Consider the following 87,670-nt stretch of genomic DNA (forward strand, 5'->3'; position numbering starts at 1 on the left):
GACGGTCAAGCAAAGCCGCTGGCTGCTGCTGCGCAATCGCGAAAACCTCAAGGATGGGCAGGCCGTGCAGTTGCAGGAGCTGCTGGCTGCCAACCAGCCACTGGCCACGGTCTATGTGCTCAAGGATGCCCTGAAGGATATCTGGTACGCCCCCAGCGTGCGGGAGGGCTGGCAGCGCTGGCGAGCCTGGCTGCGATACGCACGGGACAGCGGGCTCGCACCGCTGCAACGCTTTGCTCGCAACCTGCGTAGATACGCGCGCGGCATCCTCGGGGTCGCAAGTCCCCTCCCCCCTCTCTCCAGCGACCGATTGCCGCGCCACGGCCCGCCGTGCGCCAGGTCCGCTTCTTGCCCCGGCAAACCCGCTACAGTCTCGCCACCCCAACAGGGAGGGAGACTGATGACCGAGAACTGGGATTTCTATTTCGCCCGGGTGGATGACCGCCCGGCATCGCTGTATGTCGACCTGGGTGCCGTGGAACAGGCGCCGATCGAGCGCCTGCCGGCCATGGCCTATGTGCGCGTGGAGATGAACGCGCCACGGGGCGACGGCCTGTCCAGCAACGAGGAGTACGACGCGCTGATCGCGCTGGAGGACGCCGTGCTGCCGAAGCTGGAAGGTGCCGACCACGCCTACGTCGGGCGCTGCACCACCAACGGCTGCCGCGATTTCTTCTTCTACACCGCCCATCCGCAGGGCTGGGAAGCCCGGGTGGCCGAGGCGTTCCGGGGCTTCCCGGACTACCGCTTCGAGGCCGGCAGCAACCCCGACCCGGACTGGTCGACCTACCTGGAGTACCTGTACCCCAGCGCCATCGACCACCAGTGCATCCAGAACCGCCGGGTCTGCCAGACCCTGGAACAGAACGGCGACCGCCTCGACACCCCGCGTGATATCGACCACTGGGCCGAATTCGCCGAGGCCGCCGACGCCCAGGCCTTCGCCAACCGCGCCCAGGCCCTGGGCTTCTCGCTGCGGGTGCCGATCGCGGCCAACGAGGACGGGCAGTACAGCGTGCACCTGTGGCGCAAGGACCTGCCCTCCTTCGCCGAGATCGACAGCGTCACCCTGCCGCTGTTCCACCTGGCCGAGGACCACGGCGGCCGCTACGACGGCTGGGAAACCCAACTGGTCAGCGCAGACTGACGCCACCGGCGCCACCCGCAAACACGGGTGGCGCCGCCCGGGTCAGCCGCGCTCGTCGGCTTCGTTCTCATCGTCCTCATGCTGGTAGAGCACCGGCAGCACCAGCAGCGTCAGCGCCGTGGACGAGAGGATGCCGCCGATCACCACGGTGGCCAGCAGCAGCCGCACCTCAGCCTGGATGCGCGCCTCGGCCACGAAGGAGCCGATGTCGCGGCCGCGCACGTTGGCGCTCACCACCACCAGGCGCTTGCCGTTCTCGCGGCTGATCTGGTTCGGCCCCAGCTCCAAGTCAAGGGTGGCCACGTCCGCCGGGGGGATGAAGGCGATGCCGTCCGCCGTGCCACCGGGCAGCGGCAGCAGCAGGCGCGGCAAGCCCTGCGGGTCGGTGCGCAGCCCCTCGTCGAGGCTCACCATCAGGTCGAAGCGGAGGTCGCCCTCGAACAGGGTGCCGGCCTGGCGCCCACCGACGGCCATGGCCAGGGTGTCCTGCACGTCGCCGACGTTGAGGCCGCAGCGCGCCGCCTTGTCGCGATCGATGTTGACGGTGAGAGCGAGCCGGCCGGGCCGACGGAGTTCCCGCCTGCGCTTTCCGGCGGCTGGCTAAGAACGACGCCCTCACCGGGTTGCTGCCTCGATCAACAACCAAGGCCCTGGCGGGCCGCTAGAATGGCGCTCCCTTTCCCACGGCAGTACACGGACGTTCCATGCATCGGCATACCATCACGCCGCGCCACGACTGGTGCGAACAAGCCTCGGCACTCGGCTTCCACTTCCACTCCATCGGCGGCGAACCCTACTGGGATGAAAGCGTCTGCTACCGCTTCAGCCTGCAGCAGATCGAGGACGACATCGAGGCGCCCAGTGCCGAGCTGGAGGCCATGTGCCTGGCCCTGGTGGAAGACGCGGTGGAGAGCGAAGCCCTGCTGCGGCGCATGGCGGTGCCCGAGGCGCACTGGACGCTGATCCGCGACAGCTGGCGTACACGCGAGCCGGCGCTTTACGGGCGCATGGACCTGACCTACGACGGCCAGGGCCCGGCGCGTTTCTACGAGTACAACGCCGACACCCCGACCGGCCTCTACGAGGCGGCCTTCTTCCAGTGGGTGTGGCTGGAGCAGTGCCGCGAACGGGGCGTGCTGCCGGAGCGGGCCGACCAGTACAACCTCATCCAGGATGCGCTGGTCGAGCGCCTGCAGCGCATCGGCCTGGCGGGCGAGCCCTTCCACCTGGCCTGCTGCCGTGACCACATCGAGGACGAGGGCACCGTCACCTACCTGGCCGACTGTGCCAACCAGGCTGGCCTTCAGCCCCATCTGCTGTACATCGACGACATCGGCCACGTGCCCGGCAAGGGCTTCGTCGACCTGCACGACCAGCCGATCATCCAACTGTTCAAGCTCTACCCCTGGGAGTGGCTGCTGGAGGAGGACTTCGCCCCCCATCTGGCCCACAGCCGGACGCGCTTCATCGAGCCCGTCTGGAAGACCCTGCTGTCGAACAAGGCGATCTTGCCGCTGCTCTGGCAGCGTCATCCTGGCCACCCCAACCTGATCCCGGCCTGCTTCGCCGATGAGCCGGATGCGGCCCTGCTGGGCCCGCGCTGGGTGCGCAAGCCGTTCTTCTCCCGCGAGGGGGCAAACATCCAGGTGGAAAGCGAGGGCGGTGTGGAGCTGGCGACGCCCGGCCCCTACGAGCAGGGGCCGGCGATTCTGCAGAGCTGGTGCCCGCCGCCCTGCATGGGCGGTGAGCACCCCATCATCGGCAGCTGGCTGGTCGGCGGTCGCCCTGTGGGCATGGGCATTCGCGAGGACCGCAGCGCCATCACCCAGGACAGCTCACGCTTCGTTCCGCACTACATCCTCGATTGAACGCCCGCGCAGCATGGCCTCGGCCCGCCTCGGTGCCTGGTGCTGCAGGCAGAAGCCGGCCAGGGCACTGGCCAGCCAGGCGACAGCCAGCGCCATTACAGCGAGGAGCAGGCCGGCGAGCGAGCCAACGACCAGCAGGATGACCAGCAGGCAGGTGCCCACGATCCACCAGGCGTCCACGGCCCAGAAGCTGCGCAGGTAGGCGCGCAATGGACTGGGTCTGTAGGGCTGAAGCTTTTGCAGCCGCTGCCAGTTGATCCCCAACAGCCGCTCGGCGGCCATGGGCAACAGGCGCTCCTGCGGTGACGGTTCGGTCACGGCCGCATCCGCGGGCTTCTGGCGGGCACGTGCCAGCTCGGCCAGTGCCTTCAGGTCGAGCACCTCACCACTGTTCAGGTGCCACAGCCGCCGCTGCTGCGGGTTGAACAGGTAGGTCTCGACGTAGCTGCCGCCACACAGGCTGTAGCCCAGGAAAGCCAACCAGAGGACGGTCCAGACCAGCAACGTCAACTCGTAGTTGCCCACGGGCCAGGGCGGCAGGTCACAGGCCAACTGCGCGGCGAACATCAGTCCGATCAGCAGCGGCGTCATACAGCACAGCATCAGGGTCAACCCATGGGTGGCGCCGATCAGCACGGCACTGCCGCTGGCCGGGTCGACGCGCACGATGCGAGGCTCCGACACGTCGAGCGGGCCGCCATTTTCGGTCACCAGGGTTGCTTTCAGGTATTCATTTGCCATCGGTGCGCACCATCAGCAATTGCCAACTGTCATCACGCCACAGCGCAGGCTCATCGCGGGGCTGCTGGTCAGCCGGCAACACCACCACCGCAAAGGGCGTCTGGCCCAGCGTGAACTCGCCCAACTGCAAGGCCGGGGACTTGCCTCCCAGCTGCAGGTCGACCCCCACCAGCGCAGTGACGTTCTCGGTCCGGGGCTGGCTCGCCCACCAGGCCTGCCAGGCATGCAAGCCCGCCAGGTTCGAGCCGGCCAGCTTGATCCGCCCATCGGTATGCAACGCCAGCAGGCCGGTGGGCCAGGACTCGCTGGCCCCCCACTGGCCATCCGGTCGGGCCGGCAACGGTTGCTGCCGCAGGGTCGCCCAGAGCTCGGCGAGCTTTTCCAGTTCGAGCGGCCTGGCGTCCACCAGGGCCTTGACCAGTGGCGACTCGGCGCGCAGGTCGACGTCATCGGTGGGTCTGCTCTGACGGGCGAAACTCCTGACCTGCATGCGCAGCATCCGCCCGTGCTCCCAGGTACGGTCATGGGTCCAGAAGATCGAGGTCGTCATCCACCTCACGCCTTCCTCGGTCACCTCTATGCCGCCGCACTGCGTAAACGCCCGCAACGGGGCCGCAAGGCGAACCAGCACAGGCGCCCGGCAGGTAGGGGCAAGGCCGAGGGACTCCAGGCTCTGCCATTCGCGACTGTTCGGCAGGCGCACCCGCAGCCGGTCGGGCTTGTCGGCGATGAGCCGGCGCAGTTCCTCGAGACGTGCCTCGGCCTTGCCAATGCTGCTGTCCAGGCCCGCCGCCTGGGCGATCGAGTTGCCGAAAAGGCAACCAAGCACTAGGCCAATCCGTATCCACATGATCGGCTACCCGCTGGCCATGGCCAGGCTGCTGCGGGCCGTCGCGCCGAACCCGCCGCGACTGGCTACGCCCTGGAGGCGCGTCGGCAATTGCCCGCTCTGGAACTGCTGGGCATAACCGGACGCCTGCAACTGGCTGCGATGCACGCTGGCCTGGCGGGTGCGCTGATCCCCCAGGTACTGGCCCTGGCCGGTGAACAGGTGCAGGTTGCGGCCACCGCTGCCGTAGTAGCCACCGTAATGGCCACTGACGTAGGTGCCGCTGCCATAGAGGGTGTCTTCGCTCATGCCGAAGACCGGCTGCAACTCATCGAGGCCGACCTCGTTCCAATCCTCCGGTTCGCCACTGCGCAGGCGCCTGACCAGGGCATCACTGACCAGGAACGCCACCGGCTGGGGGCGGGCCAGGCCGTCGTCGCCCTGTGTGCAGCTCTGCACGGCGTCAGCCGCGCACCACTCGCCAACCGTGCAGTTGGCATTGATGCGAATGAAGTCGCGCTCACAGGCCAGGAAGCTGGTGTAGACCGGGGCCATCAGGGCCGTGCGCCGGAACGCCTCGTCACGCAGCCGCAGGCATTGCTCGGCGGTCAGGGTGGTGCCCTGCTCGCAGACCGCCAGGCTGTCGAAGACCCGCACCTCACGGTACATCGGGTCCCAGGCCAGCAGGACGAGGGGGGTGGCGCCCATGAGGCTGAGGGTCAGCAAACCGGCGCGCTTCTGCCGGCGGACGGAGGCGGGTACGGGATCGGAGGGGGCGGCAGCAGGTGCCGAGGCGGCGTCGCCGGAAGACATAAACGGTCCATGTTCAAGATTGGAGAGCGGATTAGAAAGTGGCGCCCCCCTCGGGTCAACTGCCATTGAACGGGATGTGATGCAGTCCCGAAGGCTGTGCATTGCCCACGGCCCCGCAGCCGGAATCCCGCTGCGAGCGCCGTGCGGGCGGCCCGTCACTCCACAGTGACGGACTTGGCCAGGTTGCGCGGCTGGTCGACGTCGGTGCCCTTGAGCACGGCGACGTAGTAGGACAGCAACTGCAGCGGCAGGGTGTAGAGGATCGGCGCGAGGATGTCGACGGTGTGCGGCATGGCCACCACGTGGGTGCCGGGGCCGTTGTCGATGCCGGCCTGGCGGTCGGCGAAGACGATCAGCTCGCCGCCCCGGGCGCGGACTTCCTGCAGGTTGGACTTGAGCTTTTCCACCAGCTCGTTGTTTGGCGCCACGGTGACCACCGGCATGTCGGCGTCCACCAGGGCCAGGGGGCCGTGCTTGAGCTCGCCGGCCGGGTAGGCCTCGGCGTGGATGTAGGAGATCTCCTTGAGCTTGAGCGCGCCTTCCATGGCCACCGGGTACTGGGCGCCACGGCCGAGGAACAGGGTGTGGTGCTTCTCGGCGAACAGCTCGGCGACCTTCTCCACGGTCTTGTCCATGGCCAGGGCCTCGCCCAGGTGGGTGGGCAGGCGGCGCAGGGCTTCCACCAGTTCGGCTTCGCGGGCCTTGTCGAGGTTGCCGCGCACCTGGCCGAGGCTGAGGGTGAGCAGCAGCAGGGCCACCAGCTGGGTGGTGAAGGCCTTGGTGGAGGCGACGCCGATCTCGGGGCCGGCCAGGGTCAGCAGGGTGAGGTCGGACTCGCGCACCAGGGAGCTGGTGCCGACGTTGCAGATGGCCAGGCTCGCCAGGTAGCCGCCGGCGCGGGCATTGCGCAGGGCGGCGAGGGTGTCGGCGGTCTCGCCGGACTGGGAGATGGTGATGAACAGGGTGTCGGGCTGGACCACCACCTTGCGGTAGCGAAACTCGCTGGCCACTTCCACCTGGCAGGGGACGCCGGCCAGTTCTTCCAGCCAGTAACGGGCGACCATGCCGGCGTGGTAGCTGGTGCCACAGGCGACGATCTGCACGTTGCGAACCTTGGCGAACAGCTCGGCGGCACGGGGGCCGAAGGCGTTGACCAGTACGTGGTCGGCGCCCAGGCGGCCTTCGAGGGTGCGCTGGACGACCTTGGGCTGCTCGTGGATCTCCTTGAGCATGAAGTGGCGGTACTCGCCCTTGTCGGCGGCCTCGGCGCCTTCGTGGTACTGCACCTGCTCGCGCTGCACGGGCTGGCCGGCGCTGTCCCAGATGCGCACCTGGTCGCGGTGGATCTCGGCGATGTCGCCCTCTTCCAGGTACATGAAGCGGTCGGTGACCTGGCGCAGGGCCAACTGGTCGGAGGCGAGGAAGTTTTCCCCCAGGCCCAGGCCGATCACCAGCGGGCTGCCGCTGCGGGCGGCCACCAGGCGGTCGGGCTGGCTGCGGCTGATCACGGCCAGGCCGTAGGCGCCGTGGAGTTCGCGTACCACGACCTTGAGCGCTTCGGTGAGGTCGCCGAGGTTGGACAGGTGATGGTCGAGCAGGTGGACGATGACTTCAGTGTCGGTGTCGGAGGTGAAGACGTAGCCCAGGCCCTTGAGGTGCTCGCGCAGGGGTTCGTGGTTCTCGATGATGCCGTTGTGCACCAGTGCAAGGTCGCCGGAGAAGTGCGGGTGGGCGTTGTGCTCGGTGGGCGCGCCGTGGGTGGCCCAGCGGGTGTGGGCGATGCCCAGGCGGCCGGCCAGGGGCTCGGCGGCCAGGGCCTGCTCCAGTTCGCTGACCTTGCCGACGCGACGACGGCGCTGCAGGCCGCCCTGGTTGTCCAGCACGGCGACGCCGGCGCTGTCGTAGCCACGGTATTCGAGGCGCTTGAGGCCTTCGACGAGGATGGCGGTGATGTTCCGTTCAGCCACTGCGCCAACGATGCCACACATGGGTTGTCTCCTCAGTTATCCACAGGCGCACAGACCAGCGTGATGCCGCGCGCTTCTATCTGTTGGCGAGCGTCCTGGGGCAGGCGCTCGTCGGTGATCAGGGTATGGATGCTGCTCCAGGGCAGCTCCAGGTTGGGGATGCGCCGCCCGACCTTGTCGGCCTCGGCCATGACGATCACCTCGCGGGCGACCTCGGCCATGACCCGGGACAGGCCGAGCAGCTCATTGAAAGTGGTGGTGCCACGGGCCAGGTCGATGCCGTCGGCGCCGATGAACAACTGGTCGAAGTCGTAGGAGCGCAGCACCTGCTCGGCGACCTGGCCCTGGAAGGATTCGGAGTGCGGGTCCCAGGTGCCGCCGGTCATCAGCAGCACCGGCTCGTGCTCCAGTTCGCGCAGGGCGGTGGCGACATTCAGCGAGTTGGTCATCACCACCAGGCCGGGGCGGTGGCCGAGTTCGGGGATCAGCGCGGCGGTGGTGCTGCCGCTGTCGACGATGATCCGTGCGTGCTCACGGATGCGCTCGGCGGCGGCGCGGGCGATGGCCTGCTTGTAGCGGGACACCGGCTGGCTGGTTTCGCTGATGAACTCCTGGGGCACGGGCACGGCGCCGCCGTAGCGACGCAGCAGCAGGCCGTTGGCCTCCAGGGCGGCGAGGTCCTTGCGGATGGTCACTTCCGAGGTGGCGAAGGCCTTGGCCAGGGCGTCGACGCTGACTTCGCCCTGCTCGGCGAGCAGGGCGAGGATGGCATGGCGACGCTGGGGCGTATTGCGCTTTGACATCTCTTAAGTTTCGATTCGAAAGAAAAAGTGGGCGAATCAAAACTCAACGAAGCTTTTGCGTCAACCCCGGAAACGACAGAAGGCGACCGAGGTCGCCTTCTGTAGAGGCCTGCGGTTTATCCACAGGCGGGGTTATCCACAACTCACTTCTTCTTCACGGGACGCTTCCAGCCTTCGATGTTGCGCTGCTTGGCGCGGCCGACGGCGAGGCTGTGGGCGGGAACGTCCTGGGTGATGGTGGAGCCGGCACCAGTGGTGGCGCCGTCACCGAGGGTCACGGGGGCGACCAGGGCGCTGTTGGAGCCGATGAAGACGTCTTCGCCCATGACGGTGCGGGACTTGTTGGCGCCGTCGTAGTTGCAGGTGATGGTGCCGGCACCGATGTTGGTGCGTGCGCCGATCTCGGCATCGCCCAGGTAGCTCAGGTGGCCGGCCTTGGCGCCCTCGCCCATCACGGCGTTCTTCAGTTCGACGAAGTTACCCACATGGGCCTTGGCACCCAGCACGGCACCGGGACGCAGGCGGGCGAACGGGCCGCAGTCGGCGCCCTCGCCCAGCTCGGCGCCATCAAGGTGGCTGTTGGCCTTGACGATGGCGCCACGGCGCAGGGTGCTGTCCTTGATGACGCAGTTGGGGCCGATCTGGACGTCGTCTTCGATCACCACGCGGCCTTCGAGGATGACGTTGACGTCGATGAGCACGTCGCGGCCCACGCTGGCTTCGCCACGCAGGTCGAAACGCGCCGGGTCCAGCAGGGTCACGCCCTGGGCCATGAGGCGGCGGGCCGCCCGCTGCTGGTAGTGACGCTCCAGTTCGGCGAGCTGGATGCGGTCGTTGGCGCCCTGCACTTCCATGGCGTCCTGGGGCTGCTCGGTGGCCACCACCAGGCCGTCGGCCACTGCCATGGCGATGACGTCGGTCAGGTAGTACTCGCCCTGGGCGTTGTGGTTGGACAGCCGGCCCAGCCAGTCGGCCAGACGCTTGCCGGGGACGGCGAGGATGCCGGTGTTGCCTTCGCGGATGGCACGCTGCTCGGGGCTGGCGTCCTTGTGTTCGACGATGGCCTTCACCACGCCCTGCTCGTCCCGCACGATGCGGCCGTAGCCGGTGGGGTCGTCCAGCTCGACGGTGAGCAGGGCGAGCTGGTCGTCCTGGACCTTGTCCAGCAGGCGGCGCAGGGTGGCTTCCTCGATCAGCGGCACGTCGCCATAGAGGATCAGCACGCGCTCGGCACTGAGCTGCGGCAGGGCCTGGGCCACGGCGTGGCCGGTGCCCAGCTGCTGGGCCTGCAGGACGAAGCCGAGGTCGTCTGCGGCGAGGCGCTCACGCACCAGGTCGGCCCCATGGCCGATGACCACGTGAATGCCCTGGGGCTGCAGCGCACGGGCGCTGTCGATGACGTGCCCGAGCATGGGTTTGCCGGCAACAGGGTGGAGAACCTTGGGCAGCGCCGAGCGCATGCGGGTGCCCTGGCCTGCGGCGAGGATGACGATATCGAGGGACATGAAAGGACGCTTCCGAGCCTGTGGATAACCGGCGATGCCGGAAAAGAAAAAGGGTAGCCAAGGCTACCCTTTTACTTGCATGCGATGAAGAGCGGTGGCTTAGCCGCCGAACTTCTTGCGCAACTGCTGGACGGTACGCAGCTGGGCCGCGGCCTCTGCCAGACGGGCAGCAGCGGAGCTGTAGTCGAACTCCGCGCCCTTCTGGTTAAGCGCCTTCTCAGCGGCCTTGAGGGCCTCCTGAGCAGCGGCTTCGTCCAGGTCACCGGCGCGGACCACGGTGTCGGCCAGGACCTTCACCATGCTCGGCTGCACTTCGAGGAAACCACCGGAGATGTAGAACACCTCCTCCTCGCCGCCCTGCTTGACCAGGCGGATCGGACCCGGCTTGAGATCGGTGATCAGCGGGGCGTGGCCCGGCGTGATACCCAGGTCGCCCAGGTTGCCGTGGGCGATCACCATCTCGACCAGACCGGAGAAGATCTCCGATTCGGCGCTGACGATATCGCAGTGGACAGTAATAGCCATACGCTTGCCTCACGTAAGCGCCCGTTGCCGGGCGCTCAGGGGGTTACAGTTTCTTGGCTTTCTCGATGGCTTCATCGATGCCGCCGACCATGTAGAACGCCTGCTCGGGCAGGTGGTCGTAGTCACCGTTGAGGATGCCCTTGAAGCCCGCGATGGTGTCCTTCAGGGAAACGTACTTGCCCGGGGAGCCGGTGAAGACTTCGGCCACGAAGAACGGCTGGGACAGGAAGCGCTGGATCTTACGAGCGCGGGCTACCAGTTGCTTGTCCGCTTCGGACAGCTCGTCCATGCCGAGGATCGCGATGATGTCCTTCAGCTCCTTGTAGCGCTGCAGTACATACTGCACGCCACGGGCGGTCTCGTAGTGCTCCTGGCCGATCACCAGCGGGTCCAGCTGACGGCTGGTGGAGTCCAGCGGGTCAACGGCCGGGTAGATACCCAGGGAGGCGATGTCACGGGACAGTACGACGGTGGCGTCCAGGTGGGCGAAGGTGGTCGCCGGGGACGGGTCGGTCAGGTCGTCCGCAGGTACGTATACGGCCTGGATGGAGGTGATCGAACCGGTCTTGGTGGAGGTGATGCGCTCTTGCAGAACGCCCATTTCCTCGGCCAGGGTCGGCTGGTAACCCACAGCGGACGGCATACGACCCAGCAGCGCGGACACTTCGGTGCCGGCCAGGGTGTAACGGTAGATGTTGTCGACGAACAGCAGTACGTCGCGGCCTTCGTCACGGAACTTCTCGGCCATGGTCAGGCCGGTCAGTGCAACGCGCAGACGGTTGCCCGGCGGCTCGTTCATCTGGCCGTAAACCAGGGCGACCTTGTCCAGTACGTTGGAGTCCTTCATCTCGTGGTAGAAGTCGTTGCCCTCACGGGTACGCTCGCCCACGCCGGCGAACACAGAGTAACCGCTGTGCTCGATGGCGATGTTACGGATGAGTTCCATCATGTTCACGGTCTTGCCCACGCCGGCGCCACCGAACAGGCCTACCTTGCCGCCTTTGGCGAAGGGGCAGACCAGGTCGATCACCTTGATGCCGGTTTCCAGCAGCTCGTTGCCACCCGCCTGGTCGGCGTAGGACGGAGCAGCGCGGTGGATTTCCCAACGCTCTTCTTCGCCGATGGGGCCGGCTTCGTCGATGGGGTTGCCCAGGACGTCCATGATGCGGCCCAGGGTGGCCTTGCCAACCGGGACGGAGATGGCTGCGCCAGTGCTGGTGACGTCCAGGCCACGCTTCAGACCTTCGGTCGAGCCCATGGCGATGGAACGAACCACGCCGTCGCCCAGTTGCTGCTGGACTTCGAGGGTGGTTTCGGCGCCGACCACTTTCAGCGCCTCGTATACGGCCGGTACCTGATCACGCGGGAATTCCACGTCGATAACGGCGCCGATGATTTGAACGATACGTCCGCTACTCATCTTTGGTTCCTCTGAATATTTGAACCGTTCTTAAACCGCGGCAGCGCCGCCGACGATTTCCGAAATTTCCTGGGTGATCGCTGCCTGACGCGCCTTGTTGTAGATCAGCTGCAGATCGCTGATCAGTTCACCGGCGTTGTCGGTGGCGTTCTTCATCGCGATCATCCGCGCAGCCTGCTCGGCGGCGTTGTTCTCGACCACCGCCTGGTACACCTGCGACTCCACGTAACGCACCATCAGCCCGTCAAGGAGCTGCTTGGCGTCGGGTTCGTACAGGTAGTCCCAGTGATGCTTGAGCGCTTCATCCGGAGTCGCCACCAGCGGAACGAGCTGTTCCACCGTGGGCTTCTGCACCATGGTGTTGACGAACTTGTTCGAAACCACGGACAGACGATCGATGCGACCTTCGAGGTAGGCATCGAGCATCACCTTGACGCTGCCGATCAGATCGTTGATCGACGGCTCTTCGCCGAGGTGGCTGATCGCAGCAACGACATTGCCACCAAAGTTGCGGAAGAACGCCGCACCCTTGCTGCCAATCACGCAGAGATCGATCTCCACGCCTTGCTCGCGATTGCTCGCCATGTCCTTGACCAGGGCCTTGAACAGGTTGGTGTTCAAGCCACCGCACAGACCACGGTCCGAACTCACCACGACATAGCCGACGCGCTTGACGGGGCGCTCGATCATGAAGGGGTGGCGGTACTCGGGGTTGGCGTTGGCCAGATGACCGATCACCTGGCGGATGCGCTCCGCGTACGGACGGCTGGCAGCCATGCGCTGCTGAGCCCTGCGCATCTTGCTGACGGCCACCTTTTCCATGGCGCTGGTGATCTTCTGCGTGCTTTTGATGCTCGCAATCTTGCTGCGAATCTCTTTTGCGCCTGCCATTTGACACCTTTCGGGTTAGCAGGCGGGGGCCCTGGGGCCCCCGCTGCGGCTTACCAGGTTTGGGTGGCCTTGAACTTCTCGATGCCGGCCTTGATGCCTGCGTCGATCTCGTCGTTGAAGTCACCTTTCTCGTTGATCTTGGCCATCAGTGCGGCCAGCTCACGGTTGAAGTAACCCAGCAGGGCTGCTTCGAAGGCGCCAACTTTGTTCACGTCCACATCGGTCAGGAAGCCACGCTCGGCAGCGTACAGGGACACGGACATGTCAGCGATGGACATGGGCGCGTACTGCTTCTGCTTCATCAGCTCGGTAACGCGCTGACCGTGCTCCAGCTGCTTGCGGGTCGCTTCGTCCAGGTCGGAGGCGAACTGGGCGAAGGCCGCCAGTTCACGGTACTGGGCGAGTGCGGTACGGATGCCACCGGAGAGCTTCTTGATGATCTTGGTCTGGGCGGCACCACCCACGCGGGATACCGAGATACCGGCGTTGACGGCCGGACGGATACCCGAGTTGAACATGGCGGATTCCAGGAAGATCTGACCGTCGGTGATGGAGATCACGTTGGTCGGAACGAACGCGGAAACGTCACCGGCCTGGGTTTCGATGATCGGCAGGGCGGTCAGGGAACCGGTCTTGCCTTTCACTTCGCCGTTGGTGAACTTCTCGACGTATTCCTCGGAAACGCGGGATGCGCGCTCCAGCAGGCGGCTGTGGAGATAGAACACGTCGCCCGGGTAGGCTTCGCGGCCCGGCGGGCGGCGCAGCAGCAGGGAGATCTGGCGGTAGGCGACGGCCTGCTTGGACAGGTCATCGTAGACGATCAGGGCGTCTTCACCGCGGTCGCGGAAGTATTCACCCATGGTGCAGCCGGCGTAGGGGGCCAGGAACTGCAGCGCAGCGGATTCGGAAGCCGAGGCAGCCACCACGATGGTGTTGGCCAGGGCGCCGGTCTCTTCCAGCTTGCGTACGACGTTGGCGATGGTCGATTGCTTCTGACCGATGGCTACGTAGACGCAGCGGATGCCGCTGTTCTTCTGGTTGATGATGGCGTCGACAGCCAGGGCAGTCTTGCCGATCTGACGGTCACCGATGATCAGCTCGCGCTGGCCACGGCCGACCGGGATCATGGCGTCAACCGACTTGTAGCCGGTCTGTACCGGCTGGTCGACCGACTTACGCCAGATCACGCCCGGAGCCACTTTCTCGACAGCGTCGGTGGCCTTGGCATTGATCGGGCCTTTGCCATCGATCGGGTTACCCAGTGCGTCAACCACGCGACCCAGCAGCTCCGGACCAACCGGGACTTCCAGGATGCGGCCGGTGCACTTGGCGCTCATGCCTTCGGCCAGGCTCAGGTAGCTGCCCAGTACCACGGCACCTACGGAGTCCTGCTCCAGGTTCAGTGCCATGCCGTAGACGCCACCCGGGAACTCGATCATCTCGCCGTACATCACGTCGGCCAGGCCGTGGATGCGGACGATACCGTCGGAGACGGAGACGATGGTGCCTTCGTTGCGGGCTTGGGAAGAGACGTCGAGTTTCTCGATACGCCCCTTGATGATTTCACTAATTTCGGAAGGATTGAGTTGCTGCATTGCTCTGCTGCCCCTTCAAACTCAAGATTTCAACGCTTCGGCCAGCTTCGCGATCTTGCCGCGAACCGAGCCATCGATAACCAGGTCGCCGGCACGGATCACGACACCGCCGATGAGGCTGGTGTCTTCCGCAGCGTGCAGTCGCACTTCCCGGCCAAGCCGAGCGCTGAGAACCTTGGCGAGTTTGTCTTGCTGTTCAGTGTTCAATGCGAAGGCACTGGTGACTTCCACGTCGATCGACTTCTCCTGCTCGGCCTTGTACAGCTCGAACAGTTCGACGATCTCCGGCAACAGGCCGATGCGGCCGTTTTCAGAGAGGACGCGGATGAAATTGCCTACCTGAGCATCGAATTTGTCGCCAACCACCTCGATGAAGGTGTTGGCTTTCTCTTCGCTCGTCAGACGCGGGGCTTTGAGCACCTGCTGCATGGTGGTGTCCTGAGACACCGCAGCGGCCAGGCCAAGCATGGCCGACCAGGCGGCCAGCTGCTGATGGGCCTGGGCGTACTCGAAAGCCGCCTTGGCGTAAGGTCGGGCCAGCGTGGTCAGTTCTGCCATGATCGCCCTCGCTTAGATTTCGGCGGCCAGTTTGTTAACCAGCTCCGCGTGCGCGTTTTGATCGATAGTGGCACCCAGGATCTTCTCGGCACCGCTTACGGCCAGGCTACCCAGTTGGGCACGCAGCGCGTCTTTGACACCGTTGAGTTCCTGCTCGATCTCGGCCTGAGCCTGCGCCTTGAGGCGCTCGCCTTCGGTGCGGGCCTGATCGCGAGCTTCGTCGACGATCTGGGTAGCACGCTTCTTGGCTTGCTCGATGATTTCAGCTGCCTGAGTCTTGGCCTCGCGCAGTTGCTGGGCCACTTTCTCGTGGGCCAGCTCCAGGTCACGAGCCGCGCGGTTGGCAGCGTCCAGGCCGTCGGCGATCTTCTTCTGACGGTCGCGCAGTGCCGTGATGACCGGAGGCCACACGAACTTCATGCAGAACAGTACGAAGATGAAGAACGCGACGGACTGGCCGATCAGGGTTGCATTAATATTCACGCCAACACCTCGCTCGTTCGTTGTCAGTCCAATTCCCTAAGGAAGGGATTACTGGGCTACCTGAGCAATGAACGGGTTAGCGAAGGTGAAGAACAGAGCGATACCAACGCCAATCATGGTCACGGCGTCCAGCAGGCCGGCGACGATGAACATTTTGACCTGCAGCATCGGGACCATTTCCGGCTGGCGAGCAGCGCCTTCCAGGAACTTGCCACCCAGCAGACCGAAGCCGATAGCGGTACCCAGGGCACCCAGACCAATCAGCAGAGCTACGGCGATCGCGGTGAGACCTACTACAGTTTCCATTTTTCCTCCCGACTTTATGTCGTGTTGGTTAGGTTTAAGTGAAGCGGTAGAACGAAGTCGTTTTGGTGTTCCCATCGCCCTTTCGGGCATTCCCGCGCGGACTGCGGCGGGACCATCGCTAGCCTGAAACGCCCCCTGCTGTTCCTCCCCGAAGGGGAGACAGCCAGGAGGCACCGCGCGCTATCAATGGTTGTCTTCGTGCGCCATCGACAGGTAGACGATGGTCAACATCATGAAGATGAACGCCTGCAGGGTGATGATCAGGATGTGGAACACGGCCCACGCCCACTGCAGGGCGATACCGAGGCCGCTGAGCAGCAGGATGCCGGCGCCGAACATCACGGCGATCAGGATGAACACCAGCTCGCCGGCGTACATGTTGCCGAACAGTCGCAGGGCCAGGGAGATCGGCTTGGCGATCAGAGTGACGAATTCGAGCAGGAAGTTCACCGGGATCAGCAGGATCTGCACGGCGATGTTCTTGCTGCTGAAGGGATGCAGGGTCAGTTCGCCGAGGAAGCCACCGATGCCTTTCACCTTGATGCTGTAGAAGATGATCAGGGCGAACACGGAGAAGGCCATGCCCAGTGTGGCGTTCGGGTCGGTGGTCGGTACGGCGCGGAAGAACAGGTGCTCGTTACCAGCGATCTTGGCGGCCAGCATCGGGATCCAGTCCACCGGGACCAGGTCGATGGCGTTCATCAGGAAGATCCAGACGAAGATGGTCAGTGCCAGCGGGGCGATCAGCGGGTTACGGCCGTGGAAGGTGTCTTTGACGTTGGTGTCGACGAAGTCGACCATCACTTCCACCAGGTTCTGCAGGCCACCGGGAACGCCGGAGGTGGCCTTCTTGGCCGCCATGCGGAACAGGAAGACGAACAGCAGACCGAGGCCGATGGACCAGCCCAAAGTGTCCACGTGGAACGCCCAGAAGCCCATTTCCTTGGCTTGTTCGGCAGTGTGGGCAAAGCCCCATTCGCCGGACGGCAGCTTACCGAAGGTCAGGTTTTGCAGGTGGTGCTGGATATAGCCCGAAGCGGTTTGCTCTGCCATGTTTGCCTCAAACGCCCTAAGGTTTCGAATATCTTGTTCTCATCAGCAGGGGAGCGAACCAGCTGACCGCCTGGGTCAGCAGGAAAGCGCCGAACAGGGCCGGCGCCTCCAGTGGTTTCACGCCTGCGAACGTCAGCGCGAAGAGCACTGCCGTCAGAATCAACTTGCCCATCTCGCCGGCATAGAACGACCGGACGATCGCCTGGGCTGCCCGGGCTCCACTGTAGCGGAACGCCTTGTGGGCGAAGTACAGGTTCGGCAACCAGGCGATAAGCCCACCGCACAAGCCAGAGTAGCCAGCGACCGCGCCACGCCACTGCCAGAGAACGACGGCGGCGATCAGCAATACGACCCCTTGGACGAGCAGCACCGGGAAGACCGGTAGACGATGGAAGGGCAAGCGATTCGGCGTGCGGATATCCATCGCAGCATGTCCTCTGAGTCGGCGCCTTGAATCAATGACTTGGCATACTTTGTGCCGACAAAATTGCGCGCAGAGTATAGGGGCCTAACCCCCCCCGTTCAACTGCCCGGTAGTGAAATCCGACTTTCCGCTACATGCCCAGATGTTTCAGCGGATGTGGGCCAGGACACCCTGCAATTCGTCGAGGGAGTTGTAGCGGATCACCAACTGTCCCTTGCCCTTCTGGCCGTGCTTGATCTGCACCGGTGCGCCCAGGCGCTCAGCCAGGCGCTGTTCGAGCCGACTGATGTCCGGGTCGGACTTGACCGCTTCGACAGGCTTCTCACGGGTGTTCAGCCACTGCCTCACCAGTGCCTCGGTTTGGCGCACGGTCAGTCCGCGTGCGACAACATGTCGCGCGCCTTCCACCTGACGTTCCAGGGGCAGGCCGAGAAGTGCACGGGCATGGCCCATTTCCAGGTCGCCGTGAGCCAGGAGGGTCTTCACCTCTTCCGGCAGGCCGATCAGGCGCAGCAGGTTGGTGATGGTGACGCGGGACTTGCCCACCGCTTCGGCCACCTGTTGCTGGGTGAGCTGGAACTCCTGCTGCAGGCGCTGAAGCGCCACGGCCTCTTCGATCGGGCTGAGGTCTTCACGCTGGATGTTCTCGATCAGTGCCATGGCGATGGCGGCCTCGTCCGGCACCTCGCGCACCAGAGCGGGGATTCGATCCAGGCCAGCCTGCTGGCTGGCACGCCAGCGCCGCTCACCGGCAATGATCTCGAAGCGACCACCACCGATGGGGCGTACCACGATCGGTTGCATGACGCCCTGGGCCTTGATCGACTGTGCCAGCTCTTCGAGGGCGGTGGGGTCCATGTCTCGGCGGGGTTGGTACTTGCCTCGCTGGATCAGGTCCAGGGGCAGGTTCTGCAGCTCGCGAGTATCGGCCTTGGTGGCCTCCTCCTGCAGGACGGTGGCGTTGTTGCCGCCCAGCAGGGCGTCCAGGCCACGACCCAGGCCTCGTTTTTTCGCTGCCATGCGGTTTCCTTATGCGGTAGCTGTTCTGGCGCCGGCGCGCTGTCGGCGAACCACTTCACCAGCCAGTGCGAGGTAGGCGATGGCGCCACGGGATTGCTTGTCGTACACCAGAGCCGGCATACCAAAGCTGGGTGCCTCGGCGAGGCGTACGTTGCGGGGAATGACGACGTCGTAGAGCTTGTCGCCGAAATGCTCCTTGAGCTGGGCGCTGACGTCGTTGGTGAGACTGATGCGCGGATCGTACATGGTGCGCAGCAGGCCTTCGATCTTGAGTTCGGGGTTCAGCAACTGGCCGATGCGCTGGATGCTATTGATCAGGTCGGACAGCCCTTCCAGTGCGTAGTACTCGCACTGCATGGGGATGATCACGCCATCGGCCGCCACTAGGGCGTTGATGGTGAGCATCGACAGGGACGGCGGGCAGTCGATGAGGATGTAGTCGTAGTTCTCCCGCACCGGTGCCAGGGCATAGCGCAGGCGGCTTTCCTTCATCTTCATTTCCAGCAGGGCCACTTCCGCCGCAGTCAGGTCGCGGTTGGCCGGCAGCAACTGGTAGCCACCGTGCTCGGAGAACTGCATGGCGTCGGCCAGGTCGCACTCGCCGATCAAGACGTCATAGATGGAATGCTCCAGGGCGTGCTTGTCGATTCCGCTGCCCATGGTGGCGTTGCCCTGGGGATCGAGGTCGATCAGCAGAACACGACGCTTGGTCGCGACCAGCGACGCGGCCAGGTTGATGCAGGTGGTGGTCTTGCCCACTCCGCCCTTCTGGTTGGCGATCGCGAATACCTTGGCCATGGCTGCCTTACCCCCCTTCATTCCGTGCGGCGCAGTATCAGCAGATGGCGTTGGCCTTGGCAACCGGGAACCGCGAGGGTGTGCTCCGCTTCGACCTTGAAGTCATCGGGCATCCGCGCCAGTTCGTCATCCGGGCGCAGTCCCTTCATGGCCAGCCAGTGGGTGTCGCGGTCGCCAAGGTGGCGGGTCCAGTTGGCGAAGTCTTCCAGAGCACTGAAGGCACGGGAGACGATGCCTGTGAAGGGCTGCTCCGGACGGAAGGCTTCGACGCGTGCGTTCACCACACTGAGATTGTCCAGACCGAGCTCCAGCTTCACCTGAGTGAGGAAGCGGGTCTTCTTGCCGTTGGAGTCCAGCAGGGTGAAGCGACGCTCAGGGAACAGAATCGCCAGGGGTATGCCGGGCATGCCGCCGCCGCTGCCGACGTCGAGCCAGTCATCGCCGCGCTCGGCGACGAAGGGAACCACGCTGAGGCTGTCCAGCAGGTGGCGGGACACCATCTCGTCCGCGTTACGTACCGCGGTGAGGTTGTAGGCCTTGTTCCACTTGATCAGCAGGGCGAGGTAGCCCAGCAGCAGCTCCTGCTGCCTAGCATCGAGCGTAACGCACAATGCGTTGGCGCCTCGGGTGAGTTCTTCGGCGTGCGAGGAAGTGACGAGGGACATCAGGCACTTCTCTCCAGCGACTGGCCGGCGCCACGCTTCTTCAAGTGGATAAGCAACAGCGAGATGGCCGCCGGCGTGACGCCAGGGATGCGCGAGGCCTGCCCCAGTGTCTCCGGACGGGCGTTGCCCAGCTTGTGCTGGATCTCCTTGGACAGGCCGGAGATGGCGGCGTAGTCCAGGTCATCGGGCAGGCGGGTGTTCTCGCTGGCACGCAGCCGAGCGATCTCGTCCTGCTGGCGGTCGATGTAGCCGGCGTACTTGGTCTTGATCTCGACCTGTTCGGCCACTTGCGGGTCTTCAGCGCCGTTGCCTGTCACCTCCACCAGGCCGGCGTAGTCGATCTCCGGGCGGCTCAGCAGGTTGAGCAGGTTGTACTCGTGGGTGAGTGGCGTGCCGAAGCGCTCAGCAATGGCATCGCCCTGGGCCGTACCAGGACGTACCCAGGTACTCTTCAGACGCTGCTCTTCCAGGGCGATGCCCTCACGCTTGGCCTCGAAGGCCGCCCAGCGGCGGTCATCGACCAGACCCAGTTCACGCCCCTTTTCGGTGAGACGCAGGTCGGCGTTGTCCTCACGGAGGATCAGCCGGTACTCGGCCCGCGAGGTGAACATGCGGTAAGGCTCCTGGGTGCCCAGGGTGATCAGGTCATCCACCAGTACACCGATGTAGGCCTCGTCACGACGCGGACACCAGGCTTCGCGGCTCTGGGCCCTCAGCGCAGCGTTGGCGCCGGCCAGCAGGCCTTGGGCAGCGGCCTCTTCGTAACCGGTGGTGCCATTGATCTGCCCGGCGAAGAACAGCCCGTCGATGACCTTGGTCTCCAGGCTGTACTTGAGGTCACGGGGGTCGAAGTAGTCGTATTCGATGGCGTAGCCCGGCCGCACGATGTGAGCGTTCTCCATCCCGCGAATGGAACGAACGATGTCCAGCTGCACATCGAAGGGCAGCGAGGTGGATATGCCGTTGGGATACAGCTCGTGGGTGGTCAGGCCTTCCGGCTCGAGGAATACCTGGTGGCTGTCCTTGTCGGCGAAGCGGTGGATCTTGTCCTCGATCGACGGGCAGTAGCGCGGGCCGACGCCTTCGATGACGCCGGAGTACATCGGCGAACGGTCGAGGTTGCTGGCGATGATCTCGTGGGTGCGGGCATTGGTGTGAGTGATCCAGCAACTGACCTGCCGCGGATGCTGCTCCTTGTTGCCCAGGAAGGACATCACAGGGATCGGCGTATCGCCGGGTTGCTCCGTCATTACCGTGAAGTCAACGGAGCGACCATCGATGCGCGGCGGTGTGCCGGTCTTCAAGCGGCCGACACGCAGCGGCAGCTCACGCAGGCGATGAGCCAGGGCGATGGACGGCGGGTCGCCGGCGCGGCCACCCGAGTAGTTCTGCAGGCCGATGTGGATAAGTCCGCCGAGGAAGGTCCCTGTGGTCAAGACCACGGATTCCGCATGGAAGCGAAGGCCCATCTGGGTCACGACGCCCTTAACCTGATCGTTTTCCACAATCAGATCGTCGCAGGCCTGCTGGAATATCCACAGGTTCGGCTGGTTTTCAAGAATCTCGCGAATGGCTGCCTTGTAGAGAACGCGGTCAGCCTGGGCACGTGTAGCGCGTACTGCAGGGCCCTTCCGACTGTTGAGCACGCGGAACTGGATACCGCCCAGGTCCGTTGCGGTGGCCATAGCGCCACCCAGTGCATCGATTTCCTTGACGAGGTGGCTCTTGCCGATACCGCCGATGGCCGGGTTGCAGCTCATCTGACCCAGAGTCTCGACGTTATGGGTCAGCAGCAAGGTCTTAACGCCCATGCGGGCGGATGCCAGCGCGGCCTCGGTACCGGCATGACCGCCGCCGATCACGATCACGTCAAAACGGGAAGGGAAATCCACCACGCACCTCGTGCCTGTTTGGGAAGGGGGAAATAGGGAAAGGCGGCAAGTATAGGGACTTAGCCTTCTTGAATGAAGTCTTCTGCACAAAAAATAGCCAATCGGCGCTATGGGAAGTTTTCCACATTCTCCCTCTCTGACCAATACGGCTTGTGGAAAACTTTGCCAGGTAGAAAAAGAAAAAGAGAAGAGAATTTCTTAAAGAGCTTGTTCTTGTGTTTATGTATGGTGAAGCTTCTTTATGTGGATAAGTAGCTTCAGGCCACTGAATATGCATCATGTAGCCAAGGATAAGCCTGTCGAGTTCCTGGCGGTTTCCTGGGGGATGCCCGTGTCTGGCCTGTGGATGAAAGATATGCTTATTCACAGGGCAGTTATCCTCCGTCTTTTACCCAGGGTTATGGACGGGGTTCAGGGCAGGTTATCAACAGGGTTTATTCGGCGCGCACGAGGCCTGTCCACGCTGCCGAGGGTTGGCAGCGTGAGGAGAGAGGAAGCGGTCGCGGAGGGAGGCGGCTACTTGCCGATGCAGAAGCTGGAGAAGATTCGCCCCAGTAGATCGTCGGAGCTGAATGCTCCGGTGATCTCACCCAGGGCGTGCTGTGCAAGGCGCAGGTCTTCCGCCAGCAGCTCGCCAGCGCCCATGTGAGTGAGCTGATCGCGGCCATGGTCCAGATGGGCTCCGGCCTGGCGCAGGGATTCCAGGTGCCGGCGGCGGGCGCTGAAGCTGCTCTCGGCGGTCTGCTCGTAGCCCATGCAGGCCTTGAGGTGATCACGCAGCAGCTCGAGCCCGGCGCCGGAGCGGGCACTGAGGCTTAGGGTGGTGTGGCCGTCGGCGGAGATTTCCAGCCCCACGGTCTCACCGCTCAGGTCCGCCTTGTTGCGGATCAGGGTCACCCGAGTGGGGTCGGGCGAGGTGTCGAGGAACTCCGGCCAGAGGGCGAAGGGGTCGGCCGCTTCCGGTGCACTGGCGTCCACCACCAGCAAGACGCGGTCAGCCTCGTTGATGGCCTTCAGGGCACGTTCCACGCCGATCTTTTCCACATGGTCATCGGTGCTGCGCAAGCCGGCAGTGTCCACCACATGCAGGGGCATGCCGTCGATGTGGATATGTTCACGCAAAACATCCCGAGTGGTGCCGGCGATGTCGGTGACGATGGCCGCCTCCCGTCCTGCCAGTGCATTCAGCAAGCTGGATTTGCCAGCGTTGGGCCGGCCGGCGATGACCACGGTCATTCCGTCCCGCAGCAAGGCGCCCTGCCCCGCTTCCTTGAGCACTGTGGATAAGTCGGCGCGAACACCGTCCAGCAAGCCGAGCACGTGACCATCGGCGAGGAAGTCGATCTCCTCTTCCGGAAAGTCGATGGCGGCCTCGACATAGATGCGCAACTGGATGAGTCGCTCGGTCAGTCCGTGAACCCGAGTGGAGAAAGCACCCTGCAGGGAGCGCAGGGCATTTCGCGCGGCCTGTTCTGAGCTGGCCTCTATCAGGTCGGCGATCGCCTCGGCCTGCGCCAGGTCGAGCTTGTCGTTGAGGAAGGCGCGTTCGCTGAACTCACCTGGGCGCGCCAGGCGTGCACCCAGGGAGAGGCAGCGCTTGAGCAGCAGGTCCAGCACCACGGGGCCGCCGTGGCCCTGCAGCTCCAGGACGTCTTCCCCGGTGAAGGAGTTCGGCCCGGGGAAGTACAGGGCAAGCCCTTCATCCAGGGCGCCGTTCTCGCCGTCCCGGAAGGTGCCGTAGTGCGCGAAGCGGGGCTTGAGCGAGCGACCGGTGACGGTCTCGCCGATCTGCTCCGCCAAGGGGCCCGAGACGCGCACGATCCCCACACCACCTCGACCTTGGGCGGTGGCGACGGCGGCGATGGTTTCACGGGGCGCGTTCATGGGGCTCTCCTTCAACGAGCGGATAGCAAGACGCCCCACGATGGGGGCGTCTTTTTCAGGCGGTTCTGGCGTCAGGCAGTGGCCTTGGTGGACGCCTCGATCTGCCGGGTAATGTACCACTGCTGTGCAATGGACAGGCAGTTGTTGACCACCCAGTAGATCACCAGACCGGCCGGGAACCACAGGAAGAAGAAGGTGAAGATCACCGGCATCAGCTTGAGGACCTTGGCCTGCATGGGGTCCGGCGGTGTCGGGTTCAGGTGCTGCTGAATGAACATGGTGGCGCCCATGATGATCGGCAGGATGAAGAACGGATCCTTGATCGACAGGTCGGTGATCCAGAACATCCAGGGGGCCTGGCGCATCTCGACGCTTTCCAGCAGTACCCAGTACAGAGCCAGGAACACCGGCATCTGCACCAGGATCGGCAAGCAGCCACCCAGCGGGTTGATCTTCTCTTTCTTGTACAGCTCCATCATCGCCTGAGACATCTTCTGGCGATCGTCACCGAACTGCTCCTTCAACGCCTGCAGCTTGGGCGAAACGGCACGCATACGGGCCATGGACCTGTAGCTGGCGGCAGAGAGGGGGAAGAACGCGAGCTTGATCAGCACGGTCAGGGCGATGATGGACCAGCCCCAGTTGCCCAGCAGGCTGTGGATATGTTGCAGCAGCCAGAAGATCGGCTGGGCGATGAACCACAGGAAGCCGTAGTCGACGGTCAGCTCCAGGCCTGGAGACAGTTCCTTCAGGTGTTTCTGGATCTTCGGACCGGCGTAGAGTACCGCTGAGCTTTCACCCTGACCGCCTGCGGCGACGTTGAGGCTGGAACCGACGAAACCGACGATGTAGTTGCCCTTGGTGTCCTTGCGGGTCTCGATGGTGCTGGTCTGGCCTTTTTCCGGAATCCAGGCCGTCACGAAGTAGTGCTGCAGCCAGGCGACCCAGCCGCCATCGACGGTTTCCTTGAACTTCTGCTTGTCGATGTCCTTGATGGAGATCTTCTTGTAGGGCTCGCTCGGGGTCCAGACGGCCGCACCCAGGTAGGTGGAGACGCCGGTGGCGGTGCTGGAGGACGGATCACCGCTGCCGTCACGCTTGAGCTGGGCATAGAGGTTGCCGGTCCAGGGCTGGCCGCTCTGGTTGTCGATGCGGTAGGTCACCTTCAGGTCGTACTGGCCGCGGGTCAAGGTGAAGCGCTTGGTGTAGTTCACACCGGCGTCGCTGTAGGTCAGGTCGACCACCAACTGATCCTGGCCGTCGGCCAGCTTGTACTGGTGCTGGGCAGAGGCGTACATCGGGCGACCGCTGGCACGACCATCCGGGCCATTGGCACCGATCAGACCGCTCTGGGCCAGGTAAGTACGCTCATTGCCGTTGTCGAACAGCTGGAACGGAACATCCGGGTGATCCTGGCGACGGGGGTACTTCGGCAACGTCAGTTGGACGATGTCACCACCGTTCGGGTCGATGGCGATGCTCAGTACGTCGGTGTCGACTCGGATCAGCTCGTTGCTCGGCGCGCTCTGTGCCGTCATGGGGGCGCTGGTCTGGCCAGGCCCTTCTGCGGTGGGTACGTCGTCGCTGCTGCGTTGTGCCGGCGAGCCGGTTTCCGGCAGCGAGGACGGTGCGCTTGAGGCAGCAGTGCTGGTGGTCGGCAGGGCGGCCTGGCCGTAGTCCTGGTTCCACTGGAGAACCATGAGGTAGGACACGATCGCCAGGGCGACTATCAGGATCGAGCGTTGGATATCCATGATTACTCGGCCATCGAAGAGGATTGGGATGTGTTGGCAGGGGGAACCGGGTCATAGCCGCCGGGGTTCCAGGGGTGACAGCGACCCAATCGACGCAGGGTCAGCCAACCCCCACGCAGGACGCCATGACGTTCGATGGCCTCCTGTGCGTAACAGGAACAGCTGGGATAGAAGCGGCAGTGACTGGCCATCAGCGGGCTGATGGCATAGCGATAGAACTGGATCGGGACGAGGGCCAGTTTACGCATGAGGAGTGTCGGCCATCCCTGGTTCGATAGGAGGCTCAGGGCGCGGCCGGCTGCGGGCAAGGCGCTTCCAGAGTTTGCCGAATTGCTGCTTTAGCTCTTCGTTCTCCAGATCGCCCAGGCCTCGCTTCGCCACGATCACGATGTCCCAACCGGCCAGCAACTCGAGGTTGTGTCGGAAGGATTCACGTATCTGGCGTTTGATGCGGTTGCGCTCGACGGACAGTTTGACGCTCTTCTTGCCGATCACCATGCCCAGACGGGGATGATCAAGGGCGTTGTCACGTGCGAGCAGCAGGACGTTCCTGCCGGGGACCTTTCCGGAAGGGGAGTCGAAGACCGCCTTGAATTGCCGGGGGACCAGTAGTCGCTTTTCCCGGCCGAAGCCTCGACTCACCACCTGTTCCGGATGAGTCAGACGGTCAGGCGCTTGCGGCCCTTGGCGCGGCGACGCGACAGGACTTGGCGGCCGTTCTTGGTGGCCATACGAGCACGGAAACCGTGGGTACGAGCGCGCTTGAGGGTGCTGGGCTGGAAAGTGCGTTTCATGATTCGTTACCTGGTTGATCACAACGGGCCGAGGCGGCCCCCGTTTAAGAGACCGGCGATTCTAGAGAAATGAGGTGAGCAGGTCAATTTCCAACCAACGATGAGAGCGGTGCAGGAGTAGATAAAAAAAGAAGGGATTAAAGAAGGATGAATGAACTTATAGATGTTACGAGGTACATCGCCTGTGGAAAACTCACTCCACGCCCCGGGTTGCACACAACCTGCTCCGGGAAAAGCTTGTCAGCAAGCCGTGTGGCAACTGTGCCCGGGCTGTTGGCAAGCCGAGCATAACAAGGGCTTTTGTCCACAGGCTGAGTGTCCACTGGGTTATCCAGTGTCTTGTATACCGGGCTCAGGTGTCGTTATCCACAGCTTTGACGAGCTATCCCGACAGCGCTCAAGTGCTGCAATAAGGCATTGATTTTCCTTGGCGAATCGACGAATTGCATGTGGATAACTTGGGCGTTGGCCGTTACACTAGGCGCCAGCTTTTTCACCGCACACCTTTCCTACCTGGGGGACATCCGTGTCAGTGGAACTTTGGCAGCAGTGCGTGGATCTTCTGCGCGACGAACTGCCCGCCCAGCAATTCAACACCTGGATCCGTCCGTTGCAGGTCGAGGCCGAGGGTGACGAACTCCGGGTCTACGCCCCCAATCGCTTTGTATTGGACTGGGTCAACGAGAAGTACATGGGCCGTCTGCTGGAGTTGCTCAGCGAGCGCGGTAACGGGCTGGCGCCTGCCCTCTCGCTGCTGATTGGCAGCAAGCGCAATCGGCCGCCCCCTCGTGTTGCACCTGTCCCGGTTTCCGCCCCGCCCGTCATCACCCCCGCGCCTTCGGCACCGGTGGCGGCGCAGCGTGTCGAGACCGTAGAGGAAAGCCGCGCAAGCCTCGATCCGCTCGCTTCCGTCTCCGCACCGCCTGCCGTTCGGACTGAGCGTTCGGTGCAGGTCGAGGGAGCGCTCAAGCACACCAGCTACTTGAACCGGACCTTCACCTTCGAGAACTTCGTCGAGGGCAAGTCCAACCAACTGGCCCGTGCAGCGGCCTGGCAGGTGGCGGATAACCCGAAGCATGGCTATAACCCCCTCTTCCTTTATGGGGGCGTGGGCCTGGGCAAGACCCACTTGATGCATGCGGTGGGAAACCACCTGCTCAAGAAGAACCCCAACGCCAAGATCGTCTATCTGCACTCCGAGCGTTTCGTCGCCGACATGGTCAAGGCGCTGCAGTTGAATGCGATCAACGAGTTCAAGCGTTTCTATCGTTCGGTGGACGCACTGCTCATCGACGACATCCAGTTCTTTGCCCGCAAGGAGCGCTCCCAGGAGGAGTTCTTCCACACCTTCAACGCCCTTCTGGAAGGCGGACAGCAGGTGATTCTCACCAGTGACCGCTATCCGAAGGAGATCGAAGGGCTCGAGGAGCGCCTGAAATCTCGCTTTGGCTGGGGCCTGACGGTAGCTGTGGAGCCGCCGGAGCTGGAAACCCGTGTGGCGATCCTGATGAAGAAGGCCGAGCAGGCGAAGGTGGACCTGCCTCACGATGCCGCGTTCTTCATCGCTCAGCGCATCCGCTCCAACGTCCGTGAGCTGGAAGGTGCACTCAAGCGTGTCATCGCTCATGCACACTTCATGGGGCGCGAGATCACCATCGAGCTGATCCGCGAGTCCCTGAAGGACCTGCTGGCCCTGCAGGACAAGCTGGTCAGCATCGACAACATCCAGCGCATCGTCGTCGAGTACTACAAGATCAAGATGTCGGACATGCTCTCCAAACGCCGTTCGCGCTCCGTCGCGCGGCCGCGCCAGGTGGCCATGGCGCTGTCCAAGGAACTGACCAACCACAGCTTGCCGGAAATCGGTGACGCCTTTGGTGGACGAGACCACACGACTGTTCTGCATGCCTGTCGTAAGATTGCGGAACTCAGGGAATCCGACGCGGATATCCGCGAGGACTACAAGAACCTGCTGCGTACACTGACTACGTGACCGTTCAAGCGCAGCCCATTGAGGCAAGGGACTAGACCATGCATTTCATCATTCAACGCGAAGCCCTGTTGAAACCCCTGCAACTGGTCGCCGGCGTCGTCGAGCGCCGCCAGACCTTGCCGGTCCTCTCCAATGTGTTGCTGGTGGTTGAAGGCCAGCAGCTATCGCTAACCGGTACCGATCTTGAGGTCGAACTGGTTGGGCGTGTGGTTCTTGAAGACGCCGCCGAACCGGGTGAGATCACCGTTCCGGCGCGCAAGCTGATGGACATCTGCAAGAGCCTGCCCAGCGATGCGCTGATCGACATCCGCGTCGACGAGCAGAAGCTGTTGATCAAGGCTGGCCGCAGCAAGTTCACCCTCTCCACCCTGCCCGCCAATGACTTCCCCACTGTGGAAGAAGGTCCGGGCTCGCTGAACTTCAGCCTGGTGCAGAGCAAGCTGCGGCGGCTGATCGAACGCACAAGCTTCGCCATGGCCCAGCAGGACGTACGCTACTACCTCAACGGCATGCTCCTGGAAGTGAACGCCGGGGTACTGCGTGCCGTCGCCACCGATGGCCACCGCCTGGCCATGTGCGCCATGCAGGCCGGCATCGAAGGTGTGGATCGCCACCAGGTGATCGTGCCGCGCAAGGGCATTCTCGAACTGGCTCGCCTGCTCACCGAGCAGGACGGCGAAGTCCGCATCGTTCTCGGTCAGCACCACATCCGTGCCACAACCGGCGAGTTCACCTTTACCTCCAAGCTGGTCGACGGCAAGTTTCCGGACTACGAGCGTGTGCTGCCCCGTGGTGGCGACAAGCTGGTCGTCGGTGATCGCCAGGCCCTGCGTGAGGCCTTCAGTCGCACTGCAATCCTGTCCAACGAGAAGTATCGCGGCATTCGCCTGCAACTGGCGGCCGGGCTGCTGAAAATCCAGGCCAACAACCCGGAACAGGAAGAGGCGGAAGAGGAAGTGGCCGTCGAGTACGGAGGCAGCAACCTGGAGATCGGTTTCAACGTCAGTTACCTGCTCGATGTACTGGGTGTGATGACCACCGATCAGGTACGCCTCATCCTTTCCGATTCCAACAGCAGTGCCCTGCTCCAGGAAGCGGATAACGACGACTCTTCCTATGTCGTCATGCCGATGCGCCTGTAACACGCTCGATGTCCCTCAGCCGTGTCACCGTCACCGCGGTGAGAAACCTGCACCCGGTGACGCTCTCCCCCTCCCCCCGCATCAATATCATCCATGGCGACAACGGCAGCGGTAAGACCAGTCTGCTTGAGGCTATCTACCTGCTCGGGCTTGCCCGCTCCTTTCGCAGTAACAAGCTGCAGCCAGTAATCCAACATGACCAGCCAGCCTGTACGGTCTTCGGTCAGGTTGAGCTTCTGGAGGGCCGTAGCAGCAGTCTGGGTATTTCCCGTGAGCGAAACGGGGAGTTCCAGATCCGTATCGATGGGCAAAACGCCAAGAGTGCTGCCCAACTGGCTGGGACTCTTCCGCTGCAGGTCATCAATCCGGATAGCTTCCGCTTGCTGGAGGGCTCCCCAAAAATTCGTCGTCAGTTCCTCGATTGGGGAGTGTTCCACGTGGAACCTCGTTTTCTCCCCGCCTGGCAGCGTCTGCAGAAGGCCCTGCGGCAGCGGAACTCGTGGCTCCGGCATGGTACACTTGACGCCGTTTCGCAGGCCGTCTGGGACCGTGAGCTGACCCTTGCGAGTACGGAAATCGATGGCTTTCGACGCGCCTACATCCAGGCATTGAAGCCGGTTTTCGAGCGCACCTTGCAGGAATTGGTACAGATCGGAGGGCTCACCCTCAGCTATTACCGCGGATGGGACAAGGACAAGGAGCTTGCCGAGGTGCTCGCGACGTCCCTCCTTCGTGACCAGCAAATGGGTCATACCCAAGCCGGCCCCCAGCGTGCCGATCTGAGGTTGCGACTGGGTGGGCACAACGCCGCCGAAGTTCTTTCCCGAGGCCAGCAAAAGCTGGTGGTGTGCGCGTTACGCATCGCCCAGGGGCACCTGCTCAACCAGGCCAAGCACGGCCAATGCATCTATCTGGTGGACGATTTACCGTCCGAACTGGATGAACAGCACCGGCGCGCCCTTTGCCGTTTGCTGGACGAATTGGATTGCCAGGTATTCATCACCTGTGTCGATCACGAACTAATGAGGGACGGCTGGCGAACGGATACGCCGGTAGCCATGTTCCACGTGGAACATGGTGGTATCACCCAGACCTTTGATCATCGGAGTGAAGCATGAGCGAGAACAAAACGTACGACTCTTCCAGCATCAAGGTGCTGAAGGGACTGGACGCCGTACGCAAGCGCCCGGGTATGTACATCGGCGATACCGACGATGGGACCGGTCTGCACCACATGGTATTCGAGGTGGTGGACAACTCCATCGACGAAGCCTTGGCGGGTTACTGCTCCGAGATCAGCATCACCATCCACACCGACGAGTCGATCACCGTCCGTGACAACGGCCGCGGAATTCCGGTGGATATCCACAAAGAAGAAGGCGTCTCCGCTGCCGAGGTCATCATGACCGTGCTGCACGCCGGCGGTAAGTTCGACGACAACACCTACAAGGTGTCTGGCGGCCTCCACGGCGTGGGGGTTTCCGTGGTCAACGCCCTGTCCGAGGAGCTGCGCCTGACCATTCGCCGTGCAGGCCAGGTCTGGGAGCAGATCTATCGCCACGGCGTTCCCCAGTTCGCCTTGCGTGCCGTTGGCGAGACCGACGGTACCGGTACCGAGGTGCACTTCAAAGCCTCTGCCGAGACTTTCACCAACATCCATTTCAGTTGGGACATCCTGGCCAAGCGCCTGCGCGAACTGTCTTTCCTCAACTCCGGCGTCGGCATCCTCCTGCGTGACGAGCGCAGTGGGAAGGAAGAAATGTTCAAGTACGAGGGCGGCCTGAAAGCCTTCGTCGAGTACCTGAACACCAACAAGACCATCGTCAACGAGGTCTTCCACTTCAACATCCAGCGTGAGGAAGACGGTGTGGGTGTCGAGGTGGCGCTGCAGTGGAACGACAGTTTCAACGAGAACATCCTCTGCTTCACCAACAACATCCCCCAGCGTGACGGCGGTACCCACCTGGCAGGCTTCCGCTCTGCCCTCACCCGTCACCTGAACAACTATATCGAGCAGGAAGGCCTGGCCAAGAAATACAAGATCGCCACCACTGGTGACGATGCCCGCGAAGGTCTGACCGCCATCATCTCGGTCAAGGTGCCGGACCCCAAGTTCAGCTCGCAGACCAAGGACAAGCTGGTCTCCAGCGAGGTGAAGACTGCCGTCGAGCAGGAAATGGGCAAGTACTTCGCCGACTTCCTGCTGGAAAACCCCAACGAAGCCAAGGCCGTCGTCGGCAAGATGATCGACGCCGCCCGTGCTCGTGAGGCGGCACGCAAGGCCCGCGAAATGACCCGTCGCAAGGGCGCTCTGGACATTGCGGGCCTGCCCGGCAAGCTTGCCGACTGCCAGGAGAAGGACCCCGCCCTTTCCGAACTCTACATCGTGGAGGGTGACTCCGCGGGTGGCTCGGCCAAGCAGGGCCGCAACCGCAGGACCCAGGCCATCCTTCCGTTGAAGGGCAAGATCCTCAACGTGGAAAAGGCCCGTTTCGACAAGATGCTGTCCTCCCAGGAAGTCGGCACCCTGATCACCGCACTGGGCTGCGGAATTGGGCGTGAGGAGTACAACATCGAGAAGCTGCGCTACCACAACATCATCATCATGACCGACGCCGATGTAGACGGTTCGCACATCCGCACCCTGCTGCTGACGTTCTTCTTCCGTCAGATGCCGGAGCTGATCGAGCGTGGTTACGTCTACATCGCCCAGCCGCCGCTGTACAAGGTCAAGCGTGGCAAGCAGGAGCAGTACATCAAGGACGACGAGGCCATGGACGAATACATGACCCAATCGGCCCTGGAAGATGCGAGCCTGCACGTCAACGAGAATGCTCCGGGGCTGTCGGGCGAAGCGCTGGAGCGCCTGGTCAACGAATACCGCGCCGTCATGCGGACCCTCAAGCGCCTGTCCCGCCTGTACCCGCAGGAGCTCACCGAGCACATGGTCTACCTGCCCCGAGTGAGTGTGGAGCAGCTGTCCGACCAGGGCGCTATGCAGGGCTGGCTGAAGCAGTTCGAAGAGCGTCTGAAGGGAGCCGAGAAATCCGGCCTGACCTACTCCATCAGCCTGCGTGAAGACCGTGAGCGCCACCTGTGGCTGCCGGAGGTCCAGCAGATCGCCCATGGCCTGTCCCACTACGTGACCTTCAACCGCGATTTCTTCGCCAGCAACGACTACCGTCAGGTCACCACCCTGGGTGAGCAGCTCAACAGCCTGTTGGAAGACGGTGCCTATGTGCAGCGTGGCGAGCGTCGCAAGCCCGTCAGCAGCTTCAAGGACGCCCTGGCCTGGCTGATGACCGAAAGCACCAAGCGCCACACCATCCAGCGATACAAAGGCCTTGGCGAGATGAATCCGGAGCAGCTGTGGGAAACCACCATGGACCCGAACGTCCGTCGCATGCTCAAGGTGACCATCGAGGACGCTATCGCAGCGGACCAGATCTTCAACACCCTGATGGGCGACGCGGTGGAGCCTCGCCGCGACTTCATCGAGAGCAACGCCCTGGCGGTCTCCAACCTCGACGTGTAATCCACCCGAGTGCTTGGCTATGCTTCCAGCCCCGGCCCTGTGCCGGGGCTTTTTATTGGGAATCGAAAAGGAGCGCGCGTCATGCAGGAAATCCACGACACGCCGGAGGAGAAGTCCGTCAGCGATGACGTGCTCATGGGCTATCTGGAGCATCAGTTACGCAGCGGCAGGGTAAAGGTCGGTGTGCTGATGGTGCAGTTCGAGAAGGCGTTTCCCGGTGTGCATCGGGATCGCCTGGTGCGTTGCTTCAATGCGTTGGAGTCGCGCTACCTGAAGCGCTGAATCCCGTCCGGGCAATCAGCTTATGCACCAATCGCCGGTTTTCTAGGGAAAGGCTATGAGGCCCGGCTGACGCGGGCCTCAGGCAGAAAACAATACGCAGCCGGAATTTTTATCCACAGCTTTTCAATAGAATCAGGCTGGTGTTGAGTCTGCTGTTTCGACAGGCTGGGTTGCGGTGCCTTCGATCCGTTGTTGGGCCTGTTCGACCCAGGCATAAGCGCGGTCATTCAGCTCGGCGATGGCACGAGGACCCTCCCCTTCCGCGTACATGGCCGGACCGATCTCCACCTGGATGGTGCCGGGGTACTTGGCCCAGCCCACCTTGGGCCAGAACAGCCCGGCATTGTGTGCCACTGGCAACACAGGCAGGCCTGCGTTCACCGCCAGTGCAGTCCCGCCGCGGGAGAACTTGCCCATCTGCCCAACCGGAACCCGCGTCCCTTCCGGGAACACCAGCACCCAGGCCCCTTGGCGCAGGCGCTCGTCGCCCTGGCTGGCCAGTTGCTTGAGTGCCGCCTTGGGGTTGCTGCGGTCAATGGCGATTGGGCGCAGCAGGGCCATTGCCCAGCCGAAGAACGGCACGTAGAGCAGCTCGCGCTTCACCACCTGGCTGAGGGGTTCGAAGAAGCCGGAGAGGAAGAAAGTCTCCCAGGTGCTCTGGTGCTTGGAGAGGATCACGCAGGGCGTCTTTGGGATGTTTTCCCTACCCCCAACGCGGAAGTCGACACCTGCCACCACCTTGGCCAGCCAGACCGCGAAGCGGCACCAGCGCCAGATCACGAAACGGTAGCGTGCGCGGAATGGCAGGAAGGGGGCGACGAAGAAGCTGATCGTGCCCCACACGAAGGCACTGGACGACAGCAGCAGGTAGAAGAGGACGGTTCTGATGGCCTGCACTGTCGTCATGGTTCCTTGCCTTGGCTAACTGAGAAGATGGTTGGCGACGGCCGCCAGGTCGTCGAATACGAGCACGTCCCCGGGCACGCCTTTGGCCAGGGTCCGCTCGCCCTTGCCGGTTCTAACCAGCACAGGCTGACAATCGACGGCCCTGGCTGCTTCCAGGTCACCGCTGCTGTCGCCGACGAACCAGATGCCGCTCAGTGGCACGTCGTAGTATTCGGCAATCTGCAACAGCATGCCCGGCTTGGGTTTGCGGCAGTCGCAGCCGTCGTCGGGCCCATGGGGGCAATGGATGATCAGGCCGACGTTACCGCCCTGCCCTGCCACCAGTTCACGCAACCGCGCATGCATGGCGTCAAGGGTTTCAACGGGGTAGTAGCCGCGCGCGATGCCCGACTGGTTGGTGGCCACGGCCACGGTCCAGCCCGCATGCGAGAGGCGCGCAATGGCCTCGATGGCGCCCGGGATAGGCACCCATTCGTCGAGGCTTTTGATGTAGGCGTCGGAGTCGTGATTGATGACGCCGTCGCGGTCGAGGATGAGCAGTTTCATGGTGTGTCCTGGCGCCCAACCGCAGGCTTGGCGCCTGCGGTTGGCTCAGCCTTCAGCCGAGAACGGAGATGTCGGCGGCGCCGAGGAACAGGCCGCGCAGCTTCGCCAGCAGGGCGTAGCGGTTCGCACGGACCGCCGCGTCATCGACGTTGACCATCACCGCTTCGAAGAACGCATCCACCGGCTCGCGCAGGCTCGCCAGGCGGCCCAGGGCTTCGCTGTAGCAACGGGCGGCTGCCATGGGGGCTACCGCGCGCTCGGCCTCTGCCACGGCCGCGGCAAGGGCCTTCTCGGCGTCTTCCTGCAGCAGGGCGCTGTCGACCGCAGCCGGCACTTCGCCTTCGGCCTTGCCCAGCAGGTTGGACACGCGCTTGTTGGCGGCGGCCAGGGCAGCGGCTTCCGGCAGGGCGCGGAAGGCCTGCACGGCTTGCACGCGCTGGTCGAAATCAAGGGCCGAGGTCGGCTTGAGGGCGCGGACGGAGAGGTACACCGCCACATCCACGCCTTCGTCTTCGTAGCGGGCGCGCAGGCGGTCGAAGATGAAGTCCAGCACCTGAGTAGCCAGGCCGTCCGCCTTCACCTTGTCGCCGTACTGGGCGATGGCGAAGCCGACGGCGTCGTCCAGGTCCAGGTCCAGCTTTTTCTCGATCAGGATGCGCAGCACGCCGAGGGCCTGGCGACGCAGGGCGAAGGGGTCCTTGCTGCCGGTGGGCAGCATGCCGATGCCGAAGATACCCACCAGGGTGTCCAGCTTGTCGGCCACCGCCAGCGCAGCACCGGTCAGGGTCTGCGGCAGCTCGGCGCCGGCACCGCGCGGCATGTACTGCTCGTTCAGGGCGTGGGCGACGTCGTCCGCTTCACCGTCGTTCAAGGCGTAGTAGTAGCCGGCGATGCCCTGCATTTCCGGGAACTCGCCGACCATCTCGGTGGCCAGGTCGCACTTGGCGAGGATGCCGGCACGGGCGGCTTTCACCGGGTCGGCGCCGACGCGCTCGGCGATGTGGGCGGCCAGTGCGGAAACGCGCTCTGCCTTCTCGTATACGGTGCCAAGCTGGGCCTGGAACACCACATTCTTCAGGCGCTCGTTGAAGGTTTCCAGCTTCTGCTTCTTGTCCTGCTTGAAGAAGAATTCTGCGTCGGTCAGGCGCGGACGCACGACCTTCTCGTTGCCCGAGATGATCTGTGCCGGGTCCTTGCTCTCGACGTTGGCCACGGTAATGAAGCGCGGCAGCAGCTTGCCGTTGGCATCCAGCAGGCAGAAGTACTTCTGATTGTCCTGCATGGTGGTGATCAGGGCTTCCTGGGGCACCTCGAGGAAGCGCTCCTCGAACGAGCACACCAGCGGCACCGGCCACTCGACCAGTGCAGTCACCTCGTCCAGCAGGTCGGCCGGAACCACGGCGCTGCCCTTCTGCTCGGCAGCCAACTGGTCGACGCGCTTGGCGATCAGCTCGCGGCGCTCGGCGAAGTCGGCCAGTACATAGGCGGCGCGCAGGTCTTCCAGGTAGCTGGAGGGCTTGCTGATGCGGATGTTCGCGGGGTTGTGGAAGCGGTGGCCACGGGACTCACGGCCCGCTTTCTGGGCGAGGATCTCGCAGTCCACCACGTCGTCGCCGAACAGCATCACCAGCCACTGGGTCGGGCGCACGAACTCTTCACGGCGAGCAGCCCAGCGCATGCGCTTGGGAATCGGCAGAGCGGCGAGGGAGGCCTCGACGATGCCGGCCAGCAGACCCTTGGCGGGTTGGCCGGGAATGATCTGGCTGAACTTCAGCTTCGGTCCGCTGGTGTCGATCTGGGCCAGGTCGACGCCGCACTTCTTGGCGAAACCAAGGGCGGCCTGGGTCGGGTTGCCGGCGGCGTCGAAGGCGGCCTGCAGCGGCGGGCCGTCGAGGTTGACGCTGCGGTCGGGCTGCTGGGTGGCCAGTTGCTCGACCAGTACCGCCAGGCGGCGCGGGGCCGCGTAGACGCGGGCGGCGCCGTGGCTCAGGCCGGCAGCCTTGAGGCCGCCGAGGATGCCGGCGAGGAAGGCGTCACCCAGGGACTTGAGGGCCTTGGGCGGCAGCTCTTCGGTGCCCAGTTCGACGAGGAAATCTTGTGCACTCATTCTGCCGCCTCCAGCTTGGCCAGTACTTCGTCACGCAGTTCGGGGGTCGCCATGGGGAAGCCCAGGCGCGCGCGCGCCTGCAGGTAGCTCTGGGCCACGGCGCGGGCCAGGGTGCGCACGCGCAGGATGTAGCGCTGGCGCTCGGTCACGGAGATGGCGCGGCGTGCATCCAGCAGGTTGAAGGTGTGGGAGGCCTTGAGGACCATCTCGTAGGTCGGCAGCGGCAGCTGCAGCTCGATCAGGCGGTTGGCCTCGCTCTCGTAGAAGTCGAAGAGTTCGAACAGCTTCGGCACGTTGGCGTGCTCGAAGTTGAAGGTCGACTGTTCCACCTCGTTCTGGTGGAACACATCGCCATAGGTAACCACGCCGAAGGGGCCGTCGGTCCACACCAGGTCATAGACCGAGTCCACGCCTTGCAGGTACATGGCCAGGCGCTCCAGGCCATAGGTGATCTCGCCGGTCACCGGGTAGCACTCGATGCCGCCGACCTGCTGGAAGTAGGTGAACTGGGTGACTTCCATGCCGTTCAGCCAGATTTCCCAGCCCAGGCCCCAGGCGCCGAGGGTGGGGGACTCCCAGTTGTCCTCGACGAAGCGGATGTCGTGCACCAGCGGGTCGATGCCGATGGCCTTCAGGGAGCCCAGGTACAGCTCCTGGAAGTTCTCCGGGTTGGGCTTGAGGACCACCTGGAACTGGTAGTAGTGCTGCAGGCGGTTGGGGTTCTCGCCGTAGCGGCCGTCAGTGGGACGGCGCGAGGGCTGCACGTAGGCGGCGTTCCAGGTTTCCGGGCCGATGGCGCGGAGGAAGGTGGCGGTGTGGAAGGTACCGGCGCCCACTTCCATGTCGTAGGGCTGGAGCACCACGCAGCCCTGCTCGGCCCAGTACTGCTGCAGGGCGAGGATCAGGTCTTGGAAGGTGCGCACGGCGGGCGTAGTCTGGCTCACGAATTTCACCTGTGCTGGGTATTCGACTGAAAGGGCGCGAGTATACCCGATCCGACCCGCCGCAACCGCATGGAAAGCCTTATGCCACGCTGCTTCTGGTGCAACGAAGACCCCCTCTACATCGCCTACCACGACCAGGAATGGGGCGTGCCCCAGCGGGATGCCGGAGCACTGTTCGAGATGCTCCTGCTGGAAGGTTTCCAGGCCGGCCTGTCGTGGATCACGGTGCTGAAGAAGCGTGCCCGTTACCGCGAGGTGCTGTTCGGTTTCGACCCACAGCGCCTGGCGCAGATGACCGACGAGGAAATCGAGGTGCGCATGCAGGACCCGGGCATCATCCGCAACCGCGCCAAGCTGCGTGCGGCCCGGCAGAACGCTCAGGCCTGGCTGCGACTGGAGAGTCCGTCTGACCTGCTCTGGTCCTTCGTCGGCGGCACCCCCCGGATCAACCGCTTCGCCGATCGCAGTGAGGTGCCGGCGGTGACGACCGAGGCCGAGGCGATGAGCAAGGCACTGCGCAAGCTGGGCTTCACCTTCGTCGGGCCGACCATCTGCTACGCCTTCATGCAGGCCACCGGCATGGTGATGGACCACACCCTCGACTGCGACCGGCATCCGCACCTGGCGGGCTGACGGCCCGTCCCGCACCTGAACGCGCGTCACGGTAGAATGCGCGCTTTTCCTTGCCCTGGAGTTGCCTGTGGACAAGCTCAAAGGCGCCCTCGTGGTCGGCTTCCTGCGCCTCTTCGCCCTGCTGCCCTGGCGGGCGGTACAAGCCGTGGGTGCGGCAATCGGCTGGCTGATGTGGAAGCTGCCTAACCGCTCCCGCGAGGTCACGCGGATCAACCTCGCCAAGTGCTTCCCGGAACTGTCCCCGGCCGAGCTCGACCAGCGCGTCGGCCAGAGCCTGATGGACATCGGCCGCACCCTCACCGAAAGCGCCTGCGCCTGGATCTGGCCGGCGGAGAAATCCATCGGCCTGGTGCGCGAGGTGGAAGGTCTGGAGGTGCTGCACGAGGCCCTGGCCAGCGGCAAGGGCGTGGTGGGCATCACCAGCCACCTGGGCAACTGGGAGGTGCTGAACCACTTCTACTGTGCCCAGTGCAAACCGATCATCTTCTACCGCCCGCCGAAGCTGAAGGCCGTGGACGAGCTGCTGCAGAAGCAGCGCGTGCAGCTCGGCAACCGTGTCGCGCCGTCCACCAAGGAAGGCATCCTCAGCGTCATCAAGGAAGTGCGCCGGGGCGGCGCGGTGGGCATTCCGGCCGACCCGGAGCCGAGCCTGTCCGCCGGCGTGTTCGTGCCCTTCCTCGGCACGCTGGCGCTGACCAGCAAGTTCGTCCCCGGCATGCTCGCCGGCGGCAAGGCACGCGGAGTGTTCCTGCATGCGTTGCGCCTGCCGGATGGCTCTGGCTTCAAGGTCATCCTCGAGGCTGCGCCGGAGGGGATGTACAGCGACAACGTGGAAGAAGGTGTGGCGGCGATGAGCGCCGTGGTGGAGCGCTACGTGCGCACCTACCCGACCCAGTACATGTGGAGCATGAAGCGCTTCAAGAAGCGCCCCGAGGGCGAAGCCCGCTGGTATTGAGAAAAGGCGCTTCGGCGCCTTTTTTGAGCCTTTTGCTGGGCGAGTCGACGGATTTAGGCTAAAAAACCGCTCAGACGAATCCAAGGTGTGTCGCGATGTCCTCCAACCAGCGCCAGCATCCCCGTACGCCGATGAAGTGCCGGATCAAGATCAGCCACGAGAGCTTCGGGGACCTTTTCGCCCACACCCGCGACCTGTCGGACGGCGGCGTGTACGTCCGCCACCCGGACCTGGTGGCCCTGCCGGTGGGTACCATCCTCACCGGTCAGGTGCAGGACCTGCCCTTCGAAGCGCCGATCCTGCAGATGGAGATCATGCGGGTGGACGCCGAGGGCGTCGGCCTGCGCTTCGTCGAGTCCTGATCCGCTTCCGGCCGTTCTCAGAAATCCCCCCTAGCCTTCCTCGTCCACTGTCAGCAGCACCAGCGGTTCGCACGCCTGACGGCGGCAGCCCCAGCGATACTCCTCCCGGGTCGGTCCCTCGCCTCGCCAGGTCGTTGCCGTGGCGCCGCCGTTGATGCGGAAGTTCCACACCTGGCCGCGGCCGTCATGCAGGCGCCCCTCGATGCTGCAGGGCACCCAGGAGAACGCGTGGTGCAGCACCACGCCATCCAGCAGCTCGGCCAGGCTGAAGAAGCGGCTGGCGCTACGCGCGTCCAGTTTCCAGGCGCGGCAGGCTTCGGTCAGGGCCGGTTCGGCCGAAGGCGGGGCTTCCAGTATCGGTGGCTTGATCGAGTCGACCTGGTAGGGCGGCGCCGGTTGGGCGGCGACGCTGTTCAACGCGAACACCGCGACTCCCAGGGCGAGCAAGGTGCGCGTCATGTCACTGCCCTCCCTGGCGACGGGCGAGGCGCTTGAGGAACACCCCCATCTCCTTCTCCGCCTGCTTGTCGCCCTTGGCTTGCGCGGCGCTCAGACCCTGCTCCCAGGCCTGGCGAGCACCTTCGGTGTCGCCGGTGCTTTCCAGTGCCTTGCCCAGCAGCTTCCAGGCGGCCGAGTAGGCCGGGTCATGCTCGATGCAGCGTTGCAGGTGCAGCGCTGCTGCCGTCGCATCACCCTGATCGAGGTAGCCCTTGCCGAGGCCGAAGCGCAGCAGTGCGTTGTCCACGCCTTTGGCGAGCATCTTCTCCAGTGAGTCGATCATGGTCCTGTCCCCGGGTTGTCGAGGCGCTCACCCTACCCTGATCGACGCGAGCGCCCAACCCCAAGGCTCAGAACCGCCAGAAGGCCGGGCTGAGCAGGATCAGCAGGGAGAACACCTCCAGCCTCCCCAGCACCATGGCCAGGCTCAGCACCAGCTTGGCGCCATCGGGCAGGTTGCCGTAGTGCGTCGCTGCCTCGCCCAGGGCCGGGCCCAGGTTGTTCATGCAGGAGGCCAGGGTGGAGAAGGCAGTGAGCTGGTCCAGTCCCATGGCCATGAGCAGCAGGAGCAGCACCACGAAGGTCATCAGGTAGATGGAGCAGAAGGCCCAGACCGACTCCACCACCCGCTCGGGAATCTGGCGGCGCCCCAGCTTGAGGGTGAACACCCCGTTGGGGTGGAGCAGCCGCTGGAACTCCCGCACCCCCTGGCGCAACACCAGCAGGATGCGCATCACCTTCATGCCGCCGCCTGTGGAGCCGGCACAGGCGCCGATGAATGTGGTGTAGAGCAGCAGGTGCGGCAGCAGGGTCGGCCAGGTGCTGAAGTCCGCCAGGCCGAAGCCGGTAGTGGTGGCCACCGAGACCACCATGAAGGCGGCATAGCGGATCGACTGCATTGGCGTCTCGTAGTGCTGGTGGACGATGAGCGTGGTGGCACAGACCGCGAAGGTGCCCAGCAGCAGCAACAGGTAGGCGCGGCATTCCGCGTCGCGCAGGTAGTGGCGCAGGCTGCGCTGTCGAAAGGCGATGAAGTGCAGGCCGAAGTTCACCCCCGAGACCACCAGGAAGAACATGCAGACGGTCTCCACCAACGGGCTGTCGAAGTAGCCGATGCTGGCGTCGTGGGTGGAGAAGCCGCCAATGGCGATGGTTGAGAAGCTGTGGCAGATGGCGTCGAACAGGCTCATCCCGGCTGCCCAGTAGGCCAGCGCGCAGGCCAGGGTCAGGCCGCAGTAGATCAGCCACAGGGCGCGCGCGGTTTCCGCGATGCGCGGTGAGAGCTTCTGCTCCTTCAGCGGGCCGGGCATTTCGGCGCGGTACAGCTGCATGCCGCCGATGCCGAGCATGGGCATGATCGCCACCGCCAGGACGATGATCCCCATGCCGCCGAACCACTGCAGCTGCTGGCGGTAGTAGAGGACTGCCTTGGGCAACCGGTCGAGGCCGGTGAGCACAGTGGCCCCGGTGGTGCTGATGCCCGAGACGGACTCGAACAGTGCGTCCACCAGGCCCATGCGTGGCGTGTCGATGAGCAGGAAGGGGATGCAACCGAAGGTGCCGAGCACGGTCCAGAACAGTGCGGTGATCAGGTAGCCGTCGCGGATCTTCAGGTCTCCGCTGGCGCCGCGTACCGGCAGCCAGATGAGCCCGCCGATGCCGAGGGTGATCAGCAGCGCCAGGAGGAAGCCCCGCCAGGCACCCTCGCCGTAGTACAGGTCGATGAGCAGGGGAGGCAACTGAGTGCAGCTGAACAGCATCAGCAGCACGCCGAGAATCCGGCGGATCACCGCGTGGCGTTGGGCTCGGCCCGGCACCTGGTGGGCCGGCAAGGTGGGCTGGCGCAGTGGCAGGAGGGATTCGAAGCGGGACATGGCGGGCCCTCGGAACGGGAGGGTCCGAACCCTACCGCCGGCCCGCTGGGAGGGGATGTAGGAAATGGCTGAAAACCGGGCGGCCGGTATCTGGATACCGCGCTCGCCCGGTTGGCGGCGTCAGAAGAAGGTCAGGCCGACCTGGAACAGCCGCTCCACGTCGCGGATGTACTTCTTGTCCACGAGAAAGAGGATCACGTGGTCGCCGGACTCGATCACCGTGTCGTCGTGGGCGATCAGCACCTCGTCGTCACGGATCACCGCGCCGATGGTGGTGCCCGGTGGCAGGGCGATGTCCTCGATCATCTTGCCCACCACCTTGCTCGACTTGGTGTCGCCGTGGGCGATGGCCTCGATGGCTTCGGCCGCGCCCCGGCGCAGGGAGTGCACGCTGACGATGTCGCCCCGGCGCACGTGGGTGAGCAAGGTGCCGATGGTGGCGAGCTGGGGGCTCAGGGCGATGTCGATCTCGCCGCCCTGCACCAGGTCCACGTAGGCGGGGTTGTTGATGAGGGTCATCACCTTGCGCGCGCCGAGCCGCTTGGCCAGCAGCGAGGACATGATGTTGGCCTCGTCGTCGTTGGTCAGGGCCAGGAAGATGTCGGCATCGTTGATGTTCTCTTCCACCAGCAGGTCGCGGTCCGAGGCGCTGCCCTGCAGCACCACGGTGCTGTCGAGGGTGTCCGACAGGTAGCGGCAGCGGGCCGGGTTCATCTCGATGATCTTCACCTGGTAGCGGCTCTCGATGGCCTCGGCCAGGCGCTCGCCGATGTTGCCGCCGCCGGCGATGACCACACGCTTGTAGCTGTCCTCCAGGCGGCGCAGCTCACTCATCACCGCGCGGATGTGAGCCTTGGCGGCGATGAAGAACACCTCATCGTCCGCTTCGATCACGGTATCGCCCTTGGGGATGATCGGCCGGTTGCGGCGGAAGATGGCCGCCACGCGGGTGTCGACACTGGGCATGTGCTCGCGGATCTGGCGCAGCTCCTGCCCCACCAGCGGGCCGCCGTAGTAGGCACGGACGCCCACCAACTGGGCCTTGCCCTCGGCGAAGTCGATCACCTGCAGGGCGCCGGGGTACTCGATCAGGCGCTTGATGTAGTTGGTGACCACCTGCTCGGGGCTGATCAGCACGTCGACCGGGATGGCCTCGTTGTCGAACAGCGCCTCGCGGGTCAGGTAGGCCGACTCGCGCACGCGGGCGATCTTGGTGGGGGTGTGGAACAGGGTGTAGGCCACCTGGCAGGCGACCATGTTCACCTCGTCGCTGTTGGTCACCGCCACCAGCATGTCGGCGTCGTCGGCACCGGCCTGGCGCAGCACGGTGGGAAACGAGCCCTTGCCCTGAACGGTGCGGATATCGAGCCGGTCGCCGAGGTCGCGCAGGCGGTCGCCGTCGGTGTCGACCACAGTGATGTCGTTGGCTTCGCCGGACAGGTGTTCTGCGAGGGTGCCGCCGACCTGGCCGGCTCCGAGAATGATGATCTTCACTGATTGCTCCGTTAGCCGCGGGGAGACGCGGCGATCTTCATCAGCTTGGCATAGTAGAAGCCGTCATGGCCGTCTTCCTGGGCCAGCAACTGGCGGCCATGGGGCTGCTTGAGGCCGAACCCGCCGGCGATGTCCAGCTCCCGTGCGCCAGGGGTGCGAGCGAGGAAGGCGGCGATGTTCTCGCTGTTTTCCGCCGGCAGCGCCGAGCAGGTGGCGTAGAGCATGATGCCGCCGACCTCGAGCGTGGGCCAGAGGGCGTCCAGCAGTTCACCCTGCAGGCTGGCCAGGGGGGCGATGTCCTCGGCCTTGCGGGTCAGCTTGATGTCGGGGTGGCGACGGATCACGCCGGTGGCCGAGCACGGGGCGTCGAGCAGGATGCGCTGGAACGGCGTGCCGTCCCACCAGCTCGCGGTGTCGCGGCCATCGGCGGCGATCAGTTGAGCCTCCAGGCCCAGGCGCGCCAGGTTTTCGCGCACGCGCACCAGGCGGCTCTCTTCCAGATCCACGCCAACTACATGAGCCAGGCCGGGTTCGGCCTCCATCAAATGGCAGGTCTTGCCCCCGGGGGCACAGCAGGCGTCCAGCACGCGCTGGCCGGGTGCCAGTTCCAGCAGGTCGGCGGCCAGTTGCGCGGCTTCGTCCTGGACGCTGACGCGCCCTTCGAAAAAGCCCGGCAAGCCGGTGACGTCGCAGGCTTCGGCCAGACGGATGCCGTCGCGGCTGAAGGGGCAGGGTTCGGCTTCGATCCCCGCCTGGCGCAGTTCGGCGAGGTAGGCATCGCGGTCGCCGTGACGGCGGTTGACCCGCAGGATCAGCGGCGGGTGGGCATTGTTGGCCGCGCAGACGGCTTCCCACTGTTCCGGCCAGGCGGCCTTCAGGGCCTTCTGCAGCCAGCGTGGGTGGGCGGTACGCACCATGGGGTCGCGCTCCAGTTCGGCGAAGGTCGCCTCGCCCTGGCGCTGGGCATTGCGCAGCACGGCGTTGAGCAGGCCCTTGGCCCAGGGCTTCTTCAGCTTGTCGGCACAGCCGACGGTTTCGCCGATGGCCGCGTGGGGTGGGATGCGGGTGTGGAACAGCTGGTAGAGGCCCACCAGCAAGAGGGCTTCGACGTCACGGTCGGCGGCCTTGAAGGGCTTCTGCAGCAGGCGCTCGGCCAGGGCCGACAGACGGGGTTGCCAGCGGGCGGCGCCGAAGGCGAGGTCCTGGGCGAGGCCGCGGTCGCGCGGGTCCACCTTGTCCAACTGGGCAGGCAGGCTGCCGCCGAGGGAGGCCTTGCCGTTGAGCACGGCCGCCAGGGCGCGGGCGGCGGCGAGGCGCGGGCTCATGTGCCGAGCACCTGGCCGGGGGCGAACTGCTCGCGGCGGCTGTTGTAGAGGTCGGTGAAGGCCAGGGGCTTGCCGCCGGGCAGTTGCAGGCGGGTCAGGCGCAGGGCGCCTTCGCCACAGGCCACGGTGAGGCCGTCCTTGCTGGCGTCGAGGATCTGGCCGGGTTGGCCGCGGCCTTCGGCTGGCTCGGCAGCGAGCACCTTCAGCGGCTGGCCGTCGAGGGTGCTGTGGCAGATGGGCCAGGGGTTGAAGGCGCGCACCAGGCGCTCCAGTTCGTCGGCCGGGTGGTTCCAGTCGATCCGCGCCTCGTCCTTGTTGAGCTTGTGGGCGTAGGTGGCGAGGGCGTCGTCCTGCACCTCGCCCTGCAGCGTGCCGGCGGCAAGACCGGCGATGGCCTGGACCACGGCCTGGGGGCCGAGCTGGGCGAGGCGGTCATGCAGGCTGCCGCCGGTGTCGCCGGCGGTGATCGGGGTGGTGACCTTGAGCAGCATGGGGCCGGTGTCGAGGCCCGCCTCCATCTGCATCACGGTGACGCCGCTCTCGGCGTCGCCTGCCTGCACCGCCCGCTGGATCGGCGCGGCACCCCGCCAGCGCGGCAGCAGCGAGGCATGGCTGTTGATGCAGCCGAGGCGCGGGATGTCCAGCACCACCTGGGGCAGGATCAGGCCGTAGGCCACCACCACCATCAGGTCCGGGGCCAGGGCGCGCAGTTCTTCCTGGGCGGCAGGGTCGCGCAGGGTCGGCGGCTGCAGGACCGGGAGGCCGTGCTGCAAGGCAAGCTGCTTGACCGGGCTGGGCATGAGCTTCTGGCCGCGGCCGGCAGGGCGGTCGGGCTGGGTGTACACGGCAACGATCTGGTGAGGGGTGTCGAGCAGGGCCTTGAGGTGTTCGGCGGCGAACTCCGGGGTGCCGGCGAAGACGAGGCGCAGGGCTTGGGTCATGCGGGGCTCACTCTACAAAAAGAAAAAGGCTTGCCGGAGCAAGCCTTTGGGGTTCGGGGGTCAAGCCTGCTGGCGGTGCTGCTTTTCCAGCTTCTTCTTGATCCGGTCGCGCTTGAGGCTGGAGAGGTAATCGACGAAGAGCTTGCCGTTGAGGTGGTCGCATTCGTGCTGGATGCAGACCGCCAGCAGGCCTTCGGCAATCATCTCGAACGGTTGGCCGTCGCGGTCCAGGGCCTTGATCTTCACCTTCTGCGGACGGTCGACGTTCTCGTAGAAGCCGGGCACCGAGAGACAGCCTTCCTGGTACTGGTCCATCTGGTCGGTCAGGGACTCGAACTCGGGATTGATGAAGACCATCGGCTCGGACTTGTCTTCCGACAGGTCCATCACCACCACGCGCTTGTGCACATTCACCTGGGTTGCCGCCAGGCCGATGCCGGGGGCTTCGTACATGGTCTCGAACATGTCGTCGATCAACTGGCGCAGCGCGTCATCCACCACCTCCACCGGTTTGGCGATGGTGCGCAGGCGCGGATCAGGGAATTCGAGGATGTTCAGGATCGCCATATGGGTTTGTGATGCACTTGTGGAATAAAGTCAAAATCCGCTGCTAAGATGATGAGCAGCATTGAAAAACGCCTGAAAAGCCCGGTTGGGGCGGCTTTCAGGCTGTTTCGCGTGAACGCACATAATAAAGGGATTCACCGCATGAGGAAATCACTACTCGCCCTGCTGCTCCTGGCTGCCAACGGGCTGGCACAGGCTGCGGTGGAGCTCAAGGACGGCCATCCGGAACGCTATACGGTGGTCCGTGGCGACACACTCTGGGACATCTCCGGCAAGTTCCTCAGCGAACCCTGGAAGTGGCCGGAAATCTGGCACGCCAATCCGCAGATCCAGAACCCGCACCTCATCTACCCCGGCGACACCCTGAGTCTGGTGTATGTCGATGGCCAGCCGCGGCTGGTGCTGGATCGCGGCGCGTCCCGCGGCACCATCAAGCTGTCACCCCAGGTGCGCAGCACGCCGATGGCCGAGGCGATTCCGACCATTCCGCTGGAGGCGATCAACAGCTTCCTGTTGTCGAACCGCATCGTCGATACCCCTGAGCAGTTCCAGGGCGCGCCCTACATTGTCGCCGGTAATGCCGAGCGCGTGGTGAGCGGTGCGGGTGACCGCGTCTATGCCCGTGGCAAGTTCGATGTGGCCAACCCCACCTACGGCATCTTCCGCCAGGGCAAGACCTACCTGGATCCCAAGACCCAGGAATTCCTCGGCATCAACGCCGATGACATCGGTGGCGGTGACGTGGTGGCCGAGGAAGGCGATGTTGCCACCCTCAACCTGACCCGCTCCACCCAGGAAGTCCGTCTGGGCGACCGCCTGTTCCCCACTGAGGAACGCGCTATCACCTCCACCTTCATGCCCAGCGCACCGGCCGGAGACATCAAGGGCGTGATCCTCGACGTGCCGCGTGGTGTGAACCAGATCGGCCAGTTCGACGTGGTCACCCTGAACAAGGGCAAGCGTGATGGCCTGATCGAGGGCAACGTGCTGGCGGTCTACAAGACCGGCGAAACCGTCCGTGACCGGGTCACCGGCGAGATGGTGAAGATCCCCGACGAGCGTGCCGGCCTGCTGATGGTGTTCCGCACCTACGACAAGCTCAGCTACGGCCTGGTCCTGGCCGCGAGTCGCCAACTGGCGGTGATGGACAAGGTACAAAATCCGTAGTGCCAATCAGCCCCCGCCTAGCGGGGGCTTGTTGTATACAGGGCGGCCAGCCGCGTCATGCGGCACCGGTCAAGGACGAACCCCATGCCGCCCGCCCTCTCCCCCGCCGAGTTGGAAGCCCGGCTCCGCCTGCACAGCCTCCCCGAAGTCGGCCCTCGCCGTTTCCACACCCTGATCGAAGCCTTCGCCAGTGCCTCTGCCGCGCTCAGCGCCCCGGCTGCCGCCTGGCGGTCCCTCGGCCTGCCGGAAGCCTGCGCCGGCCCACGCCGGGATGCCGCCATCCGCGAGCGGGCTGCCAGCGCCCTGTCCTGGCTGGAAGGGTCGGACTGCCACCTGATCACCTGGGACGATCCGCGCTACCCCGCCCTGCTCGCCGAACTGCCGGACGCCCCGCCATTGCTCTTCCTCCAAGGCGACCCCGGCCTGCTGGAGACCCCGCAACTGGCCATCGTCGGCAGCCGCCGCGCCTCTGCCGCCGGGCTCGACAACGCCCACGCCTTCGCCCGGACCCTGGCTGGCGGAGGGTTCACCATCACCAGCGGCCTTGCGCTGGGCATTGATGGTGCCGCCCACCAGGGCGCGCTGGAAGCCGGTGGCAAGACCATCGCCGTGCTCGGCACCGGCCTGCAGCGGCTCTACCCCCGGCGCCATGCCGGGCTGGCCCGGGACCTGTTGGCCGGGGGCGGCGCCCTGGTGTCCGAACTGCCCCTGGACTGCCCGCCCCACGCCGCCAACTTCCCCCGCCGCAACCGCATCATCAGCGGGCTGTCCCTGGGTGTGCTGGTGGTGGAAGCCAGCCCCTCCAGCGGCTCGCTGATCACCGCCCGGCTGGCCGCCGAACAGGGTCGCGAGGTCTACGCCCTGCCCGGCTCCATCCACCATCCGGGGGCGCGGGGTTGCCACCAGTTGATCCGCGAAGGTGCCGTGCTGGTGGAGACCACCGAGCACATCCTCGAAGCCCTGCGGGGCTGGCAGCAGGTGGCACCGCTCCCAACTGCCAAGCCGATCGAAGCCCCCCGCCAGCACCCGCTGCTGGACCTGCTGCGGGCCGCCCCCTACAGCAGCGAGGCCCTGGCCCACGCCAGCGGCTGGGACCTGCCCCGCGTACTGGCCAGCCTCACCGAACTGGAGCTCGACGGCTGTGTCGCCTGCGAGGCGGGGCGCTGGGTTCATCGCCGCGGGTGAGCCCTGTACACTCGCGCCATCGTTTTTCCGGGAGCAGGCGATGGTCAACAAATGGCAGGTTCAACGCGTGGCGCGGATCGTCCGAGAAGGTGGCGTGATCGCCTACCCCACCGAAGCGGTGTGGGGCCTGGGTTGTGATCCGTGGAATGCGGACGCGGTCTACCGCTTGCTGGCGCTCAAGGACCGGCCAGTGGAAAAGGGCCTGATCCTGGTGGCCGACGACATCCAGCAGTTCGACTTCCTCCTCGACGGCCTGCCCGATGCCTGGATCGACCAGCTCACCGCCAGTTGGCCGGGTCCCAACACCTGGCTGGTCCCCCACCAGGGCCTGCTGCCCGAGTGGATCACCGGCCAGCACGACAGCGTCGCCCTGCGCGTCACCGACCACCCCCTGGTGCGCGCCCTGTGCGCTGAAGTCGGGCCGCTGGTCTCCACCTCCGCCAACCCCGGTGGGCGGCCCGCCGCCCTGTCGCGCCTGCGGGTCCAGCAGTACTTCCCCGGCCAACTGGACGCCGTGCTCGGCGGCGCCCTGGGAGGCCGTCGCAAGCCCAGCACCATCCGTGACCTGGCCACCGGACGGGTGATCCGCCCCTCCTGAAGACGGCCTCCGGCCTCTGAGCTGAAAACAGCCCCGGCACTGTCCGGGGCTGATGCGTTCAGGGCAGCAGCACACTGGAGCCCTGGGTGCGCCGCCCCGCCAGGTCGGCATGGGCCCGTGCCACCTCCGCCAGGGCATAGCGCTGGCCGATCTCCACCCGGATCGCCCCGCTGGCGATCATCCCGAACAGCTCGTCCGCCATCGCCTGCAGGCGTGCCGGCGTGTCCGCGTAGCCGCCCAGGGTCGGACGGGTGACGAACAGCGAGCCCTTCTGGGCCAGCACCCCCAGGTTGACCCCGGTGACCGGCCCCGACGCATTGCCGAAGCTCACCAGCAGCCCGCGCGGCGCCACGCACTCCAGCGAGGTCGCCCAGGTGTCTTTGCCCACCGAGTCGTACACCACCCGGCACTTCTGCCCATCGGTCAGCTCCAGCACCCGCTGCACCACATCCTCGCGGCTGCTATCGATGCACGCCCAGGCGCCCAGCGCCGTGGCCCGCGCGGCCTTTTCCGCCGAGCCGGCGACACCGATCAGCTTCGCCCCCACGGCCCTCGCCCACTGGCAGGCGATGGAGCCGACCCCGCCGGCGGCCGCGTGGAACAGCACCGTCTCGCCGGCCTCCAGCGCATGGGTCTGGCGCAGCAGATACTGCACCGTCAGCCCCTTCAGCAGCACCGCCGCCGCCTGTTCGAAGCCGATGGCATCCGGCAGCGTCACCAGGTGTCCCTCGGGCAGCACGTGGTACTCCCCGTAGGCGCCCAGCGGGCCCGTGGCGTAGCCCACCCGGTCGCCCACCTTCACCCGTGCCACGCCCTCGCCCACCGCATCGACCACGCCTGCACCCTCGCTGCCCAGCCCGGACGGAAAGTCCGGTGCCGGGTAAAGGCCGCTGCGGTAGTAGGTCTCGATGAAATTCAGGCCGATGGCGTGGTTGCGTACCCTCACCTCGCCCGGACCGGGCTGTGGCAGAGCCACCTCCGCCAGTTCCAGCACCTCGGGACCGCCGTATCGGGAAAACTGGATGCGTCTGGGCATGGTTCAGGCTCCTGGATGGGAAAGGCCCACATCCAAGCCTTCCGCTTGATCGCCGTCAAGCCACCGCCCGCCCCCGGCGGTGGTATGCTTGCGCCCTCTTTTTTCCCCGCAAGCCCCGTCCGGCGGCGCTCGCAAGCCGACTCAAGGTGTATCCGACGTGAGTGAACACATTGCGGCCGTGAAGGCCTACCTGCTCGATCTGCAAGACCGCATCTGCACCGCCCTCGCCGCCGAGGATGGCCAGGCCAGCTTCTTCGAGGATGCCTGGGACCGCCCCGCCGGCGGCGGTGGTCGTACCCGCGTGATCGAGAACGGCGGGCTGATCGAAAAAGGCGGGGTCAACTTCTCTCACGTGTTCGGCACCAGCCTGCCGCCCTCGGCCAGCGCCCATCGTCCGGAGCTTGCCGGCCGGGGCTTCCAGGCCATGGGCGTGTCCCTGGTGATCCACCCGGAAAACCCCCACGTACCCACCTCCCACGCCAACGTGCGCTTCTTCATCGCCGAGAAGGAAGGCGAGGCCCCGGTCTGGTGGTTCGGCGGCGGCTTCGACCTCACCCCCTACTACGGCCACGAGGAAGACTGCGTGCACTGGCACCAGGTGGCCCGCGACGCCTGCGCCCCCTTCGGCGAAGACCTCTACCCACGCTACAAGGCCTGGTGCGACCGCTACTTCCACCTCAAGCACCGTAACGAGCCCCGCGGCATCGGCGGCCTGTTCTTCGACGACCTCAACGAGTGGGACTTCGACACCAGCTTTGCCTTCATGCGCGCCATCGGCGATGCCTACCTAGAGGCCTACCTGCCGATCATCCGCCGCCGCCGCCACACCCCCTTCACCGAACAGCAGCGTGAATTCCAGGCCTACCGCCGCGGCCGCTACGTCGAATTCAACCTGGTGTTCGACCGCGGCACCCTGTTCGGCCTGCAGTCCGGCGGGCGTACCGAATCCATCCTCATGTCCCTGCCGCCCCACGTGCGCTGGGGCTATGACTGGAAGCCCGAACCGGGCAGTGAAGAAGCGCGTCTCACCGAGTACTTCCTCCAGGACCGCGACTGGCTGGCCACCCAGCCCTGACGCCCTCGCGCCCGGCGAGGCGCGTTGGCACAGGCCCGGCGAGCGCATCCACCGTTGTAGACTCTGCCGCTGATCCGGGCCCGCCCTGCCGGGCCTTCCTACGTGACGTGCCGGAGCGGGTTCCCGAACTGCCCTGGCCCTGCCCCAAGGACTTCCCATGGACCGCTACTGCGTCTTCGGCAACCCCATCGGCCACAGCAAATCGCCGCTCATCCACCGCCTCTACGCCGAACAGACCGGCCAGGCGCTGAGCTACGAAGCGGTCCTCGCCCCGCTGGACGACTTCACCGGCTGCGCCCGCGCCTTCTTCACCACCGGCCTGGGCGGCAACGTCACCGTGCCCTTCAAGGAGCAGGCCTTCGAACTGGCCGACCAGCTCAGCGCCCGCGCCCAGCGCGCCGGTGCGGTGAACACCCTGAAGAAGCTCGACGACGGCCGCCTGCTCGGGGACAACACCGACGGCGCCGGGCTGGTCCGCGACCTCACCCGCAACGCCGGACTGTCCCTGGCCGGCAAGCGCATCCTCCTGCTGGGCGCCGGAGGGGCCGCGCGCGGGGTGATCGAACCGCTGCTGGCGGAAAAGCCGGCGTCCCTGGTGATCGCCAACCGCACCGTGGAAAAGGCCGAAGCCCTCGCCCGCCTGTTCGCCGACCTCGGCCCGGTGTCCGCCAGCGGCTTCGACTGGCTGGAAGAACCGGTGGACCTGATCATCAACGGCACCTCCGCCAGCCTGGCCGGTGACCTGCCCCCCATCGCCCCCAGCCTCATCCAGCCGCGCCACACCGCCTGCTACGACATGATGTATGGCAAGGAACCGACCGCCTTCAACCGCTGGGCCGCCAGCCACGGTGCCGCGCGCACCCTCGACGGCCTCGGCATGCTGGTGGAGCAGGCCGCCGAAGCCTTCCTGCTCTGGCGTGGTGTGTTGCCCGACAGCGCCCCGGTGCTGGCCGAACTGCGTCGCCAGCTCGCCGAAGGCTGAGCGTGACGCCGGCTTACCACCGACTGCGAGACGACGTTCGGCAGGATGCCGACGGGCAGCACCCCACCAGGAACTGGAAGGTACCTGCGAGAAAGGTCAGCAGCACCCGGCCGAGGTAGCCCTGGCGGCCTGGCTAGGCCAGGGGCCCGCCCCAACCAAGGTTGGGTTTCGAGGCCGTTTGAGACGCCCGTCCCATGGACCGGCCGCGCTGTCATGCAAGCGGAACATCCGTCGGCTATGAGTGGGGGTTCCATCCACCTGCCGAGCACTGCCGATGAGACCGATCCCCCGCCTGGTCGCCAGCCTTGCCCTGTGCGCCCTTGCCGGCCAGGCCCACGCCTGGTCGCAGCCCACCCACAAGAACATCGTCAAGGACGCCTTGGCGTACATGAACTCCGCCTATGCCACCGAGGAGATGCGCCGGGCCTACGCCTTCTACGTCGGCGCCGCCGGCAGCGAGGCCAAGGCCGGCGAGATCCTCGGCCAGGCCGCCTACGACGTGGACGACTTCCGTGACACACGCCTGGGTGGTTGGTGGGTCGGCTACGAATACGCCCCGGTGTGGAACGCCGCCGCCGGGCTGGTGAACTACACCTCCTACTGGCACTTCCTCAACCTCGGTCGCCAGGGTGACGCCCACGGCAACCCCCACGGTGGCTACGACTACCGCTACCACAAGGTGGACGGCACCGCCGCCGACGTGGACTGGTACGCCATGGTCTACCTGTACAACCGCGAGCTGAAACGCGAGGACTTCGACACCACCGAGGCCCACTACCGGCGTGGCAGCCGGTCCGACTGGCAGGAGCACTACGGCGACTTCCAGACCGCCGCCTTCCAGCCCATCGACAACCTCGCCGGCTACTGGTTCGACCAGTTCCGCGCCGCCCCTTCCCTGCAGACCATCGGCTATGCCCTGCACGCCACCGGCGACGTGGCCCAGCCCCACCATGTGTGGATCACCTCGGCCAACGGCCACTCCAGTTGGGAAGGCTGGGTCGACGACCACTACACCAGCGAGAAACTCAACGACCCCACCGCCGTGGCCAACCGCATCAGCCGCTACGACCCGGCCCGCAGCATCCGCGAGCTGCTGACCCAGACCGGCCAGGTTGCCTACGCCCACCCCGAGCCGCTCTACGACACCAGTTACGCCACCCGGCTGCGGGTCGCCCGCGAGCTGATTCCCGAGTCCATCGCCCTGACCGTCACCGTGCTGACCAAGGGTGCGCGCAGCTTCAATGCCCGTGAAAGCCTCTGAGCGCCCCTGGCGCCGCCGGGCCCTGGCGCTGCTGCTCGGCGCCTGGCTCGGCGGCGTACAGGCCACGCCCAGCCCCCCGGACCTGCGTATCGACGGCCAGCGCCTGCCCGGGCGCAGCATCGCCCTGCTGGAACAGGTGCTCACCCGGGTCAAGTTCAACACCGACCCGCGCCAGTTGCGCCGTGGGCTGGTGGAGAACCACCTGCTGGTACGGGAGCTGGAGCCGCAGTTGAACGAGCAGAGCCGCCGCGACCTCGACGCCAGCGTCGAGATCGAGGCCGGCAACCTGCTGGAGCAGTACTTCGGCCGTCGCGCCGAGGAAGACCTCAGCCCCTATCTGCGTCAGCCCCGGCCGCTCAGTGCGGAACGCCTGCGCCAGGTGCTGGCCCCCGCCTCTCGCATGCTGGTGGTGGACAGCCTGCAACTGGACCCGGCCCAGGCCCGCGAAGCGGCAGGTATCGAACTGATCCGCTGGCAGTTCCCCGGTGAAGCCGAGCAGCGCCTCGACCTGCTCGACCTCTACCAGGGCGACAACGTCCAGGGCCGCGTGGAACTGCAGCAGGGCAACCTCGGCTACCTGGCGCGCCAGGTCCAGGCTCGGGTGCAGCGTGACCACCTCTGGTACCGCCTCGGCCAGGAAGGCTTCAGCGCCGAAGAACGCCAGGGCCTGCGCACCCTGGTGCGCGATCGCCTGGTGCGTCAGCGCTACCTGCACCAGATCGGCCTCTACAGCGACTTCCACCATGAGTCCGACAGCCTGCGGGCGCGGGCCGCCCGGATCAGCGACACCGACGCCGAGGCCTACTACCAGCGCAACCTGGCGCGCTACCGCAACGTCGCCCAGGTTCACGCCGCGCACCTGCGCCTGGGGGACCAGGCCAGCGCCGACCGCCTCTACGCCGAGCTGCAGCAAGGGCTGGATTTCGACGAAGCCGTGCGCCGCCATTCCCTGGCGGACGACAAGGCTCGTACCCCGCCGGGTGACCTCGGGCTGATCCGCGCCGACGACCCGAAGCTGGACCTGCTGCGCAAAACCGCGCTGATCCAGAAGGCCAACACCCTGTCACAGCCGATGCTGATCGACGGTGCCTTCGAGATTCTCCGCGTGCGCAGCCGCGAGGACCGTCAGTTGCCCCTGGCGGACCCGAGTGTGCGCTACGAGGTGAACCAGGCCGTGGCCCGTGAGCAACTGGCCGCCGAGTTCGAGGCACGTATCCGCCAGTTGCTCGCCGATGCCCGCGTGGAGGGGCTGTGAAGGGCTGGCTGGGGCTCGCCCTGGCCAGCGTGCTGGTCAGCGCCGGCGTGGGCGCGGCCTGGAACTGGCGAGAGGCCCCGGTGGCCGTGGCGTCGCCGTCCCAGGCGCCGCTCGTGCCGGCCAGCCTCCCGCCTGCGCCTGTTTCGACGGCCTCTCAGCCAGTAGCCGCACCCGCAACGGCGGCCCCCGTGGTCACCAAGGCCGTGGACGAGGCCCCACCGTCCCCAGCGCCCCTGGATCTCCAGCAGGCCCAGCAGTTCATGCACTGGACAGCGGAACACGGCGACCCGCGCAGCCCTGCCCTGGGCGGGCTCAAGCCGCGCCAGGCCGCCAGCGAGGCCGAGCGCGCCGACCCCCGGCAGTACGCCGCCCTGGAGGAACGCCAGACCCGCGAGCTGGTGCAGGCCTATGCCGCTGGCGTGCAGCAGATCCCGGAGATTCGCGCGCGCATCGAGGCCGCCGCCCAGAGCGGCGAACGCAGCCCCGCCGAGCTGGACGAAGCCCGCGCTGCGCTGGAGCAACTGGAGGCCATGCAGGCGCGCCTGGAGCGTGAAGCCCCGGAGCTGCTGCCCGGCAGCGCCCGCGCCGACTGAGCAGCGCTAGGCGCAAGCGGCTACCATGGCAGCCTCCGCTTTCCGGGAGACCGCCATGTCGGCCTTTGCCACCCCCCGCATCAAGGGCTTCCACGCCCACGTCTACTTCGACGCCGAGACCCTGCCCCAGGCCCGTGCGCTGTGCGAGGAGGCGGCCCGCCGTTTCCCGTTGAAGATGGGCCGCGTCCATGAGAAGCGGGTCGGCCCGCATCCGGACTGGAGCTGCCAGCTGGCCTTCAGGCCTGAACTGTTCGGCGACGTGGTGCCCTGGCTGGCGCTCAATCGCGGCGGCCTCAACGTGCTGGTGCACCCCATCACCGGCAGCGACCTGAAGGACCACCGCGACTTTCCGCTGTGGATGGGCGAGGTTCGCCCGCTGGACCTCGCCGACCTGCAGGATGGGGCCATCGAGTACGACCTTTAGGCCCGCCCCAGCGCCACCAGCACCGATTGGGCCGCCCGCTCACCCGCCAGCACCGCCCCTTCCAGGTAACCGCACCAGATCGGCGAGGCCTCGCTCCCGGCCCAGTGCAGCCGGCCCAGGGGCGCCCGCAGCCAGTGGCCGTTGCGTGCCAGCACGCCGGACGGCAGGGGCGACACGCAGCCGGCGCTCCAGCGCTCCTGGGACCAGTCCTGCTCCACATAGGCCAGCGGCCGCGCGGCTTCGTCACCCAGCAGACGGCTCAGTTCGCGCAGCACCCGCTTGCGCCGCCGGGCCGGATCGCCGCCCGCGCGGGCCGGATCGAGGAAGGCCAGCAGCACGCCGTCCCCCCGGCCTTCCGGGGTGCTGTCGACGGTCATCTGCACCAGCCCGTCGGTGACCAGGCCGGCACCGGAGAGGCCGGCCGCGCGCCAGAACGGTGCCGGGTAGCGCAGGTGCACCTTGATCCCGCCGCTGGCAGCCCAGTTGCGCTGCAGGGCCTCGCGGCCCGGTGGCAAGGCGGGGCCGAAGCCGATGCGGCTGACATCGGCCGGCATCATCGCCACCACCACCTGTTCGGCACTGATCACCGCCCGTTCGCTATGGACTCGCAGCGGGCCCTCCAGCCAGCCGTCGATCCGGCTCACCGCGCTGCCGGTAAGCAAGGCATCGCCGAGTGGCTCGGCCAGCAGCAGCGACAGGCGCTGCGCCCCGCCTTTCAGGCGGAATTGCTGGGCCTGGTCGTCCAGTGCGGTGAAGCCGCCCGCCGAACGCAGATAGAACAGGAACCACAGCAGCGAGACCCGCCCCGGCTCGCTGGCCAGGGTGGTGGAGAGGGTGGTCGCCACCGCCTCGACGGCTTCCTCGTCCGCGCGCTGGGCCTTCAGCCAGGCCGCCACGCTCATGGCGTCCCAGGCCTCGGCGCGGGGTGCCTTCCAGGGCGCCTCCGGCGGCACCCGCGCCGCCATGGCTTCGAGTCGGTCCATCAACGCCCGTGCCTTGGGGCCGGGGCCTTCGGGCGGGAAGGTGTAGCGCTGACCCTGGATCAGCGCTGCCATCTCGCCCTGGGTGTACTGCGGCACCAGCGGCACGCCCAGTTCACCGGCCAGGCCCATCACCGCCTGCTGGCTGCCGCCGACCCACTGGCCACCGCCGTCCACCTCGATGCCCTCGCCCAGGGGCTGGTTGAGGGTGCGCCCGCCGACCCGCTCGCGGGCCTCCAGCACCTGCACCCGGCACCCCGCGGCCACCAGGCGTCGGGCCGCCACCAGACCGGAGAGGCCCGCACCCACCACCACCACGTCCACCTGCCGGTCCGGCGGCCCGCCGGGCGAGGCCTGCCCACCCCGGGCCAGCCCGGTCAGCAGCGCCGCGCCGCCCAGGCGCAGCAAGGAGCGGCGGGAAACACCCAGGGCATCGAGCAATCGCGTGTACATCCTGTACCTCCACTTGGTTACCAAGTTGATCGGGTCGAAAAAAACCACCCAATCCGGGGTGGCGACGGGTTCAGGCGGCCGGTGTACGCACCGAGGCCAGGTAGAACGGGATCGGGTCCTGCCGGGCGTGCAACTGGCGCACCAGGGTCAGGTAGAACCAGCGCTGCTCCGCCGGGTCGCCCGCCGGGGGCGGCTCCTCCCCCAGCCAGCGCTGCCACAGGGCCATCTCCATCTGCAGTACACGGTTGCGGCCGAAGGCGGTGAGCCGCTGCCACACCCGTCGCTCAAGGGCCTGCAACTGCTCCGGCGTCGGTGTGGCCGGGCAGCCTTCCACCTCCGCCAGCAGCTCGGCCCGCTCGTCGTCCGTGGCGTGGCGCGCCGCCGCCTCCAGCAGGCCGATGGCGTAGAGCTGCTGGTACTCGTCCAGGTCGCGCAGCAGGCGGCGGGCAGCATCCGAACGCAGGCGGGCGCCGTAGCGCAGCAGCAGTTCGAACACCCGGGCATCGGCGCGGGCCGGGTCCAGCACCCGACTGGCGCCGCCCTGACGCACCTCCACCAGGCCGGCGTCCTTCAGCTTGTGCACCGCCTGGCGCACGGTGATGCGCGAGACGCCGTAGCGTTCGGCCAGCAGCCGTTCCGCAGGCAATGCCTCGCCGGGGGCCAGGTGGCCGTCGAAGATTTCGACGAACAGCCCTTCCAGGGCGTCGTCGGCGGCATGCCGCGTGGGAGGATTCGTTGATCTCATGGGGCGCCACTGTACTTGGTTACCAAGTGCAGTCAAGCACCCGCGATGACGAACGAACAGGCAGCGCCTATCATCGCGGCCCGCATTTCCGGAGGCCGTCCATGCCCTTCCTGCTCATCGTCACCCTGCTCTGGGCCTTTTCCTTCAGCCTGATCGGCGAGTACCTGGCCGGTCGGGTGGACAGTGACTTCGCGGTGCTTGCGCGGGTGCTGATCGCGGCGCTGGTGTTCCTGCCCTTCACCCGCTGGCGCGGCCTGCCGGCCCGCCTGCTGGCAGGTTTCTGGCTGGCCGGGGCGCTGCAGTTCGGCATCACCTACCTGTGCCTGTACCGCAGCTTCGCGGTGCTCACGGTGCCGGAGGTGTTGCTGTTCACCGTGCTCACGCCGATCTACGTGACCCTGCTGGACGATGCGTTGGCGCGGCGCTTCAGCCCCTGGGCGCTGCTGGCCGCACTGGTGGCGGTGGGTGGCGGGGTGATCATCCGTTTCGACCGGCTGGAGGGGGAGTACCTGCTGGGCTTCATCCTCTTGCAGGTGGCCAACGCCACCTTCGCCGCCGGCCAGGTGCTGTGCCGCCGGCTGCTGGTGCGCTACCCGGTGGAGCAGCCGCTGCACCGCTTCTTCGGCCATTTCTTCCTCGGCGCGCTGGTGCTGGTGCTGCCCTCCTTCCTGTTCTTCGGCAACCCCGAGCGCCTGCCGCAGACGGCCGTGCAATGGGGCGTGCTGCTGTGGATGGGGCTGTTCGCCACGGCCCTGGGGATGTTCTGGTGGGTCAAGGGCAGCACCCGTGTCAGCGCCGGCACCCTGGCGGTGATGAACGAACTCCACGTGCCCGCCGGGCTGCTGGTCAACCTGCTGATCTGGAACCGCGACGCCGACCTCCCCCGCCTCGCCCTGGGCGGCGCGGTGATCCTCGCGTCCCTGTGGATAAGCCGTTTGGGCCGAGCACGGGCCTAGGGCTGGTGGGCTTCAGCCCACCACGCTATTCACCAAAACCATCGGCCTCGTCGGCCACCCCGGCCCAGTCTTCCGGTAGCAACCCATCACGCACGTAGCGATGGAAGCTCGAGTAGGGCCAGTCCTTCACTTGGGTGACCAGCCCATGCTTCACCGGGTTGTGGTGGATGTAGTCCACATGCCGCTGCAGGTCGTCCTGGTCCCTTATCTGGTGCTCCCAGAAGCGCCGTTGCCAGATGCCCTTCTCTCGCCGGTTCGCCTTGCTGGCCGAGCGCGGGGACGGTGGAACCGTCATGGAGAACGGGCTCTTGATCAGGCTCCAGCGGCAGGAAAAGTCGGCGTCTCCGGGCGGTAGCGTCCAGATGGCATGCAGGTGGTCCGGCAGTACGCAGATGGCGAGGGTTTCGAACGGCATCCGTTGCAGGGCCATGGAGTAGGCCCGGCGCAGCGCGTGGATGGCATCGGTCAGTAATGTGGCGCGTCGATCGGCCAGGGTGACCGTGAAAAAGAAGGTGCCGCCGGGCACCAGGCTTCGGCGGTAGTTCGACATGGCAATCCGTTGCCTCGTGTGCGGTTTTGCTTTGGTGGGCTGAAGCCCACCCTACGGACTCAGCGGGCTGAAGCGGAACGCCGCCCGGCCCACCCCACAGCCCACCCTACGAAGCCCGTACAGGTGGGCTTGTTCCTCAGGCGCGGGCGCTGCGCACGCCGTCGGCCAGGGTTTTGCAGAGGGTGAGGACGCCGTCGACGGCCTGTTCGGCGGTTTCGGCCTTGGCGATCTGGTCCACCAGGGCGGAGCCCACCACCACGCCGTCGGCGAGGCGGGCGATGCTGGCGGCGTGTTCGGCGGTGCGGATGCCGAAGCCGATGGCCACTGGCAGGTCGGTGTGGCGGCGCAGGCGGGTCACGGCGGCCTGCACGTGCTCCAGGGTGGCGGAGCCGGCGCCGGTGACGCCGGCCACCGAGACGTAGTAGACGAAGCCGGAGCTGCCGGCGAGCACCGTCGGCAGGCGGGCGTCGTCGGTGGTCGGGGTGGTCAGGCGGACGAAGTCGATGCCGGCGTTCTGGGCCGGTTGGCACAGGTCGTCGTTATGTTCGGCCGGCAGGTCGACGACGATCAGGCCGTCCACGCCCGCGGCCTTGGCGTCGCTGACGAAGCGCTCGACGCCGTAGTGGTGGATGGGGTTGAAGTAGCCCATCAGCACCAGCGGGGTGCTCTGGTTGCCCTCGCGGAATTCCCGGACCATCTGCAGGGTCTTGGCCAGGTTCTGCTTGCCAGCCAGGGCGCGGATGTTGGCGAGCTGGATCGAGGGGCCGTCGGCCATCGGGTCGGTGAAGGGCATGCCCAGCTCGATCACATCGGCGCCGGCTTCCGGCAGGCCCTTGAGGATCGCCAGGGAGGCGTCGTAGTTCGGGTCGCCGGCAGTGACGAAGGTCACCAGGGCGGCGCGGTTCTGCTGCTTCAGCTCGGCGAAGCGGGTCTGCAGGCGGCTCATCAGTGCTTCTCCTGGTTCTGTTGCATGTGGTGCATCACGGTCTGCATGTCCTTGTCGCCGCGGCCGGAGAGGTTGACCACCATGATGTGGTCCTTGGGCAGCCGGGGCGCGCGCTTGAACACTTCGGCCAGGGCGTGGGAGCTTTCCAGGGCCGGGATGATGCCTTCGAGGCGGCAGCACTGGTGGAAGGCTTCAAGGGCTTCGTGGTCGGTGATCGAGGTGTACTCGACGCGGCCGATGTCATGCAGCCAGGCGTGTTCCGGGCCGATGCCGGGGTAGTCCAGGCCGGCGGAGATGGAGTGGGCGTCGATGATCTGGCCGTCGTCGTCCTGCAGCAGGAAGGTGCGGTTGCCGTGCAGCACGCCCGGTACGCCGCCGTTGAGGCTGGCGGCATGCTTGCCGGTCTCGATGCCGTGGCCGGCGGCTTCCACGCCGACGATCTGCACCGAGGCGTCGTCGAGGAAGGGGTGGAACAGGCCCATGGCGTTGGAGCCGCCGCCGATGCAGGCGACCAGGGAGTCGGGCAGGCGGCCTTCCTTCTCGGCCAGCTGCTCGCGGGTTTCCTTGCCGATCACGGCCTGGAAGTCACGGACCATGGCCGGGTACGGGTGCGGGCCGGCGACGGTGCCGATCAGGTAGAAGGTGGTGTCGACGTTGGTCACCCAGTCGCGCAGGGCTTCGTTCATGGCGTCCTTGAGGGTGCCGGTGCCGGCGGTGACCGGGATCACGGTGGCGCCCAGGAGCTTCATGCGGAACACGTTGGCCTGCTGGCGGTCGATGTCGGTGGTGCCCATGTACACCACGCATTCCATGCCGAAGCGCGCGGCCACGGTGGCGGTGGCCACGCCGTGCATGCCGGCGCCGGTCTCGGCGATGATGCGTTTCTTGCCCATGCGGCGGGCCAGGAGGATCTGGCCGATGCAGTTGTTGATCTTGTGCGCGCCGGTGTGGTTCAGCTCTTCGCGCTTGAGGTAGATCTTCGCGCCGCCGCAGTGCTCGGTCAGGCGCTCGGCGAAGTACAGCGGGCTCGGACGGCCGACGTAGTCACGCTGGAAGTAGGCCAGCTCTTCGATGAAGGCCGGGTCTTCCTTGGCCTTCTCGTATTCGCGGGCCAGGTCGTGGATCAGCGGCATCAGGGTCTCGGCGACGTACTGGCCGCCGAAGGCGCCGAACAGGCCCTTGGCGTCCGGGCCGTTGCGATAGGAATTCTGTGAACCAGGCATGGCGGTCATCCGTTGGGTGGCTGGGACAATGGTGGCCAGTCTACGACTGGACGGGGTGGCAGAAAAACTGATAATTCCGCCATAACGTGTGACTTTTATTCACAGGAAGATCGACGCATGAAACTGGGATGGTTGTGGGTGTTCCCCGCCCTGGGCGGCCTGATGATCGTGGGTGCGGCGGCAATTCAGATGGCGCGGCTGAGCGACCAGGCGCGCATGACGCTGGCCACGGCGGAGGTGATCGACATCAGCGGCGGCTGCCCGACGGTGGCCTTCCTTACGGCGACGGGTGAGGTGGTGGAGCACACCAGCAGCGGCTGCAGCAGCCCGCCGGCCTTCGAGCTGGGCGAGTCGGCGAGGGTCTACTACGACCCGGCCGACCCTCGCGATGCGCACTTGGACAGCTTCGTCGACAACTGGGTCGGCTCCCTGGTGCTCGGCGGCATCGGTGCAGTGTTCGCCCTGATCGGCTCGTGCTTCGTGGTGCCGCCGCTGCTGGCTCGGCGCCGCGCTGCGCAACTGGCGCTGACCGGCCAGGCGGTGATGGCCGAGGTGGTCGACGTCCGGCTCAACGGTTCGCTGAGCGTGAACGGCCAGCACCCCTGGCGCATCGTCGCCCAATGGAAGAACCCCGCCACCGGCAAGCTGCATGTGTTCAACAGCGAGAACCTCTGGTTCGATCCGTCCCGTCACCTGCCCGACGATGGCTGGGTGCGGGTGCTGATCGACCCGGCCAACCCGCGCCGCTACGCCATGGACACGGCCTTCCTGCCGGAACTGGCGGACTGATATGAGCCAGGACCTGCCCTCCCTCAACGCCCTGCGCGCCTTCGAGGCTGCCGCGCGGTTGCAGAGCATGAGCCGTGCCGCCGATGAACTGCACGTCACCCACGGGGCGGTGAGCCGCCAGGTGCGGCAGTTGGAGGAGTCCCTCGGCGTGGCGCTGTTCAGCAAGGACGGACGCGGCGTAAAACTCACGGATGCCGGCCAGCGCCTGCGGGACGCCACGGCGGAGGCCTTCGAGCGCTTGCGCGGGGTCTGTGCCGAACTTGCACGGCGCAGCGACGAGGCGCCTTTTGTCCTCGCCTGCCCGGGCAGTCTGCTGGCGCGCTGGTTCATTCCGCGCCTGGACCGTCTCAACCGCGAGTTGCCGGAGCTGCGTCTGCAGTTGTCCGCCAGCGAGGGCGAGCTGGACCCTCGGCGACCGGGGGTGGACGCCACCCTGTGCTTCGCCGCACCGCCCTGGCCGGCGGACCTGCGGGTGGTGGAGCTGGCGGCGGAATCCATCGGCCCGGTGCTGAGCCCCCGCTACGCCCGGCATGACCGGCTGGCCGGTGCGCCACCTGCTGCCTTGCTGGACGAGGCGCTGCTGCACACCGCCTCGCGGCCCCAGGCCTGGCCGCAATGGGCTGGGGCCCAGGGTCTGGTGGTCGATCGGCTGCGCCTCGGGCAGGGCTTCGAGCACCTCTACTACCTGCTGGAGGCAGCGGTGGCCGGCCTGGGCGTGGCCATCGCCCCGCAGCAACTGGTGGCGGATGAACTGGCCTCGGGCCGCCTGGTGGCGCCCTGGGGGTTCGTCGAGACGCCCGCGCGCCTGGCGCTGTGGATCAATGGCCGGCAGGCCGACCGCCGCGCCGATGCCCTGGCGGGCTGGTTGCGCCAGGAGCTGGGACGCTGACGTCCAAGGCGACACGCTTGCGCCAGGGGCATGCAACTTCCCGGGCCAAGGCCGGTCACAGCGGGGCATGCCAATGGAAGGAAGAAGGAAGGACGCGTCCATGCCCAAGTTCCCCCTCGCCGGCGCCCTGCTGGCGCTGACCCTCGCTCCCCTCGCCCAGGCCGACCCGGTGAGCATCGACGGCGTTGGCCTGACCCGTGATGTGCCCTGCCAGGGGCAGGACGTGGCGATCACCGGCTCCGGTAATCACATCCGCCTCACCGGCACCTGCGGTGCCGTTACCGTGCGTGGCTCGGATCACCAGGTGAGCCTGGAACAGAGTGGGGCGCTGAGCGTGTCGGGTATTCAGAACCAGGTCACCGCCGGGCGCGTCGAGCGCCTGGAGGTGGACACCGCGAAGAACCGCGTCCAGGCGGCCCTCGAAGGCCGCACCCCGAACCACGCGCGGCTGGAGGTCAGCGGCGCCGACCACAACCTGGAGCTGGTCTTCAGGGGGCCGACCGTGGTGAATCAGACGGGGGCCGAAAACCAACTGCGCTGGAGCGGTTCGGAGCCGCTGATGACGGTGCAGGGGGTGGACAACCGCATCGAGCACCAGCCCTTGCCATCACGGCAGCGCAGGTGAGTGCAGCTAATCTGAACGTGTCGCCCGAGGTACGTGCCAGAACTGTCAGGCGAATCATCGTTACGGCAAGGAGAACGGCTATGTCGGATCACCACACCTACAAGAAGATCGAGATCGTGGGCTCGTCCCGCACCAGCATTGAAGACGCCATCGGCAATGCACTGGAACAGGCGGCCAAGACCATCAAGCTGCTGGAGTGGTTCGAGGTGGTGGAAACCCGCGGCCACATCGAGAACGGCAAGGTGGGCCATTACCAGGTGACGCTGAAAGTAGGCTTCCGACTCAGCGATAGCTGACTGTCCGACAGAGATCCCTGGCACCTTGGGCTAGGCTGTTCGCGTTCGGCCGGGCCCGGGTGGCCCGGCCGACTCTGGAGACGGGTCGTCTCCAGGGCTCGCATGAGCCGTTTCTTTTCTGCAACCAGGGAGCGTTACCGATGAAAAAACTGCTGTTGGCTGCTGGTGTGTTCGTGCTTGCCGGTTCGGCCATGGCCGCTGGCAAGCCCTGTGAAGAGCTGAAGTCCGAGATCGACGCGAAGATCCAGGCCAAGGGTGCGACCTCCTACACCCTGGAGATCGTCGACAAGGGCAGCGTCACCGACAAGAAGGTGGTAGGCAGCTGCGAGGCGGGCACCAAGGAAATCGTCTACCAGCGCAACTGATTCACCGTATCGGGGAAGAAGCCGGCGTGATGCCGGCTTCTTTTTGCCGTTGTCTTTCCGTTCCGGGGCGTCTTTCTCTACCGGAATGGCCCGTCCGCAGCGGTGAGGGGCTTACCCGAAGGTGCCTGAGGCACGGAAAAGTGCCTTCTGGCCCGATCGAAAGGGGCAACTTAGAGTAGGCGCATCCTGTCCTACGGAAGGCCTGCCGCCTTCCCCTCGCAAGGCCCGATCACCATGACTGCGCTGTCCTCGCTTCCCCTTTCCGTCCTCGACCTGGCGCCGATCCGCGACCACGGCGGCCCCGCTCAGGCCCTGCACAACGCCCTGGCCCTGGCGCAGCACGTCGAGCGGCTGGGCTTCTCGCGCTTCTGGGTGGCCGAGCACCACAACATGGACGGCATCGCCAGCTCGGCGACCGCCGTGCTGCTGGGCTACCTCGCCGCCAACACCTCGACCCTGCGCCTTGGCTCCGGCGGGGTGATGCTGCCCAATCATGCGCCGCTGGTGGTGGCCGAGCAGTTCGGCACCCTGGCCACCCTCTACCCGGGCCGCATCGAGCTGGGCCTGGGGCGCGCGCCAGGGGCGGACCACTTCACCGCCCAGGCGCTGCGGCGCGACCGCCTGGGCGGCGCCGATGACTTCCCGCGTGACGTCGAGGAGCTGGAACGGCTGCTGGGCCCGCGCCAGGAGGGCCAGAAGGTGATCGCCATGCCCGGCATGGACACCCGCGTGCCGATCTGGCTGCTCGGCTCAAGCCTGTTCAGCGCTCAGTTGGCAGGCATGAAGGGCCTGCCCTACGCCTTCGCCTCGCACTTCGCCCCGCGCTACCTGCACGAGGCGATCCGCGTGTACCGCAACCATTTCCGCCCGTCCGAGGTGCTCGATGCGCCCTACGTGATGCTCGGCGTGCCGCTGGTGGCGGCGCCCACCGACGAGGAGGCGGAGTTCCTCGCCACCACCGTCTACCAGCGGGTGCTGGCGCTGATGCGCGGCGAGAGCCTGGTGCTGCGCCCGCCGGTGGAAAGCATGGCCGGGCGCTGGCTGCCTCACGAGAAGGAGGCGGTGGGCAGTTTCCTGGGCCTGGCGATGGTCGGCGGGCCGGAGAAGATCCGCAGCAAGCTGGAGGTGCTGCTGGAGCAGACCGGGGCGGACGAGCTGATCTTCACCTGCGATGTCTACCAGCACGAGCACCGCCTGCGGGCCTTCGACATCCTCGCCGGGCTGCGCGGCTGAGCCTCAGAGCGGGCCGCAGCCGAGTACGTCGCCCCGCGCCACCACCTGGCCCTGGGCGTCGCGCAGCAGCGCCTGGGCGCTCATCACCACCGGTCGGGCTTCCAGGCGATAGCGCTGGCCGGCGGCAAAGCCGTCGTAGCGGAAGCGGATGTGGCAGGTGAGCTGGGTCGGGCCGCTGCTGGTGTTGAAGCCGCCCCCGCCGGGGATGTCGAACTGGAAGCGGGTTTCCAGTTCATGGGCGCCGGGGCTGAGCTGGTAGAAGCGCCCGTCCCGGGTTCGCTCGCCATCCTGCCGGTTGGCCATCAGCGTGGTGCCCGGATCGCTGCGCAGCTCCACCCAGGCCTGGTTCGGGTCGGGCGTCGGCAACGGGCTGGCGCAGGCGCCGAGGCTGGCGAGCAGGAGCAGCAGGGCGGGCTTGTGCATGGCGATCACCTCGTGGGGCGGGCGCTCAGGATAAACCCGCCGGGGCGCGACGGCAGCCCCGTTCAGACATCACCGCAGCGGCCTTCACGGGCGCGGGCCACTTCCCGCTGGCGCTCGTCGTAGAGCCGCACCCAGGGGCGGAAACCGATCTCCCCCGCGCGCAATTCATAGCGCTGGCCGGCGGCGAAGTCGGCGTAGTCCAGGGTCAGCAGGCAGGTGCGGGCAAGGCTCGGCTGGGCGGTGCCGATGGCGCTGCCGTCCACCTCGAAGCGGTAGCGCACCTCCAGGGCGTGGCGCCCAGGCTGGACCTGGAAGTAGCGGTCGTCCTCCAGAGGGCGTTCGTCCACCCGCGCGGCCTCCAGTGCGCCCCGCTGCTGCGGGGCGAAGGCGATCCAGGCCTGGTCCGGGTCGGGGCTGGGCATGATCAGGCCGCAGCAGGCCAGTTTCAGGGGCAGGGCAAGGACGAGCAGGCGACGCATGGGCAACTCCTTCTGGCGTGGTCGGGGGCGTTGCGTTAGCTTCGGCGCATGCCGCCCTCCTCTTTTCTCGCCTTTCTCGACCGCTGCCGCACCCTCGCGGTTCCCGGCCTGCTTGCCCTGGTGCTGGGCGGTTGCTCGACGCTGGACTACTACGGGCAACTGGCCGCCGGGCAGTGGCAGTTGCTGCGTGCCCGCGAACCGGTGGCGCGCATCGTCGCCGACCCGGCCCGTGACCCGGCGTTGCGCCAGCGCCTGGCCCTGGCGCAGGAGGCGCGGGACTACGCCAGCCAGCAACTGGCCCTGCCGGACAACGGCAGCTACCGGGTCTATGCGGATATCCACAGGCCCTTCGTGGTGTGGAATGTGTTCGCCACGCCGGAGTTCTCCCTGGCGCCGGTCACCCACTGCTTTCCCATCGCCGGGTGCGTGGCCTACCGCGGCTACTACCAGCAGGGCCGGGCCCGGGGCGCGGCAGCGCTGATGCGCGAGGACGGCTTCGACACCTGGGTCGGCGGCGTGGAGGCCTATTCCACCCTCGGCTGGTTCGATGACCCGATCCTCAGCAGCATGCTCGGTTGGGGCGAGGATCGGCTGGTGGCGGTGATCTTCCATGAGCTGGCCCACCAGCGGCTGTACGTGACCGACGACAGCGCCTTCAACGAGTCCTACGCCAGCTTCGTGGAGCGCGAGGGGCTGCGCCAATGGCGCGCTGCGCGGGGGCTGGTGAGCCGGGAGGACCCGTCCCTGCGCCAGCGCGAGCAGTTCACCGGGCTGGTGCTGGCCAGCCGCGAGCGGCTCCAGGCGCTCTATGCCAGTGGTCGCCCGGACGTCGAGCTGCGCGAGGCCAAGGCCGCCGAGTTCGAGCGCTTGCGGCGCGACTACCGTGCCCTGCGCGATGGCCCCTGGGGCGGCGTGGGGCGCTATGACGGCTGGATGGCGGGGCCGATGAACAACGCCAAGCTGTTGCCTTTCGGCCTCTACGACCGCTGGGTGCCGGCCTTCGCCGCGTTGTATCGCCAGGCAGAGGGCTGGAGCGATTTCCACGCCCGGGTGGCGACGCTGGCGGCCCTGCCGGTGGCGGCACGGGAAGCGCGCCTGGCCGAGCTGCAGGCGGCGAACTCCGCCCCGGCGGCTCCGGTCGAATGACAGCGGATTCGAGACAAGGGAGAGACGCACGATGAAGCGGTGGATGCTGGTGATGCTGTGTGGCCTGGTCTCGGGCGCGGCGATGGCCGCGCCCAAGCCGTGCGAGGAACTGAAGGCCGAGATCGAGGTGAAGATCCAGGCCGCCGGGGTGACGGCCTACACCCTGGAGATCGTGCCCGCCAGCGAGGTGGAGGACCCCAACATGGTGGTCGGCTCCTGCGAGAACGGCACCCGCAAGATCCTCTACCAGCGCAACGGCAATTGACCTCAGCCGAAGGCGCGGTCCAGCTCGCCGAGGGTGGCGAAGTAGTAGGTCGGCGCCTCGGCCATCAGTTCCTCGCGGCTGCCGAAGCCATAGCCGACGCCGGCGGCGTGCAGCCCGTTCTGGCTGGCGCCGATGAGGTCGTGCTTGCGGTCGCCGATCATCAGCGTGTCCGCCGGGTCCAGCCCCTCTTCCGCCAGCAGGTGGGCGATCAGCTCCACCTTGTGGGTGCGTGTGCCGTCCAGCTCGCTGCCGTAGATGTGCCGGAAGTGCCGGTCGAAGCCGAAGTGCCGGGCAATCTCGCGGGCGAACACGGTGGGCTTGCTGGTGGCGATGTACAGGGTGCGACCCTGCTGGGCGAGGCGCGCGAGCAATGCGTCGATGCCGTCGAACACGCGGTTCTCGTAGAGGCCGGTGACCTTGAAGCGGTCGCGGTAGTGGTTCACCGCGTCCCAGGCGCGTGCCTCGCTGAGGCCGTAGGTCTGCATGAAGCACTGCAGCAGCGGCGGGCCGATGAAGTGTTCCAGTTGCGCCAGGTCCGGCTCGTGGATGTCGAGCTGGGCCAGGGCGTACTGCACGGAGCGGGTGATGCCCTCGCGCGGGTCGGTGAGGGTGCCGTCGAGGTCGAAGAGGATGTTCGGGTAGCGCATGCGGTCCTGCTGTCGGGAAGGGGGCGGCTCAGGCGCCGGGGTGTTCGGCGAGGTGGTGGTTCTTCAGCTTCACGTAGTTGGCGGCGCTGTAGGTGAAGAAGGCCTTTTCCTTGTCGGTCAGCGGGCGCGCCTGGCGCACCGGACTGCCGACGTAGAGGTAGCCGGTGACCAGGCGCTTGCCCGGCGGCACCAGGCTGCCGGCGCCGAGCACCACGCCGTCCTCGATCACCGCGCCGTCCATCACGATGCAGCCCATGCCGATCAGCACCCGGCTGCCGATCCGGCACCCATGGAGCAGGGCCTTGTGGCCGATGGTCACGTCGTCGCCGATCTCCAGAGGGAAGCCGTCGGGGTTGAACGGGCCAGCGTGGGTGATGTGCAGCACGCTGCCGTCCTGCACGCTGGTGCGGGCGCCGATGCGGATGCGGTGCATGTCGCCGCGGATGACCGCCAGCGGCCACACCGAACTGTCCTCGCCCAGGTGCACGTCGCCGATCACCACGGCGGTCGGATCGACGAAGACCCGCTCGCCCAGCTGGGGCGACAGGCCGCGGTAGGCTCTAATCGGGTTCATAGAAAGTCCTGTGGCTGTGGTGGAAGACGATTGTAATTAAGATGCGGCCCACACGGTTCGGAGAACCCTCTGGCACGTCGGTTTCCGGCTGTCGGAACACTATTTCTGCAAAGCTGTCAAGAATCTGGCATACTGGCTGGCCGCCTTTGGATAAGGAGAGTGTCATGTCCACCCTGCGTATCAGAGCTTCTGCACGTAAGGCTGAAGCCGAAGTGGCCCTGGAAACCCGTGCAACCCTCGAGGATCAGGTCGCAGCATTCCTGCGCCAGGGAGGGGAGATCCAGAAGGTCGCCAAGGGGGTCAGCGGTCTACCACAGAACGGCGCCTGGTCCATGTCGCGGACCAGCAAGAAAAAGTGATTCGTTGAGGGGGCCTTGCGCCCCCTTCTTGTTTTTCCGAGCCTAGAACCCTTTTCCAAGACGCTACAGGTGAATGCCGTGAGTTCCAGCAATCCCCTCCTGCAAGATTTCGACCTGCCCCCCTACTCCACCATCAAGCCCGAGCACGTCGAGCCCGCCGTCGACCAGATCCTGGCCGACAACCGCGCCGCCCTCGCCGCGCTGCTGGCCGGGCAGGACGGCACCCCCAGCTGGAAGGGCCTGGTGCTGGCGCTGGACGAACTGGGTGAGCGCCTGGGTCGTGCCTGGAGCCCGGTGAGCCACCTCAACGCCGTCTGCAATAGCGCCGAACTGCGCAACGCCTACGAGGCCTGCCTGCCCAAGCTGTCCGAGTACTGGACCGAAATGGGCCAGAACCGCGCCCTGTTCCAGGCCTACGAGGCCCTGGCCGCCAGCCCCGAGGCCGCTGGCTTCGATGTGGCGCAGAAGACCATCCTCGAACACGCCCTGCGTGACTTCCGCCTCTCCGGCATCGACCTGCCTGCCGACAAGCAGCAGCGCTATGGCGAGATCCAGATGAAGCTCTCCGAGCTGGGCAGCCGCTTCTCCAACCAGTTGCTGGACGCCACCCAGGCCTGGACCAAGCACGTCACCAACGAAGCCGCCCTCGCCGGCCTCACCGACTCGGCCAAGGCGCAGATGAAGCAGGCCGCCGAGGCCAAGGGCCTGGACGGCTGGCTGATCACCCTGGAATTCCCCAGCTACTACGCCGTGATGACCTACGCCGACGACCGCGCCCTGCGCGAAGAGGTCTACACCGCCTACGCCACCCGTGCCTCCGACCAGGGCCCCAACGCCGGCCAGAACGACAACGGCCCGGTAATGGCCGAGATCCTCGACCTGCGCCAGGAACTGGCCCGCCTGCTGGGCTTCGCCCATTTCTCCGACCTGTCCCTCGCCACCAAGATGGCCGAGACCACCCCCCAGGTGCTCGGCTTCCTGCGGGACCTGGCCCAGCGCAGCAAGCCCTTCGCCGCCCGTGACCTGGACGAGCTCAAGGCTTTCGCCGCCGAACGTGGCGTTGCCGACCTGAAGAGCTGGGATGTCGGCTACTTCAGCGAGAAGCTGCGCGAGCAGCGCTACAACATTTCCCAGGAAACCCTGCGCGCCTACTTCCCCATCGACAAGGTGCTCACTGGCCTGTTCGCCATCGTGCAGAAGCTCTACGGCATCGAAATCCGCGAACTCAGCGGCTTCGACACCTGGCACCCGGACGTGCGCCTGTTCGAGATCCGCGAGAACGGCGAGCACGTCGGCCGCTTCTTCTTCGACCTCTACGCCCGCGCCAACAAGCGCGGCGGCGCCTGGATGGACGGTGCCCGCGACAAGCGCCGCAACGCCCGTGGCGAACTGGTCGCCCCGGTGGCCAACCTGGTGTGCAACTTCACCCCGGCCGTCGGCGACAAGCCCGCGCTGCTGACCCACGACGAAGTCACCACCCTGTTCCACGAGTTCGGCCACGGCCTGCACCACCTGCTGACCCGCGTCGAGCATGCCGGTGCCTCAGGCATCAACGGCGTGGCCTGGGACGCCGTCGAGCTGCCCAGCCAGTTCATGGAGAACTGGTGCTGGGAGCCGGAAGGCCTGGCGCTGATCTCCGGCCACTACCAGAGCGGCGAACCCCTGCCTCAGGACCTGCTGGACAAGATGCTGGCGGCGAAGAACTTCCAGTCCGGCCTGATGATGGTCCGCCAACTGGAGTTCTCCCTGTTCGACTTCGAACTGCATGCCACCCACGGCGACGGCCGCAGCGTGCTCGACGTGCTGGAAGCGGTGCGTGACGAAGTGGCAGTGATGCGCCCACCGGCGTTCAACCGCTTCGCCAACAGCTTCGCGCACATCTTCGCCGGGGGTTACGCCGCCGGTTACTACAGCTACAAGTGGGCCGAAGTGCTCTCTGCCGACGCCTTCTCCAAGTTCGAGGAAGAAGGCGTGCTCAACCCGGCCACCGGCCGTGCCTTCCGCGACGCCATCCTCGCCCGGGGCGGTTCCCAGGCGCCCATGGTGCTGTTCGTCGACTTCCGTGGTCGCGAGCCCTCCATCGACGCCCTGCTGCGCCACAGCGGCCTCACGGAGGACGCGGCATGAGTGCCACGCCGAAGCGCTTCATCGCCGGGGCCGTGTGCCCCGCCTGCAGCGAGATGGACAAGATCCAGATGTGGGACGAGGACGGCGTACCGCACCGCCAGTGCGTCGGCTGCGGCTACGCCGACACCCTCAACGCCCAGGGCCAGTCGGTGCCCAAGGAGCTCGGCACCCGGGTCAACCAGGCCAAGCCCAAGCCGGCCGACCCCAAGGTGCAGAGCGTGCAGTTCTTCCCCAATCCCAAGCTGAAGAAATCCAGCGAGTAGCGACAAGGCCAAGGAGGGCGTCATGTGGCACCTGGTATGTGGTGACAACGCGGCCGAAGGCGTCGGCATCGTCCTCGGTGATTCCGTGGCCCATGAGTGGCTGCGGGTGCTGCGTGACGACCTCGCCGTCGGCCCGCTCAAGGACATCGAGCAGCCGCCCTGCACCCGCCGTTCCGCCTTCTGGCGGGCGGTCTGGCCGGAGGGTGTGCACCCGATGCCGGACTTCGAGCGTGACCTGGGGGCGGATGCGCAGTGGCTCGCCGGGTTGGCCGATCAGGACCATGGGGTGACCGTCTGGCACGGCGACAGCGCCTCCGAGCAGTTGCTGCTGGCCCGTGTTGCCGCGGTACTGGAGCACAGCGACCTGCCGTTCTGGGAAGTGCCCTGCGGCAGCGGCGACAGCAGCGTCAGCCACCGCCGCGCAGTGGCCATGCACACGCCGACCGACCTGGCCGAGCGCTACCTGCCGAGGCAGGTGGGGCCCGAGCGTCGTCACTACCTGGCAACGCAATGGCGCAGCGTGCTGGCCGAAGGTGCCGGCATCCGCCGTTGGCGGCAGGAGGTCTTCCATGGCGAGGATTTCAGTTTCATCGACGCCGATCTGCTGCAGTGCTGCAGCACTGACTGGCAGCCGCTGGCACGGGTGATGGCCGACGTCATGGCCAACTGCGACGGTTTCTTCGCCACCGACTTCTTCCTCTTCTGGCGAGCACGGGAACTGGCTGCCCAGGGCCGGGTCGAGATCGCTGGTGAACCGGCCGCCAACGGCTACGGCAACCTTCGGGTGCGCCGCCTGCCGGGCTGACCCAGCGGCTCTCCCTTCCCCCTTCGCAGCGCACAGGAGGTGCCATGCACGGCCCCGACCCTCGCAACCCGCACCCCATGGCGGGCTTCCCCCAGGTCTGTTTCATCCGCAACACGGTGAGCAACCCGCAGATCGAGATCGGCGAATACACCTACTACGACGACCCGGAGGATTCGGAGCACTTCGAGCGCAACGTGCTCTACCTCTTCCCCTTCATCGGTGACCGCCTGGTGATCGGGCGCTTCTGCGCCATCGCCCGTGGGGTGAAGTTCATCATGAACGGCGCCAACCACAAGCTCTCCGGCTTCTCCACCTACCCCTTCCAGATCTTCGGCGGTGGCTGGGAACACCACATGCCCGACCTGTCGGAGTTCCCCAACAAGGGCGACACCCGGATCGGCAACGACGTGTGGATCGGCTACGAGGCGCTGATCATGCCCGGGGTGAAGATCGGCGACGGCGCCATCATCTCCTCGCGCTCGGTGGTGACCCGCGACGTGCCGCCCTACACCGTGGTCGGCGGCAACCCGGCCGAGCCGCTGAAGCAGCGCTTCCCCGACGCGGTGGTGGAGCGCCTGCTGGCCATTGCCTGGTGGGACTGGCCGGTGGAGAAAGTCAGCCGGCACCTGGCGGCGATCATGGCGGCCGACCTCGATGCCCTGGAGCGCTGCGCCCGCGAGGCGTGAGGCGAACTGCGTCACTTCCGCCGCGTGGCCGCCTTGCCCGGTGGCGGGGCCGGGAGTAGTTTCCCCGGCTGTGCCGCCGCGCACAGGGAGCTGCAGCACGACGCAGCGACAGCGCAAGGAGATTCCCCAGTGCCCACCTTCACCCGAAACAACAAGCCGGTCGTCGGCACCGTCCAACTGGTGGTCGGCAACGTCCTCAGGCTGCGGCTGAACGGCCTTGGCCCGGGCAAGAAGCATTACGTGGTCAAGAGCGCCAACGCCTGCATCGAGGTCAAGCAGAACCCCAACGACCGCCAGGCGGAACAGACCGTGGTGCTCACGGCACTGCGGGCCTGCCCGGCGGTTCGGGTCGAGGCCTTCTCGGCGGTCGACGGGCTGCCATCGGGTATCCATGTCTCGATCGAAGTGACCGGCAAGCTCAGCCTGCCCGATCCCACCACTGACGAAGGCTGTCTGGCGCGGCTGCTGCTCGCCGAGTCCATTGCGCCCAAGCCCAATACCGACAACGCCGAGGCGCTGAAGTCCATGCAGTGGATGCGCCAGGTGATCGAGAACCGCATGGCGTTCTCCGACCCCAAGCACTTCGGCAAACCTGCCGGCAAGACCATGACGGCCTTCATCACTGCCAAGCAGCCGCTGCAGTTCGAAGGTTTCGGCAACTACCCGAACATTGGCGCCAAGCAGGCCAACATCGACGAGTTCCTGCGGCTGGCCAACGACGGCAGCGACACCCGCTTCGAGCGCATGCGCCAGCACGTGCAGAACGCCCTGGACGTGGCCAGCGGGGCCAAGCTGGGTGCTCCGGCACCGTCCAAGGTATTCGCCTGGCGGACCAGCAACTCCGGCAGCCCGGGGGGCAACTTCGTCAAGGTGGCGGACGTGGGCGGTCAGGCGTTCTTCACCCTCACCCAGGCCTTCATCGACAACCCCAACAACCCGGGTAAACCGAAGAAATGAACAGCCCACGCCTGGCCGGATGGCTCTCCGGCACCCTGCTCTTCGCGGTCCTCGGCCTGTGCGCGGCCGAATCCTTCGGCCCCTCGGTGTTCTCCGACCAGGTGGCCCGCTTCGACATCAACGCGGACAAGGCCTTCGCCAACCCCGAGCAGGACATGCGCTACCTGCTGGTGCAGGCCCAGCGCAACGACCAGCCCAACCACTTCTGCGTGGTCGGCTACCAGTGGGCGGATGGGTCGCGCAAGGCGGCGGTGCACTGGCAGGAGGGCGAGCGCATCGTCCTCTGGGGCGGCAAGTCCGGCTGGGGCGATGAATTCAAGTACGCCGACTCCATGGCCATGACCAATTCGGTGGACCTCAAGAACGGCCTGGTGGATACCGACGAGCAGCGCTTCGGCAGCAGCTTCCTGCAACTGCGCGCCTCCGCCGAAGGCACGCTGGCCGACTGCAAGGCCCATGGTCGGCAGTACCTGATCGAGCCGTTCACGCCGCCGAGCGAGGACGAGTAGGGCTTTCCGACGAAAACCGTCTGGCGCAGTACGCTGTCCGAATATACTGTTTATGCATACAGTATTTTCGGAGCGCCCCGCCATGACCGTCACCCTCCCGCCCCGTGGTCGGGGAACCGGCAGCAACCCCTGCAACCGCTTCGCCCCGACCCTCTCGGTGGCCGAGGACGACGGCTGGTACCAGGAGGTGCCGCCGACCCGCGCCACTGAAGTGCGCATCGAGACAGCCAAGAGCATCATCGCCCGCAACCAGTCGCCGGACCTGCCCTTCGACCGCTCCATCAACCCCTACCGGGGCTGCGAGCACGGCTGCATCTACTGCTACGCGCGGCCCAGCCACGCCTATTGGGACCTGTCCCCAGGCATCGATTTCGAGACCCGGCTGATCGCCAAGACCAACGCCGCCGCCTTGCTGGAGCAGCAGTTGAGCAAGCCGGGCTACCAGTGCGCGCCCATCGCCCTGGGGGCCAACACCGACCCCTACCAGCCCATCGAGCGCGAGCACCGCATCACCCGCCAGGTGCTGGAGGTGCTGCTGCGTTACCGCCACCCGCTGACCCTCGTTACCAAGGGCTCGCTGCTGTTGCGCGACCTCGACCTGCTGACCCAGTTGGCCGAGCAGCGCCTGGTCAAGGTGATGATCAGCCTCACCACCCTCGACGATGACCTCAAGCGCGTGCTCGAACCCCGCGCCGCGGCGCCCTCCGCACGGCTGCGGGCGATCCGCGTGCTGCGTGAAAACCGCGTGCCGGTGGGCGTGCTCTGTTCGCCGATGATCCCGATGATCAACGACAGCGAGCTGGAAAGCCTGCTGGAGGCGGCCCGCGATGCCGGTGCGCGCAGTGCCTCCTACATGCTGGTGCGCCTGCCCCGGGAGGTGGCGCCGCTGTTCGAGGAATGGCTGCAGGCCCACTACCCGCAGCGCGCCGCCCACGTGATGAGCATCATCCGTCAGTGCCGGGGTGGCGAGGTGTACGACAGCCGCTTCGGCAAGCGCTTTACCGGCGAAGGCGCCTTTGCCGCGCTGCTGGCCCGGCGCTTTGCGGTAGCCATGCGTCGCCTGGGGCTGGAGAAGCGCAGTGATGTGGCGCTGGACTGCTCGCGCTTCTGTCCGCCTGGTGGGCAGATGGCCCTGCTCTGAGTGATGGGATGAGCGGCATGGGTTTTCCGCGTCCGAGGTGTGACCGGAGCGCGCCGAACGGTGTCCTGTAGTGGGTCGGATAAATCCTACCGTGTCGGTAAAGTAATCCCACCTACCCCTACAGAGTCCTAAGGCGAATGAGGTCGGCATGAGCGACGAGCACGATACCCCGCAACCCCAAGAAAGCGCCGAAGAAGCGCTGCGCAACATCGTCGAAGGTTTTCAGCGCTTCCGCGACCAGGTCTATCCGGAGCAGGAAGAGCTGTTCAAACGTCTGGCCCATGAGCAGAAACCCCGCGCCATGTTCATCACCTGCGCCGACTCGCGCATCGTCCCGGAGCTGATCACCCAGAGCTCCCCCGGCGACCTGTTCGTCACCCGCAACGTCGGCAACGTGGTGCCGCCCTATGGGCAGATGAACGGTGGCGTTTCCACCGCCATCGAGTTCGCCGTCATGGCCCTCGGCGTGCACCACATCATCATCTGCGGCCACTCCGACTGCGGCGCCATGAAGGCGGTGCTCAACCCCGAGCAACTGAAGCGCATGCCCACCGTCAAGGCCTGGCTGCGCCATGCCGAAGTGGCCCGTACCGTGGTCGCCGAGAACTGTGGCTGCGCCAACCACGAGACCCTCGGTGTGCTGACCGAAGAGAACGTGGTGGCCCAGTTGGACCACCTGCGCACCCACCCCTCGGTGGCCGCACGCCTGGCCAGCGGCCAGTTGTTCATCCACGGCTGGGTCTACGACATCGAGACCGCCGCCATCCGTGCCTACGACGCCGAGAGCGGCCGCTTCCGCACCATCGGCGATGGCCCGCTGCCAATGGCCACGCCCCGCGCCCGCTACCTGTAAGCCCTGGCGCCCCGGCTGCGGCCGGGGCCTGGCCTGTTCCTTCCCGCCTCCTGTTCTTCGTTGCGCCCCCTCCGTTCCGCGCCCTGCCCGGCACGCTGCGTCCCTGGCCGGGGCTGGCGGCGTGCCATCCTCCGCTCGTCTGTAAGTTGCGTACCAGAGCGGCCTATTCAGGTTGGGTTAAGGCTCGTGTTTAAGGTCTGTAGGGGCTCCGACCGCCTAGTTGAAGCGCCATCCGCCAACCCGTGGCGGAGCACTGGGCATGACGCCCATCCGACCTTCAGGAGGACCCATGAAACAGGACATTCTCAGCATTCGACCCGGGCAGTCTGCCGGCCTCGGTGACACCCCCGCCGAGGCCACCTTCGCCGCGCTGGTGGACGGCTGCCGACGCTTTCGGGAGCAGGCGTTCCCCGAACAGCAGGCGCTGTTCCAGCGTCTGGCACGCAGCCAGGCTCCACGCACCATGTTCATCACCTGCGCCGATTCGCGCATCGTCCCGGAGTTGATCACCCAGAGCTCGCCCGGCGACCTGTTCGTCACCCGCAATGTCGGCAACCTGGTGCCGGCCTACGGACAGATGAATGGCGGCGTCTCCACCGCCATCGAATACGCCGTGCTGGCCCTCGGCGTGCAGCACATCATCGTCTGCGGCCATTCGGACTGTGGCGCCATGAAGGCGGTGCTGGCCCCCGAGAGCCTTGGCCGCATGCCCACCGTGCGTGCCTGGCTGCGCCATGCCGAGGTGGCCCGCAGCCTGGTGGAGCGCAACTGCGACTGCGCCGGGCACGACACCCTTGGCGTGCTCACCGAGGAGAACGTGGTGGCCCAACTGGACCACCTGCGCACCCACCCTGCCGTCGCTGCGCGCCTGGCGGCCGGGCAGTTGTTCATCCATGGCTGGGTCTACGACATCGAGACCGCTGCCATCCGCGCCTACGACGCCGAGACGGGTCGCTTCCGCCCGCTGGAGGAGGCCAGCGCGAGCATGGCCACCCCGCGTCCCCGCTACCTGGCGTCCTGACGCCCTGACGCCCGTCCCTTGCAACGGCGCCCGCTGGGCCGCCGTACCCCATGCTGCGCTCAGGAGAACACGCCATGCGCCTTGCTGAACTCAAGAACTCATTGCCACGGGAGGTGCTCGCCTCGGTGGTGGTCTTCCTCGTCGCCCTGCCGCTGTGCATGGGTATCGCCATCGCCTCCGGCATGCCGCCGGCCAAGGGCCTGGTCACCGGCATCATCGGCGGCCTGGTGGTGGGCTGGCTGGCCGGCTCGCCGCTGCAGGTCAGCGGCCCGGCGGCCGGGCTGGCCGTGCTGGTCTTCGAACTGGTTCGCGAGCACGGCGTGGCCATGCTCGGGCCGGTCCTGGTGCTGGCCGGTGCCCTGCAACTGCTGGCCGGCCGCCTGCGCCTGGGCTGCTGGTTCCGCGTCACCGCACCGGCGGTGGTGCAGGGGATGCTGGCCGGCATCGGCATCCTCATCGTGCTGTCCCAGGTCCATGTGATGTTCGACGCCAGCCCCCAGGCCTCGGGCCTGGACAACCTGCTGGCCTTCCCGGCGACCCTGCTGGAGGCGGCCCGTCTGTTCGGCCCGGGTGGCGGCCTCGATGCCGCCCTGCTGGGGCTCGGTACCATCCTGGTGATGCTGGCCTGGGAGCGCTGGCGGCCAGGTGCGTTGCGCTTCCTGCCCGGTGCGCTGATCGGCGTCGGCCTCGCCACCCTGGTGGCCAGCGGCCTCGACCTGCAGGTGAACCGTGTGCAGGTGCCGGCCACCCTCGGCGAGGCCATCGACTGGCTGCAGCCGGCGGACCTGCTGCGACTGGCCGACCCGCAACTGCTGCTGGTGGCGCTGGTGCTGGCCTTCGTCGCCAGTGCCGAGACGCTGCTCTCCGCAGCAGCGGTGGACCGCATGCACAGCGGCCCGCGCTCCGACCTGGACCGCGAGCTGTCGGCCCAGGGCATTGGCAACCTGTTGTGCGGGGTGCTCGGCGCCCTGCCGATGACCGGGGTGATCGTGCGCAGCTCGGCCAACGTCCAGGCCGGCGCGCGGACCCGTCTCTCGGCGGTGCTGCACGGCGCCTGGCTACTGGCCCTGGTGGCGCTGCTGCCGGGCCTGCTGCAGCAGATCCCCATCGCCAGCCTGGCCGGTGTGCTGGTCTACACGGGCATCAAGCTGGTGGACCTCAAGAGCCTGCGCGGCCTTGGCCGCTATGGGCGCGCACCCTTGGCGATCCATGCCGCCACGGCGCTGGGCATCGTCGCCTTCGACCTGCTCAGCGGGGTGCTGATCGGCTTCGGCCTGACCCTGGCCAAGCTGGCCTGGAAGGCCTCCCGGCTGAAGGTCGCCCTGGTGCCCATCGGTCCGGACGAGGCAGAACTGCGTCTGATGGGCGCGGCCACCTTCCTGCGGGTGCCGCAACTGGCGGCGACCCTGGAGGGTGTGGCGCCGAGCATGCGGCTGCATGTGCCGCTGGACCGGCTCAGCTACATCGACCACGCCTGCATGGAGCTGCTGCAGGACTGGGGCCGCAACGCCGAGCGCCAGGGCGGCGGGCTGTGCATCGAAGCGCGCGGGCTCAACCGGCGCCTGGAGGGGCGACGGCTGAGCCTGCGGGGGCGGACGGTCTGAGGGTCAGGCGATGGCGCAGGGTGCCGGGTCCAGTTGCAGCTCGACGCCGAGCTGGCGCGACAGGCAGGGCCAGCGCTTCCACGCCGCCTCCACCTTAGGGTCGTGCAGCCGCGCGCGGTACTGCTGCACCGACTCGCGCTGGAACACGCCCGGGTCCAGCATGCCGTCCACCGCCAGGTGGACGGCCTCGTCCAGTTGATTGGCGAAGGGCTCGCCGATGAGCTGGTGGGCGATCAGGTTGGCCACCGTGGTGTCCAGCGGGATCAGCGGCTCGCCCAGGTGGGCGATGTAGCGGTCGTTCACCTCTTCCACCAGACGATGGGCCAGGTAGGCTTCGTCCAGCAGGCCGTCCAGCCCTTCGTGTCCCTCCACCACGCTGGGAGGCTGCAGGAAGAAGTGCTCGGCCACCTTCAGCATCGGCTTCACCTCCGCCTCGATACCGGCCTCGGCCGCGACGCTGGCGGCGGCGTCGAGCACGTCCGGCACCTGGTCGATGTAGGCCGCGACGAAGCGCGAGAGCACCCCGTGGGCATCGCTGCCGGGCAGGCGGATGGCCGGGTGCAGGCGGGACAGTTGGGCATCGAGCAGGCGCGCCAGATGGCCGTGGGCGGCTTCCTGGGCGTGGGCCTGGCGGATCAGTTCGCGCAGGGCGAGGGTGTTCATGACTGCTCCTGATTCAGGACATGGGATGGGAAGAACAGACCTTAGCCTGCCGGGGTCGGCGGCTAAGACCGGATTGTCATAATCGCTTAACGCTTATGCATCCAAGCGATAACGGCTCCCATTTACTTTATCAGCGAAGCCACGCCCGGCGCGGCCTGCGCCGCTGCGAACGTTCCGCACAGGATAAGTTTCCCCGCTGATTGCCAGGTCGGTCCCCCTGTCTATACTCCGACCCGAAGGCGTTACCTGATGACACCCGACTGTGCACCACGTGCTAGAGGTCGGCCGTTAAAGTCAGCCGTATTGACGACCGTCCCCCAGCCGCTGGCCCAGCCGGCGGGAAGAACAAGAACGATAAGGGGAACCCGCAATGATGCGACATCCGCGTGCCTGGATGGGATTCCTGCTGTGGTTGACGTTGACTCCGGTTCAAGCGGCCTGGACGGTCAACATGTCGCCCGGCGTTACGGAGGTCAGCCAGAGCGTATTCGACCTGCACATGACGATCTTCTGGATCTGCGTCGTGATCGGCGTGATCGTCTTCGGCGTGATGTTCTGGTCGATGCTCGTCCACCGCCGTTCCACCGGCCAGGAGCCCTCCCACTTCCACGAAAGCACCACGGTGGAGATCCTCTGGACCGTCGTGCCCTTCGTGATCCTGGTGGCGATGGCAGTGCCGGCCACCCGCACCCTGATCAAGATCTACGACACCTCCGAGTCGGAGCTGGACATCCAGATCACCGGCTACCAGTGGAAGTGGAACTACAAGTACCTGGGCCAGGACGTCGAATTCTTCAGCAACCTGGCCACGCCCGCCGAACAGATCCAGAACAAGGCCGACAAGGGCGAGCACTACCTCTTGGAGGTGGATGAGCCGCTGGTGATTCCGGTGGGCACCAAGGTGCGCTTCCTGATCACCGCCGCCGACGTCATCCACTCCTGGTGGGTGCCGGCGCTGGCGGTCAAGCGCGATGCCATCCCCGGCTTCGTCAACGAGGCCTGGACGCGCATCGACAAGCCCGGCCTCTACCGCGGCCAGTGCGCCGAGCTGTGCGGCAAGGACCACGGCTTCATGCCCATCGTGGTCGAGGCCAAGTCCCGCGAAGACTTCGCCGTCTGGCTCGCCGAGCGCAAGGCCGAGGTGGCCAAGGTCAAGGAACTGACCGAGAAGGACTGGACCCTCGACGAACTGGTGGCCCGCGGCGACAAGGTCTACCACACCGCCTGCGCCGCCTGTCACCAGGGCGAGGGGCAGGGCATGCCGCCCATGTTCCCGGCGCTGAAGGGCTCGAAGATCGCCACCGGGCCCAAGGAAGGCCACCTCGACATCGTTTTCCACGGCAAGCCCGGCACCGCCATGGCCGCCTTCGGCAAACAGCTTTCGGAAGTCGATATCGCCGCCGTGATCACCTACGAGCGCAACGCCTGGGGCAACAACACGGGCGACATGGTCACGCCCAAGGAAGTCCTGGCCCTCAAACAAGCCGAGGAGAAATGACATGAGTGCAGTGATCGATCCGGGCCACGATGGCCACGATCATGCCGGGCATGATCACCACCACGGCCCGGCCAAGGGCCTGATGCGCTGGGTGCTCACCACCAACCACAAGGACATCGGCACCCTGTACCTGTGGTTCGCCTTTGCCATGTTCCTGCTGGGCGGCTCCATGGCCATGGTGATCCGCGCCGAGCTGTTCCAGCCCGGCCTGCAGATCGTCGAACCGGCGTTCTTCAACCAGATGACTACCATGCACGGCCTGATCATGGTCTTCGGCGCGGTGATGCCGGCCTTCGTCGGCCTGGCCAACTGGATGATCCCGCTGATGATCGGCGCGCCGGACATGGCCCTGCCGCGCATGAACAACTTCAGCTTCTGGCTGCTGCCGGCGGCCTTCGGCCTGCTCATCAGCACCCTGTTCAGCGCCGGCGGCGGGCCCAACTTCGGCTGGACCTTCTACGCCCCGCTGTCCACCACCTATGCGCCGGAGAGCGTCACCTTCTTCATCTTCGCCATCCACCTCATGGGCATCAGCTCGATCATGGGCGCGATCAACGTGATCGCCACCATCCTCAACCTGCGCGCCCCGGGCATGACCCTGATGAAGATGCCGCTGTTCGTCTGGACCTGGCTGATCACCGCCTTCCTGCTGATCGCGGTGATGCCGGTGCTGGCCGGCTGCGTGACCATGATGCTGATGGACATCCACTTCGGCACCAGCTTCTTCAACGCGGCGGGGGGTGGCGACCCGGTGCTGTTCCAGCACGTGTTCTGGTTCTTCGGCCACCCCGAGGTGTACATCATGATCCTGCCCGCCTTCGGCGCGGTCAGCTCGATCATCCCGGCCTTCGCCCGCAAGCCGCTGTTCGGCTACACCTCGATGGTCTACGCCACCGCCTCCATCGCCTTCCTTTCCTTCATCGTCTGGGCGCACCACATGTTCGTGGTGGGCATCCCGCTCACCGGCGAGCTGTTCTTCATGTACGCCACCATGCTGATCGCCGTGCCCACCGGGGTGAAGGTGTTCAACTGGGCGACCACCATGTGGCAGGGCTCGATGACCTTCGAGACACCGATGCTGTTCGCCGTGGCCTTCGTCATCCTCTTCACCATCGGCGGCTTTTCCGGGCTGATGCTGGCCATCGCCCCGGCGGACTTCCAGTACCACGACACCTACTTCGTGGTGGCGCACTTCCACTACGTGCTGGTGCCCGGCGCCATCTTCGGCATCTTCGCCTCGGCCTACTACTGGCTGCCCAAGTGGACCGGCCACATGTACGACGAGACCCTCGGCAAGCTGCATTTCTGGATGAGCTTCATCGGCATGAACCTCGCCTTCTTCCCCATGCACTTCGTGGGGCTGGCCGGCATGCCCCGGCGCATCCCCGACTACAACCTGCAGTTCGCCGACTTCAACATGGTCTCCTCCATCGGCGCCTTCACCTTCGGCGCCACCCAGTTGCTGTTCCTGTTCATCGTCATCAAGTGCATCCGTGGCGGCAAACCCGCCCCGGCCAAGCCCTGGGACGGTGCCGAGGGGCTGGAATGGAGCGTGCCCTCGCCGGCGCCGTACCACACCTTCAGCACCCCGCCCGAGGTGAAGTGACATGGACGGCGAGCTGGGAACCCGCCGTCTGATCCAGCGCCTGCTGGTGCTGGTGGTGGCGATGTTCGGCTTCGGTTTCGCCCTTGTGCCGATCTACGACGTCATGTGCGTCGCCTTCGGCATCAACGGCAAGACCAACGCCAGCGCCTACGAAGGCAGCCAGGTGCAGGACGACAAGCGCCAGGTGCGCGTGCAGTTCCTCGCCACCAACGCGGCGGACATGACCTGGGAGTTCCGCTCCAAGGCGGACGACCTGGTGGTGCACCCGGGGGCCAGCAACGAAATGCTGTTCATCGCCCACAACACCACCGACAAGCCGATGAGCGCCCAGGCGATCCCCAGCATCTCGCCCTCCAAGGCCGCCGCCTATTTCCACAAGACCGAGTGCTTCTGCTTCACCCAGCAGGTGCTGCAGCCGGGTGAACGCATCGAGATGCCGGTGCGTTTCATCGTCGACCGCGACCTGCCGGCGGACGTGCACCACCTGACCCTCGCCTACACGCTGTTCGACATCACCGCCCGCAAGCCGCCAGTCGCCAGCAACTGAGGCGCGCAAGGAGAACGACACGATGGCTAGCCACGAGCAGTACTACGTCCCCGCCCAGAGCAAATGGCCGATCATCGCCACCATCGGCATGCTCGTGACCGTCTACGGACTGGGCACCTGGTTCAACGACCTCAAGGCCGCGCGGCCCGAGTCCAACGGCCCGCTGATCTTCTTCATCGGCAGCCTGTGCCTGGCCTACATGCTGTTCGGCTGGTTCGGCGCGGTGATCCGCGAGAGCCGGGGCGGGCTCTACAGCCCGCAGATGGACCGCTCGTTCCGCTGGGGCATGAGCTGGTTCATCTTCTCCGAGGTGATGTTCTTCGCCGCCTTCTTCGGTGCCCTGTTCTACATCCGCATGTGGGCCGGCCCCTGGCTCGGCGGTGAGGGGGACAAGGGCGTGGCCAACATGCTCTGGCCCAATTTCGAATACACCTGGCCGCTGCTCAACACCCCCGATCCCAAGCTGTTCCCCGGACCGAAGGAAGTGATCGACCCGTGGCACCTGCCGCTGATCAACACCCTCCTGCTGGTGTCCTCCAGCTTCACCGTCACCTTCGCCCACCACGCGCTGAAGAAAGACAACCGCAAGCTGCTGAAGATCTGGCTGGCCCTGACCATCCTGCTCGGCGCCGCCTTCCTCGCCCTGCAGGTCGAGGAATACGTGCACGCCTACACCGAACTGGGCCTGACCCTTGGCTCGGGCATCTACGGCGCCACCTTCTTCATGCTCACCGGCTTCCACGGCGCCCACGTGACCATGGGCACCCTGATTCTCATCGTGATGCTGGTGCGCATCCTGCGCGGCCACTTCGACGCCGAGCACCACTTCGGCTTCGAGGCCGCCAGTTGGTACTGGCACTTCGTGGACGTGGTCTGGGTCGGGCTGTTCATCTTCGTCTACGTGCTCTGAACCGCCCTACCAGGTGACGTGGGACACCAACTGGCCGCTGTAGAAACCCCAGGCCACCAGCGCCAGGATCGACGCGGCCAGTACCACCCGCAGGGTCAGGGCGTTCACCAGGCGGTGGCCCTTGCCGGCGTCCTTGACCAGGAAGAACAGGCCGCTGAACAGGCTGACCACCATGGCCAGCAGCAACACCAGGATGAGCGCCTTGAGCATGGGGCGACTCCGTCGACAGAAGGGGGACGTCGTGCAGTATAGCCAGCCCTACCCGGGCACCCGGCGACCCCGGGCCCGGCGCTTCCGACCCGGCTGGGGGCCCACCCTGGCGGTGCTCCTGCTGCTGCCGCTGCTGGTCGGCCTGGGCCTCTGGCAGCTCGGCCGCGCTGAGGAGAAGCGCCAGTTGCTGGCCGGCTACGAAGCCCGCCGACAGGCCGACCCGGTGAGCGTGCTGGACCTGGAACGCCAGCCCGACCCCGCCTTCATGCGGGTGCGTCTGCAGGGCCGCTTCGACGCCCAGCACAGCCTCCTGCTGGACAATCGCACCCGCAACGGCCGCCCCGGCGTCGAACTGCTGCAACCCTTCTACGACCCGGCCAGCGGGCTCTGGGTGCTGGTCAACCGGGGCTGGCTGCCCTGGCCCGACCGCCGCACCCCGCCGACCTTCGACACCCCTGCCGCCGCCCAGGTGCTCGATGCCTGGGCCTACGTCCCGCCCGGCACCAGCCTCGAACTGCGCCATGTGGACAGCCGCGACTGGCCACAACTGATCAACCAGGTGGACGCCGCCGCGCTCTGGCAGCGCCTCGGCCGTGGCGGCCTGCCCCTGGAACTGCGCCTGGAGCCCGGCAGCGCGGCCTACGACACCGACTGGCCGGTGGTGGCCATGGGCCCCGAACGCCACCTGGGCTACGCCGTGCAATGGTTCGCCCTGGCCGTCGCCCTCTGTGCCCTGTACCTCTACCTCGGCATCCGCCTAGCACGGGAGCTTCCTGATGAACCCAGCCCTCGCTCTGCCTGAACGCCCGCACCGCGCCCGTGGGCGCCTGCAACTGCTGTTGATCCTCGCCGTGGTGATCGGCCCCATGGTGCTGGCCTCGGCCATGTACCACCTGCGTTTCTGGGTGCCCGACGGGCGCAGCTACCACGGCACGCTGATCGGCAACGGCCAGCAGCGCGAAGACCTCGGCGTGCAGGGCGCCGCCGCCCCCGAGCGCTGGCAGTTGCTGGTGACCGCCCCGGCCGGCTGCCCCGCCGACTGCCAGCAACTGGTCTACCTCGCCCGGCAGATCAACATCGGCCTGGGCCGCGAAGCCAACCGCGCCGACCACGCCCTGGCCCTGGGCGGCAGCCTCGACGAGGCCTATCGCCAGACCCTCGAGCGCGACTACCCGCGCCTGGCCCGCTACGGCCTGGACCCGGCCACCTACACCAAGGCCGGCGGCGGCAGCACCCCGCAGCTGTGGATCGTCGACCCCCACGGCAACCTGGTACTGCGCTACGACGGCCAGGTGCCCGGCAAGCGCGTGCTCGACGACCTGCGCCACCTGCTGAAGCTGTCCAACATCGGCTGACCCGGCCCGAAGGAGACCGCCATGCCTCGCACCTTCCGCCCCGGTTTCACCCTCGCCGCCCTGGCCACGGTGCTGGCCCTGGTGGTGGTGCTGCTCGGCGCCTACACCCGGCTCACCCACGCCGGCCTCGGCTGCCCCGACTGGCCGGGCTGCTACGGCTTCATCGGCGTGCCGCAGACCGACGCCCAGTTGGCCCACGCCGAGCGCCACTTCCCCGAAACCCCGGTGGAGGCGCAGAAGGGCTGGAACGAGATGGTCCACCGCTACTTCGCCGGCGTCCTTGGCCTGGTCATCCTCGGCCTCGCGGTACACGCCCTGGTTCGGCGCGGGCGTGACGGCCAGCCCCTGCGCCTGCCCCTGGTGCTGCTCGGCGTGGTCATCACCCAGGCCGCCTTCGGCATGTGGACGGTCACCCTCAAGCTCTGGCCCCAGGTGGTCACCGCCCACCTGCTCGGCGGCTTCACCACCCTGGCCCTGCTGTTCCTGCTCAGCCTGCGCCTCTCCGGCGCGCTGCCGGCGCTCAGCCTGCCCACGGGCCTGCGGCGGCTGGCGGCAGCGGCCCTGGCCCTGGTGATCGGGCAGATCGCCCTGGGCGGCTGGGTCAGTTCCAACTACGCGGCGGTGGCCTGCGTCGACCTGCCTACCTGCCACGGCCAGTGGTGGCCGGCAATGGACTTCGCCAACGGCTTCCACCTCACCCAGCACATCGGCCCCAACTACCTCGGCGGCCAACTGGACAGCGACGCCCGCACCGCCATCCACATGACCCACCGCCTCGGCGCCCTGGTGGTGACCCTGACCCTGCTGGCGCTGGCCTGGCGCCTGCGCGGCGAAGGCCTCGGCCGCCTCGCCGGGCTGCTGCTGGCGGTGCTGGCGCTGCAGGTGGGGCTGGGTATCAGCAACGTACTCTTCCACCTGCCGCTGCCGGTGGCCGTGGCCCACAACGGCGGCGGCGCTCTGCTGCTGCTGACCCTGGTGCTGGTGAACTACCGCGTGCGCGCACCAGCCCTGGCAACCGAACCGGGCGACCCCGCCCTGCGCCTGCCTGCCGGCAAGCCCGCCTGACGACAAGAAGAAGGAGAGACGCCATGGCCACGCTGCTCCAGCACGGACACACCCGGGCCCACGCCACCTGGCGGGACTACCTGGAACTGACCAAACCCAAGGTCGTGCTGCTGATGATCATCACCTCCCTGGTGGGGATGTTCCTCGCCACCCGCGCCGGCGTGGCCTGGGAGGTCCTGCTGTTCGGCAACCTCGGCATCGCCCTCTGCGCCGGGGCAGCGGCGGCGGTGAACCATGTGGTGGACCGGCGCATCGACGCCATCATGGCGCGCACCCTCAAGCGCCCGGTGGTCAGTGGCCGCGTCTCGCCGTTGGCAGCGCTGGCCTTTGCCCTGTTGCTGGCGGTGGCCGGCCTGGCCCTGCTGCTGCGCTTCACCAACGAACTGGCGGCCTGGCTCACCCTCGCCTCGCTGCTGGGCTACGCCGTGCTCTACACCGGCTTTCTCAAGCGCGCTACGCCGCAGAACATCGTCATCGGCGGGCTGGCCGGGG

General features: G+C 66.3%; 94 protein-coding genes and 2 pseudogenes. 48 read left to right on the top strand and 48 right to left on the bottom strand.

The genetic code is table 11. The features are described 5' to 3' along the window. Together A9G05_RS28150 and A9G05_RS15410 are read left to right on the top strand one after the other, a co-directional pair. A pseudogene (locus A9G05_RS28150) lies at window positions 1–283 on the top strand (transposase); the annotation flags it as partial. Further along, window positions 266–1,147, top strand: coding sequence for a DUF695 domain-containing protein (locus tag A9G05_RS15410; protein ID WP_371850570.1), 882 nt, complete (start codon window positions 266–268; stop codon window positions 1,145–1,147). The pseudogene A9G05_RS28150 and the gene A9G05_RS15410, both read left to right, overlap by 18 nt. Before the next feature lie 183 nt (window positions 1,148–1,330). On the opposite strand, the pseudogene A9G05_RS15415 reads toward A9G05_RS15410, so the two are convergent. Continuing rightward, window positions 1,331–1,708, bottom strand: a pseudogene (locus A9G05_RS15415) (efflux RND transporter permease subunit); the annotation flags it as partial. 143 nt (window positions 1,709–1,851) lie between these two features. Here A9G05_RS15415 and A9G05_RS15420 point away from each other — a divergent pair. Then, window positions 1,852–3,015 carry a glutathionylspermidine synthase family protein gene (locus A9G05_RS15420; RefSeq protein ID WP_069561812.1) on the top strand — a complete coding sequence of 388 codons (1,164 nt, stop codon included), beginning with the start codon at window positions 1,852–1,854 and terminating at the stop codon, window positions 3,013–3,015. Here A9G05_RS15420 and A9G05_RS15425 read toward each other — a convergent pair. The 24 genes from A9G05_RS15425 to rpmH form a co-directional block, all read right to left on the bottom strand. Then, window positions 2,983–3,756 carry a hypothetical protein gene (locus A9G05_RS15425; protein WP_069561813.1) on the bottom strand — a complete coding sequence of 258 codons (774 nt, stop codon included), beginning with the start codon at window positions 3,754–3,756 and terminating at the stop codon, window positions 2,983–2,985. The two genes, A9G05_RS15420 and A9G05_RS15425, sit on opposite strands and share 33 nt — an antisense overlap. Beyond that, window positions 3,746–4,585, bottom strand: a complete 840-nt coding sequence (locus A9G05_RS15430) for a hypothetical protein (protein WP_069561814.1) — start codon at window positions 4,583–4,585, stop codon at window positions 3,746–3,748. Before A9G05_RS15430 ends, A9G05_RS15425 begins: the two co-directional genes overlap by 11 nt. 27 nt (window positions 4,586–4,612) lie before the next feature. Further along, window positions 4,613–5,398 carry a DUF1190 domain-containing protein gene (locus tag A9G05_RS15435; protein WP_069561815.1) on the bottom strand — a complete coding sequence of 262 codons (786 nt, stop codon included), beginning with the start codon at window positions 5,396–5,398 and terminating at the stop codon, window positions 4,613–4,615. 155 nt (window positions 5,399–5,553) lie between these two features. Next, window positions 5,554–7,386: a glutamine--fructose-6-phosphate transaminase (isomerizing) gene (gene glmS, locus A9G05_RS15440; protein ID WP_069561816.1), complete on the bottom strand. Its 1,833-nt coding sequence runs from the start codon at window positions 7,384–7,386 to the stop codon at window positions 5,554–5,556. 11 nt (window positions 7,387–7,397) lie between these two features. Next, window positions 7,398–8,168 carry a DeoR/GlpR family DNA-binding transcription regulator gene (locus A9G05_RS15445; RefSeq protein ID WP_044409993.1) on the bottom strand — a complete coding sequence of 257 codons (771 nt, stop codon included), beginning with the start codon at window positions 8,166–8,168 and terminating at the stop codon, window positions 7,398–7,400. 143 nt (window positions 8,169–8,311) lie between these two features. Next, on the bottom strand, window positions 8,312–9,673 hold the full coding sequence (glmU, locus tag A9G05_RS15450; RefSeq protein ID WP_069561817.1) for a bifunctional UDP-N-acetylglucosamine diphosphorylase/glucosamine-1-phosphate N-acetyltransferase GlmU: 1,362 nt from the start codon (window positions 9,671–9,673) through the stop codon (window positions 8,312–8,314). A gap of 99 nt (window positions 9,674–9,772) precedes the next feature. Beyond that, on the bottom strand, window positions 9,773–10,198 hold the full coding sequence (locus A9G05_RS15455) for a F0F1 ATP synthase subunit epsilon (RefSeq protein WP_069561818.1): 426 nt from the start codon (window positions 10,196–10,198) through the stop codon (window positions 9,773–9,775). Between the two features lie 43 nt (window positions 10,199–10,241). After that, a complete protein-coding gene (atpD, locus tag A9G05_RS15460; protein WP_069561819.1) occupies window positions 10,242–11,618 on the bottom strand; it encodes a F0F1 ATP synthase subunit beta in 1,377 nt (458 codons plus the stop codon). 30 nt (window positions 11,619–11,648) lie between these two features. Next, window positions 11,649–12,509 carry a F0F1 ATP synthase subunit gamma gene (gene atpG / locus A9G05_RS15465; protein WP_044410005.1) on the bottom strand — a complete coding sequence of 287 codons (861 nt, stop codon included), beginning with the start codon at window positions 12,507–12,509 and terminating at the stop codon, window positions 11,649–11,651. 50 nt (window positions 12,510–12,559) lie between these two features. Beyond that, a complete protein-coding gene (atpA, locus tag A9G05_RS15470; RefSeq protein ID WP_069561820.1) occupies window positions 12,560–14,104 on the bottom strand; it encodes a F0F1 ATP synthase subunit alpha in 1,545 nt (514 codons plus the stop codon). 21 nt (window positions 14,105–14,125) lie between these two features. Then, window positions 14,126–14,662, bottom strand: a complete 537-nt coding sequence (locus A9G05_RS15475) for a F0F1 ATP synthase subunit delta (RefSeq protein ID WP_044410011.1) — start codon at window positions 14,660–14,662, stop codon at window positions 14,126–14,128. A gap of 12 nt (window positions 14,663–14,674) precedes the next feature. Beyond that, a complete protein-coding gene (locus A9G05_RS15480) occupies window positions 14,675–15,145 on the bottom strand; it encodes a F0F1 ATP synthase subunit B (protein ID WP_044410014.1) in 471 nt (156 codons plus the stop codon). 48 nt (window positions 15,146–15,193) lie between these two features. Then, the gene (gene atpE / locus A9G05_RS15485; protein WP_003457994.1) at window positions 15,194–15,451 is read right to left on the bottom strand and encodes a F0F1 ATP synthase subunit C; all 258 of its coding nucleotides are present in this window, start codon (window positions 15,449–15,451) and stop codon (window positions 15,194–15,196) included. A 183-nt stretch (window positions 15,452–15,634) separates the two neighbouring features. Then, window positions 15,635–16,504, bottom strand: a complete 870-nt coding sequence (gene atpB, locus A9G05_RS15490) for a F0F1 ATP synthase subunit A (protein WP_069561821.1) — start codon at window positions 16,502–16,504, stop codon at window positions 15,635–15,637. Between the two features lie 16 nt (window positions 16,505–16,520). Further along, the gene (locus tag A9G05_RS15495; protein WP_069561822.1) at window positions 16,521–16,928 is read right to left on the bottom strand and encodes a F0F1 ATP synthase subunit I; all 408 of its coding nucleotides are present in this window, start codon (window positions 16,926–16,928) and stop codon (window positions 16,521–16,523) included. A 147-nt stretch (window positions 16,929–17,075) separates the two neighbouring features. Continuing rightward, complete coding sequence (locus tag A9G05_RS15500; protein WP_069561823.1) at window positions 17,076–17,948, bottom strand: ParB/RepB/Spo0J family partition protein; 873 nt, start codon at window positions 17,946–17,948, stop codon at window positions 17,076–17,078. Window positions 17,949–17,957: 9 nt separating this feature from the next. Then, window positions 17,958–18,746 (bottom strand): ParA family protein, encoded by a 789-nt coding sequence (locus tag A9G05_RS15505; protein ID WP_069561824.1) that lies wholly within the window; start codon window positions 18,744–18,746, stop codon window positions 17,958–17,960. 17 nt (window positions 18,747–18,763) lie between these two features. Further along, entirely contained in the window at window positions 18,764–19,411 is a 648-nt protein-coding gene (rsmG, locus tag A9G05_RS15510; RefSeq protein WP_069561825.1) for a 16S rRNA (guanine(527)-N(7))-methyltransferase RsmG, read from the bottom strand. Continuing rightward, window positions 19,411–21,303, bottom strand: a complete 1,893-nt coding sequence (gene mnmG, locus A9G05_RS15515; RefSeq protein ID WP_069561826.1) for a tRNA uridine-5-carboxymethylaminomethyl(34) synthesis enzyme MnmG — start codon at window positions 21,301–21,303, stop codon at window positions 19,411–19,413. The genes rsmG and mnmG overlap by 1 nt, the downstream gene beginning before the upstream one ends. A gap of 516 nt (window positions 21,304–21,819) precedes the next feature. Then, on the bottom strand, window positions 21,820–23,187 hold the full coding sequence (gene mnmE, locus A9G05_RS15520) for a tRNA uridine-5-carboxymethylaminomethyl(34) synthesis GTPase MnmE (protein ID WP_069561827.1): 1,368 nt from the start codon (window positions 23,185–23,187) through the stop codon (window positions 21,820–21,822). 71 nt (window positions 23,188–23,258) lie between these two features. Next, a complete protein-coding gene (gene yidC / locus A9G05_RS15525) occupies window positions 23,259–24,941 on the bottom strand; it encodes a membrane protein insertase YidC (RefSeq protein WP_069561828.1) in 1,683 nt (560 codons plus the stop codon). A gap of 2 nt (window positions 24,942–24,943) precedes the next feature. Then, the gene (gene yidD / locus A9G05_RS26670; protein ID WP_074969834.1) at window positions 24,944–25,189 is read right to left on the bottom strand and encodes a membrane protein insertion efficiency factor YidD; all 246 of its coding nucleotides are present in this window, start codon (window positions 25,187–25,189) and stop codon (window positions 24,944–24,946) included. After that, on the bottom strand, window positions 25,182–25,586 hold the full coding sequence (rnpA, locus tag A9G05_RS15530) for a ribonuclease P protein component (RefSeq protein WP_069561829.1): 405 nt from the start codon (window positions 25,584–25,586) through the stop codon (window positions 25,182–25,184). The genes yidD and rnpA overlap by 8 nt, the downstream gene beginning before the upstream one ends. A gap of 14 nt (window positions 25,587–25,600) precedes the next feature. After that, window positions 25,601–25,735 carry a 50S ribosomal protein L34 gene (rpmH, locus tag A9G05_RS15535; RefSeq protein ID WP_003458028.1) on the bottom strand — a complete coding sequence of 45 codons (135 nt, stop codon included), beginning with the start codon at window positions 25,733–25,735 and terminating at the stop codon, window positions 25,601–25,603. Window positions 25,736–26,261: 526 nt separating this feature from the next. On the opposite strand from rpmH, the gene dnaA reads away from it, so the two are divergent. The 5 genes from dnaA (at window position 26,262) to A9G05_RS15560 (ending at window position 32,687) form a co-directional block, all read left to right on the top strand. Further along, window positions 26,262–27,728 carry a chromosomal replication initiator protein DnaA gene (gene dnaA / locus A9G05_RS15540; protein WP_069561830.1) on the top strand — a complete coding sequence of 489 codons (1,467 nt, stop codon included), beginning with the start codon at window positions 26,262–26,264 and terminating at the stop codon, window positions 27,726–27,728. A 38-nt stretch (window positions 27,729–27,766) separates the two neighbouring features. Continuing rightward, on the top strand, window positions 27,767–28,870 hold the full coding sequence (dnaN, locus tag A9G05_RS15545; protein ID WP_069561831.1) for a DNA polymerase III subunit beta: 1,104 nt from the start codon (window positions 27,767–27,769) through the stop codon (window positions 28,868–28,870). A gap of 8 nt (window positions 28,871–28,878) precedes the next feature. Further along, a complete protein-coding gene (gene recF, locus A9G05_RS15550) occupies window positions 28,879–29,988 on the top strand; it encodes a DNA replication/repair protein RecF (RefSeq protein ID WP_069561832.1) in 1,110 nt (369 codons plus the stop codon). Further along, complete coding sequence (gene gyrB / locus A9G05_RS15555; RefSeq protein ID WP_069561833.1) at window positions 29,985–32,405, top strand: DNA topoisomerase (ATP-hydrolyzing) subunit B; 2,421 nt, start codon at window positions 29,985–29,987, stop codon at window positions 32,403–32,405. The genes recF and gyrB overlap by 4 nt, the downstream gene beginning before the upstream one ends. An 81-nt stretch (window positions 32,406–32,486) precedes the next feature. Next, on the top strand, window positions 32,487–32,687 hold the full coding sequence (locus A9G05_RS15560; protein ID WP_069561834.1) for a hypothetical protein: 201 nt from the start codon (window positions 32,487–32,489) through the stop codon (window positions 32,685–32,687). 132 nt (window positions 32,688–32,819) lie between these two features. Here the strand turns inward: A9G05_RS15560 and A9G05_RS15565 are convergent, their stop codons facing one another. The 4 genes from A9G05_RS15565 to glyQ are packed head-to-tail and all read right to left on the bottom strand — an operon-like array spanning window position 32,820 to window position 37,190. Beyond that, a complete protein-coding gene (locus tag A9G05_RS15565) occupies window positions 32,820–33,593 on the bottom strand; it encodes a 1-acyl-sn-glycerol-3-phosphate acyltransferase (RefSeq protein ID WP_069561835.1) in 774 nt (257 codons plus the stop codon). Between the two features lie 15 nt (window positions 33,594–33,608). Then, complete coding sequence (gmhB, locus tag A9G05_RS15570; RefSeq protein ID WP_069561836.1) at window positions 33,609–34,139, bottom strand: D-glycero-beta-D-manno-heptose 1,7-bisphosphate 7-phosphatase; 531 nt, start codon at window positions 34,137–34,139, stop codon at window positions 33,609–33,611. A gap of 52 nt (window positions 34,140–34,191) precedes the next feature. After that, window positions 34,192–36,246 carry a glycine--tRNA ligase subunit beta gene (gene glyS / locus A9G05_RS15575; RefSeq protein ID WP_069561837.1) on the bottom strand — a complete coding sequence of 685 codons (2,055 nt, stop codon included), beginning with the start codon at window positions 36,244–36,246 and terminating at the stop codon, window positions 34,192–34,194. Beyond that, window positions 36,243–37,190, bottom strand: coding sequence for a glycine--tRNA ligase subunit alpha (gene glyQ, locus A9G05_RS15580; protein WP_069561838.1), 948 nt, complete (start codon window positions 37,188–37,190; stop codon window positions 36,243–36,245). Before glyQ ends, glyS begins: the two co-directional genes overlap by 4 nt. Before the next feature lie 81 nt (window positions 37,191–37,271). On the opposite strand from glyQ, the gene A9G05_RS15585 reads away from it, so the two are divergent. From A9G05_RS15585 to A9G05_RS15595, 3 genes are all read left to right on the top strand, one after another. Then, window positions 37,272–37,823, top strand: coding sequence for a DNA-3-methyladenine glycosylase I (locus tag A9G05_RS15585; RefSeq protein ID WP_069561839.1), 552 nt, complete (start codon window positions 37,272–37,274; stop codon window positions 37,821–37,823). A gap of 67 nt (window positions 37,824–37,890) precedes the next feature. Next, window positions 37,891–38,778: a lysophospholipid acyltransferase gene (locus A9G05_RS15590; RefSeq protein ID WP_044410078.1), complete on the top strand. Its 888-nt coding sequence runs from the start codon at window positions 37,891–37,893 to the stop codon at window positions 38,776–38,778. Window positions 38,779–38,873: 95 nt separating this feature from the next. Beyond that, window positions 38,874–39,140 (top strand): PilZ domain-containing protein, encoded by a 267-nt coding sequence (locus A9G05_RS15595; RefSeq protein WP_069561840.1) that lies wholly within the window; start codon window positions 38,874–38,876, stop codon window positions 39,138–39,140. 30 nt (window positions 39,141–39,170) lie between these two features. Here A9G05_RS15595 and A9G05_RS15600 read toward each other — a convergent pair whose 3' ends face one another. From A9G05_RS15600 to def, 7 genes are all read right to left on the bottom strand, one after another. Next, window positions 39,171–39,599: a hypothetical protein gene (locus A9G05_RS15600; protein WP_069561841.1), complete on the bottom strand. Its 429-nt coding sequence runs from the start codon at window positions 39,597–39,599 to the stop codon at window positions 39,171–39,173. 1 nt (window position 39,600) lies between these two features. Next, window positions 39,601–39,921: a tetratricopeptide repeat protein gene (locus A9G05_RS15605; protein ID WP_069561842.1), complete on the bottom strand. Its 321-nt coding sequence runs from the start codon at window positions 39,919–39,921 to the stop codon at window positions 39,601–39,603. A 67-nt stretch (window positions 39,922–39,988) separates the two neighbouring features. Further along, entirely contained in the window at window positions 39,989–41,512 is a 1,524-nt protein-coding gene (locus tag A9G05_RS15610; RefSeq protein WP_083272595.1) for a TrkH family potassium uptake protein, read from the bottom strand. Window positions 41,513–41,632: 120 nt separating this feature from the next. After that, the gene (gene trkA, locus A9G05_RS15615; RefSeq protein ID WP_069561843.1) at window positions 41,633–43,006 is read right to left on the bottom strand and encodes a Trk system potassium transporter TrkA; all 1,374 of its coding nucleotides are present in this window, start codon (window positions 43,004–43,006) and stop codon (window positions 41,633–41,635) included. Window positions 43,007–43,017: 11 nt separating this feature from the next. Further along, a complete protein-coding gene (gene rsmB, locus A9G05_RS15620) occupies window positions 43,018–44,331 on the bottom strand; it encodes a 16S rRNA (cytosine(967)-C(5))-methyltransferase RsmB (protein WP_069561844.1) in 1,314 nt (437 codons plus the stop codon). Beyond that, complete coding sequence (gene fmt, locus A9G05_RS15625) at window positions 44,328–45,272, bottom strand: methionyl-tRNA formyltransferase (protein WP_069561845.1); 945 nt, start codon at window positions 45,270–45,272, stop codon at window positions 44,328–44,330. The genes rsmB and fmt overlap by 4 nt, the downstream gene beginning before the upstream one ends. Window positions 45,273–45,332: 60 nt before the next feature. Beyond that, on the bottom strand, window positions 45,333–45,839 hold the full coding sequence (gene def, locus A9G05_RS15630) for a peptide deformylase (RefSeq protein ID WP_069561846.1): 507 nt from the start codon (window positions 45,837–45,839) through the stop codon (window positions 45,333–45,335). Window positions 45,840–45,980: 141 nt separating this feature from the next. On the opposite strand from def, the gene A9G05_RS15635 reads away from it, so the two are divergent. The 3 genes from A9G05_RS15635 (at window position 45,981) to A9G05_RS15645 (ending at window position 48,789) form a co-directional block, all read left to right on the top strand. Continuing rightward, window positions 45,981–47,006: a LysM peptidoglycan-binding domain-containing protein gene (locus A9G05_RS15635; protein ID WP_069561847.1), complete on the top strand. Its 1,026-nt coding sequence runs from the start codon at window positions 45,981–45,983 to the stop codon at window positions 47,004–47,006. An 84-nt stretch (window positions 47,007–47,090) separates the two neighbouring features. Next, window positions 47,091–48,191, top strand: a complete 1,101-nt coding sequence (dprA, locus tag A9G05_RS15640; RefSeq protein ID WP_069561848.1) for a DNA-processing protein DprA — start codon at window positions 47,091–47,093, stop codon at window positions 48,189–48,191. A 40-nt stretch (window positions 48,192–48,231) separates the two neighbouring features. Further along, complete coding sequence (locus A9G05_RS15645; RefSeq protein WP_069561849.1) at window positions 48,232–48,789, top strand: L-threonylcarbamoyladenylate synthase; 558 nt, start codon at window positions 48,232–48,234, stop codon at window positions 48,787–48,789. Window positions 48,790–48,847: 58 nt separating this feature from the next. Here A9G05_RS15645 and A9G05_RS15650 read toward each other — a convergent pair whose 3' ends face one another. Next, window positions 48,848–49,825, bottom strand: coding sequence for an NADPH:quinone reductase (locus tag A9G05_RS15650; RefSeq protein ID WP_069561850.1), 978 nt, complete (start codon window positions 49,823–49,825; stop codon window positions 48,848–48,850). 157 nt (window positions 49,826–49,982) lie between these two features. On the opposite strand from A9G05_RS15650, the gene hemF reads away from it, so the two are divergent. The 6 genes from hemF (at window position 49,983) to A9G05_RS15680 (ending at window position 55,415) form a co-directional block, all read left to right on the top strand. Further along, complete coding sequence (hemF, locus tag A9G05_RS15655; RefSeq protein ID WP_069561851.1) at window positions 49,983–50,900, top strand: oxygen-dependent coproporphyrinogen oxidase; 918 nt, start codon at window positions 49,983–49,985, stop codon at window positions 50,898–50,900. 157 nt (window positions 50,901–51,057) lie between these two features. Then, window positions 51,058–51,882: a shikimate dehydrogenase gene (aroE, locus tag A9G05_RS15660; RefSeq protein WP_069561852.1), complete on the top strand. Its 825-nt coding sequence runs from the start codon at window positions 51,058–51,060 to the stop codon at window positions 51,880–51,882. 274 nt (window positions 51,883–52,156) lie between these two features. Continuing rightward, window positions 52,157–53,143, top strand: a complete 987-nt coding sequence (locus A9G05_RS15665; protein ID WP_069561853.1) for a phospholipase — start codon at window positions 52,157–52,159, stop codon at window positions 53,141–53,143. Continuing rightward, window positions 53,130–54,398 (top strand): peptidyl-prolyl cis-trans isomerase, encoded by a 1,269-nt coding sequence (locus A9G05_RS15670; protein WP_171902721.1) that lies wholly within the window; start codon window positions 53,130–53,132, stop codon window positions 54,396–54,398. Before A9G05_RS15665 ends, A9G05_RS15670 begins: the two co-directional genes overlap by 14 nt. Continuing rightward, window positions 54,395–54,991, top strand: a complete 597-nt coding sequence (locus A9G05_RS15675; protein WP_069561854.1) for a hypothetical protein — start codon at window positions 54,395–54,397, stop codon at window positions 54,989–54,991. The genes A9G05_RS15670 and A9G05_RS15675 overlap by 4 nt, the downstream gene beginning before the upstream one ends. 55 nt (window positions 54,992–55,046) lie before the next feature. Beyond that, the gene (locus tag A9G05_RS15680; RefSeq protein ID WP_069561855.1) at window positions 55,047–55,415 is read left to right on the top strand and encodes a DOPA 4,5-dioxygenase family protein; all 369 of its coding nucleotides are present in this window, start codon (window positions 55,047–55,049) and stop codon (window positions 55,413–55,415) included. Here the strand turns inward: A9G05_RS15680 and A9G05_RS15685 are convergent. Continuing rightward, entirely contained in the window at window positions 55,412–56,848 is a 1,437-nt protein-coding gene (locus A9G05_RS15685) for an FAD-dependent oxidoreductase (RefSeq protein WP_083265715.1), read from the bottom strand. The two genes, A9G05_RS15680 and A9G05_RS15685, sit on opposite strands and share 4 nt — an antisense overlap. A gap of 70 nt (window positions 56,849–56,918) precedes the next feature. Further along, window positions 56,919–57,593 (bottom strand): FadR/GntR family transcriptional regulator, encoded by a 675-nt coding sequence (locus tag A9G05_RS15690; RefSeq protein WP_069561856.1) that lies wholly within the window; start codon window positions 57,591–57,593, stop codon window positions 56,919–56,921. 101 nt (window positions 57,594–57,694) lie between these two features. Between A9G05_RS15690 and A9G05_RS15695 the strand changes: the two genes are divergently transcribed. Continuing rightward, complete coding sequence (locus tag A9G05_RS15695) at window positions 57,695–58,549, top strand: carboxylate/amino acid/amine transporter (protein WP_069561857.1); 855 nt, start codon at window positions 57,695–57,697, stop codon at window positions 58,547–58,549. Between the two features lie 25 nt (window positions 58,550–58,574). On the opposite strand, the gene A9G05_RS15700 is transcribed toward A9G05_RS15695, so the two are convergent. From A9G05_RS15700 to trpB, 3 genes are all read right to left on the bottom strand, one after another. Then, complete coding sequence (locus A9G05_RS15700) at window positions 58,575–59,099, bottom strand: transposase (protein ID WP_069561858.1); 525 nt, start codon at window positions 59,097–59,099, stop codon at window positions 58,575–58,577. 136 nt (window positions 59,100–59,235) lie between these two features. Continuing rightward, window positions 59,236–60,045, bottom strand: coding sequence for a tryptophan synthase subunit alpha (gene trpA / locus A9G05_RS15705; RefSeq protein ID WP_069561859.1), 810 nt, complete (start codon window positions 60,043–60,045; stop codon window positions 59,236–59,238). Continuing rightward, window positions 60,045–61,268 (bottom strand): tryptophan synthase subunit beta, encoded by a 1,224-nt coding sequence (trpB, locus tag A9G05_RS15710; RefSeq protein WP_069561860.1) that lies wholly within the window; start codon window positions 61,266–61,268, stop codon window positions 60,045–60,047. The genes trpA and trpB overlap by 1 nt, the downstream gene beginning before the upstream one ends. Window positions 61,269–61,385: 117 nt before the next feature. Here trpB and A9G05_RS15715 point away from each other — a divergent pair, with 117 nt between their 5' ends. From A9G05_RS15715 to A9G05_RS15740, 6 genes are all read left to right on the top strand, one after another. After that, complete coding sequence (locus tag A9G05_RS15715) at window positions 61,386–62,057, top strand: DUF3592 domain-containing protein (protein ID WP_069561861.1); 672 nt, start codon at window positions 61,386–61,388, stop codon at window positions 62,055–62,057. A 1-nt stretch (window position 62,058) separates the two neighbouring features. Beyond that, window positions 62,059–62,946, top strand: a complete 888-nt coding sequence (locus A9G05_RS15720) for a LysR family transcriptional regulator (protein WP_069561862.1) — start codon at window positions 62,059–62,061, stop codon at window positions 62,944–62,946. A 100-nt stretch (window positions 62,947–63,046) separates the two neighbouring features. Further along, window positions 63,047–63,571, top strand: a complete 525-nt coding sequence (locus tag A9G05_RS15725; protein ID WP_069561863.1) for a DUF3060 domain-containing protein — start codon at window positions 63,047–63,049, stop codon at window positions 63,569–63,571. An 80-nt stretch (window positions 63,572–63,651) separates the two neighbouring features. After that, window positions 63,652–63,867, top strand: coding sequence for a dodecin (locus A9G05_RS15730; RefSeq protein WP_044410160.1), 216 nt, complete (start codon window positions 63,652–63,654; stop codon window positions 63,865–63,867). A gap of 140 nt (window positions 63,868–64,007) precedes the next feature. Then, the gene (locus A9G05_RS15735; protein WP_069561864.1) at window positions 64,008–64,232 is read left to right on the top strand and encodes a DUF1161 domain-containing protein; all 225 of its coding nucleotides are present in this window, start codon (window positions 64,008–64,010) and stop codon (window positions 64,230–64,232) included. A gap of 234 nt (window positions 64,233–64,466) precedes the next feature. Beyond that, window positions 64,467–65,465, top strand: a complete 999-nt coding sequence (locus tag A9G05_RS15740) for an LLM class flavin-dependent oxidoreductase (protein WP_069561865.1) — start codon at window positions 64,467–64,469, stop codon at window positions 65,463–65,465. 3 nt (window positions 65,466–65,468) lie between these two features. Here A9G05_RS15740 and A9G05_RS15745 read toward each other — a convergent pair whose 3' ends face one another. Continuing rightward, the gene (locus A9G05_RS15745) at window positions 65,469–65,888 is read right to left on the bottom strand and encodes a hypothetical protein (RefSeq protein WP_044410169.1); all 420 of its coding nucleotides are present in this window, start codon (window positions 65,886–65,888) and stop codon (window positions 65,469–65,471) included. Window positions 65,889–65,950: 62 nt separating this feature from the next. Then, window positions 65,951–66,367 (bottom strand): hypothetical protein, encoded by a 417-nt coding sequence (locus tag A9G05_RS15750; RefSeq protein ID WP_069561866.1) that lies wholly within the window; start codon window positions 66,365–66,367, stop codon window positions 65,951–65,953. A gap of 48 nt (window positions 66,368–66,415) precedes the next feature. On the opposite strand from A9G05_RS15750, the gene A9G05_RS15755 reads away from it, so the two are divergent. Further along, entirely contained in the window at window positions 66,416–67,513 is a 1,098-nt protein-coding gene (locus A9G05_RS15755; protein WP_069561867.1) for an aminopeptidase, read from the top strand. 31 nt (window positions 67,514–67,544) lie between these two features. Next, the gene (locus tag A9G05_RS15760) at window positions 67,545–67,778 is read left to right on the top strand and encodes a DUF1161 domain-containing protein (RefSeq protein WP_069561868.1); all 234 of its coding nucleotides are present in this window, start codon (window positions 67,545–67,547) and stop codon (window positions 67,776–67,778) included. A gap of 2 nt (window positions 67,779–67,780) precedes the next feature. Here the strand turns inward: A9G05_RS15760 and A9G05_RS15765 are convergent, their stop codons facing one another. Next, on the bottom strand, window positions 67,781–68,425 hold the full coding sequence (locus A9G05_RS15765) for an HAD family hydrolase (protein WP_069561869.1): 645 nt from the start codon (window positions 68,423–68,425) through the stop codon (window positions 67,781–67,783). Between the two features lie 28 nt (window positions 68,426–68,453). Next, window positions 68,454–68,999, bottom strand: a complete 546-nt coding sequence (locus A9G05_RS15770; RefSeq protein WP_069561870.1) for a gamma carbonic anhydrase family protein — start codon at window positions 68,997–68,999, stop codon at window positions 68,454–68,456. Between the two features lie 164 nt (window positions 69,000–69,163). Between A9G05_RS15770 and A9G05_RS15775 the strand changes: the two genes are divergently transcribed. From A9G05_RS15775 to A9G05_RS15825, 11 genes are all read left to right on the top strand, one after another. Next, window positions 69,164–69,358 carry a hypothetical protein gene (locus tag A9G05_RS15775; protein ID WP_069561871.1) on the top strand — a complete coding sequence of 65 codons (195 nt, stop codon included), beginning with the start codon at window positions 69,164–69,166 and terminating at the stop codon, window positions 69,356–69,358. 78 nt (window positions 69,359–69,436) lie between these two features. Next, on the top strand, window positions 69,437–71,485 hold the full coding sequence (prlC, locus tag A9G05_RS15780) for an oligopeptidase A (protein WP_069561890.1): 2,049 nt from the start codon (window positions 69,437–69,439) through the stop codon (window positions 71,483–71,485). Beyond that, entirely contained in the window at window positions 71,482–71,748 is a 267-nt protein-coding gene (locus A9G05_RS15785; RefSeq protein WP_069561872.1) for a YheV family putative zinc ribbon protein, read from the top strand. Before prlC ends, A9G05_RS15785 begins: the two co-directional genes overlap by 4 nt. 22 nt (window positions 71,749–71,770) lie before the next feature. Continuing rightward, window positions 71,771–72,553 carry a DUF1835 domain-containing protein gene (locus tag A9G05_RS15790; RefSeq protein WP_069561873.1) on the top strand — a complete coding sequence of 261 codons (783 nt, stop codon included), beginning with the start codon at window positions 71,771–71,773 and terminating at the stop codon, window positions 72,551–72,553. Between the two features lie 44 nt (window positions 72,554–72,597). Next, window positions 72,598–73,239: a Vat family streptogramin A O-acetyltransferase gene (locus A9G05_RS15795; protein WP_083265716.1), complete on the top strand. Its 642-nt coding sequence runs from the start codon at window positions 72,598–72,600 to the stop codon at window positions 73,237–73,239. A 129-nt stretch (window positions 73,240–73,368) separates the two neighbouring features. Continuing rightward, window positions 73,369–74,196, top strand: a complete 828-nt coding sequence (locus A9G05_RS15800; RefSeq protein WP_069561874.1) for a hypothetical protein — start codon at window positions 73,369–73,371, stop codon at window positions 74,194–74,196. Then, entirely contained in the window at window positions 74,193–74,705 is a 513-nt protein-coding gene (locus tag A9G05_RS15805) for a hypothetical protein (RefSeq protein WP_069561875.1), read from the top strand. Before A9G05_RS15800 ends, A9G05_RS15805 begins: the two co-directional genes overlap by 4 nt. Window positions 74,706–74,787: 82 nt before the next feature. Beyond that, complete coding sequence (locus A9G05_RS15810) at window positions 74,788–75,846, top strand: PA0069 family radical SAM protein (RefSeq protein ID WP_069561876.1); 1,059 nt, start codon at window positions 74,788–74,790, stop codon at window positions 75,844–75,846. Between the two features lie 148 nt (window positions 75,847–75,994). Beyond that, window positions 75,995–76,699, top strand: coding sequence for a carbonic anhydrase (locus tag A9G05_RS15815; RefSeq protein WP_069561877.1), 705 nt, complete (start codon window positions 75,995–75,997; stop codon window positions 76,697–76,699). A gap of 289 nt (window positions 76,700–76,988) precedes the next feature. After that, window positions 76,989–77,720, top strand: a complete 732-nt coding sequence (locus tag A9G05_RS15820; protein WP_083265717.1) for a carbonic anhydrase — start codon at window positions 76,989–76,991, stop codon at window positions 77,718–77,720. Window positions 77,721–77,794: 74 nt separating this feature from the next. Further along, entirely contained in the window at window positions 77,795–79,324 is a 1,530-nt protein-coding gene (locus A9G05_RS15825) for a SulP family inorganic anion transporter (RefSeq protein WP_069561878.1), read from the top strand. Window positions 79,325–79,327: 3 nt separating this feature from the next. Here the strand turns inward: A9G05_RS15825 and A9G05_RS15830 are convergent, their stop codons facing one another. After that, window positions 79,328–79,987, bottom strand: a complete 660-nt coding sequence (locus A9G05_RS15830) for a hypothetical protein (RefSeq protein ID WP_069561879.1) — start codon at window positions 79,985–79,987, stop codon at window positions 79,328–79,330. Window positions 79,988–80,357: 370 nt separating this feature from the next. Here A9G05_RS15830 and coxB point away from each other — a divergent pair, with 370 nt between their 5' ends. Genes coxB through A9G05_RS15850 form a run of 4 tightly spaced genes read left to right on the top strand, consistent with a single transcriptional unit; the run spans window position 80,358 to window position 84,548 of the window. Next, window positions 80,358–81,485 carry a cytochrome c oxidase subunit II gene (gene coxB, locus A9G05_RS15835; protein ID WP_083265718.1) on the top strand — a complete coding sequence of 376 codons (1,128 nt, stop codon included), beginning with the start codon at window positions 80,358–80,360 and terminating at the stop codon, window positions 81,483–81,485. Between the two features lies 1 nt (window position 81,486). Then, on the top strand, window positions 81,487–83,091 hold the full coding sequence (gene ctaD / locus A9G05_RS15840) for a cytochrome c oxidase subunit I (protein ID WP_069561880.1): 1,605 nt from the start codon (window positions 81,487–81,489) through the stop codon (window positions 83,089–83,091). A 1-nt stretch (window position 83,092) separates the two neighbouring features. Then, window positions 83,093–83,638 (top strand): cytochrome c oxidase assembly protein, encoded by a 546-nt coding sequence (locus A9G05_RS15845; protein ID WP_069561881.1) that lies wholly within the window; start codon window positions 83,093–83,095, stop codon window positions 83,636–83,638. A 22-nt stretch (window positions 83,639–83,660) separates the two neighbouring features. Continuing rightward, a complete protein-coding gene (locus A9G05_RS15850) occupies window positions 83,661–84,548 on the top strand; it encodes a cytochrome c oxidase subunit 3 (protein WP_069561882.1) in 888 nt (295 codons plus the stop codon). 6 nt (window positions 84,549–84,554) lie between these two features. Here the strand turns inward: A9G05_RS15850 and A9G05_RS15855 are convergent, their stop codons facing one another. Continuing rightward, window positions 84,555–84,758, bottom strand: a complete 204-nt coding sequence (locus A9G05_RS15855) for a twin transmembrane helix small protein (protein WP_069561883.1) — start codon at window positions 84,756–84,758, stop codon at window positions 84,555–84,557. Window positions 84,759–84,789: 31 nt separating this feature from the next. On the opposite strand from A9G05_RS15855, the gene A9G05_RS15860 reads away from it, so the two are divergent. From A9G05_RS15860 to A9G05_RS15875, 4 genes are all read left to right on the top strand, one after another. Further along, window positions 84,790–85,560, top strand: coding sequence for an SURF1 family protein (locus tag A9G05_RS15860; RefSeq protein ID WP_069561884.1), 771 nt, complete (start codon window positions 84,790–84,792; stop codon window positions 85,558–85,560). Continuing rightward, complete coding sequence (locus A9G05_RS15865) at window positions 85,535–86,113, top strand: hypothetical protein (RefSeq protein WP_069561885.1); 579 nt, start codon at window positions 85,535–85,537, stop codon at window positions 86,111–86,113. Before A9G05_RS15860 ends, A9G05_RS15865 begins: the two co-directional genes overlap by 26 nt. A 21-nt stretch (window positions 86,114–86,134) precedes the next feature. Beyond that, window positions 86,135–87,178, top strand: a complete 1,044-nt coding sequence (locus A9G05_RS15870) for a heme A synthase (RefSeq protein WP_069561886.1) — start codon at window positions 86,135–86,137, stop codon at window positions 87,176–87,178. 23 nt (window positions 87,179–87,201) lie between these two features. Beyond that, a partial coding sequence (locus A9G05_RS15875; protein WP_170832313.1) for a UbiA family prenyltransferase occupies window positions 87,202–87,670 on the top strand: 469 nt, incomplete at its 3' end.

The organism is Pseudomonas sp. ENNP23, assembly GCF_001728945.1.
In the GTDB taxonomy this organism is placed as follows: Bacteria; Pseudomonadota; Gammaproteobacteria; order Pseudomonadales; family Pseudomonadaceae; genus Metapseudomonas; species Metapseudomonas otitidis.

What these genes read in the sequence shown, in the direction of transcription:
- A9G05_RS15420 (WP_069561812.1), top strand. Translation starts at nt 1,852, where the DNA reads ATGCATCGGCATACCATCACGCCGCGCCACGACTGGTGCGAACAAGCC.
- A9G05_RS15425 (WP_069561813.1), bottom strand. Translation starts at nt 3,756, where the DNA reads ATGGCAAATGAATACCTGAAAGCAACCCTGGTGACCGAAAATGGCGGC.
- A9G05_RS15435 (WP_069561815.1), bottom strand. Translation starts at nt 5,398, where the DNA reads ATGTCTTCCGGCGACGCCGCCTCGGCACCTGCTGCCGCCCCCTCCGAT.
- glmS (WP_069561816.1), bottom strand. Translation starts at nt 7,386, where the DNA reads ATGTGTGGCATCGTTGGCGCAGTGGCTGAACGGAACATCACCGCCATC.
- A9G05_RS15445 (WP_044409993.1), bottom strand. Translation starts at nt 8,168, where the DNA reads ATGTCAAAGCGCAATACGCCCCAGCGTCGCCATGCCATCCTCGCCCTG.
- glmU (WP_069561817.1), bottom strand. Translation starts at nt 9,673, where the DNA reads ATGTCCCTCGATATCGTCATCCTCGCCGCAGGCCAGGGCACCCGCATG.
- A9G05_RS15455 (WP_069561818.1), bottom strand. Translation starts at nt 10,198, where the DNA reads ATGGCTATTACTGTCCACTGCGATATCGTCAGCGCCGAATCGGAGATC.
- atpD (WP_069561819.1), bottom strand. Translation starts at nt 11,618, where the DNA reads ATGAGTAGCGGACGTATCGTTCAAATCATCGGCGCCGTTATCGACGTG.
- atpG (WP_044410005.1), bottom strand. Translation starts at nt 12,509, where the DNA reads ATGGCAGGCGCAAAAGAGATTCGCAGCAAGATTGCGAGCATCAAAAGC.
- atpA (WP_069561820.1), bottom strand. Translation starts at nt 14,104, where the DNA reads ATGCAGCAACTCAATCCTTCCGAAATTAGTGAAATCATCAAGGGGCGT.
- A9G05_RS15475 (WP_044410011.1), bottom strand. Translation starts at nt 14,662, where the DNA reads ATGGCAGAACTGACCACGCTGGCCCGACCTTACGCCAAGGCGGCTTTC.
- atpE (WP_003457994.1), bottom strand. Translation starts at nt 15,451, where the DNA reads ATGGAAACTGTAGTAGGTCTCACCGCGATCGCCGTAGCTCTGCTGATT.
- atpB (WP_069561821.1), bottom strand. Translation starts at nt 16,504, where the DNA reads ATGGCAGAGCAAACCGCTTCGGGCTATATCCAGCACCACCTGCAAAAC.
- A9G05_RS15495 (WP_069561822.1), bottom strand. Translation starts at nt 16,928, where the DNA reads ATGGATATCCGCACGCCGAATCGCTTGCCCTTCCATCGTCTACCGGTC.
- A9G05_RS15500 (WP_069561823.1), bottom strand. Translation starts at nt 17,948, where the DNA reads ATGGCAGCGAAAAAACGAGGCCTGGGTCGTGGCCTGGACGCCCTGCTG.
- A9G05_RS15505 (WP_069561824.1), bottom strand. Translation starts at nt 18,746, where the DNA reads ATGGCCAAGGTATTCGCGATCGCCAACCAGAAGGGCGGAGTGGGCAAG.
- rsmG (WP_069561825.1), bottom strand. Translation starts at nt 19,411, where the DNA reads ATGTCCCTCGTCACTTCCTCGCACGCCGAAGAACTCACCCGAGGCGCC.
- mnmE (WP_069561827.1), bottom strand. Translation starts at nt 23,187, where the DNA reads ATGAACGCGCCCCGTGAAACCATCGCCGCCGTCGCCACCGCCCAAGGT.
- yidC (WP_069561828.1), bottom strand. Translation starts at nt 24,941, where the DNA reads ATGGATATCCAACGCTCGATCCTGATAGTCGCCCTGGCGATCGTGTCC.
- yidD (WP_074969834.1), bottom strand. Translation starts at nt 25,189, where the DNA reads ATGCGTAAACTGGCCCTCGTCCCGATCCAGTTCTATCGCTATGCCATC.
- rpmH (WP_003458028.1), bottom strand. Translation starts at nt 25,735, where the DNA reads ATGAAACGCACTTTCCAGCCCAGCACCCTCAAGCGCGCTCGTACCCAC.
- dnaN (WP_069561831.1), top strand. Translation starts at nt 27,767, where the DNA reads ATGCATTTCATCATTCAACGCGAAGCCCTGTTGAAACCCCTGCAACTG.
- recF (WP_069561832.1), top strand. Translation starts at nt 28,879, where the DNA reads ATGTCCCTCAGCCGTGTCACCGTCACCGCGGTGAGAAACCTGCACCCG.
- gyrB (WP_069561833.1), top strand. Translation starts at nt 29,985, where the DNA reads ATGAGCGAGAACAAAACGTACGACTCTTCCAGCATCAAGGTGCTGAAG.
- A9G05_RS15560 (WP_069561834.1), top strand. Translation starts at nt 32,487, where the DNA reads ATGCAGGAAATCCACGACACGCCGGAGGAGAAGTCCGTCAGCGATGAC.
- A9G05_RS15565 (WP_069561835.1), bottom strand. Translation starts at nt 33,593, where the DNA reads ATGACGACAGTGCAGGCCATCAGAACCGTCCTCTTCTACCTGCTGCTG.
- gmhB (WP_069561836.1), bottom strand. Translation starts at nt 34,139, where the DNA reads ATGAAACTGCTCATCCTCGACCGCGACGGCGTCATCAATCACGACTCC.
- glyS (WP_069561837.1), bottom strand. Translation starts at nt 36,246, where the DNA reads ATGAGTGCACAAGATTTCCTCGTCGAACTGGGCACCGAAGAGCTGCCG.
- A9G05_RS15585 (WP_069561839.1), top strand. Translation starts at nt 37,272, where the DNA reads ATGCCACGCTGCTTCTGGTGCAACGAAGACCCCCTCTACATCGCCTAC.
- A9G05_RS15595 (WP_069561840.1), top strand. Translation starts at nt 38,874, where the DNA reads ATGTCCTCCAACCAGCGCCAGCATCCCCGTACGCCGATGAAGTGCCGG.
- A9G05_RS15600 (WP_069561841.1), bottom strand. Translation starts at nt 39,599, where the DNA reads ATGACGCGCACCTTGCTCGCCCTGGGAGTCGCGGTGTTCGCGTTGAAC.
- A9G05_RS15605 (WP_069561842.1), bottom strand. Translation starts at nt 39,921, where the DNA reads ATGATCGACTCACTGGAGAAGATGCTCGCCAAAGGCGTGGACAACGCA.
- A9G05_RS15610 (WP_083272595.1), bottom strand. Translation starts at nt 41,512, where the DNA reads ATGTCCCGCTTCGAATCCCTCCTGCCACTGCGCCAGCCCACCTTGCCG.
- rsmB (WP_069561844.1), bottom strand. Translation starts at nt 44,331, where the DNA reads ATGAGCCCGCGCCTCGCCGCCGCCCGCGCCCTGGCGGCCGTGCTCAAC.
- fmt (WP_069561845.1), bottom strand. Translation starts at nt 45,272, where the DNA reads ATGACCCAAGCCCTGCGCCTCGTCTTCGCCGGCACCCCGGAGTTCGCC.
- def (WP_069561846.1), bottom strand. Translation starts at nt 45,839, where the DNA reads ATGGCGATCCTGAACATCCTCGAATTCCCTGATCCGCGCCTGCGCACC.
- A9G05_RS15635 (WP_069561847.1), top strand. Translation starts at nt 45,981, where the DNA reads ATGAGGAAATCACTACTCGCCCTGCTGCTCCTGGCTGCCAACGGGCTG.
- dprA (WP_069561848.1), top strand. Translation starts at nt 47,091, where the DNA reads ATGCCGCCCGCCCTCTCCCCCGCCGAGTTGGAAGCCCGGCTCCGCCTG.
- A9G05_RS15645 (WP_069561849.1), top strand. Translation starts at nt 48,232, where the DNA reads ATGGTCAACAAATGGCAGGTTCAACGCGTGGCGCGGATCGTCCGAGAA.
- A9G05_RS15650 (WP_069561850.1), bottom strand. Translation starts at nt 49,825, where the DNA reads ATGCCCAGACGCATCCAGTTTTCCCGATACGGCGGTCCCGAGGTGCTG.
- aroE (WP_069561852.1), top strand. Translation starts at nt 51,058, where the DNA reads ATGGACCGCTACTGCGTCTTCGGCAACCCCATCGGCCACAGCAAATCG.
- A9G05_RS15665 (WP_069561853.1), top strand. Translation starts at nt 52,157, where the DNA reads ATGAGACCGATCCCCCGCCTGGTCGCCAGCCTTGCCCTGTGCGCCCTT.
- A9G05_RS15680 (WP_069561855.1), top strand. Translation starts at nt 55,047, where the DNA reads ATGTCGGCCTTTGCCACCCCCCGCATCAAGGGCTTCCACGCCCACGTC.
- A9G05_RS15685 (WP_083265715.1), bottom strand. Translation starts at nt 56,848, where the DNA reads ATGTACACGCGATTGCTCGATGCCCTGGGTGTTTCCCGCCGCTCCTTG.
- A9G05_RS15690 (WP_069561856.1), bottom strand. Translation starts at nt 57,593, where the DNA reads ATGAGATCAACGAATCCTCCCACGCGGCATGCCGCCGACGACGCCCTG.
- A9G05_RS15695 (WP_069561857.1), top strand. Translation starts at nt 57,695, where the DNA reads ATGCCCTTCCTGCTCATCGTCACCCTGCTCTGGGCCTTTTCCTTCAGC.
- A9G05_RS15700 (WP_069561858.1), bottom strand. Translation starts at nt 59,099, where the DNA reads ATGTCGAACTACCGCCGAAGCCTGGTGCCCGGCGGCACCTTCTTTTTC.
- trpA (WP_069561859.1), bottom strand. Translation starts at nt 60,045, where the DNA reads ATGAGCCGCCTGCAGACCCGCTTCGCCGAGCTGAAGCAGCAGAACCGC.
- trpB (WP_069561860.1), bottom strand. Translation starts at nt 61,268, where the DNA reads ATGCCTGGTTCACAGAATTCCTATCGCAACGGCCCGGACGCCAAGGGC.
- A9G05_RS15715 (WP_069561861.1), top strand. Translation starts at nt 61,386, where the DNA reads ATGAAACTGGGATGGTTGTGGGTGTTCCCCGCCCTGGGCGGCCTGATG.
- A9G05_RS15720 (WP_069561862.1), top strand. Translation starts at nt 62,059, where the DNA reads ATGAGCCAGGACCTGCCCTCCCTCAACGCCCTGCGCGCCTTCGAGGCT.
- A9G05_RS15725 (WP_069561863.1), top strand. Translation starts at nt 63,047, where the DNA reads ATGCCCAAGTTCCCCCTCGCCGGCGCCCTGCTGGCGCTGACCCTCGCT.
- A9G05_RS15730 (WP_044410160.1), top strand. Translation starts at nt 63,652, where the DNA reads ATGTCGGATCACCACACCTACAAGAAGATCGAGATCGTGGGCTCGTCC.
- A9G05_RS15735 (WP_069561864.1), top strand. Translation starts at nt 64,008, where the DNA reads ATGAAAAAACTGCTGTTGGCTGCTGGTGTGTTCGTGCTTGCCGGTTCG.
- A9G05_RS15740 (WP_069561865.1), top strand. Translation starts at nt 64,467, where the DNA reads ATGACTGCGCTGTCCTCGCTTCCCCTTTCCGTCCTCGACCTGGCGCCG.
- A9G05_RS15745 (WP_044410169.1), bottom strand. Translation starts at nt 65,888, where the DNA reads ATGCACAAGCCCGCCCTGCTGCTCCTGCTCGCCAGCCTCGGCGCCTGC.
- A9G05_RS15750 (WP_069561866.1), bottom strand. Translation starts at nt 66,367, where the DNA reads ATGCGTCGCCTGCTCGTCCTTGCCCTGCCCCTGAAACTGGCCTGCTGC.
- A9G05_RS15755 (WP_069561867.1), top strand. Translation starts at nt 66,416, where the DNA reads ATGCCGCCCTCCTCTTTTCTCGCCTTTCTCGACCGCTGCCGCACCCTC.
- A9G05_RS15760 (WP_069561868.1), top strand. Translation starts at nt 67,545, where the DNA reads ATGAAGCGGTGGATGCTGGTGATGCTGTGTGGCCTGGTCTCGGGCGCG.
- A9G05_RS15765 (WP_069561869.1), bottom strand. Translation starts at nt 68,425, where the DNA reads ATGCGCTACCCGAACATCCTCTTCGACCTCGACGGCACCCTCACCGAC.
- A9G05_RS15770 (WP_069561870.1), bottom strand. Translation starts at nt 68,999, where the DNA reads ATGAACCCGATTAGAGCCTACCGCGGCCTGTCGCCCCAGCTGGGCGAG.
- A9G05_RS15775 (WP_069561871.1), top strand. Translation starts at nt 69,164, where the DNA reads ATGTCCACCCTGCGTATCAGAGCTTCTGCACGTAAGGCTGAAGCCGAA.
- A9G05_RS15785 (WP_069561872.1), top strand. Translation starts at nt 71,482, where the DNA reads ATGAGTGCCACGCCGAAGCGCTTCATCGCCGGGGCCGTGTGCCCCGCC.
- A9G05_RS15790 (WP_069561873.1), top strand. Translation starts at nt 71,771, where the DNA reads ATGTGGCACCTGGTATGTGGTGACAACGCGGCCGAAGGCGTCGGCATC.
- A9G05_RS15795 (WP_083265716.1), top strand. Translation starts at nt 72,598, where the DNA reads ATGCACGGCCCCGACCCTCGCAACCCGCACCCCATGGCGGGCTTCCCC.
- A9G05_RS15805 (WP_069561875.1), top strand. Translation starts at nt 74,193, where the DNA reads ATGAACAGCCCACGCCTGGCCGGATGGCTCTCCGGCACCCTGCTCTTC.
- A9G05_RS15810 (WP_069561876.1), top strand. Translation starts at nt 74,788, where the DNA reads ATGACCGTCACCCTCCCGCCCCGTGGTCGGGGAACCGGCAGCAACCCC.
- A9G05_RS15815 (WP_069561877.1), top strand. Translation starts at nt 75,995, where the DNA reads ATGAGCGACGAGCACGATACCCCGCAACCCCAAGAAAGCGCCGAAGAA.
- A9G05_RS15820 (WP_083265717.1), top strand. Translation starts at nt 76,989, where the DNA reads ATGAAACAGGACATTCTCAGCATTCGACCCGGGCAGTCTGCCGGCCTC.
- A9G05_RS15825 (WP_069561878.1), top strand. Translation starts at nt 77,795, where the DNA reads ATGCGCCTTGCTGAACTCAAGAACTCATTGCCACGGGAGGTGCTCGCC.
- A9G05_RS15830 (WP_069561879.1), bottom strand. Translation starts at nt 79,987, where the DNA reads ATGAACACCCTCGCCCTGCGCGAACTGATCCGCCAGGCCCACGCCCAG.
- coxB (WP_083265718.1), top strand. Translation starts at nt 80,358, where the DNA reads ATGATGCGACATCCGCGTGCCTGGATGGGATTCCTGCTGTGGTTGACG.
- ctaD (WP_069561880.1), top strand. Translation starts at nt 81,487, where the DNA reads ATGAGTGCAGTGATCGATCCGGGCCACGATGGCCACGATCATGCCGGG.
- A9G05_RS15845 (WP_069561881.1), top strand. Translation starts at nt 83,093, where the DNA reads ATGGACGGCGAGCTGGGAACCCGCCGTCTGATCCAGCGCCTGCTGGTG.
- A9G05_RS15850 (WP_069561882.1), top strand. Translation starts at nt 83,661, where the DNA reads ATGGCTAGCCACGAGCAGTACTACGTCCCCGCCCAGAGCAAATGGCCG.
- A9G05_RS15855 (WP_069561883.1), bottom strand. Translation starts at nt 84,758, where the DNA reads ATGCTCAAGGCGCTCATCCTGGTGTTGCTGCTGGCCATGGTGGTCAGC.
- A9G05_RS15865 (WP_069561885.1), top strand. Translation starts at nt 85,535, where the DNA reads ATGAACCCAGCCCTCGCTCTGCCTGAACGCCCGCACCGCGCCCGTGGG.
- A9G05_RS15870 (WP_069561886.1), top strand. Translation starts at nt 86,135, where the DNA reads ATGCCTCGCACCTTCCGCCCCGGTTTCACCCTCGCCGCCCTGGCCACG.